Raw genomic sequence first — 112,151 nt, 5'->3', positions numbered from 1 at the left:
CTGCTTCAGACCGTGCCGCCTGCAGCTCGGCGGTTGCTCCGTACTGTGCGGCCTACAGCTCGTCGGTGGCCGCCCGGCGGTTGCTCCGTACGGTGTCGCCCGGTTGCCGGTCGGGCACCGGCGGCGGGGTGCCGCCGAACTCCGGGCAGAGCGCCTGATGGTCGCACCAGTCGCACAGGCGGCTGCGCCGCGCCCGCCACTCGCCCGTCTCCAGCGACCGCTCGATCGCCGTCCACAGCGCCCGCACCTTGCGCTCGGTGGCCAGCAGATCGGCCTCGTCGGGCGCGTAGCGCAGCACCTCGCCGCCGCCGCCCAGGTAGACCAGCTGCAGCAGCCTCGGCACCTGGCCACGCAGCCGCCACAGCACCAGCGCGTAGAACTTCATCTGGAACAGCGCCTTGGCCTCGAAGTCGGGGCCCGGCGCGCTGCCGGTCTTGTAGTCGACGACCCGCACCTCGCCGCTCGGCGCCACGTCGAGCCGGTCGACGTAGCCGCGCAGCATGAGACCGCCGTCGAGGACCGCCTCCACATAGAGCTCCCGCTCGGCGGGCTCCAGCCGCGTCGGGTCCTCCAGCGTGAAATAGCGCTCCAGCATCGCCCGCGCCTGCGCCAGCCACGTCGCCTGCTCGTCGTCGTCGGCGAACATCTCGGCGTAGTGCGGATCGTCGGACAGCAGCCGCTCCCACTGCGGCTCCAGCAGCTCCAGCGCCGCCTCCACCGAACGCCGCGGCGCGGGCAGGTCGTAGAGGCGCTCCAGGACCGCGTGGATCACCGTGCCGCGCACGGCGGCCGCCGAGGGTTTCTCCGGCAACTGGTCGATCACGCGGAAGCGATAGAGCAACGGACAGGTCATGAAGTCGCCCGCCCGGGAGGGGGAGAGGGCTCCGATGATCACCGGTTCGGTCAACGTCATGCACCGCACTCTAGGTCAAGAGCCCGACAGAATAGGGCCCGTGAAGCCGGGAGTACCTCGTCCGGCGCGTAGCATCAAGGCAGCGGACAGCACGTAATGAACGGCAAGGAGCGCGGTGAGCGAGCAGAGCCCGCAGCAGGAATTTTCCGGTCTTCGGATGGGAAAGCCGTTCGGCATCCCGGTCTACGTGTCGTGGACGTGGTTCATCGTCGCGGCCTTCATCACCTGGATGTTCGGTGACCGGGTGCGGGCCATGTTGCCCGAGCTCGACGCCACGGCGGCCTACGCCGTCGCCTTCGTCTTCGCCATCCTCCTCTATGTCTCGGTCCTGCTGCACGAGCTGGCCCACAGCGTGCTGGCCAAGTCCTACGGCCTGCCGGTCCGCCGGATCACCCTCTACCTGCTCGGCGGCGTGTCGGAGATCGAGAAGGAGCCGCCGACCCCCGGCAAGGAGTTCATGGTCGCCGCCGCCGGCCCGGCGCTGTCGCTCGGCCTGGCCGGGATCGGCCTGGCCGCCGACGTCTTCCTGATCAACGGCGGCGGCATCCCCGAAGTGCTGATCTGGCAGCTGTGGCTGGCCAACCTCATCGTCGGCGTGTTCAACCTGCTGCCCGGCCTGCCGCTCGACGGCGGCCGGATGCTGCGCGCCGGCGTATGGAAGCTGACCAGCAACGCCGGATCCGGCACCATCGCCGCCGCTTGGGGCGGCAGGGTGCTGGCCGTGCTGCTGGTGGTGTCGCCCATCGCCATGCCGCTGATGAGCGGGCAGGAAGTGGACCTCCGCGACCTGCTGTGGCCGCTGGTGCTGGCCTCCTTCATCTGGCTCGGGGCCACCCAGTCGCTGCGCGTGGCCCGCATCCGCGCCAGGATCCCGCAGGTCAACGCCCGTACGCTGGCTCGCAGGGCGATCCCCGTCGTCGCCGAGACCCCGCTGTCGGAGGCGCTGCGCCAGGCCGCCGAGAAGCGGGCCGGCGCCCTCGTCGTCGTCGACCATGAAGGCCGCCCCGTCGCGATCGTGCACGAGGCGTCCGTACAGGCCACTCCCGAGCACCGCCGCCCCTGGGTGAACGCCGGCTCCATGGCCAAGTCGCTGGAGCCGTCCATGGTGCTGGCCGCCGACCTTACGGGGGAGGCGCTCATCGACGCCATGCGCGAGGCCCCGGCGGGCGAATACCTGCTCGTGGAGCGCGGCGGCGAGATCTACGGCGTGCTCGCCACGGCCGACGTCAACCGTGTCTTCAGCGGCGTCTGATTTGTCCCACTCGTATAACCGGCAGCCCCCGGCTAGTGTCGTGTCCAGTGATCAGGTGATTCCGGATCGCACCCGGCGGTTCGAGGATGAGACGGCTGGCCGATAGTGTTCTGTTCGGCCAGGTTTATTGCGGTCCACCGGTCCACCGGTTCACCGAATCGAGACGGGGGCGGCCGCGACGCCGCCTCGCCGTATGGGTATGCGTATGGCTGGTGGCCGGGCACGGCAGTGCGGGTGCCGTGATGACGCCGGCCTCCGGGGAGGAGAGTTGAGTGACCGAGCGCAGCGAGGGCACCGATGAGCGCAGCACGGTCGTCATGAAGGAGGAGTCATGACGGGCCAGGGCTTCGGGGCGGTACGTCCGCTTCCCGGAGATGGGCTGGTCGCCTATCTGGGCGGGCTGTTGCTGGTGTGCGACGCGGCCGAGGCCGCGGCCGATGAACTGCTCAAGGCACTACGCGAGACGGCCGCCGCCGGGGGCGACGGCAGAGCGCTGGCCAGGCGCGCCGCCCAGGTGCTCGCGGCCAACATGACCGGCGACCCCGCCACCTGCGCGGTCGCGGGACCGGTCGACGGCGGCGTGGCCGTCCTGGTCAGCGGCTCCGCGTCGGCCACGGTCACCACGGCGTCCGGCGAGACCCGGCTGGCCGGCAGCGACTCGCTGACCTGGGCCGACCGGCTCATCAACGGGCCGGTCCAACGCGTCTCGCTGAGCCTGCCCGGCGGGGGCGAGCCGCATCCCGCGGTCGGCTTCGACGGCGGCGTGGTGCACGGCGGCGGGCTGGTGGGCGACTTCGGTGAGGTCGCCGAGCGGCCCGCAGCGCAGTCCAGACCGCTGACCAGCGAGCTGCCCAACACCGCCCTGCACTTCGAGCCCGACCTGGTCGTGCCGCCGCCGGTGCAGATGGCCCCCTATCCGCTGTCGGGCAACGACCAGCCCGCCACCCCCTCGGGTTCCACCCCCTCGGCCGCCGGTCCCTCGGGCCCGCAGCCGTTCTCGGGACCCCAGCCGTTGTCGGGCCCCCAGCCCGCCTCAGGGCCTCAGCCGCAGCCCCCCGCGCAGGAGCAGCCGCCGTTCCTGTCGGCGGTCCCGGACCCGCCGCCCCCCGCCGAGCAGCCGAGCGGGTTCCCCACCTACGACGAGCCGGCGCCCGTGCACTCCGGCAACGGCACGATGCCCGAGCAGTACGAGCAGCCCGCCTCGCCCTACGACCAGCCGCGTGAGCAGTACGACCAGCCGCGCGAACACTTCGAGCAGCCGCGCGAGCACTTCGAACAGCCCCGCGAATTGTTCGAGCAGCCGCCGCCTCCGCCCGCCCAGGAGGAGCACGGCGACCGGCAACTCGTCTACGGCGTCGACTGCAAGAACGACCACTTCAACGACCCGCGCGTGCCCTACTGCGCGGTCTGCGGCATCGCGCTCGTCCAGCGCACTCTCGTACCGTACAAGGGGCCGCGACCCCCGCTCGGCGTCCTCATCCTCGACGACGGCACCGCGCTCCCGCTGGAGAGCGACTACCTGCTGGGCCGCGACCCCGAGCGCGCGCCGGAGGTGGCGGGCGGCACGGCCAGGCCCGCCAAGGTGACCAGCCCCGACGGGTCGGTGTCCCGCAGGCACCTCCGAGTGGCGCTCGACGGCTGGGACGTCAACCTGGTCGACCTGGGGTCGGTCAACGGCACCCAGATCCAGCCGCCCGGCGACCCCAACTTCTACGACATCCCGCCCAACGAGCCCGTCACCATCGTCCCGGGCACCACCGTCCGCGTCGGCGTCTCCCGCACGATGCGCTTCGAAGCCCACCGGGGATGAGCCCTTCGTCCTGAATCTTCCAGCTCCTCCCTGAACGCCCGTGCTCCCTGTGGGGGGCGCGGGCGTTCAGCTGTGACCGCCACCGACCCGCCACTGTGCGCCACGCGCCACCGATCCGCCACCGTGGGCCACCCGCCACCGTGCGCCGCCCGTCACTGGACGCGCCACGATGCCTGCGACAATGCGCCGCCCGCCACGATGCGCCAGCCGCCGGCCAGGGCTGAGGGCCTTCAGGAAGGCGGCGTCAGCCCTTTCGCCTTGAGCCTTCTCGCTCCTGGCCTTCTCGCTCCTGGGCACTCTCGTCCGGGGCTTCCTCGGCACGAGGCCTCTCGTTCTGGGCCCTCTGGTCCTCAGACCTATCCCCTTCGGTCGGGCCGTCTCGCTTTCGGTCGCGGATCCAGCCCATTTCCGGGCGGCCGACACCGGTCGGCCAGGAGCGTGCCGGACGTCGCGCAGGGTGCGGTCAGGAGGTCGTCCGGGCGAGGCAGGCTTTCAGGAGGTCGTACGGCCGGAATAGGCGTTCAGGAGGTCGTACGGGCGAGATAGGCGTTCACGAGGTCGTCGACCGGCAGCGACAGGTCGAGTGCGACGCCGCGCTCGTCGGGGCCGAGGGGTTCGAGGGCTGCGAACTGCGAGGCCACCAGCGACTCGGGCATGAAGTGGCCGGGCCGGTGCGCCACCCGCTTCCTGATCATGTCGATGTCGCCGTCGAGGTGCAGGAAGATGGCCTCGGGCGCGGCCTCCCGCAGCAGGTCGCGGTAGCGGCGCTTCAGCGCGGAGCACGCCACCACGGCCCCGGTGCCGGCGTGCTCGGCGAGCCAGGCGCCTACCGCGCGCAGCCACGGCAGCCGGTCGGCGTCGTCGAGCGGCATTCCGGCGGTCATCTTGGCGACGTTCGCGGGGCTGTGGAAGTCGTCGGCGTCGGCGAACGGCACCCCGAGGCGTTCGGCGAGCGCGGCGCCGACGGTGGACTTGCCGCATCCCGTCACCCCCATCACGACGATGAGCTGCGGGCGGGGGGAGTCGTCCATGCGGGGCAACCTCTCGGGCTCGGATGCGCGTCAGACCAGACAGCTTGCGTCGTATCAATCAAGCTGAGAAGTCGAATAATCATACTTTTGACCTCGAAGCATGTGAGGCATGAGGCAGGTGAGAGAGGCGTCACAGACGCGAGCCTGCACGGCAGCCTGCTCGATGAGCTGGGCGCCCTTGTGGTCACGGCCCATCCTGCCTCACCGGACGCTGCGCGAAGCCTCGGGCAACGACATGCTCGGCGCGCTCACCACGGTGGTCGCGGAGGCTGGCGCGCCGGTTACGCAGCGGTGCCGCTGATGCGTGACCACGCAGGCGATGCCCCGTTGGTGCGGGGACACCCGTCGTTCTCTAGAGAGGAAAGATGCGAAATATGCCGACGATTACTGCGGCGCTCGGCGGTCGCGGCGGGTGTACGAACCAGGCGGTCCGCAAAGCCGTTTCCGCGCCAGGCAGGCTGCCTATTCGCCAGGCCACGCACCGGCCCGGGCCGGCGGCCCGCCTGTTGGCTGAGGCGTCCTTGAGCAGCGGGATCGAGAGAGCCGCGACCCCGCCGCGGGTGTCCGGAAGGCCGTGTCAACCCATTCTGTGGAAATCACGAAATTTCCAAGTTTGGGGATAGGAAAGCGGCGAAGAATCTCCCGGAAACCGCTGCACGGAAAAGGTCGTCGTACCCATCGGACCCACCCGTAGGTCATCCGTATTCTCGTGATCCGGCCCGTCCCGAATCCGGCCGGCCGCCCGTCACGTGCAGGGGAACGCCTGCACGCCGCGTAACAGCCGGATGGCCGCCTCCAGCCCGCTGGCGGCCTCCAGGGCCCGGCCCGCGGCGGTGGCGAAGCGGCTCAGCAGGTGCTCCTCCGGCTCCCCGAACCGGCGCCCCGCGACCCACAGGAACACGTGGTCCCTCGTGGCGAGCGGCACCGGCATGGCCAGGAAGCCGGGCTCGCCCATCGCCGTGTCCGGCACGATCAGCAGTCGGACGGACCGCGTGGCGAGCGTTTTGAGCACCCCGGACTCCTCCAGCCACGGGCGTACCCGCAGCGGATCGACCGGGGGCGCGTGCACATTGACGGCCTGGGCGACCTCCCGTAGCGCGTCCACCCGTACGAATCCCGCGTAGGCCGTTCCGGTGACCGCCGCGGCGGTCCCGCTCAGCCTGTCGATCAGACCCGCGGGGTCCAGGCAGGAGAACGAGGCGATGAGTTCGCGCATGGCGACGTCGACACGGTTGTAAGTCATCGCTGTATCCCTCTGAGGAGGGGAAACGAGATCGCGCAGGGTGATCACGCGTATCTCAGGGGCGGTGCCCCGAGTCTCGCCGCCGCCGTGTCACTTGACCACCCCCAAACCGGAAACCGGGATTTCCGGTCAGCTGGGGCGCAGACGCAGCCACTCCACCTCGTCCGCCCGGCTCCCGTCCTCCTTGGGGTACAGCTCCCGGTGAATGGACTCCCGGACGAACCCGGACCGCTCCAACACCCGGTGCGAGGCCGTGTTGCCCAGGGCGGTGCCGGCCACGATCCGGTGCAGGGGAGTGTGGGTGAACGCCCAGTCCACCAGCAGTCGCACGGCCCGCGTCATGAACCCCCTGCCCCGGAAGTCCGGCAGCAGCGAATAGCCGATCATGCCCTGCCCGATCATCGGCAGCACCTGCACCAGTTGCAGGTGCCCGGCGAACTCCCCGGACACGGCGTCCCTGATCGCCAGCTCGATCCGCTGCCCCGACACCCACCAGTAGCCGGTGTAGCGGCAGCGCCGCTCGTTGTCCTCCAGCGTGGCGCGCGGCCCGAACCCGTAGGCGGCCACGCTCGGCTCGCGCATCATCCGGTGGAAGTCGGCGGCGTCGGCCACCTCCATCGGCGTCAGCCGTACCACTCCGTCGCTCAGCTCACCGCCGTCGAAGAACGGCAGGTACGGATCGGCCGCCGCACCGGAGTCGCGCCGGAGCCTGGCAAGCGTGATGACGTCGGTGCGGCGCCCGTCACGCTGCACCTTGGCGTCACGCCTGCGCCCCTCCTCCTGGAAACCGGCCTTGTAGGCGACCCGCAGGCTGGCGATGTTCTCGACGACGGCGTGCAGCTCCACCCGCTCGACGCCATGGTCGAACAGCCACTCGGTCACCGCTCGCGTCGCCTTGGTCACCACGCCCTTGCCGCGCGCCCACGGCGCGGCCAGATAGCCGATCTGCGCCACCCCCCACGGGTCGGGCGGCTGTACGCCGATGGCGCCGACGTAACGGCCGTTCTCGGTGATCGCGAACTCCGCGCCGCCGTCCGCCCACTTCCGCTCCGCCGCCCGCAGGTAGTCACGCGCGTCCCGCAACGTGTACGGCGACGGCAGCACGTACAGGAAGCGCGCCGTCACCGGATCGTCACAGGCACGCGCGATCGCCTCGGCGTCGGAGTCGGAGGGAGAACGCAGCACCAGGGAACCGGTGGAGATCACTTCGCGCGGAAACATCCCTCATAGATATCGCGCGTCAAGGCGTGCTCGAAAGCCCTATAACCTTGCCGACATGGGTTTCCGCAGGCATGGGCCGTTCCAGGCGGGGGATCAGGTGCAGCTCACCGACCCCAAGAACAAGCGCCACACGATCACGCTCAAAGAGGACGGCGTCTTCCACACGCACAAGGGCGCCATCCCCCACAGCGACCTGATCGGGCAGCCCGAAGGCTCCGTGGTGCGCTCCTCCGGCGGCACCCAATACCTCGCCTTCCGCCACCTGCTGCAGGACTACACCCTGGCCATGCCGCGCGGCGCCGCCGTGATCTACCCCAAGGACGCCGCGCAGATCGTCGGCATGGCCGACGTCTTCCCCGGCGCCCGGGTGATCGAGGCGGGGGTCGGCTCCGGCGCGCTGACCTGCTTCCTGCTGCGCGCCGTGGGTCCCGAGGGCCACGTCACCTCCTACGAGCGGCGCGAGGAGTTCGCCGACGTCGCGCGCAAGAACGTGGAGAAGTTCTACGGCGGCCCCATGGACGACACCTGGCGGCTCGTCGTCGGCGACCTGGTGGCCTCGATCGACGAGGTGGACGTCGATCGCGTCATCCTCGACATGCTCGCCCCGTGGGAGTGCGTCGACGCCGCCGCCAAGGCCCTCACACCGGGCGGCGTCATCTGCTGCTACGTGGCCACGACGACCCAGATGTCCAAGACCGTCGAGGCCATTCGCGATCACGGGAGTTTCACCGAGCCCCATGCGTGGGAGACCCTGGTTCGCGACTGGCATGTCGAAGGGCTCGCGGTGAGACCGGATCATCGGATGATCGGCCACACCGGTTTCCTCGTCAGCGCCCGTCGCATGGCGGACGGTGTGGCACCGCCACCACGCCGCCGACGACCGAAGGGGACCACTGAAGAACTATGACAATTTGGCCACGAGGGTGCGTTGGTGCGTGACACGGGAACAGATCGCCGTGTTCCTATGCTGCCAGTATTAAACGCACTATTAGGGATTATTCGCCGAACACTGAATGTCACACGACGAACACTGCCCGGCCAGGTTACGGAGGGGCCCGAGATAGGTAAGGTCCTTAGTAGTCGCCCTCGACTGGGAAGGAGGTGACGGGGCGTGGCAGCTCGCGATGATGCTGAGGCTCGAGCCGCGCAGCGCGAACGGGAGGTCGCTGATCTTTCAACACAGGTCTCCTTCCTCCAAGAGGAGATCACCGCGCTGAGGCGGAAGCTGGCCGAGTCACCCCGTCAGGCCAGAGTCCTTGAAGAGCGTCTCCACGAGGCGCAGGCGAACCTCGCGGCCGTCACCGGCCAGAACGAGCGCCTGGTCGCCACACTCAAGGAGGCCAGGGACCAGATCGTTGCCCTCAAGGAAGAAGTTGACCGGCTGGCACAGCCGCCATCCGGGTTCGGCACCTTCCTGGAGGCCAGAGAAGACGGCACGATCGAGGTGTTCACCGGCGGCCGCAAGCTGCGGGTGAACGTCAGCCCCGCCGTCGACGTCGACTCGCTCCGGCGTGGCCAGGAGGTCATGCTGAACGAGGCGCTCAACGTGGTCGAAGCCCTCGGCTACGAAGAGGTCGGCGAGATCGTGATGCTCAAAGAGCTCCTCGACCAGGGGCAGCGCGCACTGGTCATCTCGCACGCGGACGAGGAGCGCGTCGTACGTCTCGCCGAGTCACTGGTCGGGCAGCCGATCAGGGCGGGCGACTCGCTGCTGCTCGAACCCCGCTCCGGCTACGTCTACGAGCGGATTCCCAAGTCCGAAGTCGAAGAGCTCGTGCTCGAAGAGGTCCCCGACATCTCCTACGAGGAGATCGGTGGCCTGATGAGGCAGATCGAGCAGATCAGGGACGCCATCGAGCTGCCCTACCTGCACGCCGACCTGTTCCGCGAGCACAAGCTGCGCCCGCCCAAGGGCGTTCTGCTCTACGGCCCGCCCGGCTGCGGCAAGACGCTCATCGCCAAGGCCGTCGCCAACTCCCTGGCCAAGCAGGTCGCGGAGCGCACCGGCCAGGAAGGCAAGAGCTTCTTCCTCAACATCAAGGGCCCCGAGCTGCTCAACAAGTACGTCGGCGAGACCGAGCGGCACATCCGCCTGGTCTTCCAGCGGGCTCGCGAGAAGGCCTCAGAGGGCACCCCGGTGATCGTGTTCTTCGACGAGATGGACTCGATCTTCCGCACCCGAGGCTCCGGCGTCTCCTCGGACGTCGAGAACACCATCGTTCCCCAGCTCCTGTCGGAGATCGACGGTGTCGAGGGCCTGGAAAACGTCATCGTCATCGGCGCCTCCAACCGCGAGGACATGATCGACCCGGCGATCCTGCGGCCCGGCCGCCTGGACGTCAAGATCAAGATCGAGCGGCCCGACGCCGAAGCGGCGAAGGACATCTTCTCCAAGTACCTCATCTCCGAGCTGCCGCTGCACCCCGACGACCTCGCGGAGCACAGCGGTTCTCGCGAAGGCACCATTCACGGCATGATCCAGAGCGTCGTGGAGCGCATGTACACCGAGAGCGAAGAGAACCGCTTCCTCGAGGTGACCTACGCCAACGGCGACAAGGAAGTCCTCTACTTCAAGGACTTCAACTCCGGCGCGATGATCCAGAACATCGTCGACCGGGGCAAGAAGATGGCCATCAAGCAGTTCCTCGAGAGCGGCCAGAAGGGCCTGCGGGTGCAGCACCTGCTCACGGCCTGCGTGGACGAGTTCTCCGAGAACGAGGACCTGCCCAACACCACCAACCCCGACGACTGGGCCCGCATCTCCGGCAAGAAGGGCGAACGGATCGTCTACATCCGCACGCTCGTGTCGGGCAAGCAGGGCGCGGAGGCGGGTCGGTCCATCGACACCGTCGCCAACACCGGCCAATACCTGTAAGAAGCTGCTGAGAAGGGCCGCGCGGATCCCCGCGCGGCCCCTTCTCATGCCGCCTCATCTTCACCGCCGCGCCGAGGGACCCCTGTGAAAATTGGGACCAACGGAACCGAAGTGATCGTTGTGCCGTCCAACAGGGCGTGCAACCACCCAACCGGCCGAGGAACTCGCGCGGAGAAGGCCGGCTGGCCGAACTCGATCTGCTCAGGTTCGTCGCCGCCCTCGCGGTGCTGGCCTTCCACTACCTGATCGCGTTCGCCTCGGTCTGGGGAGACCGGCCCGCCGAGCTGTTCCCCGCCGTCGCCCCGTTAGCCGGGCTCGGCATCCTGGGCGTGGAGTTGTTCTTCGTCATCAGCGGCTTCGTCATCCTCATGAGCGCGTGGGGGAGAGGGCTCGGAGCGTTCGCCCGCAGCAGGTTCGTCCGGCTCTACCCGGCCTACTGGCTCAGCCTCGCCGCCGTCGCCGCTCTCTACGGCCTCACCGGCGTCAAGGCGCTCGACCCCAAGCTTTCGCCGGGCGAGTATCTGGTGAACGCCAGTATGTTCCAGCGGCTGTTCAAGATCGTGGATGCCAGCGGCGTCTACTGGTCGCTCTGGGCCGAACTCCGCTTCTATCTGCTCATGGCCATTCTCGTGATCATCGGTGTCACCTACGGCCGCGTCCTGATCTTCGCCGGTGTCTGGCTGGCCGCCGCGCTCGGCGCCGAACTGCTCGGCAACGAGGTGCTCAACGAGATCGTCATGCCCCGCTACGCCCCCTACTTCGCCGTCGGCATGGCCCTCTATCTCATCCACAAGCACCGCAACGCCGTGCTTCCCTGGCTCTACGTCGCCTGCGGCTACGTCCTGGCGGTGTACTCCGCGCTCGAACGCGTCCACGGCCGGATCAAGGTCGCCGGATTCAAGAGCATGCCCGTCAGCGACCTCAGCGTGATCATCACCATCACGGTCATCTTCGCCGCGATGTCGTTCGTCGCCCTCGGCGTGTTCCGGCTACGACCGTCCAGAACGCTCACCGCGCTCGGCGCGACGACCTACCCGCTCTACCTCTTCCACTCGGTCGTCGCCGTGGCTCTCATCCCCGTCCTGGCCCCCAGGATGGCCCCCTGGGCCGCCGCACTCACCACCACGCTCGCGGCCGTGCTCGTGTCCTACCTTGTCTACTCCCTTGCCGAACGCCCCATCCAGCGTCTTCTTAAGCCCCGGGTACGTCCACAATCCCCCCCACCCCCTTCCATAAAGGTGGAAAAGACTGCGGTGCCATAACTCTGTGACCCTGGGGCACTGTGAAGGGCATAGGCTCGGGCATATAAACGGCGGATAGGCAGATCCGGACGAACAGAGGGTGTTGCATGACGGTGCGTCGGGTGATGGGCATCGAGACCGAGTACGGCATCTCCGTACCAGGTCAGCCAGGCGCCAACGCGATGGTCACGTCCTCGCAGGTGGTGAACGCCTACCTGGCGGCCTCCGCCGCCAGAGCGCGCAGGGCGAGGTGGGACTTCGAAGAGGAGAACCCACTCCGCGACGCTCGCGGCTTCGACCTGGCCAGAGAGGTCGCCGACCCCAGCCAGCTCACCGACGAGGACCTCGGCCTCGCCAACGTCATCCTCACCAATGGCGCCAGGCTCTACGTCGACCACGCCCACCCCGAATACTCCACCCCCGAATGCACCAACCCGCGCGCCGCCGTCATCTGGGACAAGGCCGGCGAACGCGTCATGTACGACGCCGCCCAGCGGGCCTCCGCAATCCCGTCCAACGCCCCCATCCAGCTCTACAAGAACAACACCGACGCCAAGGGCGCCAGCTACGGCTGCCACGAGAACTACCTCATGCGGCGCGCCACCCCCTTCGCCGACATCGTCCGCCACCTCACCCCGTTCTTCGTCTCCCGCCAGGTCGTCGTGGGCGCGGGCAAGGTCGGCATCGGACAGGACTCGCGCGGCGAAGGCTTCCAGATCAGCCAGCGGGCCGACTTCTTCGAGGTCGAGGTGGGCCTGGAGACCACGCTCAAGCGGCCGATCATCAACACCAGGGACGAGCCGCACGCCGACCCGGAGAAGTACCGGCGACTGCACGTGATCATCGGCGACGCCAACATGTCGGAAATTTCGACATACCTGAAGTTGGGCTCCACTGCCCTCGTCCTCGCCATGATCGAGGACGGCTTCCTCAGCCGCGACCTCGCCGTCGAGAACCCCGTACAAGCTCTGCGCGCGGTCTCCCACGACCCCACCTGCCGCTACGAGATCCCCCTGCGCGACGGCCGCAAGCTCACCGCCATCCAGCTGCAGATGGAGTATCTCGAGCAGGCCCGCAAGTACGTCGAGGAACGCGGCACCGCCCAGGAAGAGATGAACAAGGACATCCTCGACCGCTGGGAATCCGTCCTCACCCGCCTGGCCGAAGACCCCATGCAGCTCTCCCGCGAACTCGACTGGGTCGCCAAACTCGAACTCCTCGAGGGCTACCGCACCCGCGACTCGCTCACCTGGTCACACCCCCGGCTGCAACTCGTCGACCTGCAATACTCCGACATCCGCCCCGACCGCGGCCTCTACAACCGCCTCGTCGCCCGCGGACGCATGCAGCGCCTGGTCACCGAGGACGACGTCCAGCGCGCCGTCGAGAACCCGCCCACCGACACCCGCGCCTACTTCCGCGGCCGCTGCCTGCGCCAGTACAGCGAGTCCGTGGCGGCCGCCTCGTGGGACTCGGTCATCTTCGACATCCCGGGCCGCGAGTCCCTCCAGCGCGTGCCGACCCTCGAACCGCTGCGCGGCACCAAGGCCCACGTGGGCGAGCTCTTCGACCGCTGCCGCACCGCCGCCGACCTGGTCGCCGCCCTCACCGGCGGAGACTAGCCGCCGTACGGCTCCATCTGGCGGCTGACTCCGTACAGGCTCCAGATGGGGGGTCGACTCCGTACAGCTCCATCGGGGGCTGGCTCTTTACAGGCCGATTTTTTACGGCAAAGCACGGGAAGGCGCCAACGCGCGCACGTGGCCGGGCCCCGTCCAGGGGAACGCTTCTCCGGCGATACATGGCCGGCCGCCGTCACGTCGCGCTCCCGGCCATGGACGTTCCCTTCCGGCACCCGGAGGCGTCCCGTCAGAGCGAGCGGATTCCGGCACCGGCGACGTCCCGTCAGAGCAGGCCGATGCCCAGCGTCAGCGTGCCCACCGCCAGCGCCGCGCCGCCCACCACCGTCAGCCCGATGAGCTTGCTCGGCTTGGTGTCACTGGGACGGACCACCGACAGGAAGAAGCCGAGCGGCATGAGGATCGGGGCGGCCACGATGAGGACGCGGACCAGGCTCTTCAGGCCGTCCGAAAGGTCCGTCTGATCCACGTAGAGCATCGACACGAGGCTGAACAGCACCAGCACGCCCGCGTGAGCGTGACCGGCCCGCCAGAGGCTGCGGCGCACCGGGTTGTCGTTGTAGCCGGGCACGTTTCGCATGAGGAACGTCAGCAGCGAGAGGCCGCCGAACGCCACCGCCGGGACTGTGATGAGGAGCACACCTGCCGTGCTCAGAGACGAGGGGGACATCGAAACCTCCTGTAGGGCAGGGGCCTCATTATTGGATAGGGGAACTATCTAGTCAAGTCGGCAAGATCGCGGGGCCTTGGGCGCGAAATGTCGCCCGGTTCGGGGAAGATATGCCTAGAGAGCAGTCCCCCAAGCGGAGGTAGGTAGGACATGGCAAGCAAGGACACGGGTGGCCAGAAGCAGGCCGGTCGGCGCGAGAGCGAGGTCGAGGAGACCGAGGCCTCGGCGGCGCCGGACGTGCAGGAGCGCCAGGAGAAGCTGACCGACGATGTCGACGCAATTCTGGACGAAATCGACGAAGTTCTCGAAGAGAACGCAGAGGAATTCGTGCGCAGCTACGTCCAAAAGGGCGGAGAGTAGGGCAAAACGGACATCGAAATCGGGGGGAATGGGGTGGGAACGCCTGAAGGAGTGAAGTGGTGTCCGGACTGTAAGGAGGTGAAGGGGGTCTCTGAGTTCGGGCTGAACAAGCGACAGAGCGATGGGCTTGCGCGGTACTGCAAGGGCTGCTTCCGGGTGCGGTCCACTCAGAGCTATCGCAAGCGTCGTGGTGAGCAGGGTAAGAGTGTCCGCGAGGCGGTCGAAGTGCCTCCAGGGCACAAATACTGTCCTCGCTGTCGGGAAGTGAAGGCTGTTGCGGAGTTCGGGCGCAACCGTGCGGAAAAATCTGGACTTACTCCCTACTGCAAACCGTGCCACAGCGTGGCGATGCGGGAAAACAAGATCAAGAACCACGGGAGTGAGCGGAACTACCTGCTTAAACACCGCTACGGCATCACGGAGGACGACTTCGAGCGGACGCTCGCCGAGCAGGGCGGGCTCTGCGCCATCTGCCGCACGGTCCCCGGCACGTTCGTCGACCACTGCCACCAGAGCGGCCTGGTGCGGGGTGTTCTCTGTTTCAACTGCAACAACGGGCTGGGGCATTTCGGTGACAACACCGTGTTGCTCGAACTCGCCGCCCTCTATCTGGACGGGGAGATCCTCTGGCCCGAGTTCGTGATCCCGCCGCAGCAGCGTCCGGAGTCGGTGGCGCCGACGAGGACTTACCACCTGACCCAGCGTTACGGCATGCGGCATGAGGATGTCGAGCGCATGGTGGTCGATCAGTACGGGTTGTGCGTGGTCTGCTGGGACCGTTCGCCCGAGCATGTCGATCACTGTCACCGCACGGGCGATGTGCGCTACGCGCTCTGCCTGCCGTGCAACACCGGCATCGGCCAGTTCAGGGACGATCCGGGTGTGGCGTGGCGGGCGTTGGCCTACATCGAGGCGACGGTGGAGTGGCAGGACATCGAGGATGTGTCTGAGGAGGAGATCCAGGAGTTCATCCGTGCCGACGAGGAGATGCGGTCCGAATTCTATGAGCGAGCGGTCCGGGTCTGATCCGGTGGGGCGTATTCGACGGCCACGCCGAGGAGGCGGACCGGCCGGTCGAGGTCGAAGCGGTCGAGCACGGTGAGGGCGGCGCGGGACAGCTCGGCCGCGTCTGTGGTGGGTGAGGGGAGCTTCGACTGGCGGCTGCGGGTGAGGAAGGGCGCGAATCGCACCTTCACCGAGACACGGACGATCGACCGTCCCGCGGCGGTCGCGTCTGAGGCGACCTGTCGGGCCAGCGTGGCTATGTGGGTGGATATTTCGGTTCTGTCGGTGAGGTCGTGCGGGAAGGTGATCTCGCGGCTGTGGCCGCGGGCGACCCAGGGAGTGGTGACGACCTCGGCTTCGCCCTTGCCGAGGGCGAGATAGCGATACCAGGGGCCGTTGGTGGGGCCGAAGCGGCGGGCCAGGTCGGTGGGGTCGGCGGCGGCGAGTTGGGCGACCGTGTCGAGTCCCAGCTCGGCGAGCTTTTTGGCGGTCTTGGCGCCGATGCCCCAGAGCGCGTCGGTGGGCCGGTCGTTCATGATCTCGGCCCAGTTGTCGCCGGTGAGACGGTAGATCCCGGCGGGTTTGGCGAAGGCGGAGGCGAGTTTGGCCTGGTGCTTGTTGTCGCCGATGCCGACGGAGCAGGACAAGGCGGTTTCGGTCAGGACGGCCTGCTGGAGGGCGGCCGCCAGCGCCTCGGGGTCGTCGGTCCTGGCTCCGATGAACGCCTCGTCCCAGCCCCAGATCTCGACCAGGACGGGAAACCCGCGCAGCGTGGCCATGACCCGCTCGGACGCCGCCTCGTAGGCGGGCGGGTCGCTGGGCAGGAAGACGGCGTCGGGGCAGCGTTTGAGCGCGGTACGGAGCGGCATGCCGGAGTGGACGCCGTGTTCGCGGGCTTCGTAGGTGGCGGTGGCGGCGACGGTGCGCGGCTGGGTGGGGTCGCCGGAGCCGCCGACCACGACGGGTCTGCCGCGGAGTTCGGGGTGGCGCAGGATCTCGACGGCGGCGATGAACTGGTCGAGGTCGACGTGCAGGACCCAGTCCTTGGTGGACACGCTTCTCAGAGTAGGACGTGCAGGTCCCGGTCCTTGGTGGACACGTCTCTCAGGGGAGGCGGTCGTCGCGGTAGAGGAGTGAGCGGCGGGGGAGCGCCCAGGCGGGGGGTGCCGATGGGGGGTTCGTCGCCTTCGGGGACGACGGCCTGGATGAGGGTGTCGTCCGTCTCCAGGTGACCAGGGTGCTGGTGCCGAGGTTCTCCAGACGGAGACGTGCCGGGGAAGGCGTCGGGCGGGCTTCAAGCAGGAGTTCCAGATATTCGGGACGCGCTCCGTACACGAGATCCCCGTCGGCGATGCCCGCGGGGGCGGGGAGGGTGCCGGAGGTGATCTGGCCGGGCAGCGGGTTCATGGGGGTGGAGCCGCGTGAGGCCGTGCGGCGAGATCACCGTTTGATCCCTCCGTGGAAGCGGAAGCCGTACCGCTGGGAGACGAACAGGTACATCGCCACCACCGGGAGCGAGTAGAGCAGCGAGAAGGTGGAGATGAGCTCGAGTCTGGGCGAGCCGCCCTCGGTGTAGAGGGTGTAGAGGATGACCGAGCCGGGGGCCTTGCCGGGGTCGCGCAGCAGGATGAACTGGAACAGGAATCCGCCCCACACGCTGGCCAGCGCCCAGACGGCGATGGTGGCCAGGCCGGGTCGCACCAGGGGGATCACGATGTGCCGGAGGATCTGCAGGGATGAGGCGCCGAAGACGCGCGCCGACTCCTCGTAGGTGGTCGGCGTCTCGTCCATGAAGTCCTTGAGGATGAAGATGGCGGCGGGCAGCAGGCCACCGGAGACGACGAGGATGACGCCGAGGTGGGTGTCGATGAGGTCGAGCCTGGTGGCGAGTTCGAAGATGGGCACCATGGCGGCGGTGCCGGTGACGACGGACGACAGCAGCAGGAGCAGATAGAGCAGCACGTCGCGGCCGGGGACGCGGACCCTGGACAGGGCGTAGGCGGCGAGGGCGGCCAGGACGACGACGAGCGCGGCCGCGCCGCCGCCCTGGATGAGGGAGTTGCGGATGGAGCCGAGCGCGTAGGGGTTGTCCAGGATGGCGGAAAAGTTGCTCAGGGTGAAGTCCGGGATGGAGGTGGTGATCGCCGGGGCGGCGTCGAAGGGGGCGCTGGCCAGCCAGAGCATGGGCAGCGCGAAGAAGGCCAGGACGACGGCGATGAACACGGTGGCGGCGAGCCGTCCGATGGTGTGCCGGATCATGCCGGTGGCCTTCCCGCCGCGCGGCGCCGGCCTCGGCCGCGCAGCAGTCGCAGGTACGCCAGGGCGAAGAGGAGGTTGATGAGCAGGATGAGGAAGGACACGGCGGCGCCCACGCCGAGTTCGCCGCCTTTGAGGGCGATGTTGTAGACGTAGACGGGCAGGATCTCCGAGCGTCCTTCCGGCCCGCCGCCGGTGAGGACGAACGGGGTGAAGTCGTTGAACGTCCAGAGGCTGATCAGCAGCAGGTTCGTCAGCACGTGCCGCCGGATGAGCGGGAGGACGACGTCGCGCAGCTGCTGCGGCACGGAGGCGCCGGCCAGGCGGGCGGTCTCGAGGTGGGAGGGTGGCACGTTCTCCAGCGCGGCGGCGTACAGCATCATCGAGAAGGCGGTGCCGCGCCAGACGTTGAAGACGATGATGGACGCCAGCGGGTAGTCCAGCAGCCAGCCCATGCCGGGCGTGCGCAGGAGCGCGTTGAGCGTGCCGTCGTCGCGGTCGAGCAGGGCGAACCAGAGGAAGCCGACGACCGTGCTGGGCAGGATCCACGACAGCAGTACGACGCCTTCGACGGCGCGTCGTAGCGGCCCGTGGCGGGTGCGCAGCAGCCAGGCGAGGGTGAAGCCGAGCCCGGCCTGGCCGAGGACGGCCGAGCCGCCGACGTAGACGACGGTGAGCCACAGCGAGCTGAGGAAGCGCGGGTCGGTCAGCGTGGTGGTGTAGTTGTCCAGGCCGACGAGCTGGGGATCGGCGGCGGCCAGGCCGGTGAGGCGATAGTCGGTGAGGCCGAGGTAGATCGTCCAGAGGGCGGGGAAGACGAGGAAGACGCCGATGAGGACGAGAGCGGGCAGGACGAACCCCACCGCTCTGGCCCTGCCCAGCCCGGCCGCGTCGGTATTCATGACCCCTCAGCCGACGACGTGGTCCGCGCCGCCTACCAGGCTCTCCAGCTTGGTCTGGTAGGTGGCGGCGGCCTCGTCGGGGCTCTTGCCGCTGACGATCGCCGCGGTGGCCTCCTGGAGGGCGACGGAGACCTGGGGGTAGACGGCGAGGCCGGGGCGGTAGGCGGTGATGGGCAGCACCTTGTCGGCGATGTACTTCAGCATCGGGTCGGCGGTGAGGACCTCGCTGTTGACGTCGCCGCGGGAGCTGATCCGGGCCTGCCCGGCCAGTTGCGCCTTGGTGGCCGCCGCGGAGTGCATGAACGCGAGGAGTTCCCAGGCCAGCTTGGGGTTCTTGGAGAAGGGGTTCAGCACCCGTACGGCGCCCCCGGACATGCTGGCGAAGTCCTGGCCGCGGATGGCGCCGCCGGGGTTCTTGGCGGGGATCTCGGCGAAGCCGACGGCCGAGTCGCGGTCCGCCATGGGGGCGACCCCGGCCTTCGGTTCGATGACGGATCGCCAGAAGTAGTCGCTCTCGGCCAGGATGCCGATCTTGCCGGCGGCGAACTGGGTGAAGGACTTGTCGCGGCCCTTGGCCTCCTGCTGCAGTTTGGGGTCGCTGAGCCCGGAGGTGTAGAGGCGCTGGTAGAAGCCGAGGACGTCCTTCATGGCCCGGGTGGCGCCGGTCCACTTGCCGTCGGCGTAGATCTCGGATCCGGCGGCGGCGAGGAGGGGGAGGACGCCCTGCATGGTGGTGGCCTCGCCCATCGCGGTGCCGGCGTTGATCTGGATGGGGGTGGGTACGCCCGCGGCCTTCAGCCTGGCGCCGGCCGTCAGGATGTCCTCCCAGTTCGTCGGCTGCCATGGGTCGGGCAGTCCGGCCTTCTTGAACAGGGTCTTGTTGTAGAACAGGACGCGGCCGTCGGTGCCCTGGGGCAGGCCGTACTTCTTGCCGTCGAAGACGCCGAGCCCCTGTACGGCCTGCGGGATCTGCGACCAGCCCTCCCAGGAGCCGACGGCGGGCCCGCCCACGTCGGTGAGCGGCTTGATGTAGCCGGCCTGGGCGAACTCGCCGACCCAGATGCCGTCGAGGTCGATGATGTCGGCTCCGGCCTTCGCCTTGAGGTCGAGCGCGATCTTGGTCTTGTACTGCTCGTCGTCGACGCCGCTGGGCTGGAAGAGCACCTTGACGTCGTGGTGGGTCTGCTCGAAGCCGGGGATCACCCACCGCTTGATCCAGTCGGCGGACTCGGAGTTCTTGCCGCCGGAGATGGAGTTGGCGGCGATGACGAGGGTGACGTCTTCCCTTCCGGCGGGCGCGCCGGGCCCGCAGGAGCAGAGTGCCACGATGGCGAGAGCCGCGATCACCGCAGGTCGGCTGGGGAGCCGCATGTCGGCCTCCTGTTCAGGACGTGCAGACGTACCGACAATCGCACGGCCTCTTCTGGGCGTAAAGAAACGATCTGGTGAACGGTTCGCCGTGGGCTGATCGTGGGAAGTGCAGACAGCGACGCAACATGAGTAGGGTCCCCTTTAGGGACAGTGACGTTTGGGAGGGAGTCGCGTGGCATCGCACAGGGATCTGCCCGTCGGCTTGATGGACCAGCTTTTCCACAACACCGGAAGTTCCTCGTTCACCGAGTTCGTCGGTTCGCGCGCGCCAGGGCTGCTTCCGGTGCGTGGTGAGGTTCTGGCCACGCCGATCGGCGACCAGGTTCCGCACGCGACCACGATCGTCGCCGCCACGTTCGCGGGTGGCGTGGTCATGGCGGGCGACCGGCGGGCGACGTCCGGCAACATCATTTCTCAGCGTGACGTGGAGAAGGTGTTCAGGACCGACGATTATTCGTGCATGGGCATCGCCGGCACGGCCAGCACGGGCATCGAGATGGCCAGGCTCTACCGGGTCGAGCTGGAGCACTACGAGAAGCTGGAGGGCCGCACGCTATCGGTCAACGGCAAGGCCAACCGGCTGGCCGCGATGATCCGCGGCAATCTCGGCATGGCGATGCAGGGGCTGGTGGTGGTGCCGCTGTTCGCCGCCTATGACGCGGATCGCGACGGCGGGCGGATCTTCAGCTACGACGTGGCGGGCGGCCCCTATGAGCGTGACCGGTTCGACGCGATCGGCTCCGGCTCGATCTTCGCGCGGGGGGCGCTGAAGAAGCTCTATCGCGACGGGATGTCGGCGGACGACACGGTGATGGCGTTGATCCAGTCGCTGTACGACGCGGCGGACGACGATTCGGCCACCGGCGGGCCTGATGTGACGCGGAAGATCTGGCCGATCGTCTCGGTGATCGACGCCGACGGCTTCCGCCGGTTGTCGGACGACGAGGTGGCCGGCTACGTCGAGCAGATGCTCGAACTGCGCCTCATCTCCCCTGACGGCCCCATCGCCCCGCTGCGCTAGAAAGGACTCCATCCGTGTCCATGCCTTTTGGATATGCGTCCCCTGAGCAGATCATGCGGGACAAGGCCGACTACGCGCGCAAAGGCATCGCGCGGGGCCGCAGCGTCGTCGTGCTGCAGTACGAGGACGGCATCCTTTTCGTCGCGCCCAACCCGTCGCGGGCGCTGCACAAGGTCAGTGAGATCTACGACCGCATCGGGTTCGCGGCGGTGGGCCGTTACAACGAGTTCGAGGAGCTCCGGCTGGGCGGCATCCGCTACGCCGACATCAACGGCTACACCTACGACCGCTCCGATGTGACGGGTCGTGGGCTGGCCAACCTCTACGCCTCCAACCTGGGCCGCATCTTCACCGAGTCGATCAAGTCGCTCGAGGTGGAGGTCGTGGTGGCCGAGGTGGGTGACACGCCGGAGGGTGACGCGATCTACCGGCTGACCTTCGACGGGTCCGTCTTCGACGAGCACGGCTTCGCGGCGATGGGCGGCCAGGCAGAGGCGGTGGCGACGCGGCTGAAGGAGGGCTACCGGGAGGGCATGCCGCTGGCCGACGCGCTGGAGGTGGCGCTGACGGCGCTCACGGAGCCCGGTGGGGAGCGCCCGCCGGTGGGGCAGCTGGAGGTGGCGGTGCTGGACCGCAACCGTGAGCACCGCAAGTTCCAGCGGCTCGCGGGTCCGCGCCTGGAGCGTCTTCTCGCCGCCGCCCCGCCCGCCGCTACCCCGCCCGCCGCCGGCGGCTCTCCGCTCGAATCCGAGCCCGGCTCCGACACCCCTCCCCCGACCGGTCCCGAGGGCGACGTCGACGACGGCTCGCCGCCGCTCTAGGCCACCGCCTCCGGGCGTGCGCAGCCGGTCATGGCCGACGAGCCGATGGCCACGGGTGCGCGGCTCGGGTGCGCTGATCTCGTCCTGCTCGGGCGGGCGGTCGTCGCCCGTCCGAGCTTTTTCATGTCCGGCAGGCCATGGGGCAGTGTGACCTGGTTCACAGGTATTTGGGCGAACCGCCGGGCGGAAACGGGGATCTCAGAAGGCGTGAAGAACCCAATGCGTACCCTCCTCGCGGGCGCCGCCGCCGCGACCGTCGTCCTCACGGCCACGACCGCCGCGAACGCCGCCACCACGGGCTTCCCCACGTTCAAGGCGCCCAAGACCTTCGGCACGACCTTCCAGGCCGACCCGAAGCACGACTTCACCAAGCACATCTCCTCCCGCCACGACGGCATCCTGCGCGGCCTGATCACGCACCTCAGCGGCGACACCGCCGAGTACACACCGGTCAAGTGGAAGAAGGGCACCATGACGGAGGGGCAGTTCGTCACTCCGCCCGAGGGTGACGCGATGGCCTACTCGTCGCGGATCGCCAAGAACGTGGTGTTCCTCTCGGCCTTCGGCTGCAAGGTGGCCGAAGGTGACCTCACGGTCGGCAGGAAGGACGCTCTCGGCAGCAAGCGCTGCTCGCGGTCCGTCCTGATCAAGCGGCACAAGCGCGCCGCCCACCCGTCGCTGATCACGGTCTACAAGGGTGAGATCGTCAAGGTCCAGGAGATCTACACCCCCTGACGCTCCAAGAGGGCTCGGCCCCGTGTCCGCGTACCAGCGGAGAAAGAGAGCCCGGGCGGGGCCGCTCACCTGGGGATGGCCATCCGGGGGATGACCATCCGGCGAGGCCGCCTCGCGAGACGGATGAGAGCGCGCGAGGGAAACACGGGGAAGATCTCTCCCGCTTGTCGATCCGTGGGCATAGTGTGAGGTGATGGATCGTCGCATCTTCGGGCTGGAGAACGAGTACGGCGTGACCTGCACGTTCAGGGGACAGCGCAGGCTGTCCCCCGACGAGGTCGCGCGCTACCTGTTCCGGCGGGTCGTGTCCTGGGGCCGATCGAGCAACGTCTTCCTCCGCAACGGCGCACGTCTGTACCTCGACGTGGGCAGCCATCCTGAATACGCAACACCCGAGTGTGACAACGTCATCGAACTCGTCACCCACGACAAGGCCGGCGAGCGCATCCTCGAGGGACTCCTCGTCGACGCCGAGAAGCGGCTGCGCGAAGAGGGCATCGCGGGTGACATCTACCTCTTCAAGAACAACACCGACTCCGCGGGAAACTCCTACGGCTGTCACGAGAACTACCTGGTCGGCAGGCACGGCGAGTTCGGCCGGCTGGCCGACGTGCTGATCCCGTTCCTGGTCACCCGGCAGATCATCTGCGGCGCGGGCAAGGTGCTGCAGACGCCGCGCGGCGCGGTCTACTGCGTCTCGCAGCGGGCCGAGCACATCTGGGAGGGCGTCTCCTCGGCGACGACCCGGTCCAGGCCGATCATCAACACGCGGGACGAGCCGCACGCCGACGCCGAGCGGTTCCGCCGCCTGCATGTCATCGTCGGCGACTCGAACATGAGCGAGGCCACCATGCTGCTCAAGGTCGGCGCCACCGACCTGGTGCTGCGCATGATCGAGGCGGGCACGGTGATGCGCGACCTGTCGCTGGAGAACCCGATCAGGGCCATCCGCGAGGTGTCCCACGACATGACCGGGCGGCGCCGGGTGCGGCTGGCCAACGGCCGTGAGGCGTCGAGCCTGGAGATCCAGCAGGAATACCTGTCGAAGGCCAAGGACTTCGTCGACCGGCGGGGCGGCGACCCGATCGCGCGCCGGGTGCTGGAGCTGTGGGAGCGGACCCTGCACGCGGTCGAGAGCGGAAACCTCGACCTGGTGGCGCGCGAGATCGACTGGGTGACGAAATACCAGCTCATCGAGCGTTACCGCAAGAAGTACGACCTGCCGCTGTCGTCGCCGAGGGTGGCGCAGCTCGACCTGGCCTACCACGACGTGCACCGCAAGCGCGGCCTGTTCTACCTGCTGCAGAAGCGCGGCTCGGTGGAGCGGGTGGCGTCCGACCTGAAGATCTTCGAGGCCAAGTCGGTGCCGCCGCAGACGACCAGGGCGCGGTTGCGGGGCGAGTTCATCCGGAAGGCGCAGGAGAAGCGGCGCGACTTCACCGTCGACTGGGTGCATCTCAAGCTGAACGACCAGGCGCAGCGCACGGTGCTGTGCAAGGACCCGTTCCGCAGCGTCGACGAGCGGGTGGACAAACTCATCGCTGGAATGTAGCGACTGGTTTACCACGGCCCTACTTCGATGTCGGATAGGGTGACGCGAATCTGACGTCTTTCCGAGGGAAATCCATGCGCCGCGCTCTGGCCGCTCTGGCCGCCGTGCCTTTGATCTTCTTCGCCGCCGCGTGCGGCGGCTCCGACTCGGGTGCCAACGGAGCCGCCGCCACCGCGAGCAGCGCTCCGGGCAAGGTGCAGGTCACCGGCAATGTGGGTGCCAAGCCCACGGTGACCTTCCCCGCCGGCTCGCCCGCCACCAAGTCCTCGTACGAGGTGCTGACCCCTGGCACGGGCCCGCAGGTGAAGAGCGGCGACAAGATCATCGTCAACCTGACCGTCTACAACTGGGACGGCAAGCAGAACGCCTTCCAAGGTTCCTCCTACGACTCCAAGGCGCCGGAGACCATCGCGGTCGACCAGCAGCTGCCGCAGGTGCTGCAGGAGGGCTTCGCCAAGGTCAAGCACGGCGGCCGGGTGCTGGCCGTGCTGGCCGCCGACGCCGCTCAGCAGGCGCAGCCGAACCAGGTGCCGCAGCCGACGAAGGTGTTCGTCGTGGACGTGGTCGGGGCGCCGCCCGAGGCGCTGAAGGCGGCCACCGGCAAGGAGACCGGTGAGAGCATCAAGGGCGTCAAGGTCGTCAACCCGGGCGGTGACAAGGCACCCGAGCTGACCACCAAGACCAAGGACAAGCCGTCCAAGGAGCTCGTGGTCAAGACCGTGATCCAGGGCACCGGCGCGAAGGTCAAGCAGGGCCAGACCGTGGTCGCCCACTACACGGGCAAGATCTGGGGCACCGACAAGGTGTTCGACTCCAGCTGGACCAAGGGGGAGCCGGCCTCGTTCCCGCTCGCGAACGTGATCCAGGGCTGGCAGAAGGGCCTGGCCGGGGTTCCGGTCGGCAGCCGGGTCGTGATGAGCATCCCGCCGGACCTCGGTTACGGCAAGCAGGAGCAGAACGGCATCCCGGCCAACAGCACGCTGGTGTTCGTGGTGGACGTACTGTCGGCTTACTGACGGGTGATCTGATAACGCGGTAGCATCTCCGGGCCCGGCGACGACACCGTCGCCGGGCCGCCCGCTCGGGAGGGGTCCGATGCGCCGCCGTACCGCCGTGCTGCTGTTACCGCTGGCCCTGCTGACGGCCTGCACCGGCACCGAGACGGGCGATCCGGAGCTGAAGGTGGGCGGCCGGTTCGGCGCCAAGCCCACGATCGTCTTCCCGGCCGGCAAGCCGGCGGCGGGGCTGCAGGTGGACCAGCTCGCCGAGGGCAAGGGCGCGCCGCTGGGCAAGGACGACGTGGCGATCGTCCAGTACACCGCGCACGTCTGGGACGGCGGTGAGAACCGGCTCGTCGACTCCAGCTTCAACCGCGGCGCCCCTGCCGCCTTCCCGGTCGGCCGGCTGATGCCCGGCCTGGACCTGGCGTTGCGGGGCCGCCGGGTGGGCAGCAGGGTGATCGCCGCCATCCCGCCGGCCGACGGCTTCGGCGCGAATCCCCCGCAGGGGGTCGGCTCGGGCGACGACCTGTTCTACGTGATCGACATCCTCGGCGCGCACTCGAAGAACGCCTCGGTCAAGGGGCGGGGCGGTTCGCTGGCGGGCGTGCGGGTGACCGGCGGCGCCCGGCCGGGACTCTCGGTGCCGGCGACCGCGCCGCCCCGCCGGTTCGCCGCCAAGGTGCTGGTCAAGGGGACGGGCCGCCGGACGCGGGCGGGGCAGTTGCTGGTCACCCAGTACGAGGGGGCCATCTGGGGGCAGCGGCGGATCTTCGACGCCACCTGGAGCACCGGGCAGCCGAAGGCGTTCACGATCGGCGACGGCAGCGTGATCAAGGGCTGGGACCGGGCGTTGGTGGGCCTTCCGGTCGGCAGCCGCGTGCTGATGATCGTCCCGCCCGCCTACGGTTACGGGCCCACGGGCCAGCCCGCCTTCGGCATCCGCGCCACCGACACGCTGGTCTTCGTGGTGGACGTCCTGGCCGCCTACTGAGACGTCCTGGCGGTTTACGTCCTGGATGGCTGGCTGTGACGGTCCTGGCGGTCTGCCGGACCGAACGGGATGGCGCTCAGGGCGTCCAGACGTACGGCGTGGTCGTGGTCACCGTGTGGAAGCCCAGGCGCCCCAGGATCGGCCGGCTGTCGTCGGAGGCGTCCACCTGGAGATGGTCCACCCCGGCCGCCACGGCGAGCTGGGCGCGCCGGGCGACCAGGGCGCGGTAGATGCCGCGGCCACGCCACTCCGGCAGCGTGGAGCCGCCCCAGAGCCCGGCGAAGCCGGTGCCCGGCATGTGCACCAGCCAGGCGGCCGAGACGACCCGGCCGTCCGCCTCGGCCACCAGCACGGCGATGCCGCCCGGATCGGTGGTGACCCGCTGGATCAGGTCCTCGCCCAGCCAGCTCCGGTCCTCGCCCCAGACGGCGGACTCCATGGCGGCGATGGCCCGCAGGTCGGCGTCGGCGGTGACCTGCCGGATGGTCACGCCGGCGGTCAGAGGCGGCGCGTCCAGCATCTCCTTGGCGACGCCGACGAGCACCGTCTCCCGCTCCTCCGGCGCGAAACCCGCGCGGACGAGCCGATCCGGCAGATCGGCGGGCAGGTCGTGGGCGCGGGTCTTCCACTCGACGGCCTCGCCGCGGGCCGCGAAGTGCTCGCGCTGGCGGGCGATCAGCGCGTCCAGCCGGGCGCCTTCGACGCCGAGCACGGGCGGGCCCTCGACGAAGCCGCGGAACCTGCCGGTGACGCGCAGCAGCGGGCCGTCCATCTCGTACCTGAGCCCGTCGGCGGGGTGCTCGGGGATGCGCAACCTGGTGCGGTCGTAGGCGGCGAGAAGGGGGGAGGGTTCGCTCACGGGGAGAAGCCTAGGGGGTGCGGCCTCCGGTGGAGAGCGCGGTGCGGCCTGCCGCGGAGATGGCGGTGCGGCCTGCTGTGGAGAGGGGCGCCTAGACTCCCGCTGTGAGCGATGACGACCTCGAGGCCCTGGCGCTGCTGCACGATCCGGTGCGGCGCAGCCTGTACGAGGCCGTGGCGGCCAGCGGCGGCGACCTGGGCCGGGGGGAGGCGGCCGAGATCACCGGGGTGTCCAGGACGCTGGCCGGGCACCACCTGGACAAGCTCGTCGACGCAGGGCTGCTGGAGAGCGCCTTCAGGCAGCAGGAGAAGAAGGGGCCGGGCAGCGGGCGGCCCGCGAAGGTCTACCGCAGGGCCGCGGGGGAGCGGTCGGTGAGCCTGCCGCCGCGTGACTACGTGGCGCTGGCCTCGGTGCTGGCCGAGGTCGTCGACTCCCTCGGCGCCGAGGAGGCGGCCGAGAAGGCGGCGCGCGCGGCGGGGGAGCGGCTGGGCCGGGGGCGGAGCGAGCCCGTCGAGGCGGTGCTGCGCGAGCGCGGTTACGAGCCCTACGCCGACGGCGGCACGCTGCGGATGCGCAACTGCCCCTTCCACGTGCTGAGCCATGAGCAGCCGCTGCTGGTGTGCTCCATGAACCTGGCCCTGTGCCAGGGGGTGCTCGAAGGGCTCGGCGACGATCCCGGACGGGCCCGGTTGGATCCGCGGCCGGGCGAGTGCTGCGTAGCACTTTCTAAAACAAAACAAGATTGACATAGAAGAACGAAGGGTGGTGTGCTGAGCGTCATGCATCTAGCCGAGCTCAACATCGCCCACATGCGCGCCCCGATCGACAGCCCCGAGCTCGCCGAGTTCGTCGCCGCGCTGGAGCCCATCAACACCCTCGCCGACGGTTATCCCGGATTCGTGTGGCGGATGAAGGAGAGCGAGGAGGATCCGACCGCGACCCTCACACACGAGTACGGCGACCACCTGCTGCTCAACTTCTCGGTGTGGGAGTCGCTCGACTCGCTGTGGAACTACGTCTACCGCAGCGCCCATCTGGACGTGCTGCGCCGCCGCAGGGAGTGGTTCCTGCGGATGGCCGAGCCGTACATGGTCATGTGGTGGATCCCGGAGGGCCACATCCCGAGCCTCGCCGAGGGCATGGAACGCCTCGAACGCCTCAAGGCCGAGGGACCCAGCCCTGAGGCGTTCACGTACAAGGACTCCTACGACAGCAGCGCGGCCGCGCACCTGCCCGCCGCGGCCGAGGCCAGGAAGTAGGCCAGGTCCTCCTCCAGGGGCCGGCCCATCGTGGAGAGCCTGACCGGCGAGCCGCGCAGCGCCTCGTGCAGGCCGCCGACCGGCACGGGCACCAGCTCGTGCCGGACGGCGAGCAGCTCGGCCTGGTCCCTGACCCGCTCCCCGAACTCACCGGGCAGCAGCGGCACCGCCACCCGCGCCGGCGCCAGCGCGACGCGGCCGTAGGCCGTCAGCGAGTGGTGCGAGACGCCGAGATGGCGCTCCCGCAGGTCGCCCTCGCTCACCCGCAGCGCCGCCACCGGCCGGCCGCGCAGCACCGCGGCGGCGTTGACCGCCTCACCCGCCGAGACGCCCGAGAAGCCCCACCGCGTGCCGGTGCCGAGGTTGCCGGGCCCCTGCGTGACGATCGCCACGTCGGCCTCCAGCACGTGCCTGGCGGCCAGCAGGCCGGTGTGGACGGTCACCGCCTCGACGTCGCCGCCGAACGCCTGTCCCACCGTCACCACCCCGGCCAGCCAGCCGATCTCCCGCAACGTCGCGCAGGCCATCGAGAACCAGGCGGGCAGCGCGCCGCCGTCCTGCATCACGTAGGCGACCCGCACGCCGGGGCGCGCCTCGTACAGGCCGCACAGGATCGGCGCCAGGGCCGAGTGCAGGTCGGCGACCACCACCGGCATGCCGTCGACCGAGTCGGCCTCGCGCAGAACCTCGTGGAAGGGCGAGTCCTGCTCGTCGGCGCCGAGCACGGTGGCCTGCAACGGGGTGTAGCGGGCCTTCACCAGGTGCCCGGGTCCCTGCGGATCTTCCGGTAAACGGTTCGGGACTGCCACCACCATGGCGTAACCTCCCGTACCGAGACCCATCGCGAGTGCCGTCGTGTTGAGCAGGACCTCGTCGCCGGGTTCCGGACGGCCCACCAGGAGCGGATAGGCCAGTGCCCGGTACGTCCCGCCGGGTTCGACGCCCGGCTGGTGGTCCCCTCCGGAGACGGCGACGTCCAGTTCCATGGCTCCCGGCCACTCGCGCCGGATCCGCACGACCTCGCCCTTGCGCCATCTGATCACTCGGGCAGGGTAGCGTCGTTGAAGGAGGAGTGAGGCAGGATGTCGCGCCGCAAGACCGAGCGATTGCTGAACCTGGTGATCTGCCTGCTCGCCACCCGCCGCCCATTGTCGGCCGAGCAGATCCGCCAGGCCGTCCCCGGCTATGACCGGGACGGCGACGAGGCGTTCCAGCGGATGTTCGAGCGCGACAAGAACGAGCTGCGCGAGATCGGCATCCCCATCGACGTGGTGCGCGACCCGTGGGAGGACGAGCCCGGCTACCGCATCGAGCGCCAGTCCTACGAGCTGCCGGAGATCACCCTGGAGGCCGACGAGGCCGCCGTGCTCGGCCTGGCCGCGCAGGTGTGGCAGCGCGCCAGCCTCGCCGAGGCCGCCTCCGGGGCGCTGCTCAAGCTGCGCGCGGGCGGCGTGGCCACCGACGAGACCATCGGCGCCGGGGCGCTGGAGCTGCGCCTCGACACCCGCGACCCGGCCTTCCCGGCGCTGTGGGACGCGGTGCGCGACAGGCGCCTGGTGCGCTTCGACTACCGCAGCGCCGGCAGCGAGAGCGTGCGCAGCCGCACGGTCGAGCCCTGGGGCGTGGTCAGCCGCCGGGGCCGCTGGTACCTCGCCGGGTTCGACCGCGGCCGGGACGCGCCGCGCGCCTTCCGGCTGAGCCGCATCACCGGGCAGGTCGCCACCGTCGGCCGCCCTGGCTCGGTCGAGGTGCCGCCCGGCGTCGACCTGCGGGCCATGGTCGGCTTCCCCGAGGAGCCGGTCGAGGGCCGCACGGCCGTCATCCGTGTACGTGAGGGCGCCTGCGAAGGGCTGCGGCAGCTGTCCACGGCGGTGCGCGTGGGCTCCGACGGGTGGGACGAGGTCGAGCTGGGCTTCACCGACCCCGAACGGCTGGCCGGCTGGATGGCCAGCCTGGGCGCCGACGTCGAGGTGGTCGAGCCGCCCGACGCCCGCGAGGCCGTCATCCGCCGACTGAAGGGAGCGCTGGCGTGAGTGGATCCGCCGACCGGCTGCCGAGGCTGCTCGCGCTCGTGCCGTACCTGATGTCGCACCCGGGCGCGCAGCTCGGCGAGGTGGCCGGGGTGTTCGGGCTGAGCGAGAAGCAGCTCATCGACGACCTGCAGCTGGTGTGGATGTGCGGGCTGCCGGGGCACACGCCCGGCGACCTGATCGACGTGTCGTGGGACGGCGGCGAGATCCTCATCGACAACGCCGACACCATCGCCCGGCCGCTGCGGCTGGGCATCGACGAGGCCAGCGCGCTGCTGGTCGCGCTGCGCATGCTCGCCGCCATGCCGGAGCTGGCCGAGGTGCCCGGCGACGCGCTGCCCCGGGTGGTCGCCAAGCTGGAGCGGGCCGCGGGTGAGGGCGCGGCGGCCGTCAGCAGCCAGGTCGCGGTCGACGTCGACGCCACCCCCGACGCGCTGCTGCGCGTGCGCGAGGGGCTGACCAGGCGGCGCCGCCTGTCGCTGCGCTACTACGTGCCGGGCCGCGACGAGGTGACGCCGCGCGAGGTCGACCCCATGCGGCTGGTCGTCGTCGACGGCCGCACCTACCTGGAGTGCTGGTGCTACCGGGCCGAGGCGATGCGGCTGTTCCGGCTGGACCGGATGCTCGGCGTCGAGGTGCTCGAGGTGGCCGCCGACCCGCCCGCCGAGGCCGAGCCGATCGACGTGGCGCAGGGCGTGTTCCGTCCCTCGCCCACCGACGAGCTGGTCGAGCTGGAGGTGACCGCCGCCGGGCGCTGGGTGGCCGAGTACTACCCGTGCGAGGAGGTCACCGAGCTGGGCGAGGGGCGGCTGCGGGTGGCGCTGCGGGCCCGCGACGAGGACTGGCTGCTCAAGCTGGCGCTGCGCCTGGGCGACACCGGCAGGGTGCTCTCGCCGCCCGCGATGGCCGAGCGGGTGCGGCAGGAGGCCGAGCGGGCCCTGAGCCGCTACGCTCACCGGACATGACCTGGATCTTCGTGGCGGCCGGGCTCGGCGTCGCCGGGCTGGCCGCGCTGGCGGTCGCGGGTGTACGACTCCTCTCCGCCGCGCGTAGTCTGAGCAGTGAAGTAGCCGAGGCGCGGGCCCAGCTCGAGCCGCGGCAGACCAGATTGAGGCACCGGAGGGATGAGACCGACCCTCCGGCAGCGTACGATCGTGGCTGAAACAGCACTCGCTCAAAAAGGACGTTTCATGGGAAACCTCGGACCCACTGAGCTTCTGATCATTGCCGGCGTGCTCGTCCTGCTGTTCGGTGCCAAGAAGCTGCCGGAGATGGCCAGGGGCCTCGGCAGGTCGATGCGCATCTTCAAGTCGGAGACGGCCAAGCTGCGCGAAGACGACTACGACGACAGGCCGGCCACGGTCGAGACGTCGACGCAGACGCCCGCCCAGCCGCAGCCCGCGCCTCCGCAGCCCCTCCAGGCCGCGCCCGCGCTGTCGGTGGAGGAGCAGGCTCGCCAGTTGGAGGAGCAGGCCGCCAAGCTGCGCGCCAGCGCCGACAAGAAAGCCTGACCCTGCCCCTCCTCGCACTCCTGGGACTGCTAGATGGCGCTGCTCAAGAAGTCGAGCGGAGAAGGTTCGGCCCGCGATCCCGAGGGCCGCATGCCGCTCATGGATCACCTGCGGGAGCTGCGTAACCGGCTGCTCATCGCGACGATCGCGGTGGTCGTCGGCATCGTCATCGGCTGGATCTTCTTCGACCCCGTCTGGGCGATCCTCAAGGCCCCCTACTGTGACACCGTCCAGTCGCAGCAACTCGTCAAGGGTCACTGCAGCCTGGTCTACAGCGGCATCTTCCAGTCGTTCTTCATCACGCTGAAGGTGTCGGCGATGATCGGCCTGGTGCTGGCGTCGCCGGTCTGGCTCTACCAGATCTGGGCGTTCGTCACGCCCGCGCTCTATCGCAACGAGAAGCGCTACACGGTCGTGTTCCTGCTCCTGGCGATCCCGCTGTTCGCCCTGGGCGCGGTGCTGGCCTACATCATCATGCACACCAGCCTGGGCTTCCTGCTGGGCTTCTCGCTCGACGACACGGTCGCCACCATCGGGATCGACGACTATCTCGACTACGTCCTGATCATGATCGCCATCTTCGGGGTGTCCTTCGAGCTGCCGCTCTTCCTGGTGTTCCTCAACGTCATCGGGGCGCTGTCGCACGCGACGGTGGCCAAGCACCGGCGCATGGTCATCTTCATCATGTTCGTGTTCGGCGCCGTGATCACGCCGGGTGGCGATCCCTTCGCGATGATGGCCCTGGCCGCACCCATGATCGTGCTGTTCGCGGCGGCCGAGTTGTTCATGTACGTACGCGAGCGGCGACTGCCCGCCGGCGAGGACTTCTCCCATCTGTCCGACGACGAGGCGTCACCGCTGGAACAGGATTCCGAAGCGGACCGATAGGCGATAAGTTCCGGGCGTGGCCCCTCAACTCGTCCTGCTCGTCAACCCCGCCGCCCGAGGCGGCCGGACGGTGCGCCTGCTCGGACCCGTGGCCCGGCGCCTGCGCGCCGGCGGCGCCGAGGTGTCGGTGATCGTCGGTGACAGCGCGGCCGACGCGCTGGAGCGCGCCTGCGCCGCCGTGGCCGAGCGTCCCGACGCCCTGGTGGCCTTCGGCGGCGACGGCCTGGTCCACCTGGCCGTGCAGGCCGTCGCCGGGACGGACGTGCCGCTCGGCATCATCCCCGCGGGCACCGGCAACGACATCGCCACCGCCCTGGGCGTGCCGCGCAAGGACCCGATCGCGGCGGCCCGTACGGTGCTGCGCGGCCGCTCCCGCCTGGTCGACGCCGCCCGCGTCCGCGCGGGCCGGGCCGACGAGCTGTTCGCCGGGGTGGTGTGCTGCGGGTTCGACTCCCGGGTGAACGAGCGGGCCAACGGGCTCACCTGGCCGCCGGGGATGGCCAGATACCTGGTGGCCACCGTGCAGGAGTTGCGGCGCTTCCGGCCCATCCCCTTCCGCGTCACCTTCGACGACGGTGAGCCGATCGAGCGGGAGGCCATGCTGGTCGCGGTGGGCAACACCTCCTCCTACGGCGCCGGGATGCGGGTCTGCCCCGACGCCCGGCCCGACGACGGGCTGCTCGACGTGATGATCCTGGAGGCGGTGTCGACGGCCGAGTTCGTCCGGGTGTTCCCGAGCGTCTACCGGGGCTCGCACGTCTCTCATCAGGCCGTGTCCGTCAGGCGGGTGCGGAGCGTCCGGCTGGAGGCGCCCGACGTGGTGGCCTACGCCGACGGGGAGCGGATCGGGCCGAGCCCTGTCACGTGCGAGATCCAGCCGGGAGCGCTGCGGGTCATCACCTGAGATCTACAACGTAAAGGCGCGTGGGCTCAGCAGCACCATCGCGGCCGTCACGCAGGCCATGCCCGCGATCAGGAACGGCTTGGTGTCGCGACCGCGTCCGATGAGCACACCGGAGATCGTGCCCGACACGACCATGGCGATCGCCATCGGGATGAGGTACAGGCGGCGATGAGGCCACCCGCGCCGCCCGCCGAGGCCCGCTGCCGGGGCGGGGTGATGACCAGCCAGGGCAACCGCTCCAGACCGTGGACGGGGTCGAGTTCGCGGACGATCGACCCGTTCTCGACGTGCTGGCGGAGGGCTTCAGCGACATCCCCCAGCTGGTGAGCAACCGGCGGCCGGGTGAGTCGCTGGTCGAGGGGGCGCGCCGCGAGTTCCTGGAGCGGCCGGCCCGCCACGCCCCCGAGACCGGGCTCGACGACGGCCCGGCGACCCGCGCGCGCCGTTCGCCGCCGGGCAGCTCTACGCCCTGCTGCGGACCCTTCAGCTGCAGAACACCCGGCGCATCTACTTCGGGCAGAGCGCCGAGGAGGCATACCCCGACGCGGTCGCCGCGGCCAACGCCGGTTTCGACCTGCTGCGCGGGGGCCTGGGCGACTATCTGGCGGGCTAGCCGGGACGGACCGGAATAGCGATTTCGGTAGGGTGACGGGTATGACGAGTCCAGCGGAGCGGTACGCGGCCTTCCGCGAGAAGTACGGGGACGACGGAGCCGCTCTCGGATCGTTCCGGGGCCTCTACGACTTCGAGCTCGACGACTTCCAGGTCGACGGCTGCCGCGCTCTGGAGGCGGGCGACGGGGTGCTGGTCGCCGCCCCCACCGGGTCCGGCAAGACGGTCGTCGGCGAGTTCGCCGTCCACCTGGCCCTGGAGCAGGGGCGCAAGTGCTTCTACACCACTCCGATCAAGGCGCTGTCCAACCAGAAGTACAACGACCTGGTCAAGCGCTACGGCACGGCCAAGGTCGGGCTGCTGACCGGCGACAACAGCGTCAACGGCGAGGCCCCGATCGTCGTCATGACGACCGAGGTGCTGCGCAACATGCTCTACGCCGGCTCGGCCACCCTGGGCGGGCTGGGCTACGTGGTCATGGACGAGGTCCACTACCTGGCCGACCGCTTCCGCGGCGCGGTCTGGGAAGAGGTCATCATCCACCTGCCCGAGTCGGTCCGGCTGGCGGCGCTGTCGGCGACGGTCAGCAACGCCGAGGAGTTCGGCGAGTGGCTGGGCGAGGTACGCGGCGACACCACGGTCATCGTCGACGAGCACCGGCCGGTGCCGCTGTGGCAGCACATGATGATCGGCAACCGCATCTACGACCTGTTCATGAGCGACGACCTGACGCCGCGCATCAACCCCACGCTCATGCGGGTGACCCGCGACACCGAGCGGCTGACCGCCGGGCGCGGCCGGCGCGGCTACGGCCGGCCGCAGCGCTCCCGCCCGCCGGACCGCGCCCAGGTGATCGAGAAGCTCGACTCCGAGGCGCTGCTGCCCGCGATCACGTTCATCTTCTCCCGCGCCGGTTGCGACGCGGCCGTCCTGCAGTGCCTGCACGCCGGCATCCGGCTCACCGACGAGCGGGAGCGGCACGAGATCCGGCAGCTCGTCGACGAGCGCACCGCGCACCTGCCCGACGAGGACCTGTCCGTGCTCGGCTACCTGGAGTGGCGCGACTGCCTGGAGCGCGGCCTGGCCGCCCACCACGCGGGCATGCTGCCGGCCTTCAAGGAGGTCGTCGAGGAGCTGTTCACCCGCGGCCTGGTCAAGGCGGTCTTCGCCACCGAGACGCTGGCGCTCGGCATCAACATGCCCGCCCGCAGCGTGGTCATCGAGAAGCTCGACAAGTGGAACGGCGAGACGCACGCCGACCTCACCCCCGGCGAATACACCCAGCTCACCGGCCGGGCCGGGCGGCGCGGCATCGACGTCGAAGGCCACGCCGTGGTGCTCTGGCAGCCGGGCATGGATCCGCTGTCGGTCGCCGGGCTCGCGGGCACCCGCACCTACCCGCTGCGCTCCAGCTTCCAGCCTTCGTACAACATGGCCGTCAACCTGGTCGGCCAGTTCGGCCGCGAGCGCGCCCGCACGCTGCTGGAGGAGTCCTTCGCCCAGTTCCAGGCCGACCGGGCGGTCGTCGGGCTGGCCAAGCAGCTGCGCAAGCACGAGGAGGCGCTGGAGGGCTACCGGGAGGCGATGACCTGCCACCTGGGCGACTTCCCCGAATACGCGGCGCTGCGGCGCCGCCTGACCGACCGCGAGGCCGAGCTGTCCAAGCAGCGCGGCGCCGCGCGCCGGGCCGCGGCCGTCAAGTCGCTGGAGGCGCTGCAGCCCGGCGACGTCATCCGCGTGCCGGGCGGGCGCCGGGCCGGGCTGGCGATCGTGCTCGACCCGGGCCGCAACCCGCGCGGCACCGGCCCCAGCCCGCTGGTCCTGACGATCGGCAAGCAGGTCAAGAAGCTCGACCCGGCCGACTTCCCCGTCCCGGTCGAGCCGATCGAGAAGCTGCGCATCCCCAAGAACTTCAACGGCCGCTCGCCGAAGGAGCGCGCCAACCTCGTCTCCACGCTGCTGGCCAAGATCGGCGACCGCGACCTGGGCATGCCCACCAGGGCCCGTGACCACGCCGTCGAGGACGACGAGATCAACGAGCTGCGCCGGCGGATCCGCCGGCACCCGTGCCACGGCTGCGACGAGCGGGAGGACCACGCCCGCTGGGCCGAGCGCTACCACAAGCTGCAGCGCGAGACCGAAGGGCTGCGGCGGCGCGTCGAGGGCCGCTCGCACGTCATCTCCCGCACCTTCGACCGGATCTGCTCGGTGCTGGAGCAGCTCGGCTACCTGCACGACGAGGCCGTCACCGACGAGGGCCGCCGCCTGGGCCGCCTCTACACCGAGCTCGACCTGCTCACCGCCGAGTGCCTGCGCAGCGGGCTGTGGGAGCAACTGGAGCCGGCGGAGCTGGCGGCGTGCGTGTCGGCACTCGTCTTCGAGTCGCGCAACGCCGACGACGCCCGCCGCCCCAAGATCCCCGCCGGGCGGGCGCAGGACGCGCTGACGGCCATGATGCGGCTGTGGGGCGAGCTGGAGGGCATCGAGTCCGACCACGGGCTGTCCACGATCCGCGAGCCCGACCTGGGGTTCGCGTGGGCGGCCTTCCGCTGGACCAAGGGGCACAGCCTCGACGCGGTGCTCATGGACGGCATCAACGGCAACGAGCTGGCGGCCGGCGACTTCGTGCGCTGGGTGAAGCAGCTGATGGACCTGCTCGGGCAGCTGGGGCACGCCGCTCCTCAGGGGAGCAAGATCAAGCAGACCGCCGCCAAAGCCATGGACGCCATGCGCCGGGGGGTTGTCGCGTATTCATCTCTGACCTGATCTGTCACCGCTCTGTTTTCCCCCGTTACGGCAGAGCACGGTGGGCTCCACCCGCCATACGGGGCGGGCCCCCGTCCAGGGGCACGCTCCTGCGGTTCACGGGGCCGGGCGCCGTGACGTGCGTCCTGCGGGCCGTGGCCTTCCCGCCGACTGACCGTCCGGTCAAGGTGATGTAGTGGGCTGTATACGCAACGTCACCATGTGGTCAGTTTCCGGGTGATTCGACGTGGAAATGCCCAGGTCGAAGCGGGTTTTGACAAGCCGGAGGTCGCCATGTTCGCTCTCATCGCCGCAGTGCTGTTCGTGCTCGCGCTGATCTTCGAGATCGCCAACCTGGCCGTGGGCGGCGTGCTCACGGCCACCACCCTCACCACCGCCGGACTGCTCTGCGTCGCGCTGCACCTGATGGGGCTGGGGGCGACCTGGAAGCCCCTCAGGCGGTAGATCTCAAGGAGCCGCGTGCGGGGTCTCCCGTGCGCGACTCCGTCACGTCAGGGGCATTGCTCAGTTACGCCAACGCGAAGCGGACCTCGCGGGTGGCCGGGTCGGCCTGGGTCAGGCGTACCGAGACCTGCTCGCCCAGGGGGAGCGGGCCGTCGCAGCGGGCGATCACCGCCGGGTCGGCGATCTGGACCTGGCCGCCCTCGCGGCGCTCGTCGACGTCGATCACCATCGCGTCGAACGCCTGGCCGACGCGGTCGCGCAGCAGGAACGCCTCCACCAGGTCCACGCAGGCGCGCTCCACGGCGCCCGCGCGGCGGCCGGTCCCGGACATGATGTCCGGCAGGCCCGCCAGCGCCTCCGACACGTCCTGCGGCACCGGCTCGCCCGCGGCGATCGCCAGGCAGACCTCCGTCGCGTAGCGGTCGACCAGGCGCCGCAGCGGCGCCGTGACGTGCGCGTACGGCGCGGCCACCGCGGCGTGCTCGGCCAGCTTCGGCGGCTCCCCGTTGAAGGCCACGTAGCCGGCGCCGCGCAGCAGCACCCTCGACTCGTGCAGGAACGCCGCCTGCTGCGGGTTCTTCGGATCCAGGTCGTGGACCACGTCGCCGTAGGAGGCGCCGCCGGGCCACGGGACGCCCAGGGCGTCGGCCACCCGGCGTACCTTGTCCAGGTCGCCGGAGCGCGGCGCCGGCAGCACGCGCAGCACGCCGATCTCCGCGTCGAGCATCATCGAGGCCGCCGCCATGCCGGTGAGCAGGGAGATCTGCGCGTTCCACGCCTCGGCGGGCAGCGGCAGCCGGTATTCGAGCCGGTAGCCGTCGCCGTCCGGCACCACCTCCTGCTCCGGGGTGGGCAGGGTGACACCGCCGCGCTCGCGTTCGAGCTCCAGCCGCAGCCTGCCGATCTCGGCCAGCAGACCGAGCGTGCCGCCCGCGGTGTCGGTGTCGATCGCCGCCTGCACGTAGGCGTAGTCGAGGCGCTCGCGGCTGCGTACCAGGGCCCGCTGTACGTCGGCGCCGACCGTGCGGCCCTCCGCGTCCAGGTCGATCCGCCACACCGCGGCCGGGCGGGTCACGCCCGGCAGCAGGCTGGCCGCGTCCTCCGACAGCACCTTCGGGTGCAGCGGCACCTTGCTTGCGGGCAGGTAGACGGTCTCGCCCCGGGTGCGCGCTTCGGCGTCGATCGCGCCGCCCGGCCGCACGAACGCGCCGACGTCGGCGATCGCGTACCAGACGCGGTAGCCGCCGCGCAGCCGCTCCAGGTGGACGGCCTGGTCGAGGTCCATCGAGCCGAGCGGGTCGATGGTGACGAACGGCAGCTCCGTCATGTCCTTGCCGCCGAACCTGGGCACCGACGCCACCCAGTCGGCCTCGTCCAGCACGGCTCTCGGGAACTCGCCGGGCAGCCGCTGCTCCCGCCTGATCCGCTCGAACCCGTCGTCGAGGCGGGCGGGGACGTCGCTGGGTACCCGGATGTTCGTCACAAGGGCAACCTATCGTCACAAGCTCCTCGGCCCGCTCCATGTGCGTCATGCCAGGCGGGTCGCCGTGGGGGCTCGATGCGCGATCATGCCTTGCCGAGTGCCTCCAGCAGGCGGTTGAGGGGGGTGTCGAGGCCGTACTGGTCGGCTAGCCGTACGAGGGAGTCGGGGTCGTGGGGCTTCTGCGGGAGCGTCAGGTCGGTGTCGGGCAGCGGCGCGTCCGAGGCGACCGCCACCACGGCGGGGGCGACCCGCAGGTAGTCGCGGGCGGCGGCCAGCTTGGTGCGGCTGCCCGCCGGGAAGCCGTCCGTGGCGCCCGCGTCGAGGGCGTCGAGCAGCGCGCCGAGCGAGCCGAACCGGGTGATGAGCGCGGCCGCCGTCTTCTCGCCGACGCCCGCCACACCCGGCAGGCCGTCGCTGGGGTCGCCGCGCAGGGTCGCGAAGTCGGCATAGGTACGGCCGGGAATGCCGTACTTGTCCGTCACGAACGCCTCGTCGACCGTCTGCAGGTTGCGGATGCCCCGCACGGTGTAGAGGACGCGCACCGGACGGGCGTCGTCGACCAGCTGGAACAGGTCGCGGTCGCCCGTCACGATGTCGACCGCCCCGCCGGCGCGGTGGGTCAGCGTGCCGATCACGTCGTCGGCCTCGTAGCCGGGCGCCTCCAGCCGGGCGATGCCGAGCGCGTCGAGCACCTGCTCGATGACCGCGATCTGCGGCACCAGCGCGGCGGGCACCTCCTCGACGTCGCCGTGGGCGACCCGGTGCGCCTTGTACGTCGGGATGGCGGCCACCCGGAAGGCGGGGCGCCAGTCGGCGTCCATCGTGGCGACCAGCTCGGTGGGGGAGTGGTGGCGCACCAGGGTGGCGATCATGTCGATGAGGCCGCGCACCGCGTTCACCGGCGAGCCGTCGGGCGCGGTGATCGACTCCGGGATGCCGTAGAAGGCGCGGAAGTACAGCGACGGGGTGTCGAGAAGCATCAGCACCCGCCTATGGTCGCACTCCCGCAGGTCGGTCGCCCACTCCCGGCCCGGACTCCCCGCCCCGCTCAGCTCTCGCCCAGCCCTCCGCCCAGTCCCACCGCGAGGAGGCAGGCGTCGTCCTCCGGGTTGGGGCCGCCGATGTCGGCCAGCAGCCGGTCCAGCCCGGCGTCCAGGTCGCGGCCCGGCAGCTCGCCGGCGGCCGCCGTGGCCAGCGCCAGGCCCTCGTCGATGTCGCGGGTGCGCCGCTCCACCAGCCCGTCCGTGAACAGCAGCAGCACGTCCCCGTCGCGCAGCCGTGTGGTGGCCAGGCCGTACGGCTGGTCGGTGGCGCCGAGCAGGACGCCCTTCGGCTGGCCCAGCGGGCCCGCCACGCCGTCGCGGACCAGGATCGGTGCCAGGTTGCCCGCCTGGCTCCAGGTGAAGACGCGGCTCGCGGTGTCGAGGTGGCCGATCACCGCGGTCGCCGTGGTCTCGTGCAGCCGGTGCATGACCAGCTCGTTCAGCCAGGCCAGCAGCCGGTTCGGCGGCTCGCCGGTCATCGTCAGGCCGATGAGGGCATGGCGCAGCTGCGCCATGTGCGCGATGGCGGGCAGGCCGTGGCCCGAGACGTCGCCGATCGCCAGCAGCACCCGGCCGTCGGGCAGCGCCGCGGCCTCGAACCAGTCGCCGCCCAGGTTCGAGGTCTTCTCGGCCGGTACGTAGCGGACCGCGATCCGGGTGCACGGCAGGTCGAGGCAGCCGACCGGCTCGGGCAGGATGGCCTCGCGTAGCGCCAGCATCACGTGGCGCTCCTCGGCCGCCTTCTCGCGGGCCTCCAGCAACTGGCGGCGCGACTCCGACATGATGCGCTCGGCGCGGCGGCGGCCGGTGATGTCCTGGACCACGCCGTGCACGCCCTGCGGGCCGCCGGGCGCCATCAGCGGCTCCAGCACGACGCGTACGTTGCGCAGCTCGCCGCTCCGCCGGATGCGGAACTCGGCCTGCACCGGCTCCACGCCCTGCACGACGCTCCACAGGAGCTGGTCGAGCGCGCCCAGGTCGCCGGGCTCGACGTGCGCAGCCAGGTCGGGCAGGCGGATCGGGCCGTCCTCCGGGTCCCGACCGAAGATCAGGTAGACGTGGTCGGACCAGGTGGCCGTCCCGGTGTGGAGGTTCCATTCGGCCCAGCCCATGTTGCCGAGGCGTTCGGCGTGCGCCAGGCGTACGGCGAGCATCTCGGCGTCGCGCTCGGCCGCGGGCGGCTCCGCGAGGCGCTCGACCAGATCGGCCGCACTCATCGGGCGGCGCTGGTGGCTACCCCAGACGTCGACCATGAGCCTCTCTCTCGAACGCGGGTGGAAGGGGACAATTGACACCACAGTACGTGATCGTCCATGGGCGGAGTGTAGCCATGGCTTGCCGCGTTGTGAGAGCTTTTCGCGGATTTTAGGAGGAGCGGTCCGAGTAGATTGTGCCTGTGACGTCCTCAGACTTGTATCCCGTGTCCCGGCTGGCCGCCGTCCAGGAGGCCACCGCGAAGTCCGGCCTCGACGCCCTTTTGCTCACCCCTGGCCCCGACCTGCGCTATGTGAGCGGCTACGACGCCAAGCCGCTCGAACGGCTGACCTGCCTGGTGGTTCCCGCCGCCGGCGAGCCCTACATGATGGTGCCCCGGCTCGAGCTGCCCGCCGCGCAGGCCTCGCCCGCCTCACGGCTCGGCCTGGACTTCGTGGCCTGGGACGAGACCGACGACCCCTACCGCATCGCCGCCGCGCGGCTCGGCCGGGTGGCCAAGGTGGGGCTGGCCGACCGGATGTGGGCGATGGCGTCGCTGCGTTTCCGCGAGGCCATGCCGGAGACCGAGCAGACGCTGGCCGGGAGCGTGCTGCGCGAGCTGCGGATGCACAAGTCCCCGGCCGAGGTGGCGGCGCTGCGCGAGGCGGGGGAGGCGATCGACTCGGTGCACCGGCGGGTGCCGGAGTTCCTGCGGGCCGGGCGCACCGAGCGCGAGGTCGGCCGGGACATCGCCGAGGCGATCCTGGCCGCCGGGCACGAGACGGTCGACTTCGTCATCGTCGCCTCGGGTCCCAACGGCGCCAGCCCGCACCACGAGGTGTCGGACCGGGTCATCCAGGCGGGCGAGCCGGTCGTGGTCGACATCGGCGGGCAGTTCCACAGCGGCTACTGCTCCGACTCCACCCGTACGTACTCCGTCGGCGCCCCGCCGGCCGACTTCGCCGAGTACTACGAGGTGCTGCGCCGCGCCCAGGACGCCGCCTGCGCCGCCGTACGGCCGGGCGTGCCGTGCGAGTCGATCGACGCGGCGGCCCGCGACCTGATCGCCGAGGCGGGTTACGGCGACTACTTCATCCACCGCACCGGGCACGGGATCGGCGTGGAGACGCACGAGGAGCCGTACATCGTCTCCGGTAACGCCGAGCCGATGGAGCCGGGCTTCGCCTTCTCCGTCGAGCCGGGGATCTACCTGCCTGACCGGCATGGGGCGCGCATCGAGGACATCGTGGTGTGCACCGAGACCGGCGGCGAGCGGCTGAACGTCACCTCCCGCGAACTGGTGATCGTCTGACGCTCCCCTGACGTCTGCTCGCCGGACTCGTGACCAGGCCGGAGTCCGGCGGGCGTTCAAGGCCGCGATGACCGGACGACCGAAGGTAATCGGCGTGCCCTCGGCCGAGGTGACCCTGCCGGTCACGGGATGGCTCATGGCAAGGCCCCTTCAGCCCTCAGGGGTCGCCAGGCACAGAGCCGCCCAATGGTGACCGTCGAGGTCGGCGAACCCCCGCTGGTAGCGGCCCGCCACGTTCACCGGCTCGCCGACGGCGGTCGCACCCGCCGCCAGCGCCTTGTCGACCAGCTCGTCGACCTGTACGGGGTTGTCGAGGCCCAGAACCAAGATCACCTGTGTGCTCTTGGTCGGGTCGGCGACCTCCGTCCTGGCGTAAGAGGCGAACGTCGGCTCCGTCAGGAGCATGACCTGGGTCTGCTCACTGATCACCACGGACGCCATGTCATCGGTCGCCCCGAAGAAGGGGAAGCCGAGCTCGCCGAAGAACGTCTTCGACCGGTCCAGGTCCTTGACCGGCAGGTTGACGAACAGAGTGGTGGACATCGCTGGGTCCTTTCCTCAGCACCGCGTCTTGCGAACAACTTCAGTCCGCTGATCACGAGCCCGCGCTGCTTGCACCCTGGCGCCGTCCGATTGACTTTCCGTGCCAGGGCTTTCAGCCACCCTGTGCGAGGCGCGTGCGGCGATACTCGGCGGGCGGCAGCCCGTACGTGTGCCGGAACAAACGGGTGCTCGTAGTCGCCCGAGGTGTAGGCGTTGATCAGGCGCTCACCCGGCGCGTACACCGTCACCCAGTCCCCGTGATTGCTGAAGCACGCCCGGCCGAGTCCGTCCTCTCGCAGCGCGCCCACCGACACGATCACGTCGCCGGTGGCGTTCACCGCCTCCGCGGCGAACGCGGCCGGCCAGAAAGGCACGCTCTCGCCGTCGTTGCCGGCCGCGGCCACCAGCAGCGTCTCGGGGTGTACGGCCAGCTCGTCGATGAAGTCGGCCAGGCCGAGCAGCGCCTGGGCGTCGTTCGTCCTGGTGCCCGCCGACAGCGACAGGACGTCGGGCCAGCCGTGGGTGTCGAGTGTCTGCAGCAGGAGCAGGCCCAGCCGGTCCTCCTCGACCGCGCCGCCGTACGGGAAGCCGTTGTGGACGCGTACGTCCGTACTGGGTGCCACGCACCGCAGCACGCCCGCGATGAACGTGCCATGGCCGACCTACGGCTTGATGAAGCCGTCGGCGTCCACCTCCTCGGCCTGGGTGGTGACGTCGCCGTCGACCATCGGGATGTTCGGCTGGCCGGAGCTCTGCGCCAGCCACTGGTGGTCGAGGTAGTCGTGCACCAGCCCGGTGTCGATCACCGTGACGTGCGCGTTCTCACCCCTGTCGCGGCCCGCGATCGGCGGCTTGAGCGGCTCGCCGCTGGGCACCGGCTCGTCGCCCGGGCACAGGTTGACGCCCGAGACCGTGCAGCGTGCCCGGGATCTTGGCCTGCCTGAGCACGGCGAGGGCGCGGAAGACGTTCCGTGATCCGATGGACAGCCTGCGTATCGTGACCCGCCGCGCGTCCTGGTCCGCCGGCCAGACCACGCGGACCGGCTCCCCCGACGGGAGGCTCGCCTGAATGCCCTGGATGGCACGTTCCACGTCAGGCGCGCGTACCAGGACGTGCTCGGCGAGATAGGCGAACTCCGGCAGGACGTCGGAGTCCGGGGTCGCGCCCTACGGCCCGGCCACCGCCACCTTGTCCGCCGGCAGCGCCTCGTTGAGGATCTCGAGCTGCTCCCAGAAACGCATGTCGCGTCCGTTGCGTGGTGTGCTCATCTTTCGGGGCCTCCTCGATGGGTGACTCCGGGCCTGCCATGTATGAGCGGCGCACCCCCTTCCTGATACACGTGCCGCGTGGACGCCCGGATGACCCGCATCCACCATCGACTCCGTGTCTGGGGAAACGGCGAGGGATTCCCGGATTCCGGCTGATCCGCACGATGTGCTGGCCATGGGGTTCGCCCGCCCGCGACAGGCCATGACGGCCGCCACCGCCATGCTCGCCGCCGGCCGCGGGCCGTACGAGAGCTCGATAGCGCGTCAGGCGATCGGCATCCTGCGCCGCGAGTTCGGCGATCTCGACGCGGCGATCCGCGAGCTGCGGCAGGCGGTACGGCTGGCTCGCCGCTCCGGCTCGGCCGACCGCGAGGCCGACGTGCTGGCCACGCTCGGCATCGCGCTCCTCCAGCACGGCCGCACCAGGGCCGGCCTGTCCGCGCTCGACACGGCCGCCGCCCTCTCCCTCGGCACCACCCGGGCGCGGGTACTGTTCCGGCGGGCCGGCGCCCGCTGGATCCTCGGCCGGCACGGCGAGGCGCTCGACGACCTCGAGATCGCCGCCCCGGCGCTGCTCGGCGCCGGCGACACCGTCTGGGCGGCCCGCGCGCTGACCCTGCGCGGGCACGTCCGGCTAGCGCGCGGCTCGGTCGCCCTGGCCGAGGAGGATTTCCGGGTCGCGCAGCGGATGTTCGCCACCACCAGCCAGGAACACGACTCGGTCGTCGCCGTCCAGAACCGCGGCGTCGTCGCCTTCCGCGCGGGCGACCTGCCGCTCAGGCTGGACCTCCTCGACGAGGCCGACCGGGGCTTCCAGGCGCTCGGCACGCCCATGTTCGACCTGGCCGCCGACCGGTGCGCGGTGCTGCTGGCGGCCGGGCTCGCGCGCGACGCCCTGGCGCAGGCCGACGGGGCACTGCGGCACCTGGCCCGGCTGCGCGGGCAGGCGACCATGCGGGCCGAGCTGCTGCTCCTGGCCGCCAGGGCCGCGCTGCTGTCCGGCGATCCGGGTACGGCCCGCGCGCGGGCGGGGGAGGCGCGCACCCTGTTCGCCGGGCAGCGGCGCGCCTGGTGGGCGGCGCACGCCCAGCTCATCCTGATCCAGGCGGGCCTGGCAGAGGACACGGCCTCGTTCGAGGACGTGGTGCCTTCCGGGCCTACGGCCGGGGGCGCGGTGTCTTCCGTTCCTGTGGTCGGGCGGGAAGCCGGGCCTGCGGTGTCTTATGGGCCTGTGGTCGGGCGGGAGGTCGGGAGCGCGGTGCCTGCCGGGCCGGGCTGGCGCTGATCGAGGAGCACCGCCTCGCGTTCGGTTCGCCGGAGCTGCAGGCCCTGGCGACCGCGCACGGCGCCGCCGAGCTGGTCACGCTCGCCCAGCGGCACTGGCCGCGCGCGGGGCGGCCGCGGCGGTTGCTCGACTGGACAGAACGGTGGCGGGCGACCTCGCTGGCCGTGCCGCCCGTACGGCCGCCCGACGACCACTGGCTGCTCGCCCAGCTCGCCGCGCTGCGCGAGACCGACCACCTGCTCGGCCGGGCACGGTCCGCGGGCGCCTCGTCGGCGGCCACGCTGGAACGCGACCGGGACCGGCTGGAGGCACGGGTACGCGCCGCGACCCTGCGCGTGCGCGGCGCCGACGGCCGCGCTGACGGTTGCGGCGACGGCCGCGGTGACGATCGCGCTGATGGCCGCGACGACGGCCGCGAGGACGGTCGCGACGACGGGTCAGCTCCCGGCGGCGGACGGTTCCTGGTGGCGGTCGGCGGTGGAGAGCTCCTGGCGGCGATTGGTGGTGGCCGGCTGGAACGCGCCCTGTTGGGCCCGGTAGCGGACCGCCTGAGCGACGGACGCTCCGGCGGCGAACTAATCGTGGTGCCGCCGGCGACGTTGCACGGGGCGCCGTGGGGGTTGCTGCCCGCGCTGCGTCGCCGGGCCTTCAGCGTGGCGCCGTCGGCGGCGGCCTGGTTGCGCGCCAGGACGGTCGTCCCGCCCGCTGACGGGGGCGTGGTGCTCGTACGCGGCCCCGGCGTGGCGCACGCCGACGGCGAGGTGCGCTCCATCGCCGAGCTGTACGCCGAAGCCGCTGAGCCCGCCGCTGGGCGGGCCGTTGGGCAAGCCACTGAGCCCGCCACGGACTCCGCCGCTGAGCTCGCCGCCGAGCCCGCCGCTGGGCCCGATGCTGAGCCTGCCACTGAGTTCGCCGCAGGGTCCGCCACCGTGCGGGCGGCTAGGCGGGCCACTGCGCGGACGGCTGGGCCTGTCACTGTGCTGGTCGATGGGTCGGCGACGGCTCAGGGCGTGCTGGAGGCCATCGACGGCTGTCATCTCGCGCATCTGGCGGCGCACGGGACGTTCCGGGCCGACAGCCCTTCCTTCTCCTCGCTGCTGCTCGACGACGGTCCCCTCACCGTGTACGACCTCGAACGGCTGCGCCGCGCCCCCTACCGGCTCGTGCTGTCGAGCTGCGACTCCGGGCAGGTGGCCGCGGTGGGGGCCGACGAGGTGCTCGGGCCGGCCACCGCGCTTCTCCACCTCGGTACGGCCGGCATCGTCGCGAGTGTCGTCCCCGTGAACGACGCGGCCGCCGTACCCCTCATGGTGGCTCTGCACGACGGGTTACGGCGCGGGCTCGGCCTGGCGGAGGCGCTCAGCGAGGCCCGCGGTGACGACGTCTCGTTCATCGCGATCGGTGCGGGTTGAGGGGCGGGTTGAGGGCTCGCTGAGGGGCGGGCTGACAAGTGGCGGAAAGGGTGGCTGACAGAGCGGCCCGAACGGGGGATGCTGAACACGGTGGATGACATGGGGGTGACTGTGCGGGGTGACTGTGGGGGGTGGCGCGGCCGTGTCCTTGCGTTGATCAAAAGTTGGTGATCATGTGAGAATTCGCCAGTAGAGGCTGAATGCCGGTTTGGGGGGTCGTCGCCCATGATCCGCATGCCGATCGAGCGGCTCTAGGATGCCGGACGACGAGTTGAAAGAAGCGTACGAGCTGGGCGTGGCGTGCGCGCTCGCCGCGGAATGCGGCAGGGATCTACGTCGTTGCGCCCAGATGTACGGCGGGCTGTTCCCGCCGGCGGCCTTCGGCTCCGACTTCTACACCGCGCTGGCGCTGACCGGTGCCTTCAGCGCCCCCTGGGCCACGTCCGAAGCGCTCAAGATCGTCAACCGGACGTCGCTCTGGGTGTCGGCCGTCGACCGCCTCGTGGACCACACGACCACGACGCGTTCTCAGGTGGAGGCCCTGGTCCGCGATTGTCTGGCCGTGGCCGACGGCGCCGCGCCGCGGGCCGCGGTCACCCGTTTCCTGGCCGACCTGCGCGACGAGCTGGCGACGGTCAAGGAGTTCGAGAACCTGCACCCGCTCTGGCGGGACCAGCTGGCCGGCATGTTCGACGCGATGGCCAGGGCGTGGGTGTGGCGCGACACCCGGGCCGTCCCCACCTTCGCCCGATACCTGGACAACGCCGACAGCCGGGGGTCCTGCTTCGTGGACCTGTCGCACTGGATCTACGCGGGCGACGAGTGGGCCAGGCGCCATCTGGAGGAACTGCGGGGCGTCAGCGCGCACGTACAGCGCTACCTGCACCTGCTGGGCGACCTCGCCTCCTACCGCAGGGACGTCAGCTGGGGCGACCTGAACGTGCTGATGCTCGGCGTCAGCCGTACCGAGGTCACGGACGCGATGGGGGAGCTGGCCCGCGAGGCGCTGGAGCTGCTCAAGCCGGTACGCGAACGCAGTCCGCGCACGGCCGCCTACCTGCGGCGACAGATCGGGTTCAACGCCGGTTTGTACGGTATTTCCGGCTAGGCCCTCTGAAGCCGTTACGGTCTCGCAACCTCCCATGACAAGGGCCTTTACCCTCGGGTGACCCGCAGCCGAATAAGTGGTCTAGATACGACAAACCGTGACATATTGATTCCTGGGGATGATTGCGGCTTGAGTGGAATATGAGGCGTTGCTAGGGTGTCTCGATGCCAGGCTCGTGGTTCGACCTTTTCTCTGCGCCTTGACAGGTTCCACTGACCACGGCTCCTCAGGGCGGATTTGTGCATGCGCGGCACGGCCGCGGAGGGATGTACAGGCGGTGCTGGATGGACTTCGGTCGCTCTGATCGATGGCGGTTGCCGACCGCGATCAAGATTCTGATCGCGGGCGGATTCGGCGTGGGCAAGACCACCATGGTGGGCGCGGTCTCCGAGACCCGTCCCCTCCGTACGGAAGAAGCGCTGACGCATATCGGCGTGGACATCGACGATCTTTCGGGTGTCGAGGCCAAGCCGACCACCACCGTGGCGATGGACTTCGGCCGGATCACGATCCGCGACGACTACATGCTGTACCTGTTCGGCACGCCCGGCCAGGAACGGTTCTGGTTCGTCTGGGACGAGCTGGCGATGGGCGCGCTCGGGGCGGTGGTCCTGGCCGACACCCGGCGGCTGGCCGACTCCTTCCCGGCCATCGACTACTTCGAGCGGCGCGGGCAGCCGTTCGTGGTGGCGCTCAACTGCTTCGACGGCGCCCGCCCCTTCACGGTCGGCGAGGTACGGATGGCGCTCGGCCTCGAACCGGAGATCCCGATCGTGCGCTGCGACGCCCGCAGGAAGGATTCCGGCCGGGAAGTGCTCATCACGCTGGTCGAGCACGCCATGCGCCAGGGAGCCACCCCGGTCGGGACCATGTCGTGACCATCACCGGCTAACCTTTGACCGATGGAGGAGATCGACCGCCAGATCGTCACGCTGCTCGCCAAGGACGGCAGGATGAGCTTCACCGATCTGGCCAGAGAGACCGGGCTCTCGGTCTCGGCGGTGCACCAGCGGGTGCGGCGGCTGGAGAAGCGCGGAGTCGTGCGCGGCTATGCCGCGATCATCGACCATGACGCGATCGGGCTGCCGATGACCGCGTTCGTGTCCATCAAGCCGATCGACCCCGCCGCCCCCGACGACGCGCCCGAGCGGCTGGCCCACCTGGCCGAGATCGAGGCGTGCCACAGCGTGGCGGGTGACGAGAGCTACATCCTCAAGGTGCGCGTCGCCACGCCGCTGGCGCTGGAGGAGCTGCTGCAGCACATCCGCGCGTCGGCGAACGTCTCCACGCGCACCACCGTCGTGCTGAGCACCCCCTACGAGCACCGGCCGCCCGAGGTGGCGGGCGACGGCGCCGACGGGCCGGCGCCCACGCCGGCTTCCCCTGCCTGACGACAGCCCCCCTGCTTGACGACAGTTCCCTTGCCTGGCGACGGGGCGGCGGCCCTGAGCGGGCTCGTCCTGTTCGACGGCGGGTCACCGCCGTAGCCTGGCCATACCTCCCACTGTTCGGCATTGCCGAACTGCGCTACGGTGTGGGCGTGGGAGAGACCATCCAGTCCGTCGAACGGGCCGCCGGCATCCTGAGGCTGCTCGCCTCCGGTCCGCGCGAGCTGGGCGTGGCCGAGCTGGCCCGCGCGATGGGCCTGCCCAAGGGCACCCTGCACGGCATCCTGCGCACGCTCGTCCATGTCGGCTTCGTCGAGCAGGACGCCGCCACCGGCCGCTACCGGCTCGGCGGCACGCTGCTCCACCTGGGCAGCAGTTACCTCGACGTCAACGTGCTGCGGACCCGCTCGCTCAACTGGGCCGACGCGCTGGCCGGGCGCAGCAGGGAGAGCGTGTGGATCGGCACCGCGCACGAGGGCGGCGTCCTGGTGGTCCACCACGTGTTCAGGCCCGACGACAGCATGCAGGTCCTTCAGGTCGGCACGCTGCTGCCCGCGCACGCGACCGCGCTGGGCAAGGTCCTCATGGCGTACGACCCCTACGGCGACCCGGGCGCGGCATTCCACGCACCGTCCGCCCCGGAACCCGCGGCAGCGCCCGCCCCGGAACCCGCGGCAGGGCCCGGCACGGCATCCGCCACAGCTGCCGGCACGCCGTCTCTCGCGGCTCTCGGCGCGGCGGCAGGTGGGGAGCCCGCCGCCGAGGGGGTGTTGGCCGCCTTCACCCCCAGGACCCTCACCAGCGCCGACGACCTGGCCAAGGAGCTGGAGCTGGTCCGCGGCCGTGGATGGGCCTACGACGTGGAGGAACTCGTCGAGGGCGAGGTCTCCATAGCCGCTCCCATCCGGGACGCGCGCGGCGTCACCGTCGGCGCCATCGGCGTCAGGGGCGCGGTCGAGCGGCTGGCCGAGGCCGGCGAGCCGAACATCACGATCGTCTCGTACGTCCGCGACGCCGCCCGCGCCATCACCCGCGACCTGAGCCGGTGACGTGTTGACACGCCCGGCCCGACCACAGCTAGGATTTGGCAACCGTTCGGCAATGCCGAACGCACCGAAGTGAGGAAGCCGTGCCTGGACCACATTACGTCGCCGCCATCGACCAGGGCACCACGTCGAGCAGGTGCATGGTGTTCGACCAGGACGGCCGGATCGTCTCGGTGGCGCAGCGGGAGCACCGGCAGATCTTCCCCCGGCCCGGCTGGGTCGAGCACGACGCCGCCGAGATCTGGGACGCGGTCCAGGGCGTGGTGGCCGAGGCCGTCACCGGCAGCGGCATCGACTTCGGCCAGCTCGTCGCCCTCGGCATCACCAACCAGCGCGAGACCACCGTCCTGTGGGACCGCCACACCGGGCGGCCCGTGGCCAACGCGATCGTCTGGCAGGACACCCGTACCGACGCCCTGGTCCGGTCCCTGGCCGGGCACGAGCAGCTGTTCCGCGAGCGGGCCGGGCTGCCGCTGGCCACCTACTTCGCCGGACCGAAGATCCGGTGGCTGCTCGACGAGACCCCCGGGCTGCGGGAGCGGGCCGAGCGCGGTGACGTGCTGTTCGGCACGGTCGACAGCTGGCTGATCTGGGGGCTCACCGGCCGCCACGTCACCGACGTCACCAACGCCAGCCGTACGATGCTGATGAACGTCCGCACCCTGAGCTGGGACGACGAGCTGCTCGCCGCGCTCGGCGTGCCGCGCGCGATGCTGCCGGAGATCCGCCCCTCCGCCGAGGTCTACGGCACCACCGGCGACGGCGTGCCGGTGGCGGCGGCGCTGGGGGACCAGCAGGCGGCCCTGTTCGGCCAGACGTGCTTCGGCCCGGGTGAGACCAAGAGCACCTACGGCTCCGGCAGCTTCCTGCTGATGAACACCGGCACCGAGCCCGTCTCCTCCAAGCACGGGCTGCTCACCACGGTCGGCTATCAGATCGGCGACGCCCCCGCCACGTACGCGCTGGAGGGCTCCATCGCCGTCACCGGCTCGCTCGTGCAGTGGCTGCGCGACAACCTCGGCCTGATCTCCAGCGCCGCCGAGATCGAGACCCTCGCGGGCACCGTCGAGGACAACGGCGGCTGCTACTTCGTCCCCGCCTTCTCTGGCCTGTTCGCCCCGCACTGGCGCTCCGACGCGCGCGGGGTCATCGCGGGGCTGACCGGGTTCGTCACCAAGGGGCACATCGCGCGGGCCGTGCTGGAGGCGACCGCCTGGCAGACGCGCGAGGTGGTCGACGCGATGAACGCCGACGCCGGCCTCGCGCTCACCTCACTGCGCGCCGACGGCGGCATGACCGCCAACAACCTGCTCATGCAGATCCTGGCCGACGTGCTCGCGGTGCCGGTGGTACGCCCGATGGTGTCGGAGACCACCTGCCTGGGCGCCGCCTACGCGGCCGGGCTGGCCACCGGCTACTGGCCCGATACCGACAGCCTGCGGGCCAACTGGCACAAGGCGGCCGAATGGCGGCCGAAGATCGGCCAGGACGTCCGCGATCGCGAATACCGCAACTGGCGCAAGGCCATCGACCGCAGCCTCGACTGGAGCACGCCATGACCACGACCGCCTCCCGCGCCGAGACCCGCGAGGAGCTGTCCAGAGGCACCTACGACCTGCTGGTCATCGGCGGCGGCATCCTCGGGACCTCCGTCACCTGGATGGCCGCCCAGGCGGGCCTGCGGGTCGCCATGGTCGACGGCGGCGACTTCGCCGGGGCCACCTCCAGCGCCTCCTCCAAGCTCGTCCACGGCGGCCTGCGCTACCTGCAGACGGGCAACGTCAAGCTGGTCGCCGAGAACCACCGCGAACGCCGGGCGCTGGCCGGCGACATCGCCCCCCACCTGGTCAAGCCGCTCTCCTTCGTGGTGCCGGTCTACCGGGGCGGCCCGCACGGCGCCGCCAAGCTGGGCGCGGGGGTGTTCCTCTACTCGGCGCTGTCGGTGTTCGGCGACGGGCTCGGCCGGGTCATCACCCCGCACCAGGCGCTGGCCAGGGTGCCCGCGCTCCGCTCCGAGGGGCTGCGCGCCGCCGCCGTCTACGGCGACCACCAGATGAACGACAGCCGGGTCGCGGTGATGACCGTGCGCGCCGCCGTCGACGCGGGCGCGGTCGTGCTCAACCACGCCGAGGTCGTCGGCCTGCGCGAGAGCGGCGGCACGGTCTCGGGAGCGGAGCTGCGCGACCGGCTCGACGGTACGGAGTTCGGCGTCGGGGCCGGCCTCGTGCTGAACGCCACCGGCCCCTGGGTGGACCACCTGCGGCGCATGGAGGACCCCGGGGCCGCGCCGAGCATCCGCCTGTCGAAGGGCGCCCACCTGGTGATGCGCCGCCACGAGCCGTGGAAGGCGGCCCTGACCACGCCGATCGACAAATACCGCGTGTCCTTCGCCATCCCGTGGGAGGACCACCTGCTGCTCGGCACCACCGACGAGGCATACGAGGGCGACCCCGCCGACGTGCGCGCCACCGACGCCGACCTGGCCCAGATCCTCGACGAGGCCGGGCACGCCGTACGCGACTCACAACTGCGGCGCGAGGACATCACCTACGCCTTCGCCGGGCTGCGCGTGCTGCCGGGCGGCCCCGGTGGCGTGTCGTCGGCCAAGCGGGAGACGGTGCTCAGCCGGGGCAAGGGCGGCATGCTGTCGGTGGCAGGCGGCAAGTGGACCACCTACCGGCACATCGGCAAGCTCGTCCTGGACATGCTCGCCCACCTGCCGGGCCACCCGCTCGGCGACGACCTCGCGGCCATCCTGCCCGCCATGCCGCTGCCCGGCCTGGCCAGCCCGGACGCGGTCGCGATGCGCCTGTGGACCGACCGCGAGCCCGGCACCCGGATGGACCCGCTGGTGGCCCGCCATCTCGCCTCGCACTACGGCTCGATCGCGTTCGACCTGGCCAGGCTCATCCGCGACACGCCCGCGCTGGGCGAGCGGATCCATCCGGACGGGCCGGACATCTGGGCGCAGGCGGTCTACGCGCGCGACCACGAGTGGGCGGCGACGGTCGACGACGTCGTACGGCGCCGCACCACCCTCACGGTCCGCGGCCTCGACACCCCGGAAGTCCGCACCCGCGTCGAGACGCTCCTCACCGGCGGCCCGGTTCCCGCCTCCTGACCACCGCCGCGTCCTGATCACCGTCAGGGCCCGTCACCGCAGGGGCCCGTCACCGCAGGGGCCCGTCGCTCCCAAGGCCCGCTCCCGAGGTCCGTCAGGTCTGTTCGTAGCGGGCGCGCAGGCGGGTCTTGGCCAGGTCCGTCGCGCCCAGGTGCTCCAGGCCGTCGAGGGCGGCCCCGACGATCGGCGGGACGTCGGCGACCACCAGCTTGGCCCGCGGCGCCCTGGCGGCGAAGGAGGCGTCCAGGAGGGCCGTCAGGAGCGGGTCGCGGGCCCGGAGGATGCCGCCGCCCAGCACCACCTCCGTGGGCGTCTCCAGCAGGTCCAGGCGGCGCAGGCAGACCTCGGCCAGCACGGTGATCTCCTCCGCCTGGCGTTCCACCAGCGATCTGGCGATCGGGTCGCCCGCCGCGGCCGTGGCGAAGACGCCCGGCGTCAGCTCGTGCAGGCGGTCTTCATCCAGGCGGCCGAAGTGGAACTCCAGGATCAGCTCCTCGACCGTGCGCACGCCGAAGTGCCGCGTGCACAGCTGCGCCAGCGCGGTCGCCGGACCGCGACCGTCCTCGGCGCGGGCGGCGTGCCACAGCGCCTCCTCCGCGACGCCCTGGCCGCCGCCCCAGTCGCCGCTGAGGCGCCCGAGCGCGGGGAAGCGGGCCACCTCGCCGGTGGGGGAGACGCCGACCGCGTTGATGCCCGCGCCGCACACCACGGCCACACCCCAGGAGTTCGAGGCGCCCGCCCGGAGCAGGGCGAAGGTGTCGTTGCGGACGGAGATGTCCGGCCCGAAGCCCCGGCGGGCGAACTCGCGGGCCAGCGCCTCCTCCTCGACCGGCAGATCGGCCCCCGCCAGATAGGCCGCCACATGGTCGAACCGGCCCACTACGACGGGCCGATCGGGGTAGTGGCCAGAGGAACGGCCCGGGGAGTGGCCAGAGGAACGGCCCGGGGAGTGGCCAGAGGAACGGTCCGGCGCGTGGCCCGGGCCGGGGAGGCCGTCCGGCGGCAGCTGCGCGAGCGCCTGACGTACCGCCTCCTCCACCGCGTCCAGCGCCGCCGGAACGCCGTCGCTCTGCGGCGCGAACGGGCCCGCGCGGCCGGTGGCCAGCACGTCGCCGTCCTCCGTGACCAGCGCCACGTCGGTCTTGCTGTTGCCGCCGTCGACCGCGAGGACGAGCCTGCGGTGCTCCACTACCTCACCTGGCCAGAGCGAGTCGTCCACGGCAGGTACGCGTGGTTGGCGTCCAGCAGCAGGCCGGTCAGCTCCTCAGCGGTCGCGTCCTGCCCGATCAGGGGATGGGCCAGCAGGGCGTTACGCACCCGGTCGGCGCCGCCGTGCCGGGCCGCCTCCAGGGCGAGCGTCTCATAGGCGGACACGTGCGCGATCAGCCCCGCGTACAGCGGCTCGACCGGCGGCACCGGCAGCGGCGCGGCCCCGGTGGCGGTGACGTGCGCGGGCACCTCGATCACCGTCTCGTCCGCCAGGAAGGGCAGCGTGCCGTGGTTGCGGACGTTCACCACATGGGTGCCGGGGCGGTCGCCGAGCAGCGAGGCGATCAGCGCGACCGCCGCCTCGGAGTAGTAGGCGCCGCCGCGCTCGCCCAGCAGCGCCGGCTTCTCGACGACCGACGGGTCGGCGTACATCTCCAGCAGCTTCGTCTCCATCGCCGCGACCTCGGCCGCGCGCGACGGCTTGGCCCGCTGCTCCTCCACCACCGCGTCGTGATCGTAGAAATAGCGCAAATAGTACGACGGCACCACACCGAGCCGGCGGAGCAGCTCGGGGCGCAGCGCCAGGCCGTCGGCCAGCGCCTCCGCGCGCTCGGCCAGTAGCGACGGCAGCACGTCCTCGCCGTCCAGGTACACGGCCCGTACCCAGGTCAGGTGATTCAGCCCCACGTGGCCGAGCGAGATCCGCGACGGCGGCACGCCCAGGAGGGCGGCGACGTGGCGCTGGAAGCCGATCGCCACGTTGCACAGCCCGATCGCCCGGTGCCCGGCGTCCAGGAGCGCGCGGGTGACGATGCCGACCGGGTTGGTGAAGTCGACGATCCAGGCCTCCGGCGCGTGCGTACGCACCTTCTCGGCGATCTCCAGCACGACCGGCACCGTGCGCAGCGCCTTGGCCAGCCCGCCCGCGCCGGTCGTCTCCTGCCCCACGCAGCCGCAGCGCAGCGGCAGCGTCTCATCCACGTCGCGCGCCGCCTGCCCGCCCACGCGCAGCTGGAACAGCACGACCTGGGCCCCCGAGACCCCCTCCTCGACGGAGGAGGTGGCCAGCACCCGGGCCGGATGTCCGGCATGTGCCAGCATGCGGCGCGCCATCCCAGAAACCACCTCAAGTCGCGATAAATCGGGATCTATGAGTGCGATTTCCGTGACCGGCAGCTCGTCGCGGAGCCGCGCGAACCCGTCGATCAGCTCGGGCGTGTACGTCGAGCCGCCCCCCACCACGGCCAGTTTCAACCCTTCACTCCTGTCAATGTCACGCCCTCGATGAAGACCTTCTGGGCGAAGAAGAACACGATGATCACCGGTGCCATGACGAGCAGCGTCGCCGCCATGGTCAGGTTCCACTGCACGCTGTGCAGCGCCTTGAACGAGGCCAGCCCCACCGACAGGGTCCAGCTGTCGAGGTTGGTGGAGGCGTACAGCAGCGGCCCGTAGTAATCGTTCCAGCAATAGAAGAACTGGAACAGCGCCACCGCCGCGATGCCCGGCCTGGCCATCGGCAGGATCACCCGGATGAGCGTCCTGAAGTCGGTGCAGCCGTCCACCCGCGCCGCGTCGGTGTACTCGCGCGGGATCGAGAGCAGGAACTGCCGCAGCAGGAAAATCGAGAACGCGTCCCCGAGCAGCATCGGCAGGATCAGCGGCAGCAGCGTCCCGGTCAGGTCCAGCCGCGCCCAGATCAGATAGATCGGCACCGCGACCACCTGGGGCGGCAGCATCATCATGGTAATGACCAGCAGGAACGCCAGCCTGCGCCCGGGAAAGCGGAACCGGGCCAGCGCGTAGGCCACCGGGATCGACGACACCAGCGTGAACAGCGTGCCGGTCAGCGCGTAGATCATCGTGTTGCGCAGCCACAGCAGGATCGGCGACTTGGCGAACACCTCGCCGAAGTTGCCCCAGTTCCAGCTGTGCGGCCACAGCTCGTCGGTGAGCGTCTGGTTGTCGCTCATCACCGCCGTCAGCAGGACGAAGACCAGCGGCCCGATGAACGCGATCCCCAGCGCGAGGGCCGCCGCGTGCGTGGCGATCCAGTACAGCACCCTCCTGGTACGGCCATTCCGCGCCCGGGCGCGCCGCCCGGCGGCCCGCGAGGGGGGCGCCACCAGCGTGGCGGTCATTCGGCCACCTCCTCGAACCCGCGGAACTGGCGCAGCAGGACCAGCGTGAACACCATCGACGCCGCGAACAGCACCAGCGCCAGCACGCAGGCGTAGCCCATCGCGTAGTCGCGGAAGCCCGTCTGGAACAGCCACTGCGGCAGCGTCAGCGTCGACATCTCCGGATAGCCGGGCACGAACGAGGTGCCCGGCGCGTCGGTGACCCCCGCCGCGACCCGGGAGGCGATCATCGCCTGGGTGAAGTACTGCAGCGTGTAAATGACCCCCGTCACCGCCGAGAACATCAGCACGGGACGGATCGTCGGCAGCGTGATGCTGCGGAACTGCCGCCACGCCCCGGCGCCGTCGATGGCGGCCGCCTCGTACAGATGCTTGGGCACGTCCAGCAGCGCCGCCAGGAAGATCACCATGACGTTGCCGACGCCCCACATGGCCAGCAAGGTCAGCCCCGGCTTCGACCAGTCCTTGTCGCCGAACCAGTCGGGCCCGGAGATCCCTGCCAGCGCGAGGATCCGGTTGACCGGCCCGGTGGCCGGGTTCAGCAGGAAGACGAACGCCACCGTCCCCGCCGTCACCGGCACCAGCGACGGCAGGTAGAACAGCGTGCGGAAGAACCCCACGCCGGACTTCAGCTTGGTGACCAGCTGCGCCACGCCCAGGGCGAACAGCACCTGGGCGGGCACCATGACGACCACCAGCCAGGCCGTGTTGCCGATCGAGAGCCAGGCCCGCTCGTCCTGCAGGAAGTAGCGGTAGTTGGCCAGGCCGTTGAACTTCAGCGAGAACAGGTCGTAGTTGAAGAAAGAGAAGTAGACGGTCGCCAGCAGCGGGTAGGCGAAGAACACCCCGAAGCCCACCAGCCACGGCGACAGCCACAGCAGGGCACGGAACCCCTCCCGGCGCCTGAGCGGTACGGCCGCCACCTCAGCCGCCCGACAGCTTGAACTTGGCGTCGATGGTCTTGTCCACGCCCTTCAGCCCCGCGTCCAGGTCCTTGACCGAGCCCTTCTCCCACGAGGTGACGAACCCCTGCAGCGCCTCCTGGTTGAACACGCTGTTGACGTGCGCCGGGATCGTGCTCGTCTTCGGGTTGGCGAAGATGTCGAGGAAGGTCTGGAAGTGCTCGTCCTTCTTCAGCTCGGGCGACTCCAGCGCGGCCTTGGTCGTCGGCACGTTGCGGATCGCGTTGGCCAGCGTGACCAGCGCGCCGGTGTCGGTGGTCAGGTATTTCACCAGCGCCCAGGCGGCCTCGGGGTTCTTGGCGCCCTTCGGCACGCCGATCACGGTGCCCGCGGTGAAGCCGCTGCCGTACAGGTCGGGCTTGGCGTCGTCGACCGGCATGGGGGCGGTGCCGTAGTCCAGCTTCGGCGCCTCGTTGGCGATCATGGCCACCCGCCACTCGCCGTCGATGCCCATGGCGACCTTGCCCTGGTAGAAGGGGTGCTTGCCGGAGAACTCGTCACCCAGGCTCTTGCGGAACTTGTCCAGGTTGGCGTAGCCGTACCAGTCGATGAGCTCCTTCTGCCAGTTCAGCAGGGTCTTCCAGGCGGGGTCGGAGCCGATCGCCGAGGTGCCGTCGGGGTTGGTCCACTTGGCGCCGACCATCGCGCTCCAGTGACCCGCGGTGTTCTCGTAGTACTGGCCGCTGGGGATGAAGCCGGCGACCTTGATGGTGCCGTCGGGGTCGCGGACCGTCAGCTCCTTGGCCAGCTTGGTCAGCTCCGACAGGGTCTTGGGCGGCTGCTTGCCCTTCATCAGGGCCTTGTTGTAGTAGAGGCCGTACGCGTCGGTCAGCAGCGGCATCACGCACCGCTTGCCCTCGTACTGCGTGTAGTCGTTCACGACCGGCGGCAGGCCCGACAGGTCGACGCCGTCCTGCTTGATCACCGGGTTGAGGTCCTGGAACACGCCGCTCTTGCACCAGGTCGCCACCGAGTCGGTGGTGAAGGACGAGGCCACGTCCGGCGGGCGGCCACCGCGTACGGCCTGGGTGATCTGCTCGTCCTGTACGCCCTTGACCAGCTTGACCTTGATCTGCGGATATTTCTGATTGAACCCGGCGATGGCGTCGGTGAACGCCTTCACCTCCGAGTCCGCCGAGAACCCGTGCCACAGCTCTATGGAGGCGGCCGGCAGCGCGGTCGGCGCGGTGCCGCTGGGCTTGGACTGGGAGCCGAGAGCGGGACCGCCCTCTTTGCCCGCGGTACACGCGGCCAGAGTCAGGACGGCGAGCCCTGCGGCCGCCAGGGGGACGAAGCGCACGGGGGGTGCCTCCTCATGACGTTACTCATGACGTTGAACACTCATGTGGTCGTGTAGCTCAGGGGGTCGGGACCGTGGAGCCGAAGACCTCGTCGCGGACGAGGTCGAGGGCGAGGTCGAGCGCGCCGGCGAGGACGGGGTTGCCTTCGACGGACGACAGGCGCAGCCGGGGCCGCGGGATGGTCAGCGCGTGCAGCTCGTGCTCGACCAGCTCGCGCAGGGGTTCGCCGCCCGACAGCACCACGCCGCCGGTCAGCACGATGAGCCCGGGATCGATGACGGAGGTGATGGCGGCCAGGCCGACCGCCAGCCGCGCGGCGATGTCGCGCAGCCCCGCTCTCGCGTCGTCGGCCTTCTGGCCCGTCTGGTGGTCGTCCGCCGCGCGCACCGCGTTCGCGATGGCCTGGCGGAAGTCCGTGCCGCGCACGCCGTACGAGCGCAGCAGCTTCAGCACGGCGGGGCCGCCGGTGAGCGCCTGGTAGCCGTGGTTGGCGTAGCGTCCCGCCTCGCGGGCCGTCGGCGCGCCCGGGGTCGGCATGTAGCCGACCTCGCCCGCGCCGCCGGTGGCGCCCCGGTGCATCCGCCCGCCCAGCACGATGGCCGAGCCGATGCCCTCGTCGGCCCACAGCAGCACGAAGTCGGAGTCGCCGCGGGCGGCTCCGTGCGCCATCTCGGCCAGCGCGACCAGGTTGACGTTGTTCTCCACCGACACCGGCACGCCGAGCCCCTCGGCGAGGGTCGGCACCAGGTCGCCGATCTGCCAGCCCGGCATGTCCTTGGCGGTGGCGTAGCCGAGCCGGCCGGTGGACGGGTCGATCGCCGCCTGCACGCCGATCACCACCCGGCGCAGCGGGCCGGGGGAGCCCGCGCCGTCGAGCGCCGCGCGCAGCCTGGCGACCAGCTCGCCGCCCGGCCGGCGCGGGGTGGGCAGCGTGTACGAGCCCACGGTGGTGCCGGTGATGTCGGCGACCCTGGCCTCGATCCGGGCGGGGGTGACGTCCAGCGCGCCCACGTAGGCCGCCGCCGGGTTGATCCGGTAGACCTCCGCGGTCCGGCCGGGCAGCCCCTCCCTGATGCCGTCGAGCACCACCAGGCCCGCCTCCTGGAGACGGGACAGCAGCTGCGAGGCCGTCGGCTTCGACAGGCCGGTCAGGGTGCCGATCTCGGGACGGGTCAGCGGGCCGCGCTCCAGGAGGGCCTGCAACGCCGCGCGATCGTTGATGGCGCGTAGCAGACTGGGAGTTCCTGGTACCGGACCGCTCAACTTCCACCCCTTGACCCGAAGTTAGGAAACTTTCCTAACTTGATGCGAACCTAAGAGGCCCGGCGGGTTTCGGTCAAGGGGTGAAACCAAGCCGTGACCGGATGCGGGCCGGGATGTCGCGCGGGAAGATGGGAGTGCCTCAACAGGCATGCTAATGTCGTCATTTGTTGTAACAACAAGCAGAATGGCCCGGAGTGTCCCATTAACAACAATAATGGTCAGGCGGCAACTCGTCAAACAGAGCTCGCAAGGGAGCAGGAGTACGTCGCCCGCCTCTATGCCCGCCTCGACGCGTTGCGTGAACGCACCCAGAGCCAGCTGAAGGAGGTGCTCGGCGCCGGCGCCGTCGGTACCCAACAGAACAGGTCGGAGCGCGACACGTTCGCCGGCATGTACGCCGCCCGGCTGGCCCGGCTCTGGGCGGTGGAGCGCGGGCTGGTGTTCGGCCGGCTCGATCACGTCGACGAGGGCAGGCTCTACATCGGCAAGCTCGGCCTCACCGACGACGAGCAGGAGCGGCTGCTCATCGACTGGCGCGCGCCCGTGGCCCAGCCGTTCTACCGCGCCACCCCGGCCGCGCCCATGGGCCTCACCAGAAGGCGGCACCTGCAGACCAAGGGCCGCGTGGTCATCGGCGTCGACGACGACCTGCTCGACTTCGACACGCTGACCGACGAGGACCGCGCCACGCTCAACGGCGAGGCCGCGCTGCTGGCCGCCCTCGACGAGCGGCGCACCGGCCGGATGCGCGACATCGTCGCCACCATCCAGGCCGAGCAGGACCGCGTCATCCGCGCCGACCTCAACGGCGTGCTGGTCGTCCAGGGCGGTCCTGGCACCGGTAAGACCGTCGTGGCCCTGCACCGCGCCGCGTACCTCCTCTACACCCACAGGGAGCGCCTCGAACGCCGCGGGGTGCTGATCCTCGGCCCCAACCTCACCTTCCTGCGCTACATCGAGCAGGTGCTGCCCTCGCTGGGCGAGACCGACGTGCTGCTGTCGACGGTCGGCGAGCTCTACCCCGGTCTGACGGCCACCGCCAGGGACCGGCCGGAGGTGGCCGCGGTCAAGGGCGACCTCCGCATGGCGGAGGTGATCGAGCGGGCCGTACGCGACCGGCAGCGGGTGCCCCGCAAGCCCGTCGAGCTGAACCTGGGCCGCTACGCCCTCACCATCGACCGCAACATGCTCGAATCGGCCAAGAACAAGGCCACCCGATCGCGCCGGGCCCACAACCAGGCGCGCGCGGTGTTCGTCAGGTCGCTGCTCAACGCCCTGGCCAGGCAGGCGGCCAAGAAGCTCGGCAAGGGTCTCATCGACGACGACGAGCTGGCCGACCTGCGTGAGGAGCTGCGCACCGAGCAACCGGTCAAGACCGCCCTGAACAGGCTGTGGCCGTACCTGACCCCGCAGCGCCTGCTCCTCGGCCTGTACGGCTCGCCAGAGCGGCTCGACTACGCCGCGGCGGCCCTGACCCCGCAGGAGCGCGCGCTGCTGCGGCGGGAGGGAGGGGAGTGGACCGAGTCCGACGTGCCGCTGCTCGACGAGGCGGCCGAGCTGCTCGGCGAGATCGACGAGCAGGTGCTGCGCGCCAGCGCCCTGCAGGCCGAGGAGGAGCTCGCCGCGGCCCGGCAGGCGGCGGAGCACGAGCGCGAGGCCGAGCTCGCCTACGCCCGCGAGGTGCTCGAACTGACGGGCCTGTCCGACGTCATGGAGGCCGAGCGCCTGGCCGAACGCCAGCGCGGCGAGGGTCCCTACCTCACCACCGCCGAGCGGGCCGCCGCCGACCGCGCCTGGGCCTACGGCCACGTGATCGTGGACGAGGCGCAGGAGCTGTCGGCCATGGCCTGGCGGGTGATCATGCGGCGGGTGCCCACCCGGTCGATGACGATCGTCGGCGACATCGCGCAGACCGGCTCGATGGCCGGGGCCCGCTCGTGGAACCAGGTGCTCGACCCGTACGTGGCGGGGCGCTGGCGCCAGGAGCGGCTCACCGTCAACTACCGCACGCCGGTGGAGCTCATGGCGGTCGCCGCCCGCGTGCTGGCCACCATCGACCCGGCGCTCGAGGCGCCCGCCTCGGTCCGCGACACCGGTGCCGAGCCCTGGTTGGCGCCGCTGTCCCAGCTGCCCGAACTGGTCAAGGCCGAGGTCGGGGAGGGCGGCAAGGTCGCCGTGGTCGTCCCCGACGCGCTGCTCGGCGAGCTCGGCAAGGTGATCTCCGACACGGTGGAGGGGGCCGCCGTGGTCTCCTCCCGCGCCACCCGGGGCACCGTGGCGCTCGACGCCCCCGTGGCCGTGCTCGGGGTGACCGATGCGAAGGGGCTGGAGTTCGATTCGGTCATCGTGGCCGAGCCGGACCTGATAGCCTCGCAGTCGCCGCGCGGCCTGAGTGACCTATATGTCGCTCTTACCCGGGCCACCCAGCGGCTCGGCGTCGTCCACGAGCGGCCGCTGTCAGCCCTCCTGTCGGGGGCGCTGGGCGGCTTGCCAAGCCGCGCGTCCGGGCCGACAAATGGGCATTAGATCGCTTTAATGCGACAACGCAAGCATGTCCTACCTGCGGAAACTTGATGTTTCTGCTGATCGGGACACGGTTGACATCTGAGGTGGAGTCGGTAGTTTGCTGCGCAGTCCAGCACGGGACTTGGCCGGTTGGCCGTCTCTGACATCGTCGGATCCTGCGTCCGTGACGGAGCGTGACTCCGTCCACACAGCCAGGTGCAGGGCCGTCGGTCCGTCGAGTCGGGGCACCCCAACCGGGCGGGGGGTTGGACCCGGGACGGGCCCGGGAGCCCAGTAGACAACGGAATTCCGCGCTCGCCGCCGACGAGACGGGTCCGGTCCGAAGGGTTTCCGGGCCCTCTTCCCTCTCGTGCGCAGGATCGCCATCAGCGCCGGGTGGTCCCGTCAGGTCACGGGATCACCCTGCCGCTCCTCGCCCGTCCGCGCCGACCCCTATCCTGGGACGTCCAGCGCCTGGGACCCCTATTTGCGGATCACCGGGTGCCGCGAGGGCCGAATCGCCGTCCGGGGGCGGTAGCGTTTTCGCAAGCAGGCGTGCGAACGGCGAGGAGAATCCCGCGTGGTGCAGGACAAGACGGGCCCACCGCCCACTGGCGGCGGGACTCCGCACACCCCTGACTCGCCCACGCCCGAATCCGGCCCGCCCGCTCCGCCCGCGCCTCCGGCGGAAGCTCCTGTTTCCGCTGCGGATGCGCCCGCGCCTCCGTCCGGTACGTCCGCTTCCGTGGGGCGGGAGCCTGGGCGGGTGCTCATGGCCCGGGTGGCCGCCGCCGTGGCCGGTGGGGGGCTGCTGTGCCTCGCCTTTCCGCCCATCGACTGGTGGCTTGCCGCGCCGCTCGGCGTCACGCTGATCGTCGCCGCCCTCTACCGCACGCGCCCCCGGCGCGCCGCCTGGCTCGGCTACCTGGCCGCCGCCGTGTTCCTGTTCCCGACCCTGGCCTGGGTACGCACGATCGGCGACGACGTCTGGGTGATGCTGGTCGGTGTCGAGAGCCTGTTCTACGCCGTGATGGCCGCCCTGGCCGCGCTGGTGTTCCGCCTGCGGCTGTGGCCGCTGTGGTTCGGCGGGCTCTGGGTGGCCATGGAGTGGGCGCGCGGACTGTTCCCCATCGGCGGCTTCCCCTGGGCGCGGCTGGCGTTCAGCCAGGGCGAGTCGCTGTTCACCGAGTACGCCGCGCTGGGCGGGGCGCCGCTCGTGTCCTTCGCCGTCGCGCTGTGCGGGGCGCTGATCGCGTACACGCTGCTGCGGTGGCCCGCCGACGGCCGGGGTGTCGCCGGGCGGCTCGTCCCGCTGGCGCTCGCTCTGGCCGTGCCCCTGCTGACCCTGGCCGTGCCGCGGCCGGGCGACGAGGGACGGACGGTCAACGTCGGCATCGTGCAGGGCAACGTGCCGGGCCGCGGCATGTACGTCATGGGCGACGAACCCGCCGTTGTCCTGAAAAATCATGCCAACGAGACCAAAAAGCTGGCGCAGGCCGTACGAGACGGGAAACTTGCCAAGCCCGACATCGTCGTCCTCCCGGAGAACTCCACCGACATCGACCCCTACCGGGACGAGACCGCCCGCCAGATCATCGACGACTCCGTGAAGGACGTCGGGGTGCCCACGCTGGTCGGCGCGGTCGTGGCCATCGGCGAGGAGAACCGCGCGACCAGAAGCCTGGTCTGGGACCCGGTGACCGGTCCCGGCGCCTACTACGACAAGCAGCAGCTGGTGCCGTTCGGCGAGTACACACCCTTCAAGGAGCTCGTGCTGGCCCTGTGGGAGCGGGCCGGTCTGGTGGGCCGGCAGTCGGTCCCGGGCACCAAGCCGGGCGACCTGAAGATGGGCCCGGTGACGATCGGCGCGGTCAACTGCTACGAGGTGGCCTACGACGGCACCGTGCGCGGGACCGTCAAGACCGGGGCCACGCCGCTGGTGGTGCAGACCAACAACGCCACCTACGCCGAGTCCAACCTGCCGCCGCAGCAGCTCGCGATGTCGAAGCTGCGGGCCGTCGAGCACAACAGGGCGGTCGTGACGGCGGCCACCACCGGCATCTCGGCGTACGTGACACCTGACGGTAAGGTCTCCTGGCAGACCCGCGAGCTCGTCGCGGACATGAACGTGGTGAAGGTGCCCGTGCGCACCCAGGCGACGGTCGCGACCCAGATCGGCGCGTTGCCAGAGTGGGCGCTGGCGTTGATGGGAGTGGCGGCCGCCGGGGTCGCCGCGTGGCGTGTCAGGCGCAAGGCGACCGGTGAGGAATGACTGATCATGGAGACTCTTGGCCGGATACTCATCGTCATACCGACCTACAACGAGCGCGACAACCTGCCGCTGATCACCGAGCGGGCGCGGACCGCCCTGCCTGAGGCCCACGTGCTGGTGGTCGACGACAACAGCCCCGACGGCACCGGTGAGATCGCCGACGAGCTGGCCGGCAAGGACGACCACATCCACGTCCTGCACCGGGCGGGCAAGGAAGGGCTGGGCGCCGCCTACATCGCCGCCTTCCGCTGGGGCCTCGACGAGGGCTACAACGTGCTGGTGGAGATGGACGCCGACGGCTCGCACCAGCCCGAAGAGCTGCACAAGCTGCTGAAGGCGGTCTCCGACGGCGCCGACCTGTCGATCGGGTCGCGCTGGGTGCCCGGCGGCAAGGTGGTCAACTGGCCCGTCTCCCGCGAGCTCCTGTCCAGGGGCGCCAACATCTACACGCGGCTCATGCTCGGCATGTCGGTGCGCGACGCGACCGCCGGGTTCCGCGTCTACCGCGCCGCGACGCTGGAGAAGATCGGGCTGGCCGACGTCGAGTCGCAGGGCTACTGCTTCCAGGTCGACCTCACCCTGCGCACGACCAGGCACGGCCTGCGGGTGGTGGAGGTGCCGATCACGTTCGTGGAGCGGACCGTCGGCACGAGCAAGATGAGCAGCCGCGTCATGGCCGAGTCGTTCTGGCGCATCGCCGTCTGGGGACTGTCCGGCCTGCCCGCCCGGCTGCGCGGCAAGCGCGGCTGAGAACCTGTGGCCACCCTCAGGTAGCGGCGGAACGGTTCGGGCGCGCCGGGCGTTGTTCCTTGTGTACACGGTCCTTTAGGTACGCCTTCAGATACGTCGCGTAGATACCTCGCGGGTGCGGATTGGGGAAGACGATGCGGCTCCTGCTTTTCCTGGCCTTCCTGATCGTCCCGGTGCTGGAGATCTGGCTGCTGATCCAGGTCGGCTCGGTGATCGGCGGCTGGACGACCGTGGCCCTGCTCATCGCCGACAGCCTGCTGGGCGCGTGGCTGGTGCGGCGTGAGGGGCGCAGGGCGTGGCGGGCCCTGCAGGACGCGCTGCAGTCCGGCCGGATGCCCGACAAGGAGCTCGCCGACGGCGGCCTGATCCTGGTGGGCGGCGCGCTGCTGCTGACGCCGGGGTTCCTGAGCGACATCCTCGGGTTCCTGTGCGTGCTGCCGGTCGCGCGGCCGGCGATGCGGCGCCTGGTGTCCTGGTTCTTCGACCGCCGGGTCAAGCGGATGGCGGCGGCCTCGCCGTACGCGCACCTCTTCCCGACGCCGGGCGGCGGGCCCGTCGACGGCCACGTCACCGGGCGGGGCAACGCCCGCGGCGCCGGTGTGGTGCACGGCGAAGTGATCAAGGAAGACCGCGAGCCCTCCTGACGGTGAGCCCTCCTGACGGTGAGCCCTCCTGACGGTGAACCCTCCTGACGGTGAGCCCTCCTGACCGCGAGCCGCCCTGACGGCGCGGCCGACCGCTCGCGAGCAATGCGAAGCCCCCGGACAAGATGTCCGGGGGCTTTCACCGTGAGAAGGTGTCAGGCGCTCTTTCGACGCTGGGCCCGCAGGACCGCCAGCCTCTCGTTGAGCACCTCTTCCAGGTCCTCGATGGACCGTCGCTCCAGGAGCATGTCCCAGTGCGTCCGCGGGGGCTTCGTCTTCTTCGACTCCGGCTGCTCGCCGTCGACCCGAACCGCGGTAGCGCCGCACATGCGGCACTCCCAGGTCGCGGGAATCTCGGCCTCGGCGGCAAGCGGAACCTCGAAGCGATGGCCCTTGGGACAGGTGTAGGACACGTCCTGGCGCGGGGCCAGATCCGTGTTACGGTCGTTCTCGTAGCTGGTTGCCCCGAGCCGGGTGCCACGAAGCGCGCGCTCGCCCATGTTTAAATGCCTCCTACAGGGCCCCCATCGTGAGGGGTCTGTCTCCCACGGTGTGTAACGCTTGGTACCGTGATGGGATTCCCCCCTGCGGGGTGATCCAATCGCTTCCTCCCCGAGGAGTTGCCCGCAACCGGGCTTCCGTCGGCGTTTCGGCGCTCCGGGCCACGTGAGAGCCATGGTCATTTCTGAGACAGTCGGCGAATCGGCCTGACCGCAAGGTGGCCTATGCTCGCTCCCTGTAATCCAGGGGCAGAAGTGACCAGACCCCGCCGGGGGACAAGCGCCCGCCGGCGGGGGACAAGCTAGGCGAGCGGGCCTAGCGCACGCCGTACAAGTGCTCGATGGCCAGCTGGTCCAGGTGCTCGAACGCGGCGCCGCGGGCGGCCAGCGCGTCGATGTCGGGGGTGAAGGAGCGCACGTCGCGCCAGCTCTCCCCGTCGGCGAGCGTCGGCACGGCCAGCTCGTCGAGCCGGGCCGCCGCCAGCGCCTCCCGCACCTCGGGGTCGGCGCGGAAGGCCCGCACCTTCTCCCGCAGGATCAGGTAGTTGCGCATGCACGCCGCCGCCGAGACCCACACGCCCTCGTCGTCCTCGGTGCGCGGCGGCTTGAAGTCGAAGTGGATGGGGCCGGAGAAGCCGTTGGACTCCAGGACGTCGACGGTCCAGAAGGCGCCCCGGGCGTTACCGGCGCCGAAGCGGAAGTCCTGGTCGTAGCGCGGGCCGTTCTGCCCGTTCAGGTCGATGTGGAACAGCTTGCCGTGCCACAGCGCCTGCGCGATGCCGTGCGCGTAGTTGAGCCCGGCCATCTCCTCGTGGCCCACCTCGGGGTTGAGCCCGACCAGTTCCGGGTGCTCCAGCTCGTTGATGAACGCCAGCGCGTGGCCGATGGTGGGCAGCAGGATGTCGCCCCGCGGCTCGTTGGGCTTGGGCTCGATCGCGAACTTGAGGTCGTAGTTGTGCTCCAGCACGTACGAGCCGAGCACGTCGAAGGCTTCCTTGTAGCGGTCGAGCGCGGCCTGGACGTCCTTGGCCGCGCCGCTCTCCGCGCCTTCCCTGCCTCCCCAGCACACGTACACCTGCGCGCCCAGCTCGGCGGCCAGGTCGATGTTGTCCATCACCTTGCGCAGCGCGAAGCGGCGCACGTCGCGGTCGTTGGAGGTGAAGCCGCCGTCCTTGAAGATCGGGTGCGAGAACAGGTTGGTGGTCGCCGTGGTGACCACCAGGCCCGTCTCCTCCAGCGCCTTGCGGAACGCGCCGACCCGTTCGTCCCGGTCATGGCCGTCGAAGTCGAACACGTCGTTGTCGTGGAAGTTCACGCCGTACGCGCCGATCTCGGCGAGCTTGCGCACGGCCCGGTCGGCGGGCATGGGCGCCCTGGTCGCCGGTCCGAACACGTCGACTCCCGCCCAGCCGACGGTCCAGATGCCGAAGGAGAAACGGTCCTCGGGGGTGGGCGTGTAGGGGTCTACGCTCATGATCGATCCTCTCGGTGGTGCTGCCAGCCGGCCGTACGGTCGCGCAGCTCGGCGTACTGGTCACGGACATGGGGAGTGGGCGGCCCGTCGTACTCCTGGACCGGCTGGGCCGTCCAGACGGGCGGCTCGGGCGTGCCGGCCAGCGCCCAGGCGGCCTGGCGGGCGGCGCCGAGCGCCACGTATTCGGCCGGCTCGGGGACGGCGACGGGCTTGCCGAAGATCTGGGGGGCGATGCGGCGCACCGCCTCGGACTTCGCGCCGCCGCCGATCAGCAGCACGCGGCGCGGTCGTACGCCCTGCGCGGTCAGGTGGTCGATGGCGTCGGCGAGGGAGGACAGCAGCCCCTCGACCGCCGCTCGCGCCAGGTTCTCGCGCGTGGCGTTGCGCGTGGTCAGGCCGGTGAGCGTGCCCGAGGCGTCCGGCCGATTCGGGGTGCGCTCGCCGTCGAGGTAGGGCAGCAGCGTGAGGCCGCCGGCGCCCGGCGGGGCGGCCAGGGCGAGCTCCGACAGCTCCGCCAGCGAGCAGCCGATCATCGAGGCCGCCGAGGAGAGGATCCTGGCCGCGTTGAGCGTGGCCAGCAGCGGCATGAACCGCCCGGTCGCGTCCGCGAACCCGGCGACCATCCCCGACTCGTCGGCGGCGGGCACCTCGCTCACCGCGAACACCGTGCCCGAGGTCCCGATGGACACCGCGACGTCGCCGGGCCGCAGCCCGAGCCCGAGCGCCGCGCCCATGTTGTCGCCGGTGCCGGGCCCGATCGCGGCGCCGCCCGGCAGGTGGCCGACGATCTCGTTCGGCCCGGCCACGCGGGGCAGCTCGACCTCGTGCCCGATCGCGGCCGACACGAACTCGGGCAGGTACTCTCCCGTCGCCGGCGACCAGTATCCGGTGCCCGAGGCGTCGCCCCGGTCGGTGGTGAGCGCGCGGCGCTCGCCCAGCCGCCAGGTCAGCCAGTCGTGGGGGAGCAGCACGGCCGCGGTGCGGGCGGCCAGCTCCGGCTCGTGCTCGGCCAGCCAGCGGAGCTTGGTGACCGTGAACGAGGCCACGGGCACGCTGCCGGTCAGCTCGGCCCACCGGGCCGGACCGCCCAGCTCGGCGGTCAGCCGGGTGGCCTGGGGAGCCGAGCGGGTGTCGTTCCACAGCAGGGCGGGCCGGACCACCTCGCCGGAGCCGTCGAGCGCGACCATGCCGTGCTGCTGGGCCGCCACCGCGACGGCGGCGGCCCGCTCCAGCAGGTGCCGTCCCTTGTCGAGCGCGCTCTCCCAATGGTGGGGATGGCACTCCGTGCCGTCGGGATGCGGGGCCGCGAACTCGTCGACCACTGTGCCGTCGCCGGCCCGGCACAGCACGATCTTGGTCGACTGAGTCGAGGAGTCGACCCCGGCCACCAGTGCCTCTGTCACCAGGACTCCATATTAGTAAACTGTATGGATTAAATAGCCTAACAGACCGGCGAATCGCCAGGAAGACCCATTAGTCTTAGATTGTGACAAAACCCAGGGGAGGGCCGCTCCGGCACGCCACCATGCGCGAACGCAATCTCGCCGTGGTGCTGGAGCAGGTCGTACACTGCCAGCCGGTCACCCGTGCCCGGCTCGCCGAGCAGACCGGGTTCACCAAGACCACCGTCTCCAACCTGCTCGCGGTGCTCGAAAGCGCCGGTCTGGTCCAGGACGGCGCGCTGGTCCAGGGCGGCGAGCGCGGCCGGCCCGGGATCGCCGTCTCGGTCAACGGCGACGGCGCCGCCGCGCTCGGGCTGGAGATCAACGTCGACTACCTCGCCGCGTGCGTACTGGACCTGGGCCGGCGCACCCGCTACCACCAGCTCGTGACCTTCGACAACCGGGGGCGTCCGCCCGAGGCGGTGATCTCCTCGCTGGGGCGGCTGGCCGCCGAGGCCGTCGCCGCGGCCGCCGGGCAGGGCCTGCTGGTGGCGGGCGCGACGGTCGCCGTCCCCGGCCTGCTCGACCGGGAGAACGGCCTGGTCCGCCGCGCCCCGAACCTCGGCTGGACCGACGTCCCGGTCAGCACCCTGCTCCGCGACGCGCTGCCCGACCTGCCGATCCCGGCCACCCACGACAACGAGGCCAACCTGGCCGCGCTGGCGGAGCTGTGGTTCGGCGACGGCGCGCGGCACGGCGGCTTCATCCACGTCTCGGGCGAGATCGGGATCGGCGCCGGCATCGTCATGGACGGTCAGGTGCTGCGCGGCGCGCACGGGTTCGCCGGCGAGCTCGGCCACCTCGTCGTGGAGCCGGGCGGCGCGCCGTGCACCTGCGGCGGGCGCGGCTGCCTGGAGCAGTTCGCCGGCCAGGACGCCATCCTGCGCGCCGCCGGGCTGCCCGCCGTCACCGCCACCACGGCGGCCAAGCCGGACGGCCCGATCAGGGCGCTCCTCGACCTGCTGGAACACTCGGACCAGCGGGCGCTGGCCGCGCTCGACGGGGCGGGCCGGGCACTCGGCGCCACCCTCGCCTCGGCCGTCAACCTGGTCGACCCCGGCGCGATCGTCCTCGGCGGCATCTTCTCGCCACTGGCCTCCTGGATCCGCCCGGCGGTCGAGGCCGCGCTGGGGGAGGGGAGCGGCTCGCTGCGCACCGCCGTGCCGCCGGTGGTCGCCTCGGAGCTGGCGGGCAACGCCGCGGTGCTCGGCGCGGCCGGCGTGGTGATCGAACGCGTCATCGGCCACCCGGCGCTGCTGCTGCCCTCCTAGCGCCTTTTACCCGATATAGCGCTCTTCGCCGATGGGTGAGCTCGGTGCCGTGGAGCGTGCGCGCCACAGCTCGACGGCCGGCCAGAGGCCGCCGACGGCGATCAGCGCGCCGTGCGCGATCCGCAGCGAGTACGGCGCGAAGAACTGCGGGATGAACAGCGCGAACCCCACCGCGAACGGCACCCCGCTCCATCTGGCCAGGGTGCCGGACCGCCACACGGCCACCGCCGCCATGACCGCCCCCACGCCCAGCAGCGCGAGCCCGGCGGCGAACATGGTCATCGCCACCGGCCCGTACCGGAACTCCTCGGCCAGTTCCATCAGCGCCGGCGCGTGGTCGCGCAGCGACCGGCGGGCGATGACGTTCAGCCCGAAGTCCTCGGCGCCGTAGTAGGGCAGGGTGAGGCCGGCGCCGACCCATGTCACCGCCGCCGCCCGCAGCGACAGCCGGTCGCCCAGCACCTGGTGCAGCCCCAGGACGGCCAGCCCGGTGAGGATGAAGCCGATCATGGCCGCCAGGTGGCCGGACACCCACGCGCCCGACGCCATGGCGGCCGCGTCGTCGCCGGAGGGCCGCACGGCCGGGTAGATGAGGAACAGCACACCGCCGGCGGCGAAGGCCGCAGAGGTCAGCCGGGCGTTCATGGTCACTCCAAGGGGAAGGGCATTGCTCTCTTATGTGAGCAATGCTCTCTCTTTGGAGCGTTGATGTCAAGAGCGGTGCTCTCGCTTGGCGAGCAGGGGCACCAGGGTGCGGTCGCCGAGGCGCGTCATCGCGGCCAACGGCTTCGTGGCCGCGCCGACCAGCAGCGGCAGGCCTGGCCTGCCCGTCGCTCTGGCCAGGGCGGGGCCGAGGGCGGCCATCATGGCGGTCAGGCCCGGCAGTGGCCGGATCCACATGGTGATCTCCTTGATCAGGCCCCGGTCGTCGAGGTGCAGCAGGGCCGACTCCTCGATCTCCTGGCGGCCCAGGCGGGCGGTGGCGGCGAGCATACGGGTGCGCTCGTCGCCCACGTCCGTGTGGTAGCGCAGGCCGGACAGGGCGCCCAGCGCCGCGGTGAACAGGTCGCGTACCTGCTCGTGGCCCTGGAAGGTGGCCGTGGCGCTGAGGGGGGAGTGGAAGACCACGTCCGGCGCCAGGGTGGACATGATCGCGTTGACGTTCTTGGCCTCGCCGGCTTCGCGGTAGGCGCGGGCGGGTGAGTCCTGAATGTGAACTGTCATGAGTTCACTTTATCAACCCACTATGCTGGGGTCATGAACAGGTTCGGGGAGATGCACTGCTCCATCGCCCAGGCCGTCGGCGTGGTCGGTGAGCCGTGGACGCCGTTGATCCTGCGGGATCTGTTCCTGGGGGTGCGCCGGTTCGACGACCTCGCGGAGGATCTGGGGATCTCGCGCAACCTGCTGACGCGGCGGCTGGAGCGCCTGGTGAAGTCGGGGGTGGTGGAGCGGCGGCCCTATCAGGCCCGGCCGGTGCGGTTCGCGTACACGCTGACCGAGGCGGGCCGCGACATCGTGCCCGCGCTGTTCACGCTGATGGCCTGGGGCGACCGCTGGGCGACCCCGCCCGGCGGGCCGCCCGCGCTGCTGGTGCACTCCTGCGGCGAGCAGTTCACGCCGGTCGTGACGTGCCCGCACTGCGGGGGCCGGGCCGACGCGGACACGGTGCGGGCCGTACGCGGACCCGGCGCCGCTCAGGGGCCCGGCACGATGGTCCTCTCCGCCCCCGGCAGACGCGAGGAGGCGGCCTCGTAAGACCCTGCGAAGGGGTCAGATCCGCGCCGGCACCTCGTTGCCCGCGTCGCGGATGGCCTTCGGCAGGTTGACCATGGCCAGCAGGACGAAGCCGATCACGAAGAAAATGATCATCGAGATGATGGCGATCCGGTAGCTGTTGGTGAGCTGGATCGCGATCGTCACCGTCAGGGAGCCGATGAACGCTGACCCCTTGTCGCTGATCTGCAGCAGGCTGAAGTATTCGGCCTCCCGCCCCTTCGGGATCACCAGCGAGAACAGCGAGCGCGACAGCGCCTGGGTGCCGCCCAGCACGATCGAGATGGCGAAGGCCAGCAGGTAGAACTGCAGCGCCGCCTTCTCCTGCAGGAAGTACGCGGCCAGCACGATCACCGTCCACACCACCAGGCTGCCCAGCACCGTGTGCTTGGTGCCGAACCGGCGGGCCAGCCAGCCCATCAGCAGCGCGCCGAGGAACGCCACGAACTGCACCATGAGGATCGCGCTGATCTGCGTCTCCTTGCTCAGCTTGAGCGCCTCGGAGGCGAAGGCCGAGCTGTTGCCGATCACGGTCTGCACGCCGTCGTTGTAGACGAGGTAGGCCACCAGGAACAGCAGCGTCAGCGGATAGCGGCGCAGCTCGCTCAGCGTACGGCCGAGCTGCTTGAAGCTGCCGCCGACAGAGCGCAGCGCCGTGCTCTCGTGGGCCGCGACCGGCCGGTTGCGCAGCCTCAGCAGGGGCACGATCGTGAAGACGGCCCACCACAGGCCCGCCGACATCATGCTGATCCGCACCGACATGCCCTCGTCCAGCCCGAAGCTCTCGTGCTTGAGGTAGAGCACCAGGTTGAGCGCGAGCAGCACGCCGCCGCCCAGGTAGCCGATCGCCCAGCCGCGGGAGGAGACGCGATCGCGTTCCTCGGCGGTGGAGATCTGCGGCAGGAACGAGTCGTAGACCACCACGGACGAGCCGTAGGCCAGGTTGGCCAGGATGAACAGCACCCCGCCCAGCATGTAGCGGTCGCCCTCGAGGAAGTACAGGCCCACGGTGGCCAGCGCGCCCACGTAGGCGAAGCCGCCGAGCATCTCCTTCTTGCGCCCGGTGTGGTCGGCCAGCGCGCCCACGACCGGCAGGCAGAGGATCTGCAGCAGCACCGCCACGGTCAGCGTCAGCCCGAAGAACGCGGCCGGTCTGATGTCGGCGCCCAGCACGTCCACGTAGCCCAGGCCCGGGTTGGCCTCGGCCAGCTTGTCGAAGTCGGTCGAGCAGGTGGCGGCCGCGACCGAGGGGAAGTCCTTGGCGCAGGCCGCGGTCCTGGCGACCGAGATGAGGTACGGGCTGAGGAAGACCGAGATGATCGTGGTGTAGAAGGCGGAGTTGGCCCAGTCGTAGACGTACCAGCCGCGCTGTTCGCGCCTGCGTGCCGACGGGGAGTCGGCGGTGTCGTCGGGGGCCGCGGGGGGTGCGGGTACGGGCATGTGTCGTGTCGCTCCTATGCGGCCATGCGGCCCGGATGCCACAGGCCGCGACGCTCCAGCACGTCACGCAGGCCGGTGACGTTGTCGGTCATGACACCGTCGACGCCGAGGTCGAGGAGGTGCTCCATGCGGGCGGGGTCGTTGATCGTCCATACGTGCACCTGCATGCCGATGGCGTGCGCCGTACGGATGAGGCGGCCGGTGGTGACACGCAGGCCGCGGAAGCCCACCGGCACCTGCGCGCAGGGCACGCCCGCGCGCTTGAGCCGGGTCAGCAGCCGGCCGTAGCCGGAGGTGGAGGCGGCGGCGCGCAGCGCGGCGACGCCGCGCGGGCCGAGCGCCGAGCAGACCTCCCGGCCGAGCGCGGCCCTGGCCAGCACCAGGCGCTCGTCGGAGAAGGAGGTCAGGCAGATCCGCTCGTAGGCCACGGTGCGCCGGACCGCCTCGGCGAGCGGCGCGATCGCGGCGGCCTCCTTCACGTCGATGTTGAAGCGGATCTCCGGCCAGCTGCCGAGCAGATCCTCCAGCAGCGGGATCTCGTGCACACCTCCGATGCGCGCCTGCCTGACCGTGCTGTAGGGCAGCTCCGAGATGCGGCCGCGCCGGTCGGTGACCCGGTCGAGGGTGTGGTCGTGGAAGGCGAGCAGCACGCCGTCGGCCGTGGCGTGCGCGTCGGTCTCCAGATAGCGATAGCCCAGCCGGACGGCCTGCTCGAAGGCGGCGACGGAGTTCTCGGCGCCCTCGGCGGCGCCCCCGCGATGCGCGAAGGCCAGCGGGCCCGGATGATCGAGAAACGCGAAGCGGCGGCTGAGCACGTCCTGAAGTATGCCTTCCGTGGGTGAAAAATAAGGTTACGAATCAGGGAGATTCTGCCACTCCTGGCGCCGGGCCTCGGCCAGCGCGATGGCGGCCGCCACCGAGACGTTGAACGAGCCGACCCGCCCGACCTGCGGGATGTAACAGACCCCGTCGACGGCGTCGAGCAGGGCCGGGGAGCAGCCGTGGTCCTCGCTGCCGACCACCAGGCACACGTCGCGGCCCAGGTCGGCCCGGTGCAGGGGCACGGCCTCGGCGGTCAGCTCGATGGCCAGCACGGAGTAGCCGTCCTCCCGGGCGGCCTTCACCGCGTCGACGGCGGGGACCGGCTCGTGCCAGGTGACCAGCCGCTCGGTGCCGAGCGCCGTCTTGCCCGCCTTCGGGTTGGTCGGCGGGGTGGCGTTGCCCGCGAGCCAGATCTGGTCGACGCCGAACGCGGCGGCGCTGCGGAAGATCGAGCCGACGTTGAACGGGCCGGTGACCGACTCGAGGATCAGCGACAGCCGGTTCGAGGTGTTTCTGCGCCAGGTGCGGTTGAGCCGCTTGACGTCGGTGGGGCGCAGCTGCCTTCTCATCGGGTTACCTTCAGGATTCGGTAGGCGGCGCGGGAGGCCGCGCGGCCGGCCTGCCAGCCCTGCTCGCCGAGCCAGCGCTGCAGGGAGTCGGAGCCGAGGTGCTTCTGTACGACCAGGTAGGCGACGCCGTCGGGCGTCAGCCGGGTGAGCCAGCGGGTGAGCATCTCGTGCAGGGCGGGCTTGCCAATTCGGATAGCGGGATTAGACCAGATAGCCCGAAATTTCACGTCATCGGGTACCTCGTCGATATGCAGCGACCTTACTTTGTCAAGGCGCGCGGCCTGGGCGTTGCGCGCCGTGAGCTCCACGCTGCGCCGGTTCACGTCGACGGCCCAGACGCTCGCGCCGGGCGCCCGCGAGGCCATGGTCAGCGCGATCGGGCCGTAGCCGCAGCCCAGGTCGAGCAGGTCGCCCTCCTGCGGCGGCGGCGGCACGCTCTCCAGCAGCACGCGGGTGCCGAGATCGACCCGTTCGGGCGAGAACACCCCCCGGTCGGTCTCCAGTCGCAGGTGCAGGTCGGGCAGCACCAGGTCGACGGAGCCCGGCCGGCTCGCGGTCCGCGGCTGCTCGGAGAAGTAGTGGGCCACGTGGCAAAACGTTACGGGATGCGGGCACCGAACAGGACCGCGGCGCCCGCCACCAGCAGCCCGGCCACGATGGCGGCCACGATGAACCACTGGGTGACCTCCTGGTCCACCAGCTTGAAGCCGAGAGAGGTGCCGATCTGCTCGTAGACGTCACGCAGCTCGCTGCCGGACTCCGCGGCGTAGGCCCGGCCGCTGGTGCCGTCGGACAGCGACTGCAGGGTCTGCTTGTTGACCGGCACGTTCACCGGCCGGCCGTCGATGGAGACGGTGCCCTCCTGCGTGCCGTACGCGATCGTGGAGACCGGCACCCGGGCCTGCTGGGCGGCGTCGATGGCCTCGTTGACGCCCCTGCCCGAGGTGTTGTCGCCGTCGGACAGCAGCACGATCGCGGCCGGCGGCGGGTCGGTGGCGGCCTGCTGGTCGAAGGAGCGTACGGAGTCGAGCGAGTTGAACACCGCCTCGCCGATCGCGGTGCCCGGCCGGGTGGTCAGGTTGCCGATCGCGGTCACGACGGCCTGGTGGTCGGTGGTGGGGGCGATGACCACGTTGGCCGAGCGGGCGAAGGAGACCACGCCGACGTTGAACCGGTCGGGCAGCTCCCTGGCGAACGCCTGGGCGGCGGCCTTGGCGGCGCTGATCCTGTTGGGCTGGACGTCGTCGGCGTCCATGGACAGCGACACGTCCAGCGCGATCATGATGGTGGCCCGGTCGCGCGGCACCTTCACCTGGTCGGCCGGCTTGGCCGCGCCGATGACCAGCAGCGACATCATGACCAGGAACAGCAGCGGCGCCACGTGCCGCCGCCAGCCGGGGCCCGCGGGCGCGACCAGGTCGAGCAGCGCGAGGTTGGTGAAGCGCACGGTGTAGCGGCGCCTGGCGAACTGCGCCACGACGTATCCGACCACGACCAGCGCCACCACCGCGAACAGCCACAACCACGCCGGCGACAGAAAGGTCACCCTGCCTCCTTCCTCGGCATAGGCCCATTGTCGCGCTGTTCGATGGCGGTCCGGCTACGCACGTGCCCTCCGATGAGCGAGATGGGTCATGCGCCGCTGGCGGAGGACGAACTGCGCGACGTCGAACACCCAGTCCCTGTCGGTCCGCAGCACCAGGTGCGCCACACCGGCGCGGCGCAGCGCGGCCTTGGTGCCTTCGCGTTGCAGTGCTGCCGCTTCGGCATAGTCTCGGCGTACTTTAGGGGAAAGGTGCACTTCGCGTACGTGCCCGCTCTCGGGGTCGGCGAACGCGACCCGGCCCACATCGGGGAGTTCGAGCTCGCGCGGGTCGATGATCTCCACGGCCAGCACCTGGTGGCGGGCCGACAGCCGCTTGATCGACCGCTCCCAGGGCCGCTCGGCGCCCGGGTCGAGCTCGGGCCGGGCGTCGAGGAAGTCCGACACGATCAGCCGCATGCCGCGCCGCCTGCGGGTGGCGGCCAGCACGTCGATGCCCTCCGCCAGGTCGGGCGCATCGGGCACGGCCTGCCCGCGCGGCGCGTCCATCAGCGAGTGCAGCAGCCCGTACAGGGCGGGCCGCCCGGTGCGCGCCGGCATCCGGTGCACGAACTCGTCGTGCAGCACCAGCGCCCCGAACCGGTCGCCCATCCGGCTGGACAGGAACCCGATCGCGCCCACCGCGGCCACCACCAGATCGCGCTTGTCGCTGTCGGCGGTGCCGAAGTCCATGCTGGGCGACAAATCGGCCAGCGCCCAGGTCTCCAGCTCGCGGTCCGCGATCAGGTCGCGGACGTGCGGCACGGTCGTGCGGGCGGTGACCGCCCAGTCCATCCGCCGCACGTCGTCCTCGCCGGGCACGTAGATCCGGCTGTCGCCCGCCTCGCTGCCCGTCCCCGGCAGCAGGCCCAGGTGAGCGCCGTGCAGCAGCCCGTCGAGCCGTCGGGTCACCGTCAGCTCCAGCCGCCGCAGCGCCTGCTCGGCCGTCCTCATCGGCCGTGCTCCGTCCGCGTCATCGGTTCCGGTCCCGTCACCGTCATCGGTTCTGGTTCCACACGACGAGGGGCGGCGGTACGGCGTGCAGGATCTGCCGGACGACCTGTTCGGGATCGACGCCGTCGGCCAGCGCGTCGAAGGTGAGCATGAGCCGGTGCGACATCACGTCGACGGCCACGTCCCGTACGTCGTCGGGCAGCAGATAGTCGCGGCCGCGCAGCAGGGCCAGGGCGCGCCCGGCGGAGACCAGGCCGAGCGTGGCGCGCGGGCTGACGCCGATCTCGATGGTGTCGGCCAGCTGGCCCAGCCCGTACTCGGCGGGCGAGCGGGTGGACATGACCAGCCGTACGACGTAGTCGGCGACGAGCTGGTGCACCGAGATCTGCTCGGCCGCCTCCTGCAGCGCCATCAGCCGCGTGGGGTCCAGCACCCGCTCGGGCGTCGGCGGGGTGACGCTCATGCGGTGCAGGATCTCCAGCTCCTCGTGCGCGGTCGGGTGCGGCACCCGCACGCGGAACAGGAACCGGTCGCGCTGCACCTCGGGCAGCGGGTAGACGCCTTCGGACTCGATCGGGTTCTGGGTGGCCAGCACGATGAACGGCTTGGGCAGCTGGTGGGTGACCCCGGCCAGCGTGACCTGGCGCTCGGCCATCACCTCCAGCAACGCCGACTGGACCTTGGCGGGCGCCCGGTTGATCTCGTCGGCGAGCAGGAAGTTGACGAACACCGGACCCAGCTCGACGTCGAACTTCTCGTTGGACGGATGGAACACGCGGGTGCCGACGATGTCGCTCGGCACCAGGTCAGGGGTGAACTGGATCCGGGCGAACGTGCCGCCCACCACCGTGGCCAAGGTGGACGCGGCGAGGGTCTTGGCGACGCCTGGCACGCCTTCCAGCAGGCAGTGACCGCGGGCCAGCAGCGCGACGACCAACCTCTCGACCATGTGGTCCTGGCCGACGATCACCCGCCGGACCTCGTCAAGAGTCTGACGCAGGACGGCCGCATCGGTTTCGTCTGGCAAATCTTCGGCGACGCTCATGACGCCATTCCACCAAACGTCCCGCAAACGTGCACGGCGCCGGTCTGTGCTTTCATGGCAAACGTGGCCAGTCCGCTGCAGTACGGAGATCCGCCCCGGCTGGGGCCGTTCGTGGTGCAGGCCCGCCTGCACTCGGCGCCGGCCGGTTTCGTCTACCTCGGACAGGGGGCGGACGGGCGCGCCGTCTCCCTGGCCGTGCTGACCCGCGGCGCCGCCTTCGACGCCGCCGCGCGCGAACGGTTCGTGACCGCGATGCGCGAGGCCGCGCCGGCCGGCATGCGCGGCTGGCTCGGCCGGGCCACCAAGACGCGCGCCGCGGTGCTGGAAGGCGCGCCGGAGGTGCTGGCGATGGAGACCGGCACGGCCCCCTGGGTGGCGGTGCCGTACGCGCCGGGCCGGCAGGGGGCCGAGTGGTTCCTGGAGCCGGTGATGGTCGGCGGCACCCTTATCGGCCAGGCGCACGGCCCGGACTTCGTGCCGTACTGGCTGACCGACCGCGCCCCCGCCCTGCCCGGGCAGCCGCGTGGACGCCGGCCGCTCACGGAGACGCGCCGGCGGGTGCTGCTGGCCGCGCTGGCGCTGGCCGTGCTGTTGCTGCTCGGTACGGTGATCGCGCTGCTGCTGATCATGGGCAGGGAGGACACCGAGCCGCTGCCCAGGCCCCTGCCGCCGACGAACTTCCAGCCGACGGCGCCCCCGACACCGGCCACGCGGGAGCCGCAGCAGCCGACGCCCAGCCAGACGCCGGCGCCGAGCAAGAGCGGGCAGGCCACGCCGGGGCCGTCGCCCGGCGAGGACACGGGAGACGGCTCGCCGCTCTGATCTCCCGGCTCGCCGGTTGTGCGGGGCGCGGTTTCCGGGTCGTGGGTTTTCGGCTTGAGCCTCACGTTGCGTGAGGTTCTAGCGTCCGTGGACATGGAGTTCATCGTTCAAGACACGCTCACGCCCATGGCCGAGCTGCTGGAGCAGCCGCTGGAGCGGCGCCCCGACCTGCTGCGCGAGCTGCTGGCGCCCATCCGCCAGGTCATCCCGATGCCGGGCGACATCGTCGACATCCACCACCAGGGCAGCGGCTTCCGGGTGGACGCCGAGGACCCGCGTTACCTGCCCGCGCTCCACGCCATGATGGAGGCGGACGTCCTGGGGCAGATCGAGCACGAGCTGCACCGGGCCGCCGATCGGCTGGCCGGCCTCAAGCTGCCCGACTCGTTGCGGGTGCTGTTCGTGCTGGGCGATCCCGCCAGCGAGCAGCTGATGAAGGTGACGGGCGGCTACTACGGGATGGGCAGCTCACCTGGCCTGCTGTACCTGCTCGGGTGGCCGTCGGAGGAGATCATCGGCAGGATCGCGCACTGTGCCGTCCACGAGTTCCACCACCAGGCGCGGTACACCAACGTGCCGTGGCATCCGGTGGTGGGGGAGCACGTGATCTCCGAAGGGCTGGCGGAGGCGTTCGTACGGGAGCTGTCGGGGGCCGAGGCCATGGGGCCGTGGTCGTCGATGGTCGGCGGCGAGGAGCTGGACCGGGCCTACGAGAAGATCATGACCGACTTCGATCTGGAGGGCATGCTCCTCACGTCCGCGTACGTGCTGGGGGACACCACGGTGTCGCGGTTCGGGCAGGAGCCTCGCGGCATTCCCGACATGGCGGGATATGCGGTGGGGTTGCGGCTGGTGGACGCGCACCTGGCCGCCACCGGGATGACGGTCGCGGAGAGCACGGCGCTGCCGCTGTCGCAGATCGTGCCGCGGGGCGAGGCTTCGTCCTAGCGGGATGAGGCTTCGTCCTAGCGGGGTGAGGCTTCGTCCTAGCGGGGTGAGGCTGAATCTGAGCGAGGGAGGCTTGGTCGAGCTGGGGCTTCGTCTCAGCTCGGTGAGACGAAGCCCGACTCGTAAGCGGCGATCACGGCCTGGGTGCGGTCTCGCGCGCCCAGCTTCGTGAGCACGTTGCCGACGTGCGTCTTGACGGTCTCCTGGCTGACGACCAGCTCGGCGGCGATCTCGCCGTTGGACAGCCCCCTGGTCATCAGCCGCAGCACGTCACCCTCACGGCCCGTCAGCCGCCCGATGCCGGGCACCGAGGCGGGCCGGGCGTCGGGAGACCGGCGGCCGGCCAGCGTCCGGATCGCCGCCGGGAACAGCAGCGACTCCCCGGCCGCCACCAGCTTGATCGCGTGGACCAGCTCGTCGGGCCTGGTCCGCTTGAGCAGGAACCCGCTGGCGCCCGCCCGCAACGCCTCGTAGACGTAGTCGTCGTTCTCGAACGTGGTGACCACCAGCACTTTGGGCGCCTCGTCCATGGCCACCAGGCGCCGGGTGGCCTGGATGCCGTCCACGGCGGGCATGCGTACGTCCATCAGGACCACGTCGGGCCGCTCGCGGCGCACCACGGGCACCACCGCGGCGCCATCACCGGCCTCGCCGACCACGCTCAGCCCCGGCTCGGCGTCGATGATGACGCGCAGACCGGCCCGGATGAGAGCCTCGTCGTCGGCGATCACGACCTTGAGCGTCATGAGCGCGACCGCCGGGGCGCCGATCGCAGGGGCGTCGACCGTGGCTGTGCCGACCGTGAGGGTGCCGACCATGGGGGTGTCACGGAACCGACCGTAGTGGCAGCCGGACGGACACTCGCCAGCCGCCCTCCACGGGTCCCGCTTCCAGATCACCGCGCAGCAGCCGGACACGCTCCCCCATACCGGTCACACCCCGACCACCCGACCGGCCGCCGGGCTCTGTGCCGGGGCCGGCGGCCGGTCGGCTGTCCGGTTCCATGCCTGGCCGCGTGGCCTGCGTGCCCGACTGATCGGCCTGTTTGGTCTGTGCGCTCGGCCGACCACTCGACCGGGCGCCGTGCGCGGCGGTCCCGTTGGTGATCTCCACTCTCAGGTCGTCGTCCTGTACGGCGACGGTCAGGCGTACCGGCCCTTGGCCGTGTCTGATGGCGTTGGTCAGTGCTTCCTGGACGATGCGGTAGGCCTCCCTGGAGACCACGGCGGGCACGCCGGTCAGGTCGCCCACCTCGCGGCGTACGTCAGCGCCGGTGGCGGCGGCGAGGTCGCCGAGATCGGCCAGCGTCGCCTGCGGCGGTCCGGCCTCCGGGGGCGGGGAGCCGTCGCGCAGGACGCCGAGGACGTGGTCGAGATCGTCCAGGGCGGCGCGGGCCGACTGCTCGATGGCCGTCAGGGCCGTCCTGGCCGTCTCCGGGTCGCGGTCGAGCACCCGGCCGGCCGCGGCGGCCTGGAGGGTGACGACGCTCAGGGCGTGGCCGACGGAGTCGTGCAGTTCGCGCGCCAGCCGGTTGCGCTCGGCCAGCGTACGGGCTTGACGCTCGGCCGCGGCCAGTCGTTCGCCGGGGGTCGGGCCGAGCAGCACGGGGGCGAGCCGGGCCAGCAGGGTGCCCCCGCCGGCCGCCACCAGCACCACCGCGCCGAGCACGGCCAGCCCGATCAGGGGCCAGTACAGGGCGGCCCAGCCCGGCTCGACGTCGAACCCCAGCAGGCGCGCGGGCCCGCCGACGAACGGCACCGCGAACGTGAAGACCGTGAACGGAATCCCGGCCAGCGTGAACCCGCTCGCCACGCCGCCGACTCCCAGATGGAGGGTGTACCAGGCGGTCGTGCGCCACCGCTCCTCCCACGACCGGCGCGCCTGCCTGGGCGGCGTCTCCATGCCGGCGCCGAGCAGCCCTTGGGCGGCGCTCACCTCCAGCGCCCGTACCGGCAGGAACAGCCCGGTCACCGCCACCACCGGCAGCACCGCCGCGAACACCCCGAGCTGGGCGGGCAGATACATGTTGACCGACCGGCCCTGGAGCAGGCCCGACGTGAGGACCCCGGCCATCATGTACGGCATCAGCAGCGCGCCGCCGAGGATCAGGCACGCCCATCGCCGGGGCAGGTTCCATCTCACACTCGCGATTGTATGTCGATGGTTATTCGCTCTCGGTGGAATGCGCCTTTAGAGAAATGCGCCCCCAGCGAAAAGGAGCTGGAATTCCGGCGGCCCGGGTCTAGCGTCGTTGAATAGTTCGAGAGAAAGGCGATTCCATGACGGAGACCCAGCGTGCGGCCTGGCCTGACCAGGTAAGCCAGCGCTTGCTGAAGGAACGCATACTTGTTCTCGGCCAGGAGGTCGACGACGAGATATGCAATCGGCTGTGCGGCGAGCTCCTTTTGCTGGCGGCCGAGGACCCCAACCGGGACATAACGCTTTACATCAATTCGCCCGGCGGATCGGTGACCGCGGGGATGGCTCTCTACGACATGATGCAGTTCGTCCCGTGCGACGTCGCGACGGTCGCGATGGGCTTCGCCGCCTCCATGGGGCAGCTGCTGCTCTGCGCCGGCGCCCCCGGCAAGCGCTACGCGCTGCCCAACGCGCGGATCGTCATGCACCAGCCGCTCGGCGGCATCGGCGGCTCGGCCAGCGACATCCAGATCCAGGCGGAGAACCTGCTCTACACCAAGCGCAGGCTGGCCGAGATCACCGCCCAGCACACCGGCCGGCCGCTGGAGCAGATCCAGGCAGACTCCGACCGCGACCGCTGGTTCACCGCGCAGGAGGCGCTCGACTACGGATTCGTCGACCACATGGCCCAGGGGATGAACTGACATGAGCGGACGCTACGTGCTGCCCTCGTTCACCGAGCGCACCTCTTACGGCATCAAGGAGATGAACCCGTACAACAAGCTGTTCGAGGACCGGGTCATCTTCGTGGGCACGCCGATCGACGACACCAGCGCCAACGACGTGATGGCGCAGCTGCTGACGCTGGAGTCGCTCGACCCCGACCAGGACATCAACATGTACATCAACTCGCCGGGCGGCTCGTTCACCGCCATGACGGCGATCTACGACACGATGCAGTTCGTCCGGCCGGAGATCCACACCGTCTGCATCGGCGAGGCCTCCTCGGCCGCCGCGGTCCTGCTGGCGGCGGGCACGCCCGGCAAGCGCGCCGCCCTGCCGCACGCCCGCGTCCTGCTGCACCAGCCCGCCACCGAGGGCGGCCGGGGCCAGTCGAGCGATATGGAGATCCACGCCAGGGAGATCCTGCGCATGCGCGACCAGCAGGAGGCCATTCTGGCCAGGCACACGGGCAAGACGGATCTGGAGATAAGGAAGGACATCGAGCGGGACCGGATCTTCACGGCCGAGCAGGCACGCTCCTACAACCTGATCGACGACATCTACGCCTCCCGGAAACGGACACTGACGGCCGCCCGCTGAAGTGCGAGGTGGACGCTGGTGGCCGCTCGCTGAGATGCGGAAGCCGCCATTGGTAGTCGCTCGCTGACGCGGGGCGATGACGAGGACCTGCGGGGCGGTCTGCTTTGAGCTGGTGCGAAGCGGCCGTCCCGAGTCCTTCGGGGTAAAGGGGCATCCCACCTGTCCGACTGCTAAAGCAGGACATATACGCTTCTGGCGGTTCTCAGGGGAAATCGGGGGAGTGGCGTGCCGCTGGAGCATGTGGTGTTGGTGTTGGCGGCTGCCCTGTGCGCGGGCTGGGTCGACGCCGTCGTGGGCGGTGGCGGGCTGGTGCAGTTGCCCGCGCTGATGGTGACGGGCATACCGCCCGTACAAGCGATGGCCACCAACAAACTCTCCTCCGTCTTCGGCACCGCCTCGGCCGCCGTGACCTACGCGCGCACCACCAAGCTGGACCGGGCGGTCGCGCTGCCCGGCGTGGGGCTGGCCGTGATCAGCGCCGGGCTGGGCGCCCTGGCCGCGGCCGCGATCTCGGCCGAGGTGCTGCGTCCCGCCGTGATGGCGGTGCTGGTCGGGGTGGCCGCCTTCGTGACGCTGCGGCCGGCGATGGGCTCGGTGCCGCAGCCCCATCTGCGGACGGACGGCCGCGTCGTGGCGGCCGTGACGATCGCGGGCGTGGGCATCGCCTTCTACGACGGCATCATGGGGCCGGGTACGGGGACGTTCCTGATCATCGCGTTCACCACGATCCTCGGACTCGACTTCGTGTCGGCGTCCGCCTCGGCGAAGATCATCAACACCGGGACCAATCTGGGCGCGCTGTTCGTGTTCGGCTGGCAGGGGCATTTGCTGTGGGGGCTGGGCCTGGGGATGGCCGTCTGCAACGTGGCCGGCGCGCAGGTGGGCGCCCGCATGGCGCTCAAGCGCGGCACGGGCTTCGTCCGCATCGTACTGCTGTGCGTGGTGGTGGCCATGGTGATCAGGCTGGGCTGGCAGCAGTTCGGCTAGACCTGACCGACCAGAGCACCTGACCGGCTTAGGACCCGACCGGCTACGAGTCGACCGGCTCGGCCGTACGAGTGCGCAGCGCGGTCGCGGCCAGCGCCACGAAAGCGGCCAGCAGTGCCGGTACGGCCAGCGCCCGCGGCAGCCCGGAGAGCTCGGCGATGCCCCCGATGAGCACCGGCCCGGACAGGAACCCCAGATAGCCGATGCTCGCCACCCTCGCCAGCGCTCGCCCCGCGAACGCCGGGTCACGATGCCCGGCGGCCGAGAACACCTGCGGCACGATGCACGACAGCCCCGCCCCGAAGCACCCGAACCCGGCCACCGCCGCCACCGGATGCCCGATCGTCAGAGCCAGTCCCAGCCCGGCGGCGGCCAGCAGCCCGCACCCGCGCACCAGCGCCACCGGCCCGAAGCGGGCGGCCAGCCGGTCCCCGGCCAGGCGCCCGGCCGTCATCATGATGGAGAACGCGGCATATCCCGCCGCCGCGAACCCCGCGGACGCGGCCAGGTCCTCCCGCAGGTAGACCGAGCTCCAGTCGGCCGCCGCGCCCTCGCCCACCAGGCAGCAGAACGCCAGTACGCCGAGGAAGAGGATGCCCTTGGGCAGCCCCGTGCGTACCCCGTCCGCCGGGATCACCGGGGCGGGCCGGGAGCGCAGCGCCCATGCCGCCGCCCACGCGGCCAGGAGCGCGACCACCGCCCCGACGGACAGGAACGTGACGGTAGGGGAGAGCGTCAGGTGCGCGAACAGCCCGCCGGCCGCGGCGCCCGCGAACCCGCCGATGCTGAACACCGCGTGGAACGACGACATGATCGGCCGCCCCCACGCGCGTTCCACCTCGACCGCGTTGGCGTTCATCGAGACGTCCAGCACCCCGTGCACCACGCCGAACCCGAACAGCGCCGCGGCCAGCGTGCCCAGGTTCACGGCGTAGGCGGGCAGGACGAGCACGACTCCCTGGAGCAGCGCGGCCGGGATCATGACGCGGCTGCTGCCGTAGCGGTCGACGAGGCGGCCGACCGCCTGCATGCCCGCCACCGCCCCGGCGGCGATGGCCAGCAGCGCCAGGCTCAGCCGCCCGTCGCTCAGCCCGAGGTCCTCCTTGATGGCCGGAATCCGGGCCGTCCAGGTGCCCACGGCGGCCCCGGCCAGGAAGAACAGCAGGCAGACGGCGATCCGGGCGCGGTTCACTGAGGCTCCCGAACGAGACGGACGACGATCCGGGCGCGGTTCACGGCGACTCCTGGACGAGGCGGACGGTGACCCCGGCGGCCACCAGGGCGTCGTGCTGCTCGCGCGGAATGCCGTCGTCGGTCACCACCACGTCGAGCCGCGAGATCGGACAGACCGCGCCGAACGCCGTCCTGGCGAACTTGCCCGAGTCGCACGCCACGACCACCCGCCTGGCGGCGGCGATGGCGGCCTGCTTGACGGCCACCTCCGGCAGGTCGTGGGCGGTCAGCCCGTGCTCGGATGACAGGCCGCAGCAGCCGATCACCGCCGTGTCGAAGCGCAGGGCCTTGATGGAGGTCTCGGTCAGGGGGCCCATGAAGTTCAGCTCGCCCTGCCGTACCTCTCCGCCGGGCAGCACCAGCCGTACGCGCGGCGCCGCGGCCAGCAGTGTCACCGACTGGAGCGCCAGCGGGAGCACGGTGAGCCGGCGGTCCAGCAGCGCGCGCGCCACTTCCAGCGCGGTCGTGCCGCCGTCGAGCAGCACCGCCTCGCCGTCGGCGATCAGCCCGGCAACCTCGGCACCGATCCGCTGCTTGGTCTCGACCGCCTCGCACTCCCGCACGCCGAACGGCGGCTCCTCGCCACGCAGCAACAGGGACAGCGCGCCGCCTCTGACCCTGCGCAGCACGCCCTGCTGGGCCAGCTCGTCCAGGTCGCGGCGGATCGTCATCTCCGACACGCCGTGCTCGGCGGCCAGTTCGGCGACCGAGACGCTGTCGTGGGTGCGGAGGGTGTTCATGATGGACATCACACGTTCCATGTGTTCATACAAACATGATGAATGTGCGCAATACAATGGGGCCATGCGCGCCAGCCGTCTGCTCTCCCTCCTGCTGCTCCTGCAGGCGCGCGGCCGGATGACCGCCACCGACCTGGCCGCGGAGCTGGAGGTGTCGGTCAGGACCGTCTATCGCGACGTCGAGGCGCTGTCGGCCGCCGGCGTGCCGGTCTACGCCGATCGCGGCCCGGCGGGCGGCTACCAACTGCTCGACGGCTACCGCACCCGGCTGACCGGGCTGACGGCCGAGGAGGCGTCGTCGCTGTTCCTGGCCGGCCTCCCCGGGCCGGCCGCCGAGCTGGGGCTGTCCGAGGTGGTGGCGAGCGCGGAGCTGAAACTGCTGGCCGCGCTGCCGCCCGAGCCGCGCTCGCACGCCTCCCGGATGCGCGAGCGCTTCCTGATGGACGTGCCGGGCTGGTACCGCGACGCCGACGACGTGCCGCATCTCAGCGAGGTGGCCGCGGCGGTCTGGGAGCAGCGGCGGCTGCGGATGACCTACCGGCGCTGGGGCAAACAGGACGTCGAGCGGGAGGTGAATCCCTACGGGCTCGTGCTCAAGGGCGGCTCCTGGTATCTGATCGCCGCCCCCGACGGGCAGTCGCCGCGCACCTACCGGGTGGCGCGCATCCTGGCGCTGGAGACTCGGCCCGGCGGGTTCGACCGGCCCGAGGGCTTCGACCTCGGCGACTTCTGGCGGGACTACTCGCGCGAGTTCCGCGAGCGCATGTACACCGCCGAGGCCGTCATCAAGGTCGCCCCCGGCACGGACAGCCTGCTCGCGTACACGATGGGCAACGACGTCGTCACCGCCGCGCTGGCCGAGGGCGGCGAGCCCGACGCGGAGGGCTGGCGGACGCTCACCGTGCCGATCGAGTCGCTCACGCACGCCCGCTGGCTGCTGCTGCGGCTCGGGGCGAGCGTCGAGGTGCTCGGACCACCCGAACTGCGCGCGCTGATGGCCGAGGCGATCGCGGAGCTCGGAAAAATCTACGGCTGAATCCGGGCGATTCTGCCACGATGCCCTGCATGTATCTCATCGCATTCGTGGGCGCGTGCATCTTGGTGGCGATGGTTCCCGGGGTCAGTACGGCGATCATCCTCAGGCAGACCCTGCGGGCCGGGCGCGGCTCTGGCCTGGCCGCCACCCTGGGCAACGAGGCCGGCATCCTGATCTGGGGACTGGCCGCCGCGTTCGGCCAGTCGGCGCTGGTGCTGGCCTCGCAGGTGGCCTATGACGTGATGCGCGTCGCGGGCGCGGTCCTGCTGGTCGTGATGGGCGCGCAGTCGCTCTGGCAGGCCCGCCGCAAGGACTCGCCGCCGGTCGAGGTGGACGCGGTCAGCGGGCGGCGCAGGTCGTTCCTGGCCGGATTCGGGACCTGCCTGGCCAATCCGAAGGCGGCGGTGTTCGCGATGTCGTTCCTGCCGCAGTTCGTGCCGCGCGGGCAGAACGTCCCGCTCACTCTGGTCACGCTCGCCGTCGTCTGGGTGCTCGTGGACCTGCTCTGGTACGGCCTGCTCATCTGGACCGTCGCCAAGGCCAAGGCGTTCCTCGGCCGCCCGGCGGTCAGGCGGCGGCTGGAGCAGCTCTCCGGCGTCGTCCTGATCGGGCTCGGCCTGAGGCTCGTCCTGGATTCGCGATGACCATGCGCTGGACGACGTTAAGGGGGATTACCTTAAAGGGATGACGAACGACCTCGCGACGCTGATGCGGCAGGCGCAGGACGAGGATCCGCTGCGGGCGCTGCAGGCCACCACCGCGTTGCGGCACGAACTCGAGCGCATGGAGGCGGTCCAGGTGCGCCGGGCCAGGGTGGCCGGGCTGCCGTGGGCGCAGATCGCCAACGCGATCGGGGTGAGCAAGCAGGCCGTGCACAAGAAGTACGGCAGGGGCTAGCGTTCGCGCCATTTGCCGAGGAGTTGGGGCAGCTCCCGCTCCACGAACTCGAAGTAGTCGCGCATCCTGGCCAGGTTCGCGCCGGCCACGGTGGCGTCGCCGCCGACCGCCTCGACCGCGGCCGACGCCTCGCCGGTGATCTGCCGGAAGATCGGCATCTTGGTCAGCGTGAGCTCGTACCAGGCATCGTCGGGCAGGCGGTAGACGTCGCGGCGGGATCCGGGCACCGGCTCGCGCACCACCAGGCGCATCTGCGTGAGCAGGCGTACCGCGCCGGAGATGGCGGCCGGGCTGACGCCGAGCCGCTCGCCGAGCTCGGCGGCCGTCAGCGTCCGCTCCTCGGCCGCCATCATCGTGAACAGCACCCGCGCGGCCATGGGCGGCAGGCCCCAGTCGGAGAAGATCCGCGCCATCCGCTCGACCGCGTGGCGCACGGCCTCCTCGTCACGACTCACAGGCGGATTCTACGGGCTTCACCAACGGGCGAAGTTTCCGGCGAGGCGCGTGGCGAGGTCAGGACATCGCCGTGGGGCGTCGGGAACGGAGCTCTTCCTCGGGGAGCGGGTTGAGCACGCCGCCCGTGAAGGCCGTGCGCACAAAGAAGTCCTGGTCGAGCACCAGCTTCTCGCCCTGCGGTCCGCGCATGGCCTCCGCGCGGGTGCGCGGGCCCTCGCCCAGTTCGCTCCAGGACATCGGCCGGACGATGGTCTCGAAGAAGGCCACGCCGCGGACGCGGCCAGGGTGCCGGGCCGCCCAGTCGAAGGCCAGCGCGCCGCCCCAGTCGTGGCCGATCAGCACCACCTCATCGAGGCCCATCCGCTCGAACCAGGCGTCCAGGTAGCGGGCGTGGTCGCCGAACCGGTACGGCACGTCCGGCCTGCCCGAGTGCCCCATGCCGATGAGGTCGGGGGCCAGGAGGCGGGCGGTTGCGCCGACCGCGGGCAGCACCTTGCGCCACAGCCGGGACGAGCCGGGGTTGCCGTGCAGGAAGACCCAGGGGGCGCCATTCCACCGAATCCGCAGCACCGCAGCGAGAAGAGCCGTCGCGCCACGCTCGACGCGGCGCTCGATCTGTGCGCCGAGCAGGGATATGCGCAGGTGACGGTGGAAGGCATCGCCGCTCGTGCGGGCGTGAGCAAGAAAACGGTCTACCGGTGGTGGCCGTCCAAAGGCGCGGTCGTCCTGGAAGCGGTCCATGGTGCCGCAGTGCAGGCGACGGTTTTCCCGGACACCGGCGATCTCGCCGCCGACCTGCGTACTCAGCTGTCCGGGGTCATCGATGTGCTGAGCGCGCCGCGCACGCGGTCGGCCTTCATCGGCGTACTCACCGAGGCCCAACATGACCCCGACCTCGCCGAGCAGCTGCATGCCCAGTGCATCGGCCCGCGTGTCGAGCAGTTCGACCACCGCCTGCGCAAGGCCCAGGAGCAGGGACGACTTCCGGCCGACACCGATCTGGACGTGATCATGGACCTGCTGTACGGGCCGATCTTCCACCGCCTGATGGTCCACCTCCCGCTACCCGACGAGGCTTATCTGCGCAGGGTGCTCGACACCGTTCTTCCCGCGCTCGACCGGCCTGCTCGCCGGGGTTGAGCCCGGTCCGCGCGCGCTGGCCGACCGGCCGGGGTACATCGGTCAGTCGGGGACCTTCACGGTGGCGATGGCGAGCGTGCTGGTCATCGGGAGAATGCCCGCCTCGAAGACGGCTCCCAGAACCGGCTGGATGAGCTGCGCCAGCCGATCGGCGCGCTGCTCGCCCAGCCGCCGCCACGGTTCGGCGGCCAGGTCGTCGGTCATCCGCTCGACCTGGTCGCGCAGCGCCCGGCCCTGGTCGGTGGCCTGGCCCTCGCCGTCCACCAGGCCGCGCCCGGCCAGCCGGTCCTGGGCGGCGGCCCACTCGCTCTCGCTCCAGCCGCGCCCGGCGAAGTTGGCCACCGGGGCGCCGCCGATCGCGGCCAAGGAGACCAGCGACTCGCACGGGTCCAGCTCCGCCGCCTGCAGCGCCACCAGGTGGCCGTCGCCGCGGTGCTCGCGCAGCACGGTGGCGGCGTGCCAGAGCGCCAGGTGCGGCTCATCGGGCCAGGGCAGGTCCAGGTTGGCGGCGGCGAACGGCCGTCCGCCCACCGTCACGCTCTCAGCCACCTGCCGGGCCAGCTCAGCGGCCTCGCCGAGCGCCCCGACCCCGTCGCCGTCGCCGAGCATGGCCCGATAGGTACGGTCCACGGCCCGGTGGCGTGCTCGCAGCACCTGTTCGGGGCTCGCGGTGTCCCAGACGGCCGGAACGTGTTCGGCGATCGTCCGCGGGCTGAAGCTGTAATAGGTGGCGAAGGCCAGGTTCGTGCCCGCACGGCCCAACGGCGCGGTGCGGTAGGCGAAGTAGCTCGGCCAGCGCGACTCCACGTCGTAGCCGATCGCCGCCGCCTCCTCGAAGGCCTGCGGGGAGAAGTACAGCGCCGCGTGGATCGGCTCCAGCTGGTGCCACATGCGCCGGGCGAGTCTTCCATCGATGGACATGCCGATTCCTCACTGTCTAGATAAGCTATGGCAGTGACGATAGACTCCTGGCGCATCACTGGTCAATCGCAAATAGACAGTTATGTTGGCCGGTGGGTGGAGCTCGCCGTCCTCCTGGTGAACGTCCTCGCCGTGGGTGAGGCACATGGGCGCGACCTTGAGCCGCCGGCCGACGGGGCCGCGCGCCGTGCCGCCGTACTCGATGCCACGGCGCGTCTTGAGCGGCCGCCCGCCGGGGCGCTGACCGCCGCCGATGCCGACCACCTCGCGGAGGTGGCCGCCGAGTTGCGGCCCGTCTTCGGCGGCGGTCCCGATTCCGTCGGATCGCTCAACGCGCTGCTGGTACGGTACGGGGCCGTCGCCCACCTGAGCGGGGAGCCGCCCATGCTGGCCTTCCATCAGCCGGGGGCCTCGCTGGTCGAAGCCTGGGCCGCCGACATCGGCACCGCGCTGGCCATGGTGATCGGGGTGGGGCAGGGGGTGCGGCTCCGGTCGTGCGAGGCGGAGGGGTGCTCGCTGGTCTTCTTCGACGTGACGCGTAACGCCTCGCGGCGCTTCTGTGGGCTGTCGTGCCAGAACCGCGCCAAGGCCAGCGCGTACCGCGCCCGGCGGCGGTCCTAGGCGGTGGTTCGTCACGCGGCCGTCTCGATCCATGTGACGGTCGGCGGTGGCTAAGCGAGGGCTGAACGGGCCTGGCGCGGGGTTGGGCAGGCGTGGCGAGGAGGCCTATCGGCGATCGAGTGCCAGGGGTAGCACGACGTGGTCCACGAGGCGCCGGGCCAGTTCGCCGTCGACGGGCTCGCCGCTCACCAGTGCCCGGAAGAACAGGACCGCCGGTCCCACCTGCCACAACAGGTCGGTGTCGGCGCTGCGGGACAGCTCGCCCCTGTTCCAGGCCCGCTCGAAGACCTCCAGCGTCAACCGGCGGCGGGTCGCGACGTAGTTCTGCTGCACCGCGCGGGCCAGGTCGGCGTTGTGCAGGAGCTCGCCGACCAGGCCGGCGACGATGTCGCCCAGCCGGGCCAGCTCGGCCACCAGCGACTCCATCAGCCCGAGCAGATCGGCCCGCAGCTCACCCGTGTCAGGTGCCACCGGCGTGGTGGAGACGGCGTTGACGAACGCCGCCACCACCAATTCCGCCTTGGACGGCCAGCGCCGGTAGACGGTGTGCTTGCCCGCCTTGGCGCGTGCGGCCACGGCGTCGATGGTCAGCCGGTCGTAGCCGGTTTCGCGCAGCACATCGAGCACGACGCCGAGCAGCTCGGCCTCGCGCGCCGGCCCGCCCCGCAAGGGCGTCACGGACATGACTTCAAGAGTAGGCGTCAGCGCTGCCGGACTGTCAGGTCCATAGTGATGTCGTCACTGTCACTCTCGCTGACCTTCGTCATCTTGACGAGACCGATCGTGCTCTGGCCGAAGACGTGCCTTTCGCCTCGTCGGCTGCCGCTCTGCGTGCTGGCGAGGTAGACCTGCTCCATGCCACCGGCTCCCAGGTGCCCCACCAGGCGATAGCCGCCGATCTCCGGAGGGTCTTCGGGGGGCGAGGGGGTGAAGGGGGATTCAGGATCGCACTTTGCGTCGCTATGAAATCTACAATGTAAAGGCGCACTAGCGGACGGACGTCGATGGCGGGGCAGACGATTGCCAACATCTCTTCGCGAAGAACTCTTTGCGAAGAGATGTTGGCAATCTAAGATGAGGGCATGCCATCAGTCGTCGTTCTCGATGCCAAGGGCCTCCGGGCCCTCGCCCACCCGGTGCGGGTGGAACTGCTCCAGTTACTGCGCAAGTACGGTCCTTCGACGGCCACTCGGCTGGCCGAGCGCCTCAGTGTCAACTCCGGTACGGCCAGCTACCACCTGCGCAGGCTGGCGGCGGCGGGCTTCGTCGAGGAGGACACCGAACGCGGCAACGCGAGGGAGCGGTGGTGGCGGGCGGTGCACGAGGTGACCCGGCTGACCTCCAGCGATGTGGCCAGGCAGGAGCCTGAGGCGCTGATGGCCTACCTGCGCTCCGTGGCGGCAGCGCACAGCCTGCTGACACAGCGTGCGCTGAACGAACTGCAGACCATGCCCCGCCCCTGGTTCGACGCCTTGGACATCAGCCATTGGGCGCTCCGCCTCACCCCGGACGAGGCGGGGCGGCTCAGTGAGGAACTGCTGTCCGTGATCGACCGCTACCGGCGTGACGCGTCCGAGGAGACGGCTGAGGGTGCCGAACGCGTGTCGCTCGTCATGCACCTGCTGCCGGAGCCGGCCGGATCGGAGCCGGATCTGCCATGACTCCTCCTGTGACCGGGCGGTCCTTACGCCCGCTGGCCGGCGTTCTGGCCGCCATGGCGACGTCGCTGACCGGCACCCGGGTCTCGGCCATCGCGCTGCCGTGGTTCGTGCTCGTCACGACCGGCAGCGCCGCCATGACCGGGCTCGTGGCCTTCTGCGAGATGGCTCCGTACGTCCTGGTCAAGCTGCTCGCGGGGCCGCTGGTCGATCACCTGGGCCCGCGCCGGGTCTCGTGGGTCGCCGACGTGGTGAGCGCCGCCGGGGCCGGGGCCGTGGCTCTGCTGCACGCGCGCGATCTGCTGGCCTTCCCGGCTTTGCTCGGGCTGGTGGCGCTGATCGGCGCGGCTCGCGGGCCCGGCGACCTGGCCAAGGAGATCATGGTGCCGGAGGCGGCCGATCATGGCCGGATACCGCTGGAGCGGGCCGCGGCACTGTCGGGCGTGACTGAACGGCTGGCCGCCACGTTGGGTCCGGCGATGGGCGGGGCGCTGGTGGCGTTGGCCGGTCCGCTGGTGGGGCTGGCGGTCAGCGGGGCCTGCTTCACGCTCGGCTCCGTCGTCATCGTGTGGACGCTGCCACGCGCCCAGGCACCGTACGCGGACGCACCGCTCCCCGTCCGGACGCCAGAGACCCAGGGAAGCCCGGTCCCCGGGCGGACGCAAGAGACTAAGGGCAGCTCGGTCCCCGGGCGGACGCCAGACACCCAGGGCGGGCCGAGTCCTGTACGGGAGCCTGGGGAGGACCCGGCCCGTGATTCGGCGGGTGGCGAGGGGGAGCGGGCGGCAGGCTATTGGCGGCGGTTCGCCGAGGGGGTCGCCTTTCTGCGCGCCGAGCCGATACTGCTGGCCCTCACCCTCATGGTCGCCGTGACGAACCTGCTGGACGCCGCCTTCGCCCAGGTACTCGTCCCGGTGTGGGCCCGGGAGTCCGGCCACGGCCCGGCCGTGATCGGGCTGAACAGCGGCGTCATGGGATTGGCGGCGGTCGGCGGGAGCCTGGTGGCCGCCGCGGTGGCGCATCGGATGCGGCGGCGGGTCGTGTTCTTCGTGGCCTTCCTGGTGGCGGGGCCGCCGAGGTTCCTGGTCCTGGCGATGGACGCGCCGGTTTGGGCGATGCTGGTCGTGTTCGCGCTGAGCGGCCTCGGCGCGGGGCTCATCAACCCGATCCTGGGCGCGATCTTGTTCGAGCGGGTGCCGCGGCGGCTCCTGGGGCGGGTCAACGCCCTGGGAGACTCGCTGGCCTTCGCCGGGATTCCCCTGGGCGGGCTCATGGCCGGCGCGGCGGTGGCCGCCGCCGGACTGCCGCCGGTGCTGGTCACGTGCGGGGCGGTCTACTTCCTCAGCATCGGGCTGACCGGGTTGCGCCGTGAATGGCGGCAGATGGACCGGTCACGTGGCGTGGGCTCGCCCTCGGCACCAGCGTCAGCCTCAGCGGAAAGCGTCGGTACGGAGAGCGGTCGCAGCCCATGATGGACGTCCGGGCGGGGGATGCCAGCCCGAAGGGCCTGTCCGGCGAGCACTAATCTGTGGACGTGTCCTCCTACCTCACCCTCAGCGCCGCCATCGAGCACGAGACGGAGGCCCGTCGCTCCAGGTTCGTCTGCGCGGTCGCCCCGGCGAGGACACCCGCGGAAGCCTCGGCCTTCATCGCCGACCGCCGCCACCTGCACCCGAGCGCCTCCCACAACTGCACGGCCTACGTGATCGGCGACCACCGGAAGGGCGACGACGACGGCGAACCAGGTGGCACGGCGGGCACCCCCATGCTCCAGGCCCTGACCGGCAGAGGCTTCAACGACGTGGTTGCGGTGGTGACCCGCTACTTCGGCGGCACCCTCCTGGGCGCCGGCGGCCTGGTCCGCGCCTACAGCTCCGCGGTGACGGAGACCCTGGACCAGGCACGACCGACCAGGATGATCCCGGCGACCCTCATTCAGGTGACGGTGGCCCACGACCAGGCGGGCCGCATAGAGAACGACCTCAGGGCATCGAGACACCCCATCAGGGAGGTGTCCTACGGCAGTAAGGTCGTCTTCACGGTGGCGGTGGCGGACGACGAGACGGCCGCCTTCACGGACTGGCTGGCCACCCTGACGGCAGGCAGGGCTCAGGTGACGCCGGGCAACAGAATCCACGTAGCCGGCTAAGAACGCGGCCGTAACGGCGGCCGACCCTGTGCGGGCTCAGCGGCCGTGTCCCTGGAGGCCCTCAGCCATGTACGGCGTCTGGGCCCTCCCGTGCTGTGCCGTAACAGGAAATCAGGCCGTAACAGATGACCGCGCTGTGACAGATGACCGCGCCGTGACAGAAGGCCGCGCTGTGACAGAAGACCGGCAAGTCATCCTTCGAGCGCGTACTGCATGACGCGGAACTTCGCCTGCGCCTCGGCGAGTTCGGAGCTCGGGTCGGAGTCGCCCATGATGCCGGCGCCCGCGAACAGGCGCGCCCGGCGCCCCCGGACGATCCCCGACCGCAGCGCGATACCCCACTCCCCGTCCCCCTGCGCGTCGATCCACCCGACCGGCCCCGCGTAGCCCGCGCGATCCATCCCCTCCAGCTCCCGGATCACCTTGATGGCGGTGTCGGTGGGCGTGCCGCCCACGGCCGCGGTCGGGTGCATGGCGGCGACCACGTCGAGCACCGACGCGCCGTCGGCCAGGCGCCCGGTGACGTGGCTGGCCAGGTGCTGGACGTTGGGCAGCATGAGCAGCTCCGGCTCGTCGGGCGTCTGCAGCGACGAGCACAGCGGGGCGAGCGTCTCGCGTACGGACGCGATCGCGCACTCGTGCTCGTGCCGGTCCTTGGCCGAGGCGAACAGCGCCGCGCCGCGCGCCAGATCGTCGGCCGGCCCGGAGCCGCGCGGCGTGGTGCCGGCCAGGACGAGCGACTCGACCTCCTTGCCGGTGCGCCGGATGAGCAGCTCGGGGGTGGCGCCGACGAGGCCGGCCACGGAGAAGGTGTAGCAGTCGGGATAGCGGTGCGCGAGACGGTCGAGCAGGAGGCGTACGTCGATGGGCCGCTCGGCCGTGGCGATCAGGTCGCGGGCCAGGACGACCTTCTCCAGCTCGCCCTCGCGGATGCGCCGGGAGGCCTGGGCGACGACATGCTCCCATTCGGGGGCGGACAGGCTGCCGTCGCCGTAACTGATGCGGCCCGGGTCGCGGAGGGGGGTGAAGGGTTCGAGGCGCGCGTCGCCGATGGTGGTGAGCCAGGCGCGGCCGTCGCGCCGGGCGAGCACCGCCTGCGGCACGACGAGGACGGAGCCGGCCGCGTTCTCGTCGAAGGTGAAGGAGCCGAAGGCGACGGGCCCGACGCCCGGCATGCCGCCGGGACCGTCGAAATAGCCGTCCATGTGGGCGTCGCCGAACAGGTCGGCGAGCCACCGGCTCGCCCAGGCGAACCGGTCGGGACCTGCGGGCACGGCCACCCGCGCGGCCTCACCCCAGCCGACGAGTCCTTCGCCGTGCCGGATCCAGGCATAGGGGGCGGCGGTCCGGGGCAGGGAGGCCAGCAGGTCACCGGGGTCACCTATGGAGGTGGTGCGAACCGGTAGCGGGCGGGTTGTTCCGAGCGCGACACTCACCCAGACACTCTATGCGGGAACTGAACACGTTCGACTGGGACCCCCGTGAATGACCGGTTACGGTCAATGAACCCAGATAACGGGGGAACCCGCATGATATTCGGAGCATCCCCATCGCACCGAGACTGTCAAGCAGCGATATGAACACGGTCCCGAGATGGCAGATGTTGCCTTGACGACATAGTCGGCCTCCGCGCCCATCCCTACTTTGGGCCGCATGATCACTCGTCTCGCACCCCTCTGCGCCGCTGCCCTCGTTCTTCTCGGTTCCGGGACGGCCCACGCGTCCTCGGCGGAGCCTGTCCCAGAAGTCATGGCGGCGTTGGGAGACTCGGTCTCAGCGGGGTTCAACGCCTGCGGCTGGTACGTCTCGTGCACCTCCCGCTCCTGGTCGGCGGGGGACAACGCCGAGGTGACCAGCCACTACCTGCGGCTGGCCGGGCTGAGCCGGTCGATCGTGGGGCACAACCGCAACTTCGCGGTGCCCGGGTCGACGAGCGCGGACCTGATGAATCAGGTGAAGCAGGCGATCACCGCCAAGGCGACATACGTCACCATCCTCATCGGTGCCCAGGACGCCTGCAAGCCGGCGGAGAAGGACATGACGCCCGTGCGGGTCTACCGGCAGCGGCTCGACGCGGCTCTGGCGGAGTTGCGGGCCGGGATGCCGGGGGTCAGGGTGTTCTTCGCCAGCATTCCCGACCTGCGCCGGTTGTGGCAGGTCGGCAAGGGCAACGCGCTGGCGCGCACGTTCTGGACGCTCGGCCGGATCTGCCCCACGATGCTCGCCTCACCTTCGTCGGCCAAGCCCGCGGACGTGGCGCGGCGGGCCCGGGTGCGGGCGCGGGTGATGGCCTACAACCACGAGGCCGCCGAGGCGTGCGCGACGCTGGGACCCGCGTGCCGTACGGACGGGGGCGCGGTGTTCTCCTACCCGTTCACGCTCGACCACATCAGCAAGTGGGACTACTTCCACCCCAACGCCCAGGGGCAGCGCACCCTGGCCCAGCTGACGTTCAAGAACGGTTTCGAGTGGATCGACGTGCTCTGAGACGTGCTCTGCGTGGCGGTGGTCAGCGGCACTGGGCGAGCATGGCGTTCTTGTCCGCGCGGGTGACGGGCAGGTCGTACTTGAGCGCGACCTGGGCGAAGCGGGTGACGTAGGCGCAGCGGATGCGGTGTTGCGGCGGGAGCCAGCCCGCCGGCCCTGAGGCGTCCTTCTGCTCGTTGGCGGCGCCGTCGACGGGCAGCAGGTTGAGCGGGTCGTTGGCGAAGTCGACGCGCTTGGACATCGACCAGCGCGGCGTGCCCATCCGCCAGCCGTAGGCGAGCGGGATGACATGGTCGACCTGGATCTCGTCGGCGTGGTCCTTGCGCCAGTCGATGGTCCGGCCGGTGTAGGGGTCGGTCAGGATGAGGGAGACGACCTCGCACCGGGAGCCCTGGCGATACTTGACGTCGTGGCCGTCGCGGGCGAGCAGGTCGTCGCGGGTGCGGCAGCCGTTGCGGGCGTACGGGACGCCGGTGGCGGTGTCGGCCCAGTTGTCGCCGTACCTGGTGCGCTCGTAGCCGGTCTTGGGGCCGCGGCCCTTGACCCGGAGCCGCTTGATGAGGGTGCGGGCGCTGGCCCGGTCGGCGTCGGTGGCGATGGGGGCGAGCCCTGGGCGGGTTCCGCTGGTGTTGGTGAGCGGGCTGGCCGCGGTGGCCGGGCTGGTCTTGGTGCCGCCGACGAGGGAGACGACCAGGACGCCCCCTGCCAGGAGGGCGACCGTTTCCTTTGTGCTCAAGTACGCCTCCGGGGATTCTTGGGCACAGGTTCTCTAGAGATCAATTCCCGACATTGTGGTGTTTGACACAGTGAGAGGTTTGAGGCGGTAGAGGGAGGGGTGTGTGGCGCGCGGTCCTGTTGATCCGGGCACCGGGCGCAAAGGCGGTGGCCGTTTTCTCAGTTGCGGAGTAATGATGTAAGCAACTGAGAAGGGTGTCGTCATGGATGATTACTCCCGCGTCGTCTCCTCGGTGGCGGCCGAGCTGCTGCCGAGGGTGGCCAGCGTGCGGGTGGACCGGGGCAGCGGGTCGGCGGTGGTCTTCACGGCCGACGGGTTCCTGCTGACGAACGCGCACGTGGTGGGCTCGTCGAGGGCGGGCACGGTGGCGTTCGCCGACGGGTCGTCGGGTGAGTTCCTGGTGGTGGGGCGCGATCCGCTGTCGGATCTGGCGGTGATCAGGGCGCAGGTGCCCACGCCCGAGCCCGCCGTCCTGGGCGACAGCGACGAACTGGTGGTGGGACAGCTCGTGGTGGCGGTGGGCAGCCCGCTGGGGCTGGCCGGTTCGGTGACGGCCGGCGTGGTGTCGGGACTGGGACGGTCGTTACCGGCGCGGAGCGGTCAGGCCGTACGCCTCATCGAGGACGTGATCCAGACCGACGCGGCCCTGAACCCCGGCAACTCGGGAGGAGCGCTGGCCGACTCGCGGGCGCGGGTGGTCGGCGTCAACACGGCCGTGGCCGGTGTCGGCGTGGGCCTGGCCGTGCCGGTCAACAGCACGACGCGGGCGATCATCGCCACGCTGATCAAGGACGGCCGGGTACGGCGGGCCTACCTCGGGCTGGTGACCTCACCGGCGCCGCTGGGCGAGCCGCTGCGGCGGCGGACCGGCCAGGACAGCGCGCTGCGGGTGGTGGAGGTGATGTCCGGATCGCCCGCCGACCGGGCCGGCCTGCGGGCGGGGGATCTGGTGCTGAGCGCGGACCGCCATCCGGTGGGCGACGCGCAGAGCCTGCAGCGGCTGATGTTCGCCGAGGCGATCGGGCGGCCCCTGCCGATCACGGTGCACCGCAACGGGGCGCTGGTGGACGTCATCGCGGAGCCGGTCGAGCTGACGAGCCGCACCTGACCGCACTGACGAGCCGTACCTGAACGCCCTGACCGGCCCTGACAGTCGGCCCTGTGACGTCCGCCCGGAACGATCGGGGGCGCGGACGTCGTCAACCGGCCGTCAGTCGTCAGCCGTCAGCCGTCAGCGGTCAGTCGTCAGCGGTCAGTCGTCAGCGGTCAGCGGTCAGTCGTCAGCCGTCAGGAGGACCGCGGAGTGCGCGCGGGCTCGGCCGGCGCCGGTGCGGACTCCGCGGGCGCCGGTGCCGGCGATGCCGAGGCCGGTTCCGCGGGGGCCACCGGCGTCGGCTTGACGTAGGTGCCGTTGCGGCGGGCCAGGAGCTCCTCGAACAGGGCGTCCCACTGCGCGCCGATGACGTCCACGTCGTACGTGTGCGCCGTCTCCAGCGCCCCGGCCGCCAGGCGGCGGCGCAGCTCCTCGTCCTCGATGACGCGCAGGAGCGAGGTAGCGAGGTTGGCGTTGGTACGCGGCTTGACCAGCAGCCCGTCGACCTCGTCGGTGATCATTTCCTTGGGCCCGTGCGGGCTGTTGAAGCTGACGATGGCCAGCCCCTTGGCCATGGCCTCCAGGATGGTCATCGGGAAGCCCTCGTGGCGCGAGCTGAGCACGAAGACGGACGCCTTCTCCAGCTCGGCGCCGACGTCGGAGGTGGCGCCGGGCAGCTCGATCTGGCCTTCCAGACCCGCGTCGATCACCTGCTGGCGCAGGTTGTCCTCCTGGGGACCGGCGCCGAAGATGCGCAGCTTCCAGTCGGGGTGGGTCTTGGCGACCTCTTCCCAGGCGACGATGAGCCGGTGGAAGCCCTTGAGGCGGGTCAGCCTGCCGACGGCGATGACGACCTTGGAGTCGAGCTTGGCCACGTCGCCGGTCATCGGCGGCACGGCGTTCGGGATGCGGATCAGCCGCTTCGGCTTCTTGGGCAGGGCGGCGCGATAGTCGCGCAGGTCGGCCTTGGTGAGGGTGGCCAGGGCGTCGAAGCGGCGGTAGCGCCACTTGATCAGCTCCTGCACCGCCTCCGGCTGGGTGCGCAGCGCGACGTGCTCCTGGCCGATGGTGATGACGCTCGGCAGCGCTAACTGGGCCATCGCCAGGTTGAGGCCGGGCCTGGTGGAGATGAGGATCCCGGTGTCGAGCGAGCGGATGTAGCGGGCCAGCTTGAGGTCGGTCCACAGGTTGAAGCGGTGATACGCCGACTCCTCCGGCGGGATGAGCTTGCTCGGCCTCTTCGACAGCATGGCGCGTACCGGGTCCGGGCCGGGGTTCAGCCGGTCGTCCAGGAAGCGGAACTTGACCCGCGGGTCGATCGGGAAGAAGGGCTCCTCGGCCTCCTTCAGGATGCTGACGATCTCCACGTCGTGGTTCTCGGCCAGATAACTGGCGAGGTTGAAGACGGTCCTGATCGTGCCGCCCATGCCGTACGCGTGCAGGATCAGAATCCTGACCTTGTCCGTGGACGGCGGCGGCGCCTTGCGCACCTTGCGGCGGTTGTAGCCCTTGTACAGCCGGACCATCGCCGACCTGCCCTTGCGTGCCAGTGCGCGCACCTGAGAAGTCCCCCTTGAACCGAGAGTGTCACTACACAAGTGGCCAGTGGCGATCTGTGCGAATTCGCCACCGGCTTATTGTCCCGCTTCGGTGGAGTGTCCTGTCCATCCCCGAGGACTAACCCCACGCATGATCTATAGACGTTGCAAATCCTCTTAAGGTTGCATCCGTGGCCGATGTGTTGGATCCGGAGTGTGTGGGGGGTGTTCGGCCAGCAGCCCGAGTATCACGTCGATGGCCTTCTCTAGCTGGGTGTCCGTGCCCGCCGCGTAGTCCTGCGGGGTGATGTCGATCTCGATGTCCGGGTCCGTGCCGTAGTTCTCGACCTGCCAGCCGACGTCGTCGAAGGCGAAGGAGAACTCTGGCTGTGTGGTGACGGTGCCGTCGGCCAGCCGGTGCCGCGGCCAGATGCCGATGACCCCGCCCCAGGTTCGCTTGCCGACGAGCGGGCCGAGGCCGCGCAGCTTGAAGGTGTGGCTGAAGATGTCGCCGTCGGAGCCGGCCCATTCGTTGGTGATGGCGACCAGCGGGCCCCGCGTCGACTCCGGCGGGTAGGGCTCGGGATCGCCCCAGCGGGGATAGTCGTAGCCGAGTCGGCGGCGGGCCAGCTTCTCCAGCAGCAGCGCCGAGACGTTGCCGCCGCCGTTGAAGCGGACGTCGACGATGAGCGCCTCACGGTCGTGCTCGGCCAGGAAGCCGCGGTGGAACTCGGCGAACCCCTCGGTGCCCATATCGGGAATGTGCACATATCCGACGCGGCCGTCCGAGCGCTGATGGCAGCGGGCGCGGTTGAGGTTGACCCAGTCGCGATACCGGGCGGGCCCCTCGTCGGCGATGGCGCGGACGACGGCGGTGAAGACGCGCTCGCCCCGGCGCAGGGTGAGCTCGACCTCCTCGTCGGCCTGGTTGACCAGGCGTTCGTTGGGGGTGGCGGTCTCGCCGATGGGGGCGCCGTTGATGGCCAGGACCGCGTCGCCCGGCCGTACGTCCAGGCCGATCCGGTTGAGCGGCGAGGTGGCCTCGGGGTTCCACGGGTCGCCGGTGACGATGGCGCCGATGTGGTAGACGCCGTCGCGGTGGTCCCAATCGACGCCGAGCTTGCCCTGGGTGTAGTCGGGGCCCGGCCGGTACTCGCCGCCGCTCTCGTAGGCGTGACTGGTGGCCAGCTCCCCATGGAGCTCCCACAGCAGGTCGGAGAATTCGCCGCGGGTGCTGACGCGTTCGACGAGCGGCAGGTAGCGCTCGTAGACGGCGTGCCAGTCGACGCCGGCCATGTCCTCGGTCCAGAAGTTCTCGAGCTGCAGGCGCCACGCCTCGCGGAACATCTGCCGCCATTCCGCCGCCGGGCAGACCGACACCTTGATCCGGGACAGGTCGATCCACCCGCTCTCGCGGCCCGGGGTGTCGCCGTCGTCGTCGGGCGTCTCGGTGGCCTTCAGCACGCGCAGCCGGTCGCCCGCCCGGTACAGGAGCGTCTTGTGATCGCGGCCCAGCTCGAAGTCGCTGACGCCGCGGGCGAAGGTCTCGCCCTCACCCTTGGTGAAGTCGTAGAGGTCCAGGATGCTCTCGCCCTGCAGCGGGCTGCTGAGGATGAGGGCCTTGCCCGGCAGCCCGGCGACGCGCTCGTAGCGGCCTTCCGGCAGGGGGAACGCGGTGACGCGGCGGGCCAGGCCCTCAAGGTCGACGCGCAGCGGCTCGGGCTCCCCCTCCTCCTCTTCCTCCTCCTCGTCCTTCGCTCCCAGGGGCCGGGGGTTCGGGACGAACGGGTCGGGGACGTCCCGTCGCAGCGCGATGGCGTAGGGACGGGTGCCGAGGGGGAAGCCGAGGTCGAACTGGAGCTGGTCGTAGACGGGGGAGAAGACGCGCTGGCCGATGAAGTAGAGGTAGCGGCCGCGCGGGTCGAAGGCGGGACGGGAGTCCTCGAGCAGGGGCTCGGTGGCGGCGACGGTCTCGCCGGTCGCGGGGTGGTGCAGCATGATCGCGGCGGTGTGGGCGTTCAGCGGGGTGGCGTACGCGAGCCAATGGCCGTCGTGCGACCAGGCGGGGTCCGCCGGCGGGCCGTGCGGGTTGGCCTCGACGAGCACGGCCCGCCCGGTGTCCAGATCGACGAGGTGCAGCTCGTCGCGGTGGTTGGTCACGGCGACGCGGTCGTGGGCGGGATCGGGTACGAGCGCGGTGATGCGCCCGAGCCGGGCGATCGCCGGGGCGGCCGGGTCGCCGAGGATGACCAGCTGTTCCTCGTCGCCGTCGTCGCTGGCGGCGGCGATGAGGCGGCGGCCGTCGTTGAGGAAGGTCAGGAAGCGGTAGCGGACGCCGTCGGGCTCGCCGTGCTGCCGGACCGGCCCTTCCCAACCGGCCATGGTGTACGCCTTGCCGCGCGCGGTGACGGCCAGGGCGCTGCCGTCGGGAGTGAGCGTGGCGCCCTCGAGATAGTCGTCGGCCTCCACGAACCTGCGGTTGCGCTGGGTCCTGGAGCTGGCCAGCCGTACGTCGATCCGCTGGGGCGCGTCCCCGGGATCGAGCAGGTAGAGGTCGGCGCCCGCGTGGTAGACGAGGCGGTGGCCGCCACCGGACAGATTGCGCGCGTAGTAGTCGTCGTGGTGGGTGTGCTTGCGCAGGTCGTCGCCTTCCGGAGTGCAGGAGTACACGTTGCCGACGCCCTCGTGGTCGGACAGGAAGCAGACGCGGTCACCGCTCCAGCAGGGGGAGGCCAGGTTGCCGGGCAGCCGGATGAGCCGGCGGAAGCGGCCTTCGCCGTCGGGGTCGATCCACAGGTCGCCGACGGTGCCGCCGCGGTACCTCTTCCAGCGCGCGGGATCGGCGGTGTTGCGCCCCAGGACGATCATGGTGCGGGGGCCGTGGGCGATGGAGTTCGCCGGCCCGTACGGCAGGCGGTGCGGTATGCCGCCCGGCGCGACCCGGTGCAGCCACTTGCGGCCCTCGAACGGCTGGCACTCGTCGCTGGCGTACAGGATGCGGCCCTCGGGGTCCCAGCCGGTCACGGCGCAGCGGGCTCCGTGATAGGTGACCCGCCGGGCCGCGCCCCCGTCGGCGGGCATGACGTACACCTCTTCCGGGCCCTCCTCGCGCCCGACGAAGGCGAGCTGGTCGCCGCGCGGCGAGATGCGCGGGTAGCCGGCCTCGGCGAGCCCGGCGGTCAGGCGGAAGGCGCGCCCCCCGAGGGCGGAGACCATCCACAGGTCGTCCTCGGCCGCGAAGACGACCACGTCCTGGAAGATGGAGGGGAAGCGCAAGTAGGCGGACATGTGTGCTCCGTGATCAGGCAGCCGGGACTCCGGCCGCGGCTGCCTGATCCTTTCACCGCGTCAAGCCACGTCCGGCTTCCTGGGCTCCTTCTTGGCGTCCTTGAGGTCCTTGTCCTGGCGGGCGGGCTTGGTCGTCTGTTTCTTGGTCTTGCCGGTCTTGGCGGCCGGCTTCTTGTTCGTCTGAGCCATGGTTCCCCCTGAACGAATGATGTGGGATAAGTACATCAACCGCCTTAGTACCCATTTCCGGGAGAAAACCGACATGTGAGGTAACTGTCTGCGGACAAGTGGTGACCTATCGTTACCTTCGAGCGGGACGGTCACCGAAGGGCTGCGACCACCACACGCCCTCGCCATGTGAGAGGCCGGGCAGTGCCAGCTCGAACTCGCGCACCGCCACGGCCGGGATGTCACCGCTGACCAGCCACACCGCCTCCCGCCGTACGGCATCGGCCACCACGCCGCCCAGGGCCGCCAGCCGTACGGTCGCCGCGCTCAGCGACTCCGGCGGCACCTCCAGCTCGAAGCGGTTGCACGGCTCGTACACCCGGGTGCCCGCCTGGCGCAGCGCCCGCCGCAGCACGTTCGTCGTCCGCCCGCGGAAGTCGGCCGCCGTGGTGATCGGGCTGGCATAACCGGTTCTGGTCAGCGTGACCAGGCAGTCGGTGACCGGCCAGCCGTGCGGGCCCTCGGACAGCTTGTCGCGTACGGTGTCCTCGATGGCCCGGTGGAAGGCCAGCGGCAGCGACCCCAGATCCACGCCCAGCCGGTATCCGACGCCGGACCCGATGGCGGCGGGCTCCACCCGCAGGCCGACGGTGGCGACGAAGTCGTCGCGGCCGTGGCGCGCGATCTCCTCGACGATTTCCGCCCGGCGCGCGGGCCGTTCGAGATAGACGGGCCTGGTCGGCTCGAACACCGCCTCCACCCCGAACTCGGCGGCCAGCGTCTCGGCGATGACCTCCTTCTGCACCTCCCCATAGAGGAGGACGGACGTCCGGCCGCCGGGCAGGGCGCGGGTGCCGATCAGCGGGTCCTGCTCGGCCAGGGCGGCGAGCGCGGCATGCAGCCGGCCCTCCTGCCCGGGGATCCGCGGCCTGACCACCGTCTCCAGGCTGGGCGCCGGGAAATGCCCACTCTTGGGCGCGCCCTTGGGCGGGGTGCCGGGGTGGCCACCTGGCGGGGCGCTGAGGCGGCTGCCTGGCGGGGTGCCGGGTTGGCTGGCTGGTGGGATGCTGAGCTGATCGCCTGGTGGGGTGTCTAGGCGGCTGTCCGGCGGGGTGCCGAGGTGGTCGCCGACCCGGATCTCGGGCACGCCCCACACCTTCGCGATGTCCCCGGCCACCGCCTGCGACTCCGCCGACCCGGCCACGCGCACCGCGGTCGGCCGCCCCCCGTACTCCTCCACCGTCCCGTCACGGCGCAGGCGATGGAAGGGCACCCGCTGCCGCGCCCGCAGCACACCGGACCGCATCCGCAGATAGGCGACCTTCTCCCCGGCGGCGCCCCGCTCGATCGCGAACACCGTCGCCCCGAGCGTCCCACCCGACGCGTGCGTGCCCGACGCAGCCGTGGCGGGCAGCAGCCGGAACCCGTCGAGCAGGTCGCCGACACCCCGCCCGGTCATCGCCGATCCGAACAGCACCGGATGCAGCACCCCATCGGCGCACTGCCGGGCCATCGCCGCCCACACCTGCGGGCCGCTCGGCGCCCGCCCCTCGACGAGCGACTCCAGGATGCCGTCGTCATGCTCGGCCAGCATCTCGGCCACCTGGCCGCCCCTGACGGAATCGCCGGAACGGTCCGCCTCGTCCGGGCCGACGATGCGGCGCGTACGGGCATCCGGGCCGCCGATCTCTTCCACGGTGTTCAAAGCGACGGTGTACGGCGAGAGCCACCGCCGGATATCGTCCAGCAACTCCCGCTCCCGGGCCCCGGCCCGGTCGATCTTGTTGACGAAGATCAGCGTAGGCACCCGCAGCCTGCGCAGCGTCTTCATCAGCAGGCGCGAGTGCGGCTGAACCCCTTCGACGGCCGACAGCACCAGCACGGCGCCGTCGAGCACGCCGAGCGCGCGTTCGACCTCGGCCACGAAGTCGGCGTGGCCGGGTGTGTCGATGAGGTTGACCCGTAGGTCGCCCACGGTGAAGGAGGCGACGGCGGTGCGGATGGTGATGCCGCGGCGCCGCTCGATGGCCCCGCTGTCGGTCTGTGTGCTGCCGTCGTCGACCCTGCCCAGCCGGTCGATCGCGCCGGTCCGGAACAGCAGCCGCTCGGTCAGGCTGGTCTTACCCGCGTCTACGTGCGCGAGGATGCCGATGTTGAGGATGTGCATGCGTGGTCGAAGCCTCGAGAACTCTCGTGCCAATGGGGCGCTGGGAGACTCGGAGGCACCGCATCACATGCTCCTGCTGGTCGGCGTCGGAAACGGCCCAATGATGTCACTCGCGTCGACCGCACAGCCAGCGATTTATTCGCGGCTGACTCACCCGCCGCCCGGGCAGACCGGAGAGGCCGAGCTGCCGCGCCCGTCAGAGGCCGGGGAGGCTGAGCTGCCGCGCCGTCGGGTCGGGCCGGGCCTGTGGAGCAGGCTCGGGTCGGGCCTCTGAAGCGAGCTCGGGGCGGCCCTGTGGGGCGGGTCCGGGGCGGGGTGGGAGGCGGCGGGCTGAAGTCGCGGTCGCCCGGCCGACGCCGTGGCGTCGGGCCAGCTCCTTGACCTGGTCGGTGATGCGCTGCTGGTAGGCCTGTGGAGCGTAGGCGCCCCTTCCGTACAGCTCCAGATAGCGCGGCACGAGCCGAGGGTGCTCGCGCGACAGCCACGCCAGCCACCACTCGCGCGCCCCGGGGCGCAGGTGCAGGACGATGGGCGCGAGGTGGGTGGCGCCCGCCTGGGCGATCTCCTTGACGGTGCGTTCGAGCTGGTCGGGGGAGTCGGTGAGGTACGGCAGGATCGGCGCCATCAGCACGCCGCAGGAGATGCCGTGGTCGTTGAGTGTGGCGCAGACCTCCAGCCGCCGGCGCGGGGCGGGGGTGCCGGGCTCGACGGAGCGCCACACGCCGGGGTCGACGAAGCCGACCGACACGCTGGCGCTCACCTGGGTGACCTCGGCGGCCTCGGTCAGCAGGTCGAGATCGCGCAGGATGAGCGTGCCCTTGGTGAGGATCGAGAACGGGTTCGCGGCGTCGCGCAGGGCGGCCAGGATGCCGCGCATCAGCTGATAGCGGCCCTCGGCCCGCTGGTAGCAGTCGACGTTGGTGCCCATGGCGATGGGGCCGCCCTGCCAACGCGGCGCCGCCAGCTCCTTGCGGGCCAGCTCGGCGGCGTTGACCTTGACCACGATCTTCGAGTCGAAATCGGCGCCGACGTCGAGGTCGAGGTACTGGTGGGTCTTGCGGGCGAAGCAGTAGACGCAGCGGTGGCCGCAGCCCCGATAGGGATTGATGGTGTGCTCGAACGGGACCCGGCTGACCGCCGGCACCCGGTTGATGATCGAGCGGGCCTGGATCTCGTAGAAGGTCATCCCCTCGAACTCGGGAGTGTCGAACGTGCGGGTGACCGCGCCGCGGGCGAACAGCGGCACGGCCGGATCGTCCTGGCCGGAGTCGGCCAGGCGCAGGTTGTCCCAGCGCATCCCATGATTAGAACAAAAGTTCGACGAAGATCGCAAATGAAAAGAGGTGGCAATTACCTGCTTGGGCGGGGGCTAATGATCTTCATGGTTGGGCAGAAACCCGGCACAGAGCTTGCGTTCCGGAGGTGCACCCATGGCCTGGTCGCAGGACGAGGAGCGGATGCTGGCGCAGATCGAGCAGCACCTCGTCGATGACGATCCGCGACTCGTGGCGAGGTTGGAGTCGTTCAACGAGCGGGCTCGTCGCAGCGAGGAGAAGGTCGACGGGGCCTCCGGTCGCAGGCGCAGGCCGCGCCGCTCGACGGTCATCATCCTGATCAGCTGGCTGCTGATCGCCACTCTGGTCGCCACGCTGCTGATCATGGTCCTGCGTCACGAGGCCGCCACGGCACTGGCACTGGCCGCCTCGCTCTAACGCATCTCCCGAAATATCCGGCGTTTTGCGATGCCCGCGCGCCGACCGCTGCGCGCCAGCCGCCAGACGCTCAGCACCAGACGCCGGGCCGCTGTGCGCTAGACGCCTGAGGCTGGGACCCACGGGGTGGAGCCCACGGGCTGGACCCACGGGCCGGACTCGACGGGCCGGACGTCAGAGGTGGGGTGCCGGGCGACAGACACCGTGTACGAGGCGCGGCTGCTGGGTCCGCAGGCCGTGATCTCACCCGCTGAAGAAAACAAGCCCTATTGCTCCAGGAATACTCGCATGCGTATAGTCGCCCACGAATATTCGCCTAAGAGGATGGTGTGGGTGGCGCAACGACGCCGGGTGGCCAATCTGCTGGCCCTCGCCGTGCTCACGGTGGTCGCGGAACGGCCGATGCATCCGTACGAGATGGCATCCGTCCTGCGGGCCCGTGGCAAGGACCGCGAGATGCCTATCAAGTGGGGCTCCTTCTACACAGTGGTACGCAATCTGGAGAAGCACGGTTTGATCGAGGCCACGGAGAGCACGCGGCAAGGGGGCCGGCCCGAGCGGACCGTCTACCGCATCACCGGCGACGGCCGCGAGGAGGCCGAGGATTGGACGCGCGAGCTCCTGGGGACTCCCGAGCGGGAGCCGACGGGGTTCGAGGCGGGGCTGTCGGTGATGGGCGGCCTCGACCCCGACGAGGTCGCCGCGCTGCTCCGGCGGCGGCTCGCCCTGCTCCGTGACCGGATCGCCGTCCAGCGCGAGACCCTGGAAGTCGAGCGCGGTGAGATCCCGCGGCTGTTCCTCATCGAGTCCGAATACGCCCTGGCCATGAGTGTGGCCGAGGAGGCGTGGACCGGGGCGCTGCTGGCGGAGTTGACGATCGGCACGTTCCCCGGTCTCGACCAGTGGCGGGTCTACCACCAGAACACCCGCCCCACGGCAAGGGGCCACGCGGACGAGACCGGGACGGCGGAAAGAGCCCGCCTGGACAGAGGCGGCCTGGCGGGCTGATCGGGTCACAGGTGGCGCAGGAAGGTGGCCGCCACCGGGGCCGCGACCTTGCCCCCGGTGCCGCCGCCCTCCACCACCACGGCGAAGGCCACGTCATCCTTGAACCCCATGAACCAGGCATGAGTCTGGAGCTTGTCGCCGGTGCCGTACTCGGCCGTACCCGTCTTGCCGTGCGTGCCCGAGGGCAGCCCGGACGCCTTGGCGGTGCCCTTGGAGACGACGGCGGCCATCATGGCGTGCAGGTTGGTTTTGACGCCCTCGGGCAGCGGCTGCTCGGCCGCCTTCTGCTTCAGGTCGGGCACCAGCGTGGGCGGCCGCCAGGTGCCGTCGGCGATGGCCGCCGCGACCGAGGCCATGGACAGCGGACTGGCCGTGATCCTGGCCTGCCCGAACGATTCGGCGGCCAGTTCGGCGTCCGACTCCGCCTTGGGGAAGCTCGCCTTGGTGGCCGACACCCCGATGTTCAGCGGCTGGTTGAACCCGACGTCCTCGGCCGCCTTGAGCAGCTTGTCGGCGCCCAGGCGCGTCTCGGCGAGCGGCGCGAACGTGGTGTTGCACGAGTGCGCGAAGGAGTCGAGGAACGACAGCGACCCGAACTCCTCCTTCTCCGAGTTGCGGATCTTCAACCCGCCCACCGTCGCGTACATCGGGCAGGTCACCTTGTCCTCCGGCGACATCCCGGCCGCCAGCAGCCCGATCGCGGTGACGGCCTTGAACGTCGAGCCCGGCGGATAACGGCCGTCGAGCGCCCGGTTGAAGCCGCCCTGGTTGTTGACCACGGCCAGGATCTCGCCGGTGCTCGGCTTGATCGCGACCATCGAGGTGGGCTTCTTGACGTCCTTGACGGCGGCCACCGCCGCGGCCTGCGCGCGCGGGTCGAGCGTCGTCTTCACATCCTCGCCCTCGCCGCCCTCGATCGTCTGCAGCGTCTTGTCGCCGACCTTGATCTCGGTCGCCGGGGTGCCCGCCAGCTGCTTCTGGAACGTCGCCTGCAGCCCGTCCCGGCCGATGGCCTGGCCGACCTGGTAGGACGAGCCGAGCTTGGCCACGTCCTTCTTGGTCGCCTTCTCGAGGTAGCCGACGAGCTGTTGCACCGACCCGCCGGCCGAGCCGTCGTCGATGCGGCCGCCGTCGGCGTCGGTGATCTTCGCCCGGTCGGGCCAGCGCGTCTTGAGCGCGAACGTGGCGCCGGCGGTCAGCGACGGGTGCAGGGTCTTGGGCGTCCAGTCGACCTTCCAGGCGCGGTCGGCCACCTTCAGGTCGATCTGTCCCTCGTAGGTCCAGTCGCCGATGTTCTTCAGCTTCAAGGTCGTGGTGTACGGCACGCGCGCCCGGTCGTCGCCGGACTCGGTGACGGCGCCGAGCTTGATCGAGGTCGACTCGACCGCGAGGCCGGTGCGCATCTGGTCGTACGCCGTCAGTTGCTGCGGCGCGGCCAGCGTGGCGCTCATGGCCGCCTTGTCACCCGACTGCCAGGCGGCGGCGAAGAGCCGCGCCGTCTCGGCGGGTGTGCCTCTGGTGTGAAGCACGTAGTACGCGCCACCGGCAGCGGCCCCCACCGCCAGCACGGTGAC

111 protein-coding genes (1 of these 111 only partly in view) are annotated in these 112,151 nt (G+C 70.7%); 57 read left to right on the top strand and 54 right to left on the bottom strand.

Translation table 11 applies throughout. The features are described 5' to 3' along the window. Window positions 1-52: 52 nt before the first annotated feature. Complete coding sequence (locus tag LDL49_RS13160) at window positions 53-913, bottom strand: RecB family exonuclease (RefSeq protein WP_225291285.1); 861 nt, start codon at window positions 911-913, stop codon at window positions 53-55. Window positions 914-1,028: 115 nt separating this feature from the next. On the opposite strand from LDL49_RS13160, the gene LDL49_RS13155 reads away from it, so the two are divergent. Beyond that, window positions 1,029-2,165: a site-2 protease family protein gene (locus tag LDL49_RS13155; RefSeq protein WP_225291284.1), complete on the top strand. Its 1,137-nt coding sequence runs from the start codon at window positions 1,029-1,031 to the stop codon at window positions 2,163-2,165. Between the two features lie 331 nt (window positions 2,166-2,496). Then, complete coding sequence (locus LDL49_RS13150) at window positions 2,497-3,975, top strand: FHA domain-containing protein (protein ID WP_225291283.1); 1,479 nt, start codon at window positions 2,497-2,499, stop codon at window positions 3,973-3,975. A 521-nt stretch (window positions 3,976-4,496) separates the two neighbouring features. Here LDL49_RS13150 and LDL49_RS13145 read toward each other — a convergent pair. Continuing rightward, window positions 4,497-5,006: a gluconokinase gene (locus LDL49_RS13145; RefSeq protein WP_225291282.1), complete on the bottom strand. Its 510-nt coding sequence runs from the start codon at window positions 5,004-5,006 to the stop codon at window positions 4,497-4,499. 109 nt (window positions 5,007-5,115) lie between these two features. Between LDL49_RS13145 and LDL49_RS13140 the strand changes: the two genes are divergently transcribed. Then, entirely contained in the window at window positions 5,116-5,307 is a 192-nt protein-coding gene (locus tag LDL49_RS13140) for a hypothetical protein (RefSeq protein ID WP_225291281.1), read from the top strand. A 444-nt stretch (window positions 5,308-5,751) separates the two neighbouring features. Here the strand turns inward: LDL49_RS13140 and LDL49_RS13135 are convergent, their stop codons facing one another. Beyond that, window positions 5,752-6,249: a hypothetical protein gene (locus LDL49_RS13135; protein ID WP_225291280.1), complete on the bottom strand. Its 498-nt coding sequence runs from the start codon at window positions 6,247-6,249 to the stop codon at window positions 5,752-5,754. Between the two features lie 129 nt (window positions 6,250-6,378). Then, a complete protein-coding gene (locus tag LDL49_RS13130; RefSeq protein WP_225291279.1) occupies window positions 6,379-7,470 on the bottom strand; it encodes a GNAT family N-acetyltransferase in 1,092 nt (363 codons plus the stop codon). A gap of 55 nt (window positions 7,471-7,525) precedes the next feature. Between LDL49_RS13130 and LDL49_RS13125 the strand changes: the two genes are divergently transcribed. The 4 genes from LDL49_RS13125 (at window position 7,526) to dop (ending at window position 13,208) form a co-directional block, all read left to right on the top strand. Next, entirely contained in the window at window positions 7,526-8,377 is an 852-nt protein-coding gene (locus LDL49_RS13125) for a tRNA (adenine-N1)-methyltransferase (protein ID WP_225291278.1), read from the top strand. A 204-nt stretch (window positions 8,378-8,581) separates the two neighbouring features. Then, the gene (gene arc, locus LDL49_RS13120; protein ID WP_225291277.1) at window positions 8,582-10,345 is read left to right on the top strand and encodes a proteasome ATPase; all 1,764 of its coding nucleotides are present in this window, start codon (window positions 8,582-8,584) and stop codon (window positions 10,343-10,345) included. A 137-nt stretch (window positions 10,346-10,482) separates the two neighbouring features. Next, window positions 10,483-11,607, top strand: a complete 1,125-nt coding sequence (locus LDL49_RS13115) for an acyltransferase family protein (RefSeq protein ID WP_225291276.1) — start codon at window positions 10,483-10,485, stop codon at window positions 11,605-11,607. An 86-nt stretch (window positions 11,608-11,693) separates the two neighbouring features. Beyond that, a complete protein-coding gene (gene dop, locus LDL49_RS13110) occupies window positions 11,694-13,208 on the top strand; it encodes a depupylase/deamidase Dop (protein WP_263654939.1) in 1,515 nt (504 codons plus the stop codon). Between the two features lie 283 nt (window positions 13,209-13,491). Here dop and LDL49_RS13105 read toward each other — a convergent pair whose 3' ends face one another. Next, complete coding sequence (locus LDL49_RS13105; RefSeq protein ID WP_225291275.1) at window positions 13,492-13,896, bottom strand: hypothetical protein; 405 nt, start codon at window positions 13,894-13,896, stop codon at window positions 13,492-13,494. Between the two features lie 150 nt (window positions 13,897-14,046). On the opposite strand from LDL49_RS13105, the gene LDL49_RS13100 reads away from it, so the two are divergent. Together LDL49_RS13100 and LDL49_RS13095 are read left to right on the top strand one after the other, a co-directional pair. Continuing rightward, a complete protein-coding gene (locus tag LDL49_RS13100; RefSeq protein ID WP_225291274.1) occupies window positions 14,047-14,256 on the top strand; it encodes a ubiquitin-like protein Pup in 210 nt (69 codons plus the stop codon). 348 nt (window positions 14,257-14,604) lie between these two features. Next, the gene (locus LDL49_RS13095; RefSeq protein ID WP_225291443.1) at window positions 14,605-15,282 is read left to right on the top strand and encodes an endonuclease domain-containing protein; all 678 of its coding nucleotides are present in this window, start codon (window positions 14,605-14,607) and stop codon (window positions 15,280-15,282) included. Here LDL49_RS13095 and LDL49_RS13090 read toward each other — a convergent pair. Genes LDL49_RS13090 through LDL49_RS13070 form a run of 5 tightly spaced genes read right to left on the bottom strand, consistent with a single transcriptional unit; the run spans window position 15,258 to window position 19,790 of the window. Next, on the bottom strand, window positions 15,258-16,316 hold the full coding sequence (locus tag LDL49_RS13090; RefSeq protein ID WP_225291273.1) for a DNA polymerase IV: 1,059 nt from the start codon (window positions 16,314-16,316) through the stop codon (window positions 15,258-15,260). The genes LDL49_RS13095 and LDL49_RS13090 overlap by 25 nt on opposite strands. Before the next feature lie 49 nt (window positions 16,317-16,365). Continuing rightward, a complete protein-coding gene (locus LDL49_RS13085) occupies window positions 16,366-16,668 on the bottom strand; it encodes a hypothetical protein (RefSeq protein ID WP_225291272.1) in 303 nt (100 codons plus the stop codon). A 33-nt stretch (window positions 16,669-16,701) separates the two neighbouring features. After that, window positions 16,702-17,520, bottom strand: a complete 819-nt coding sequence (locus LDL49_RS13080) for a carbohydrate ABC transporter permease (RefSeq protein WP_225291271.1) — start codon at window positions 17,518-17,520, stop codon at window positions 16,702-16,704. Further along, window positions 17,517-18,419, bottom strand: coding sequence for a carbohydrate ABC transporter permease (locus LDL49_RS13075; protein ID WP_225291270.1), 903 nt, complete (start codon window positions 18,417-18,419; stop codon window positions 17,517-17,519). The genes LDL49_RS13080 and LDL49_RS13075 overlap by 4 nt, the downstream gene beginning before the upstream one ends. 6 nt (window positions 18,420-18,425) lie before the next feature. Continuing rightward, complete coding sequence (locus tag LDL49_RS13070; protein ID WP_225291269.1) at window positions 18,426-19,790, bottom strand: extracellular solute-binding protein; 1,365 nt, start codon at window positions 19,788-19,790, stop codon at window positions 18,426-18,428. Between the two features lie 172 nt (window positions 19,791-19,962). Between LDL49_RS13070 and prcB the strand changes: the two genes are divergently transcribed. From prcB to LDL49_RS13040, 6 genes are all read left to right on the top strand, one after another. Next, the gene (gene prcB, locus LDL49_RS13065) at window positions 19,963-20,811 is read left to right on the top strand and encodes a proteasome subunit beta (RefSeq protein ID WP_372470358.1); all 849 of its coding nucleotides are present in this window, start codon (window positions 19,963-19,965) and stop codon (window positions 20,809-20,811) included. 20 nt (window positions 20,812-20,831) lie between these two features. Further along, a complete protein-coding gene (gene prcA / locus LDL49_RS13060; protein WP_225291441.1) occupies window positions 20,832-21,632 on the top strand; it encodes a proteasome subunit alpha in 801 nt (266 codons plus the stop codon). Window positions 21,633-21,851: 219 nt separating this feature from the next. After that, window positions 21,852-22,367, top strand: a complete 516-nt coding sequence (locus LDL49_RS13055) for a hypothetical protein (protein ID WP_225291268.1) — start codon at window positions 21,852-21,854, stop codon at window positions 22,365-22,367. Window positions 22,368-22,560: 193 nt separating this feature from the next. Then, window positions 22,561-23,919: a Pup--protein ligase gene (gene pafA, locus LDL49_RS13050; RefSeq protein WP_225291267.1), complete on the top strand. Its 1,359-nt coding sequence runs from the start codon at window positions 22,561-22,563 to the stop codon at window positions 23,917-23,919. A 74-nt stretch (window positions 23,920-23,993) separates the two neighbouring features. Beyond that, entirely contained in the window at window positions 23,994-24,935 is a 942-nt protein-coding gene (locus LDL49_RS13045) for an FKBP-type peptidyl-prolyl cis-trans isomerase (RefSeq protein WP_225291266.1), read from the top strand. A 79-nt stretch (window positions 24,936-25,014) separates the two neighbouring features. Continuing rightward, window positions 25,015-25,911 (top strand): FKBP-type peptidyl-prolyl cis-trans isomerase, encoded by an 897-nt coding sequence (locus LDL49_RS13040; protein ID WP_225291265.1) that lies wholly within the window; start codon window positions 25,015-25,017, stop codon window positions 25,909-25,911. Window positions 25,912-25,987: 76 nt separating this feature from the next. Here the strand turns inward: LDL49_RS13040 and LDL49_RS13035 are convergent, their stop codons facing one another. Next, window positions 25,988-26,770, bottom strand: a complete 783-nt coding sequence (locus LDL49_RS13035) for a GNAT family N-acetyltransferase (RefSeq protein ID WP_225291264.1) — start codon at window positions 26,768-26,770, stop codon at window positions 25,988-25,990. Window positions 26,771-26,874: 104 nt separating this feature from the next. On the opposite strand from LDL49_RS13035, the gene LDL49_RS13030 reads away from it, so the two are divergent. Beyond that, the gene (locus LDL49_RS13030) at window positions 26,875-27,516 is read left to right on the top strand and encodes a helix-turn-helix transcriptional regulator (protein ID WP_225291263.1); all 642 of its coding nucleotides are present in this window, start codon (window positions 26,875-26,877) and stop codon (window positions 27,514-27,516) included. 33 nt (window positions 27,517-27,549) lie between these two features. Beyond that, on the top strand, window positions 27,550-28,029 hold the full coding sequence (locus tag LDL49_RS13025; protein ID WP_225291262.1) for a DUF3291 domain-containing protein: 480 nt from the start codon (window positions 27,550-27,552) through the stop codon (window positions 28,027-28,029). Here LDL49_RS13025 and LDL49_RS13020 read toward each other — a convergent pair. Next, the gene (locus LDL49_RS13020; protein WP_263655002.1) at window positions 27,975-29,015 is read right to left on the bottom strand and encodes a DUF3866 family protein; all 1,041 of its coding nucleotides are present in this window, start codon (window positions 29,013-29,015) and stop codon (window positions 27,975-27,977) included. The genes LDL49_RS13025 and LDL49_RS13020 overlap by 55 nt on opposite strands. Window positions 29,016-29,111: 96 nt before the next feature. Here LDL49_RS13020 and LDL49_RS13015 point away from each other — a divergent pair, with 96 nt between their 5' ends. Genes LDL49_RS13015 through LDL49_RS12990 form a run of 6 tightly spaced genes read left to right on the top strand, consistent with a single transcriptional unit; the run spans window position 29,112 to window position 33,362 of the window. Further along, complete coding sequence (locus tag LDL49_RS13015; protein ID WP_225291260.1) at window positions 29,112-30,062, top strand: helix-turn-helix transcriptional regulator; 951 nt, start codon at window positions 29,112-29,114, stop codon at window positions 30,060-30,062. Continuing rightward, the gene (locus tag LDL49_RS13010; protein ID WP_225291259.1) at window positions 30,059-31,024 is read left to right on the top strand and encodes a helix-turn-helix transcriptional regulator; all 966 of its coding nucleotides are present in this window, start codon (window positions 30,059-30,061) and stop codon (window positions 31,022-31,024) included. Before LDL49_RS13015 ends, LDL49_RS13010 begins: the two co-directional genes overlap by 4 nt. Next, window positions 31,021-31,221 (top strand): hypothetical protein, encoded by a 201-nt coding sequence (locus tag LDL49_RS13005; protein WP_225291258.1) that lies wholly within the window; start codon window positions 31,021-31,023, stop codon window positions 31,219-31,221. Before LDL49_RS13010 ends, LDL49_RS13005 begins: the two co-directional genes overlap by 4 nt. Window positions 31,222-31,249: 28 nt before the next feature. Further along, entirely contained in the window at window positions 31,250-31,570 is a 321-nt protein-coding gene (gene tatA, locus LDL49_RS13000; RefSeq protein WP_225291257.1) for a Sec-independent protein translocase subunit TatA, read from the top strand. Window positions 31,571-31,603: 33 nt separating this feature from the next. Beyond that, complete coding sequence (gene tatC, locus LDL49_RS12995) at window positions 31,604-32,458, top strand: twin-arginine translocase subunit TatC (RefSeq protein WP_225291256.1); 855 nt, start codon at window positions 31,604-31,606, stop codon at window positions 32,456-32,458. Between the two features lie 16 nt (window positions 32,459-32,474). Then, on the top strand, window positions 32,475-33,362 hold the full coding sequence (locus tag LDL49_RS12990) for a diacylglycerol/lipid kinase family protein (protein WP_225291255.1): 888 nt from the start codon (window positions 32,475-32,477) through the stop codon (window positions 33,360-33,362). Window positions 33,363-33,365: 3 nt separating this feature from the next. Here LDL49_RS12990 and LDL49_RS12985 read toward each other — a convergent pair whose 3' ends face one another. Next, window positions 33,366-33,509 carry a hypothetical protein gene (locus tag LDL49_RS12985; RefSeq protein WP_225291254.1) on the bottom strand — a complete coding sequence of 48 codons (144 nt, stop codon included), beginning with the start codon at window positions 33,507-33,509 and terminating at the stop codon, window positions 33,366-33,368. 507 nt (window positions 33,510-34,016) lie between these two features. Here LDL49_RS12985 and LDL49_RS12980 point away from each other — a divergent pair. After that, window positions 34,017-36,740: a DEAD/DEAH box helicase gene (locus LDL49_RS12980; protein WP_225291253.1), complete on the top strand. Its 2,724-nt coding sequence runs from the start codon at window positions 34,017-34,019 to the stop codon at window positions 36,738-36,740. A 273-nt stretch (window positions 36,741-37,013) separates the two neighbouring features. After that, entirely contained in the window at window positions 37,014-37,184 is a 171-nt protein-coding gene (locus LDL49_RS12975) for a hypothetical protein (RefSeq protein WP_225291252.1), read from the top strand. 64 nt (window positions 37,185-37,248) lie between these two features. On the opposite strand, the gene LDL49_RS12970 is transcribed toward LDL49_RS12975, so the two are convergent. The 3 genes from LDL49_RS12970 to LDL49_RS12960 all read right to left on the bottom strand — a co-directional run bounded on the left by LDL49_RS12970 (window position 37,249) and on the right by LDL49_RS12960 (window position 40,963). Then, a complete protein-coding gene (locus LDL49_RS12970) occupies window positions 37,249-38,667 on the bottom strand; it encodes an RNB domain-containing ribonuclease (RefSeq protein ID WP_225291251.1) in 1,419 nt (472 codons plus the stop codon). Window positions 38,668-38,750: 83 nt separating this feature from the next. After that, on the bottom strand, window positions 38,751-39,647 hold the full coding sequence (locus tag LDL49_RS12965) for a 5'-3' exonuclease (protein WP_225291440.1): 897 nt from the start codon (window positions 39,645-39,647) through the stop codon (window positions 38,751-38,753). Window positions 39,648-39,715: 68 nt separating this feature from the next. Continuing rightward, entirely contained in the window at window positions 39,716-40,963 is a 1,248-nt protein-coding gene (locus LDL49_RS12960; protein ID WP_225291250.1) for a PP2C family protein-serine/threonine phosphatase, read from the bottom strand. A gap of 143 nt (window positions 40,964-41,106) precedes the next feature. On the opposite strand from LDL49_RS12960, the gene LDL49_RS12955 reads away from it, so the two are divergent. After that, a complete protein-coding gene (locus LDL49_RS12955; RefSeq protein WP_225291249.1) occupies window positions 41,107-42,216 on the top strand; it encodes a M24 family metallopeptidase in 1,110 nt (369 codons plus the stop codon). A 150-nt stretch (window positions 42,217-42,366) separates the two neighbouring features. On the opposite strand, the gene LDL49_RS12950 is transcribed toward LDL49_RS12955, so the two are convergent. Genes LDL49_RS12950 through LDL49_RS12940 form a run of 3 tightly spaced genes read right to left on the bottom strand, consistent with a single transcriptional unit; the run spans window position 42,367 to window position 43,634 of the window. Then, entirely contained in the window at window positions 42,367-42,759 is a 393-nt protein-coding gene (locus LDL49_RS12950; protein ID WP_372470357.1) for a VOC family protein, read from the bottom strand. Then, on the bottom strand, window positions 42,642-43,382 hold the full coding sequence (locus tag LDL49_RS12945) for a S8/S53 family peptidase (RefSeq protein ID WP_225291247.1): 741 nt from the start codon (window positions 43,380-43,382) through the stop codon (window positions 42,642-42,644). The genes LDL49_RS12950 and LDL49_RS12945 overlap by 118 nt, the downstream gene beginning before the upstream one ends. Window positions 43,383-43,421: 39 nt before the next feature. After that, on the bottom strand, window positions 43,422-43,634 hold the full coding sequence (locus LDL49_RS12940) for a hypothetical protein (protein WP_225291246.1): 213 nt from the start codon (window positions 43,632-43,634) through the stop codon (window positions 43,422-43,424). A 509-nt stretch (window positions 43,635-44,143) separates the two neighbouring features. On the opposite strand from LDL49_RS12940, the gene LDL49_RS12935 reads away from it, so the two are divergent. From LDL49_RS12935 to LDL49_RS12900, 8 genes are all read left to right on the top strand, one after another. Beyond that, window positions 44,144-45,313 carry a tetratricopeptide repeat protein gene (locus tag LDL49_RS12935; RefSeq protein ID WP_225291245.1) on the top strand — a complete coding sequence of 390 codons (1,170 nt, stop codon included), beginning with the start codon at window positions 44,144-44,146 and terminating at the stop codon, window positions 45,311-45,313. 122 nt (window positions 45,314-45,435) lie between these two features. Continuing rightward, window positions 45,436-46,725 (top strand): CHAT domain-containing protein, encoded by a 1,290-nt coding sequence (locus LDL49_RS12930; RefSeq protein ID WP_225291244.1) that lies wholly within the window; start codon window positions 45,436-45,438, stop codon window positions 46,723-46,725. 271 nt (window positions 46,726-46,996) lie between these two features. Next, window positions 46,997-47,833 carry a terpene synthase family protein gene (locus LDL49_RS12925; RefSeq protein WP_225291243.1) on the top strand — a complete coding sequence of 279 codons (837 nt, stop codon included), beginning with the start codon at window positions 46,997-46,999 and terminating at the stop codon, window positions 47,831-47,833. A gap of 284 nt (window positions 47,834-48,117) precedes the next feature. Beyond that, complete coding sequence (locus LDL49_RS12920) at window positions 48,118-48,711, top strand: GTP-binding protein (protein ID WP_225291242.1); 594 nt, start codon at window positions 48,118-48,120, stop codon at window positions 48,709-48,711. Between the two features lie 24 nt (window positions 48,712-48,735). Then, window positions 48,736-49,224: an Lrp/AsnC family transcriptional regulator gene (locus LDL49_RS12915; RefSeq protein WP_225291241.1), complete on the top strand. Its 489-nt coding sequence runs from the start codon at window positions 48,736-48,738 to the stop codon at window positions 49,222-49,224. Between the two features lie 149 nt (window positions 49,225-49,373). Further along, the gene (locus tag LDL49_RS12910; protein WP_225291240.1) at window positions 49,374-50,270 is read left to right on the top strand and encodes an IclR family transcriptional regulator; all 897 of its coding nucleotides are present in this window, start codon (window positions 49,374-49,376) and stop codon (window positions 50,268-50,270) included. An 80-nt stretch (window positions 50,271-50,350) separates the two neighbouring features. Beyond that, window positions 50,351-51,826, top strand: coding sequence for a glycerol kinase GlpK (gene glpK / locus LDL49_RS12905; protein WP_225291239.1), 1,476 nt, complete (start codon window positions 50,351-50,353; stop codon window positions 51,824-51,826). Further along, entirely contained in the window at window positions 51,823-53,388 is a 1,566-nt protein-coding gene (locus tag LDL49_RS12900; RefSeq protein WP_225291238.1) for a glycerol-3-phosphate dehydrogenase/oxidase, read from the top strand. The genes glpK and LDL49_RS12900 overlap by 4 nt, the downstream gene beginning before the upstream one ends. Window positions 53,389-53,482: 94 nt before the next feature. Here the strand turns inward: LDL49_RS12900 and LDL49_RS12895 are convergent, their stop codons facing one another. The 6 genes from LDL49_RS12895 to LDL49_RS12870 are packed head-to-tail and all read right to left on the bottom strand — an operon-like array spanning window position 53,483 to window position 60,264. Beyond that, window positions 53,483-54,577 carry an N-acetylglucosamine kinase gene (locus LDL49_RS12895; RefSeq protein ID WP_225291237.1) on the bottom strand — a complete coding sequence of 365 codons (1,095 nt, stop codon included), beginning with the start codon at window positions 54,575-54,577 and terminating at the stop codon, window positions 53,483-53,485. After that, entirely contained in the window at window positions 54,577-55,851 is a 1,275-nt protein-coding gene (locus tag LDL49_RS12890) for a 6-phospho-beta-glucosidase (RefSeq protein WP_225291236.1), read from the bottom strand. The genes LDL49_RS12895 and LDL49_RS12890 overlap by 1 nt, the downstream gene beginning before the upstream one ends. Next, the gene (locus LDL49_RS12885; RefSeq protein WP_225291235.1) at window positions 55,848-56,738 is read right to left on the bottom strand and encodes a carbohydrate ABC transporter permease; all 891 of its coding nucleotides are present in this window, start codon (window positions 56,736-56,738) and stop codon (window positions 55,848-55,850) included. The genes LDL49_RS12890 and LDL49_RS12885 overlap by 4 nt, the downstream gene beginning before the upstream one ends. Continuing rightward, the gene (locus LDL49_RS12880; protein WP_225291234.1) at window positions 56,735-57,661 is read right to left on the bottom strand and encodes a carbohydrate ABC transporter permease; all 927 of its coding nucleotides are present in this window, start codon (window positions 57,659-57,661) and stop codon (window positions 56,735-56,737) included. Before LDL49_RS12880 ends, LDL49_RS12885 begins: the two co-directional genes overlap by 4 nt. 1 nt (window position 57,662) lies before the next feature. Beyond that, window positions 57,663-59,000, bottom strand: coding sequence for an ABC transporter substrate-binding protein (locus tag LDL49_RS12875; RefSeq protein WP_225291233.1), 1,338 nt, complete (start codon window positions 58,998-59,000; stop codon window positions 57,663-57,665). A 58-nt stretch (window positions 59,001-59,058) separates the two neighbouring features. Beyond that, window positions 59,059-60,264 (bottom strand): ROK family transcriptional regulator, encoded by a 1,206-nt coding sequence (locus tag LDL49_RS12870; RefSeq protein WP_225291232.1) that lies wholly within the window; start codon window positions 60,262-60,264, stop codon window positions 59,059-59,061. Window positions 60,265-60,465: 201 nt separating this feature from the next. Between LDL49_RS12870 and LDL49_RS12865 the strand changes: the two genes are divergently transcribed. The 4 genes from LDL49_RS12865 (at window position 60,466) to LDL49_RS12850 (ending at window position 66,435) form a co-directional block, all read left to right on the top strand. Continuing rightward, window positions 60,466-62,790 carry a HelD family protein gene (locus LDL49_RS12865; RefSeq protein ID WP_504854011.1) on the top strand — a complete coding sequence of 775 codons (2,325 nt, stop codon included), beginning with the start codon at window positions 60,466-60,468 and terminating at the stop codon, window positions 62,788-62,790. 724 nt (window positions 62,791-63,514) lie between these two features. Continuing rightward, the gene (lnt, locus tag LDL49_RS12860) at window positions 63,515-65,041 is read left to right on the top strand and encodes an apolipoprotein N-acyltransferase (protein WP_225291230.1); all 1,527 of its coding nucleotides are present in this window, start codon (window positions 63,515-63,517) and stop codon (window positions 65,039-65,041) included. Window positions 65,042-65,047: 6 nt separating this feature from the next. Then, complete coding sequence (locus LDL49_RS12855) at window positions 65,048-65,791, top strand: polyprenol monophosphomannose synthase (protein ID WP_225291229.1); 744 nt, start codon at window positions 65,048-65,050, stop codon at window positions 65,789-65,791. A gap of 134 nt (window positions 65,792-65,925) precedes the next feature. After that, a complete protein-coding gene (locus LDL49_RS12850) occupies window positions 65,926-66,435 on the top strand; it encodes an FxsA family protein (RefSeq protein WP_225291228.1) in 510 nt (169 codons plus the stop codon). Between the two features lie 155 nt (window positions 66,436-66,590). Here LDL49_RS12850 and LDL49_RS12845 read toward each other — a convergent pair whose 3' ends face one another. From LDL49_RS12845 to xylB, 3 genes are all read right to left on the bottom strand, one after another. Further along, on the bottom strand, window positions 66,591-66,935 hold the full coding sequence (locus LDL49_RS12845) for an RNA polymerase-binding protein RbpA (RefSeq protein ID WP_103962598.1): 345 nt from the start codon (window positions 66,933-66,935) through the stop codon (window positions 66,591-66,593). Between the two features lie 316 nt (window positions 66,936-67,251). Beyond that, window positions 67,252-68,409 (bottom strand): xylose isomerase, encoded by a 1,158-nt coding sequence (gene xylA, locus LDL49_RS12840; protein ID WP_225291227.1) that lies wholly within the window; start codon window positions 68,407-68,409, stop codon window positions 67,252-67,254. Further along, entirely contained in the window at window positions 68,406-69,812 is a 1,407-nt protein-coding gene (gene xylB / locus LDL49_RS12835; protein WP_225291226.1) for a xylulokinase, read from the bottom strand. Before xylB ends, xylA begins: the two co-directional genes overlap by 4 nt. 83 nt (window positions 69,813-69,895) lie before the next feature. On the opposite strand from xylB, the gene LDL49_RS12830 reads away from it, so the two are divergent. Beyond that, complete coding sequence (locus tag LDL49_RS12830) at window positions 69,896-71,122, top strand: ROK family transcriptional regulator (RefSeq protein ID WP_225291225.1); 1,227 nt, start codon at window positions 69,896-69,898, stop codon at window positions 71,120-71,122. 6 nt (window positions 71,123-71,128) lie between these two features. Here the strand turns inward: LDL49_RS12830 and LDL49_RS12825 are convergent, their stop codons facing one another. Both LDL49_RS12825 and LDL49_RS12820 read right to left on the bottom strand, forming a co-directional pair. Continuing rightward, window positions 71,129-71,767: a hypothetical protein gene (locus LDL49_RS12825; RefSeq protein ID WP_225291224.1), complete on the bottom strand. Its 639-nt coding sequence runs from the start codon at window positions 71,765-71,767 to the stop codon at window positions 71,129-71,131. A 66-nt stretch (window positions 71,768-71,833) separates the two neighbouring features. Beyond that, window positions 71,834-72,346, bottom strand: coding sequence for a nuclear transport factor 2 family protein (locus LDL49_RS12820; protein ID WP_225291223.1), 513 nt, complete (start codon window positions 72,344-72,346; stop codon window positions 71,834-71,836). 33 nt (window positions 72,347-72,379) lie between these two features. Between LDL49_RS12820 and LDL49_RS12815 the strand changes: the two genes are divergently transcribed. After that, window positions 72,380-72,880 carry a winged helix-turn-helix transcriptional regulator gene (locus LDL49_RS12815; protein ID WP_225291222.1) on the top strand — a complete coding sequence of 167 codons (501 nt, stop codon included), beginning with the start codon at window positions 72,380-72,382 and terminating at the stop codon, window positions 72,878-72,880. Between the two features lie 15 nt (window positions 72,881-72,895). Here the strand turns inward: LDL49_RS12815 and LDL49_RS12810 are convergent, their stop codons facing one another. The 7 genes from LDL49_RS12810 to LDL49_RS12780 are packed head-to-tail and all read right to left on the bottom strand — an operon-like array spanning window position 72,896 to window position 79,310. Next, a complete protein-coding gene (locus LDL49_RS12810; RefSeq protein WP_225291221.1) occupies window positions 72,896-74,338 on the bottom strand; it encodes an MFS transporter in 1,443 nt (480 codons plus the stop codon). 14 nt (window positions 74,339-74,352) lie between these two features. Further along, window positions 74,353-75,153: a glycerophosphodiester phosphodiesterase family protein gene (locus LDL49_RS12805; protein WP_225291220.1), complete on the bottom strand. Its 801-nt coding sequence runs from the start codon at window positions 75,151-75,153 to the stop codon at window positions 74,353-74,355. 36 nt (window positions 75,154-75,189) lie between these two features. Beyond that, window positions 75,190-75,729 (bottom strand): TrmH family RNA methyltransferase, encoded by a 540-nt coding sequence (locus LDL49_RS12800; protein WP_225291219.1) that lies wholly within the window; start codon window positions 75,727-75,729, stop codon window positions 75,190-75,192. Further along, the gene (locus LDL49_RS12795; RefSeq protein WP_225291218.1) at window positions 75,726-76,316 is read right to left on the bottom strand and encodes a class I SAM-dependent methyltransferase; all 591 of its coding nucleotides are present in this window, start codon (window positions 76,314-76,316) and stop codon (window positions 75,726-75,728) included. The genes LDL49_RS12800 and LDL49_RS12795 overlap by 4 nt, the downstream gene beginning before the upstream one ends. An 11-nt stretch (window positions 76,317-76,327) precedes the next feature. After that, entirely contained in the window at window positions 76,328-77,275 is a 948-nt protein-coding gene (locus LDL49_RS12790) for a VWA domain-containing protein (RefSeq protein ID WP_225291217.1), read from the bottom strand. Between the two features lie 54 nt (window positions 77,276-77,329). Continuing rightward, complete coding sequence (locus tag LDL49_RS12785) at window positions 77,330-78,265, bottom strand: DUF58 domain-containing protein (protein ID WP_225291216.1); 936 nt, start codon at window positions 78,263-78,265, stop codon at window positions 77,330-77,332. Between the two features lie 43 nt (window positions 78,266-78,308). After that, entirely contained in the window at window positions 78,309-79,310 is a 1,002-nt protein-coding gene (locus LDL49_RS12780; RefSeq protein ID WP_225291215.1) for an AAA family ATPase, read from the bottom strand. A gap of 54 nt (window positions 79,311-79,364) precedes the next feature. Here LDL49_RS12780 and LDL49_RS12775 point away from each other — a divergent pair, with 54 nt between their 5' ends. Both LDL49_RS12775 and LDL49_RS12770 read left to right on the top strand, forming a co-directional pair. Then, entirely contained in the window at window positions 79,365-80,132 is a 768-nt protein-coding gene (locus tag LDL49_RS12775) for a hypothetical protein (RefSeq protein WP_225291214.1), read from the top strand. A 93-nt stretch (window positions 80,133-80,225) separates the two neighbouring features. Then, the gene (locus LDL49_RS12770; RefSeq protein ID WP_225291213.1) at window positions 80,226-81,080 is read left to right on the top strand and encodes a DUF2268 domain-containing putative Zn-dependent protease; all 855 of its coding nucleotides are present in this window, start codon (window positions 80,226-80,228) and stop codon (window positions 81,078-81,080) included. Between the two features lie 95 nt (window positions 81,081-81,175). On the opposite strand, the gene LDL49_RS12765 is transcribed toward LDL49_RS12770, so the two are convergent. Next, the gene (locus LDL49_RS12765; protein ID WP_225291439.1) at window positions 81,176-81,826 is read right to left on the bottom strand and encodes a response regulator transcription factor; all 651 of its coding nucleotides are present in this window, start codon (window positions 81,824-81,826) and stop codon (window positions 81,176-81,178) included. Window positions 81,827-81,905: 79 nt separating this feature from the next. Beyond that, window positions 81,906-83,222, bottom strand: a complete 1,317-nt coding sequence (locus LDL49_RS12760) for a sensor histidine kinase (protein ID WP_225291212.1) — start codon at window positions 83,220-83,222, stop codon at window positions 81,906-81,908. Between the two features lie 137 nt (window positions 83,223-83,359). Here LDL49_RS12760 and LDL49_RS12755 point away from each other — a divergent pair, with 137 nt between their 5' ends. The 3 genes from LDL49_RS12755 to LDL49_RS12745 all read left to right on the top strand — a co-directional run bounded on the left by LDL49_RS12755 (window position 83,360) and on the right by LDL49_RS12745 (window position 85,529). After that, on the top strand, window positions 83,360-83,923 hold the full coding sequence (locus LDL49_RS12755; RefSeq protein WP_225291211.1) for a ClpP family protease: 564 nt from the start codon (window positions 83,360-83,362) through the stop codon (window positions 83,921-83,923). A 1-nt stretch (window position 83,924) separates the two neighbouring features. Beyond that, window positions 83,925-84,542: an ATP-dependent Clp protease proteolytic subunit gene (locus LDL49_RS12750; RefSeq protein ID WP_225291210.1), complete on the top strand. Its 618-nt coding sequence runs from the start codon at window positions 83,925-83,927 to the stop codon at window positions 84,540-84,542. Window positions 84,543-84,767: 225 nt separating this feature from the next. Continuing rightward, window positions 84,768-85,529, top strand: a complete 762-nt coding sequence (locus tag LDL49_RS12745) for a TSUP family transporter (protein WP_225291209.1) — start codon at window positions 84,768-84,770, stop codon at window positions 85,527-85,529. A 43-nt stretch (window positions 85,530-85,572) separates the two neighbouring features. Here LDL49_RS12745 and LDL49_RS12740 read toward each other — a convergent pair whose 3' ends face one another. Together LDL49_RS12740 and LDL49_RS12735 are read right to left on the bottom strand one after the other, a co-directional pair. Continuing rightward, complete coding sequence (locus LDL49_RS12740) at window positions 85,573-86,721, bottom strand: MFS transporter (protein WP_225291208.1); 1,149 nt, start codon at window positions 86,719-86,721, stop codon at window positions 85,573-85,575. Window positions 86,722-86,761: 40 nt separating this feature from the next. Then, a complete protein-coding gene (locus LDL49_RS12735; protein WP_263654938.1) occupies window positions 86,762-87,523 on the bottom strand; it encodes a DeoR/GlpR family DNA-binding transcription regulator in 762 nt (253 codons plus the stop codon). A 43-nt stretch (window positions 87,524-87,566) separates the two neighbouring features. Here LDL49_RS12735 and LDL49_RS12730 point away from each other — a divergent pair, with 43 nt between their 5' ends. Genes LDL49_RS12730 through LDL49_RS12720 form a run of 3 tightly spaced genes read left to right on the top strand, consistent with a single transcriptional unit; the run spans window position 87,567 to window position 89,435 of the window. Further along, window positions 87,567-88,538, top strand: coding sequence for a helix-turn-helix transcriptional regulator (locus LDL49_RS12730; protein WP_225291206.1), 972 nt, complete (start codon window positions 87,567-87,569; stop codon window positions 88,536-88,538). A 29-nt stretch (window positions 88,539-88,567) separates the two neighbouring features. Then, the gene (locus tag LDL49_RS12725; protein WP_225291205.1) at window positions 88,568-89,182 is read left to right on the top strand and encodes a LysE family translocator; all 615 of its coding nucleotides are present in this window, start codon (window positions 88,568-88,570) and stop codon (window positions 89,180-89,182) included. A 40-nt stretch (window positions 89,183-89,222) separates the two neighbouring features. Then, window positions 89,223-89,435, top strand: a complete 213-nt coding sequence (locus LDL49_RS12720) for a hypothetical protein (protein ID WP_225291204.1) — start codon at window positions 89,223-89,225, stop codon at window positions 89,433-89,435. On the opposite strand, the gene LDL49_RS12715 is transcribed toward LDL49_RS12720, so the two are convergent. Then, on the bottom strand, window positions 89,432-89,890 hold the full coding sequence (locus tag LDL49_RS12715) for a GbsR/MarR family transcriptional regulator (protein ID WP_225291203.1): 459 nt from the start codon (window positions 89,888-89,890) through the stop codon (window positions 89,432-89,434). The genes LDL49_RS12720 and LDL49_RS12715 overlap by 4 nt on opposite strands. A 58-nt stretch (window positions 89,891-89,948) precedes the next feature. After that, on the bottom strand, window positions 89,949-90,461 hold the full coding sequence (locus LDL49_RS12710) for an alpha/beta fold hydrolase (RefSeq protein ID WP_308016114.1): 513 nt from the start codon (window positions 90,459-90,461) through the stop codon (window positions 89,949-89,951). Here LDL49_RS12710 and LDL49_RS12705 point away from each other — a divergent pair. After that, a complete protein-coding gene (locus tag LDL49_RS12705) occupies window positions 90,417-91,031 on the top strand; it encodes a TetR/AcrR family transcriptional regulator (protein ID WP_225291202.1) in 615 nt (204 codons plus the stop codon). The two genes, LDL49_RS12710 and LDL49_RS12705, sit on opposite strands and share 45 nt — an antisense overlap. Before the next feature lie 42 nt (window positions 91,032-91,073). On the opposite strand, the gene LDL49_RS12700 is transcribed toward LDL49_RS12705, so the two are convergent. Beyond that, window positions 91,074-91,952: an SCO6745 family protein gene (locus tag LDL49_RS12700; protein ID WP_225291201.1), complete on the bottom strand. Its 879-nt coding sequence runs from the start codon at window positions 91,950-91,952 to the stop codon at window positions 91,074-91,076. A 96-nt stretch (window positions 91,953-92,048) separates the two neighbouring features. On the opposite strand from LDL49_RS12700, the gene LDL49_RS12695 reads away from it, so the two are divergent. Then, window positions 92,049-92,573, top strand: coding sequence for a CGNR zinc finger domain-containing protein (locus LDL49_RS12695; protein WP_225291200.1), 525 nt, complete (start codon window positions 92,049-92,051; stop codon window positions 92,571-92,573). 105 nt (window positions 92,574-92,678) lie between these two features. Here the strand turns inward: LDL49_RS12695 and LDL49_RS12690 are convergent, their stop codons facing one another. Both LDL49_RS12690 and LDL49_RS12685 read right to left on the bottom strand, forming a co-directional pair. Beyond that, window positions 92,679-93,257 (bottom strand): TetR/AcrR family transcriptional regulator, encoded by a 579-nt coding sequence (locus LDL49_RS12690; protein ID WP_225291199.1) that lies wholly within the window; start codon window positions 93,255-93,257, stop codon window positions 92,679-92,681. Window positions 93,258-93,274: 17 nt separating this feature from the next. Beyond that, window positions 93,275-93,430, bottom strand: coding sequence for a hypothetical protein (locus tag LDL49_RS12685; protein WP_225291198.1), 156 nt, complete (start codon window positions 93,428-93,430; stop codon window positions 93,275-93,277). 225 nt (window positions 93,431-93,655) lie between these two features. Here LDL49_RS12685 and LDL49_RS12680 point away from each other — a divergent pair, with 225 nt between their 5' ends. The 3 genes from LDL49_RS12680 (at window position 93,656) to LDL49_RS12670 (ending at window position 96,380) form a co-directional block, all read left to right on the top strand. Next, window positions 93,656-94,234, top strand: a complete 579-nt coding sequence (locus LDL49_RS12680) for an ArsR/SmtB family transcription factor (RefSeq protein ID WP_225291197.1) — start codon at window positions 93,656-93,658, stop codon at window positions 94,232-94,234. Continuing rightward, complete coding sequence (locus tag LDL49_RS12675; RefSeq protein WP_225291196.1) at window positions 94,231-95,703, top strand: MFS transporter; 1,473 nt, start codon at window positions 94,231-94,233, stop codon at window positions 95,701-95,703. Before LDL49_RS12680 ends, LDL49_RS12675 begins: the two co-directional genes overlap by 4 nt. A 62-nt stretch (window positions 95,704-95,765) precedes the next feature. Then, a complete protein-coding gene (locus LDL49_RS12670; protein ID WP_225291195.1) occupies window positions 95,766-96,380 on the top strand; it encodes a YigZ family protein in 615 nt (204 codons plus the stop codon). 191 nt (window positions 96,381-96,571) lie between these two features. Here LDL49_RS12670 and LDL49_RS12665 read toward each other — a convergent pair whose 3' ends face one another. Then, window positions 96,572-97,816, bottom strand: coding sequence for an isochorismate synthase (locus LDL49_RS12665; RefSeq protein ID WP_225291194.1), 1,245 nt, complete (start codon window positions 97,814-97,816; stop codon window positions 96,572-96,574). Window positions 97,817-98,129: 313 nt separating this feature from the next. On the opposite strand from LDL49_RS12665, the gene LDL49_RS12660 reads away from it, so the two are divergent. After that, complete coding sequence (locus tag LDL49_RS12660) at window positions 98,130-98,867, top strand: GDSL-type esterase/lipase family protein (RefSeq protein ID WP_225291193.1); 738 nt, start codon at window positions 98,130-98,132, stop codon at window positions 98,865-98,867. Between the two features lie 22 nt (window positions 98,868-98,889). Here the strand turns inward: LDL49_RS12660 and LDL49_RS12655 are convergent, their stop codons facing one another. Beyond that, window positions 98,890-99,603: an HNH endonuclease family protein gene (locus tag LDL49_RS12655; RefSeq protein ID WP_225291192.1), complete on the bottom strand. Its 714-nt coding sequence runs from the start codon at window positions 99,601-99,603 to the stop codon at window positions 98,890-98,892. A 202-nt stretch (window positions 99,604-99,805) separates the two neighbouring features. On the opposite strand from LDL49_RS12655, the gene LDL49_RS12650 reads away from it, so the two are divergent. Then, window positions 99,806-100,711 (top strand): S1C family serine protease, encoded by a 906-nt coding sequence (locus tag LDL49_RS12650; RefSeq protein WP_225291191.1) that lies wholly within the window; start codon window positions 99,806-99,808, stop codon window positions 100,709-100,711. Between the two features lie 179 nt (window positions 100,712-100,890). On the opposite strand, the gene LDL49_RS12645 is transcribed toward LDL49_RS12650, so the two are convergent. The 5 genes from LDL49_RS12645 to LDL49_RS12630 all read right to left on the bottom strand — a co-directional run bounded on the left by LDL49_RS12645 (window position 100,891) and on the right by LDL49_RS12630 (window position 109,154). Beyond that, window positions 100,891-102,255 carry a glycosyltransferase family 4 protein gene (locus LDL49_RS12645; RefSeq protein WP_225291190.1) on the bottom strand — a complete coding sequence of 455 codons (1,365 nt, stop codon included), beginning with the start codon at window positions 102,253-102,255 and terminating at the stop codon, window positions 100,891-100,893. 156 nt (window positions 102,256-102,411) lie between these two features. Then, a complete protein-coding gene (locus LDL49_RS12640) occupies window positions 102,412-105,522 on the bottom strand; it encodes a S41 family peptidase (protein ID WP_225291189.1) in 3,111 nt (1,036 codons plus the stop codon). Between the two features lie 60 nt (window positions 105,523-105,582). Then, the gene (locus LDL49_RS56875) at window positions 105,583-105,711 is read right to left on the bottom strand and encodes a hypothetical protein (protein ID WP_263654937.1); all 129 of its coding nucleotides are present in this window, start codon (window positions 105,709-105,711) and stop codon (window positions 105,583-105,585) included. 112 nt (window positions 105,712-105,823) lie between these two features. Next, window positions 105,824-107,857: a GTP-binding protein gene (locus tag LDL49_RS12635; protein ID WP_225291188.1), complete on the bottom strand. Its 2,034-nt coding sequence runs from the start codon at window positions 107,855-107,857 to the stop codon at window positions 105,824-105,826. Between the two features lie 196 nt (window positions 107,858-108,053). Then, window positions 108,054-109,154 (bottom strand): Rv2578c family radical SAM protein, encoded by a 1,101-nt coding sequence (locus LDL49_RS12630; protein ID WP_225291187.1) that lies wholly within the window; start codon window positions 109,152-109,154, stop codon window positions 108,054-108,056. Between the two features lie 133 nt (window positions 109,155-109,287). Between LDL49_RS12630 and LDL49_RS12625 the strand changes: the two genes are divergently transcribed. Further along, complete coding sequence (locus tag LDL49_RS12625; protein ID WP_225291186.1) at window positions 109,288-109,569, top strand: DUF3040 domain-containing protein; 282 nt, start codon at window positions 109,288-109,290, stop codon at window positions 109,567-109,569. 333 nt (window positions 109,570-109,902) lie between these two features. Then, the gene (locus LDL49_RS12620) at window positions 109,903-110,577 is read left to right on the top strand and encodes a PadR family transcriptional regulator (protein WP_225291185.1); all 675 of its coding nucleotides are present in this window, start codon (window positions 109,903-109,905) and stop codon (window positions 110,575-110,577) included. Window positions 110,578-110,582: 5 nt separating this feature from the next. Here LDL49_RS12620 and LDL49_RS12615 read toward each other — a convergent pair whose 3' ends face one another. Next, window positions 110,583-112,151: the 3' portion of a penicillin-binding transpeptidase domain-containing protein gene (locus LDL49_RS12615; protein ID WP_225291184.1), read on the bottom strand. 9 nt of this gene lie beyond the right edge of the window; the window shows 1,569 of its 1,578 coding nt (coding positions 10-1,578); its start codon lies beyond the right edge, outside the window; it ends in the stop codon at window positions 110,583-110,585.

This window comes from Nonomuraea aurantiaca (genome assembly GCF_020215705.1).
GTDB classification, from domain to species: domain Bacteria; phylum Actinomycetota; class Actinomycetes; order Streptosporangiales; family Streptosporangiaceae; genus Nonomuraea; species Nonomuraea aurantiaca.
Note: the sequence above shows the minus strand (reverse complement) of the source record. Positions and strands in the feature narration are given on the sequence as shown.

What these genes read in the sequence shown, in the direction of transcription:
- LDL49_RS13160 (WP_225291285.1), bottom strand. Translation starts at nt 913, where the DNA reads ATGACGTTGACCGAACCGGTGATCATCGGAGCCCTCTCCCCCTCCCGG.
- LDL49_RS13150 (WP_225291283.1), top strand. Translation starts at nt 2,497, where the DNA reads ATGACGGGCCAGGGCTTCGGGGCGGTACGTCCGCTTCCCGGAGATGGG.
- LDL49_RS13145 (WP_225291282.1), bottom strand. Translation starts at nt 5,006, where the DNA reads ATGGACGACTCCCCCCGCCCGCAGCTCATCGTCGTGATGGGGGTGACG.
- LDL49_RS13140 (WP_225291281.1), top strand. Translation starts at nt 5,116, where the DNA reads ATGAGGCAGGTGAGAGAGGCGTCACAGACGCGAGCCTGCACGGCAGCC.
- LDL49_RS13135 (WP_225291280.1), bottom strand. Translation starts at nt 6,249, where the DNA reads ATGACTTACAACCGTGTCGACGTCGCCATGCGCGAACTCATCGCCTCG.
- LDL49_RS13130 (WP_225291279.1), bottom strand. Translation starts at nt 7,470, where the DNA reads ATGTTTCCGCGCGAAGTGATCTCCACCGGTTCCCTGGTGCTGCGTTCT.
- LDL49_RS13125 (WP_225291278.1), top strand. Translation starts at nt 7,526, where the DNA reads ATGGGTTTCCGCAGGCATGGGCCGTTCCAGGCGGGGGATCAGGTGCAG.
- dop (WP_263654939.1), top strand. Translation starts at nt 11,694, where the DNA reads ATGACGGTGCGTCGGGTGATGGGCATCGAGACCGAGTACGGCATCTCC.
- LDL49_RS13105 (WP_225291275.1), bottom strand. Translation starts at nt 13,896, where the DNA reads ATGTCCCCCTCGTCTCTGAGCACGGCAGGTGTGCTCCTCATCACAGTC.
- LDL49_RS13100 (WP_225291274.1), top strand. Translation starts at nt 14,047, where the DNA reads ATGGCAAGCAAGGACACGGGTGGCCAGAAGCAGGCCGGTCGGCGCGAG.
- LDL49_RS13095 (WP_225291443.1), top strand. Translation starts at nt 14,605, where the DNA reads ATGCGGGAAAACAAGATCAAGAACCACGGGAGTGAGCGGAACTACCTG.
- LDL49_RS13085 (WP_225291272.1), bottom strand. Translation starts at nt 16,668, where the DNA reads ATGAACCCGCTGCCCGGCCAGATCACCTCCGGCACCCTCCCCGCCCCC.
- LDL49_RS13080 (WP_225291271.1), bottom strand. Translation starts at nt 17,520, where the DNA reads ATGATCCGGCACACCATCGGACGGCTCGCCGCCACCGTGTTCATCGCC.
- LDL49_RS13075 (WP_225291270.1), bottom strand. Translation starts at nt 18,419, where the DNA reads ATGAATACCGACGCGGCCGGGCTGGGCAGGGCCAGAGCGGTGGGGTTC.
- LDL49_RS13070 (WP_225291269.1), bottom strand. Translation starts at nt 19,790, where the DNA reads ATGCGGCTCCCCAGCCGACCTGCGGTGATCGCGGCTCTCGCCATCGTG.
- prcA (WP_225291441.1), top strand. Translation starts at nt 20,832, where the DNA reads ATGCCTTTTGGATATGCGTCCCCTGAGCAGATCATGCGGGACAAGGCC.
- LDL49_RS13055 (WP_225291268.1), top strand. Translation starts at nt 21,852, where the DNA reads ATGCGTACCCTCCTCGCGGGCGCCGCCGCCGCGACCGTCGTCCTCACG.
- pafA (WP_225291267.1), top strand. Translation starts at nt 22,561, where the DNA reads ATGGATCGTCGCATCTTCGGGCTGGAGAACGAGTACGGCGTGACCTGC.
- LDL49_RS13045 (WP_225291266.1), top strand. Translation starts at nt 23,994, where the DNA reads ATGCGCCGCGCTCTGGCCGCTCTGGCCGCCGTGCCTTTGATCTTCTTC.
- LDL49_RS13040 (WP_225291265.1), top strand. Translation starts at nt 25,015, where the DNA reads ATGCGCCGCCGTACCGCCGTGCTGCTGTTACCGCTGGCCCTGCTGACG.
- LDL49_RS13025 (WP_225291262.1), top strand. Translation starts at nt 27,550, where the DNA reads ATGCATCTAGCCGAGCTCAACATCGCCCACATGCGCGCCCCGATCGAC.
- LDL49_RS13020 (WP_263655002.1), bottom strand. Translation starts at nt 29,015, where the DNA reads ATGGAACTGGACGTCGCCGTCTCCGGAGGGGACCACCAGCCGGGCGTC.
- LDL49_RS13015 (WP_225291260.1), top strand. Translation starts at nt 29,112, where the DNA reads ATGTCGCGCCGCAAGACCGAGCGATTGCTGAACCTGGTGATCTGCCTG.
- LDL49_RS13005 (WP_225291258.1), top strand. Translation starts at nt 31,021, where the DNA reads ATGACCTGGATCTTCGTGGCGGCCGGGCTCGGCGTCGCCGGGCTGGCC.
- tatA (WP_225291257.1), top strand. Translation starts at nt 31,250, where the DNA reads ATGGGAAACCTCGGACCCACTGAGCTTCTGATCATTGCCGGCGTGCTC.
- tatC (WP_225291256.1), top strand. Translation starts at nt 31,604, where the DNA reads ATGGCGCTGCTCAAGAAGTCGAGCGGAGAAGGTTCGGCCCGCGATCCC.
- LDL49_RS12985 (WP_225291254.1), bottom strand. Translation starts at nt 33,509, where the DNA reads ATGGCGATCGCCATGGTCGTGTCGGGCACGATCTCCGGTGTGCTCATC.
- LDL49_RS12980 (WP_225291253.1), top strand. Translation starts at nt 34,017, where the DNA reads ATGACGAGTCCAGCGGAGCGGTACGCGGCCTTCCGCGAGAAGTACGGG.
- LDL49_RS12975 (WP_225291252.1), top strand. Translation starts at nt 37,014, where the DNA reads ATGTTCGCTCTCATCGCCGCAGTGCTGTTCGTGCTCGCGCTGATCTTC.
- LDL49_RS12965 (WP_225291440.1), bottom strand. Translation starts at nt 39,647, where the DNA reads ATGCTTCTCGACACCCCGTCGCTGTACTTCCGCGCCTTCTACGGCATC.
- LDL49_RS12960 (WP_225291250.1), bottom strand. Translation starts at nt 40,963, where the DNA reads ATGGTCGACGTCTGGGGTAGCCACCAGCGCCGCCCGATGAGTGCGGCC.
- LDL49_RS12950 (WP_372470357.1), bottom strand. Translation starts at nt 42,759, where the DNA reads ATGTCCACCACTCTGTTCGTCAACCTGCCGGTCAAGGACCTGGACCGG.
- LDL49_RS12920 (WP_225291242.1), top strand. Translation starts at nt 48,118, where the DNA reads ATGGACTTCGGTCGCTCTGATCGATGGCGGTTGCCGACCGCGATCAAG.
- LDL49_RS12915 (WP_225291241.1), top strand. Translation starts at nt 48,736, where the DNA reads ATGGAGGAGATCGACCGCCAGATCGTCACGCTGCTCGCCAAGGACGGC.
- LDL49_RS12900 (WP_225291238.1), top strand. Translation starts at nt 51,823, where the DNA reads ATGACCACGACCGCCTCCCGCGCCGAGACCCGCGAGGAGCTGTCCAGA.
- LDL49_RS12885 (WP_225291235.1), bottom strand. Translation starts at nt 56,738, where the DNA reads ATGACCGCCACGCTGGTGGCGCCCCCCTCGCGGGCCGCCGGGCGGCGC.
- LDL49_RS12855 (WP_225291229.1), top strand. Translation starts at nt 65,048, where the DNA reads ATGGAGACTCTTGGCCGGATACTCATCGTCATACCGACCTACAACGAG.
- LDL49_RS12850 (WP_225291228.1), top strand. Translation starts at nt 65,926, where the DNA reads ATGCGGCTCCTGCTTTTCCTGGCCTTCCTGATCGTCCCGGTGCTGGAG.
- LDL49_RS12845 (WP_103962598.1), bottom strand. Translation starts at nt 66,935, where the DNA reads ATGGGCGAGCGCGCGCTTCGTGGCACCCGGCTCGGGGCAACCAGCTAC.
- xylA (WP_225291227.1), bottom strand. Translation starts at nt 68,409, where the DNA reads ATGAGCGTAGACCCCTACACGCCCACCCCCGAGGACCGTTTCTCCTTC.
- LDL49_RS12825 (WP_225291224.1), bottom strand. Translation starts at nt 71,767, where the DNA reads ATGAACGCCCGGCTGACCTCTGCGGCCTTCGCCGCCGGCGGTGTGCTG.
- LDL49_RS12820 (WP_225291223.1), bottom strand. Translation starts at nt 72,346, where the DNA reads ATGACAGTTCACATTCAGGACTCACCCGCCCGCGCCTACCGCGAAGCC.
- LDL49_RS12815 (WP_225291222.1), top strand. Translation starts at nt 72,380, where the DNA reads ATGAACAGGTTCGGGGAGATGCACTGCTCCATCGCCCAGGCCGTCGGC.
- LDL49_RS12810 (WP_225291221.1), bottom strand. Translation starts at nt 74,338, where the DNA reads ATGCCCGTACCCGCACCCCCCGCGGCCCCCGACGACACCGCCGACTCC.
- LDL49_RS12800 (WP_225291219.1), bottom strand. Translation starts at nt 75,729, where the DNA reads ATGAGAAGGCAGCTGCGCCCCACCGACGTCAAGCGGCTCAACCGCACC.
- LDL49_RS12785 (WP_225291216.1), bottom strand. Translation starts at nt 78,265, where the DNA reads ATGAGGACGGCCGAGCAGGCGCTGCGGCGGCTGGAGCTGACGGTGACC.
- LDL49_RS12780 (WP_225291215.1), bottom strand. Translation starts at nt 79,310, where the DNA reads ATGAGCGTCGCCGAAGATTTGCCAGACGAAACCGATGCGGCCGTCCTG.
- LDL49_RS12775 (WP_225291214.1), top strand. Translation starts at nt 79,365, where the DNA reads ATGGCAAACGTGGCCAGTCCGCTGCAGTACGGAGATCCGCCCCGGCTG.
- LDL49_RS12770 (WP_225291213.1), top strand. Translation starts at nt 80,226, where the DNA reads ATGGAGTTCATCGTTCAAGACACGCTCACGCCCATGGCCGAGCTGCTG.
- LDL49_RS12765 (WP_225291439.1), bottom strand. Translation starts at nt 81,826, where the DNA reads ATGACGCTCAAGGTCGTGATCGCCGACGACGAGGCTCTCATCCGGGCC.
- LDL49_RS12755 (WP_225291211.1), top strand. Translation starts at nt 83,360, where the DNA reads ATGACGGAGACCCAGCGTGCGGCCTGGCCTGACCAGGTAAGCCAGCGC.
- LDL49_RS12750 (WP_225291210.1), top strand. Translation starts at nt 83,925, where the DNA reads ATGAGCGGACGCTACGTGCTGCCCTCGTTCACCGAGCGCACCTCTTAC.
- LDL49_RS12735 (WP_263654938.1), bottom strand. Translation starts at nt 87,523, where the DNA reads ATGGAACGTGTGATGTCCATCATGAACACCCTCCGCACCCACGACAGC.
- LDL49_RS12730 (WP_225291206.1), top strand. Translation starts at nt 87,567, where the DNA reads ATGCGCGCCAGCCGTCTGCTCTCCCTCCTGCTGCTCCTGCAGGCGCGC.
- LDL49_RS12725 (WP_225291205.1), top strand. Translation starts at nt 88,568, where the DNA reads ATGTATCTCATCGCATTCGTGGGCGCGTGCATCTTGGTGGCGATGGTT.
- LDL49_RS12720 (WP_225291204.1), top strand. Translation starts at nt 89,223, where the DNA reads ATGACGAACGACCTCGCGACGCTGATGCGGCAGGCGCAGGACGAGGAT.
- LDL49_RS12700 (WP_225291201.1), bottom strand. Translation starts at nt 91,952, where the DNA reads ATGTCCATCGATGGAAGACTCGCCCGGCGCATGTGGCACCAGCTGGAG.
- LDL49_RS12690 (WP_225291199.1), bottom strand. Translation starts at nt 93,257, where the DNA reads ATGTCCGTGACGCCCTTGCGGGGCGGGCCGGCGCGCGAGGCCGAGCTG.
- LDL49_RS12685 (WP_225291198.1), bottom strand. Translation starts at nt 93,430, where the DNA reads ATGGAGCAGGTCTACCTCGCCAGCACGCAGAGCGGCAGCCGACGAGGC.
- LDL49_RS12680 (WP_225291197.1), top strand. Translation starts at nt 93,656, where the DNA reads ATGCCATCAGTCGTCGTTCTCGATGCCAAGGGCCTCCGGGCCCTCGCC.
- LDL49_RS12675 (WP_225291196.1), top strand. Translation starts at nt 94,231, where the DNA reads ATGACTCCTCCTGTGACCGGGCGGTCCTTACGCCCGCTGGCCGGCGTT.
- LDL49_RS12660 (WP_225291193.1), top strand. Translation starts at nt 98,130, where the DNA reads ATGGCGGCGTTGGGAGACTCGGTCTCAGCGGGGTTCAACGCCTGCGGC.
- LDL49_RS12650 (WP_225291191.1), top strand. Translation starts at nt 99,806, where the DNA reads ATGGATGATTACTCCCGCGTCGTCTCCTCGGTGGCGGCCGAGCTGCTG.
- LDL49_RS12640 (WP_225291189.1), bottom strand. Translation starts at nt 105,522, where the DNA reads ATGTCCGCCTACTTGCGCTTCCCCTCCATCTTCCAGGACGTGGTCGTC.
- LDL49_RS56875 (WP_263654937.1), bottom strand. Translation starts at nt 105,711, where the DNA reads ATGGCTCAGACGAACAAGAAGCCGGCCGCCAAGACCGGCAAGACCAAG.
- LDL49_RS12635 (WP_225291188.1), bottom strand. Translation starts at nt 107,857, where the DNA reads ATGCACATCCTCAACATCGGCATCCTCGCGCACGTAGACGCGGGTAAG.
- LDL49_RS12630 (WP_225291187.1), bottom strand. Translation starts at nt 109,154, where the DNA reads ATGCGCTGGGACAACCTGCGCCTGGCCGACTCCGGCCAGGACGATCCG.
- LDL49_RS12625 (WP_225291186.1), top strand. Translation starts at nt 109,288, where the DNA reads ATGGCCTGGTCGCAGGACGAGGAGCGGATGCTGGCGCAGATCGAGCAG.